This window comes from Chryseobacterium sp. 27AL (assembly GCF_057815395.1).
On sequence record NZ_JBYRIW010000014.1, the window covers coordinates 1 to 82,047 of the forward strand.

General features: G+C 36.8%; 77 protein-coding genes, 2 tRNA genes, 2 pseudogenes and 1 riboswitch. Of the genes and pseudogenes, 37 read left to right on the forward strand and 44 right to left on the reverse strand.

Going from position 1 to position 82,047, the window contains the following annotated elements; translation table 11 throughout:
• The first annotated feature begins 474 nt into the window (after positions 1-474).
• The 3 genes from AC3WV0_RS15455 to AC3WV0_RS15465 all read left to right on the forward strand — a co-directional run bounded on the left by AC3WV0_RS15455 (position 475) and on the right by AC3WV0_RS15465 (position 2,707).
• On the forward strand, positions 475-1,137 hold the full coding sequence (locus AC3WV0_RS15455) for an ATP-binding cassette domain-containing protein (RefSeq protein ID WP_488846998.1): 663 nt from the start codon (positions 475-477) through the stop codon (positions 1,135-1,137).
• 30 nt (positions 1,138-1,167) lie between these two features.
• Positions 1,168-1,968, forward strand: coding sequence for a hypothetical protein (locus AC3WV0_RS15460; protein ID WP_488846999.1), 801 nt, complete (start codon positions 1,168-1,170; stop codon positions 1,966-1,968).
• Positions 1,969-2,031: 63 nt separating this feature from the next.
• Positions 2,032-2,211: riboswitch (cobalamin riboswitch) on the forward strand.
• 112 nt (positions 2,212-2,323) lie between these two features.
• The gene (locus tag AC3WV0_RS15465; protein ID WP_029295099.1) at positions 2,324-2,707 is read left to right on the forward strand and encodes an acyl-CoA thioesterase; all 384 of its coding nucleotides are present in this window, start codon (positions 2,324-2,326) and stop codon (positions 2,705-2,707) included.
• A gap of 164 nt (positions 2,708-2,871) precedes the next feature.
• On the opposite strand, the gene AC3WV0_RS15470 is transcribed toward AC3WV0_RS15465, so the two are convergent.
• The 3 genes and pseudogenes from AC3WV0_RS15470 to AC3WV0_RS15480 form a co-directional block, all read right to left on the reverse strand.
• Positions 2,872-3,462, reverse strand: a complete 591-nt coding sequence (locus AC3WV0_RS15470; protein WP_476393611.1) for an HD domain-containing protein — start codon at positions 3,460-3,462, stop codon at positions 2,872-2,874.
• 3 nt (positions 3,463-3,465) lie between these two features.
• A pseudogene (locus AC3WV0_RS15475) lies at positions 3,466-3,795 on the reverse strand (XAC2610-related protein); the annotation flags it as partial.
• Between the two features lie 15 nt (positions 3,796-3,810).
• Entirely contained in the window at positions 3,811-4,155 is a 345-nt protein-coding gene (locus AC3WV0_RS15480; RefSeq protein ID WP_488847000.1) for a hypothetical protein, read from the reverse strand.
• 105 nt (positions 4,156-4,260) lie between these two features.
• Here AC3WV0_RS15480 and AC3WV0_RS15485 point away from each other — a divergent pair, with 105 nt between their 5' ends.
• From AC3WV0_RS15485 to AC3WV0_RS15520, 8 genes are all read left to right on the forward strand, one after another.
• Positions 4,261-5,601 (forward strand): cytochrome P450, encoded by a 1,341-nt coding sequence (locus tag AC3WV0_RS15485; protein WP_488847001.1) that lies wholly within the window; start codon positions 4,261-4,263, stop codon positions 5,599-5,601.
• A 213-nt stretch (positions 5,602-5,814) separates the two neighbouring features.
• Positions 5,815-6,144: a PadR family transcriptional regulator gene (locus AC3WV0_RS15490; RefSeq protein ID WP_089997836.1), complete on the forward strand. Its 330-nt coding sequence runs from the start codon at positions 5,815-5,817 to the stop codon at positions 6,142-6,144.
• An 11-nt stretch (positions 6,145-6,155) separates the two neighbouring features.
• Positions 6,156-7,883 carry a PspC domain-containing protein gene (locus AC3WV0_RS15495; RefSeq protein ID WP_488847002.1) on the forward strand — a complete coding sequence of 576 codons (1,728 nt, stop codon included), beginning with the start codon at positions 6,156-6,158 and terminating at the stop codon, positions 7,881-7,883.
• Between the two features lie 315 nt (positions 7,884-8,198).
• Complete coding sequence (locus AC3WV0_RS15500; RefSeq protein ID WP_488847003.1) at positions 8,199-8,795, forward strand: 1-acyl-sn-glycerol-3-phosphate acyltransferase; 597 nt, start codon at positions 8,199-8,201, stop codon at positions 8,793-8,795.
• 70 nt (positions 8,796-8,865) lie between these two features.
• Positions 8,866-9,294, forward strand: a complete 429-nt coding sequence (locus AC3WV0_RS15505) for a PaaI family thioesterase (RefSeq protein ID WP_488847061.1) — start codon at positions 8,866-8,868, stop codon at positions 9,292-9,294.
• An 89-nt stretch (positions 9,295-9,383) separates the two neighbouring features.
• The gene (locus AC3WV0_RS15510; protein ID WP_488847004.1) at positions 9,384-9,809 is read left to right on the forward strand and encodes a hypothetical protein; all 426 of its coding nucleotides are present in this window, start codon (positions 9,384-9,386) and stop codon (positions 9,807-9,809) included.
• The gene (locus AC3WV0_RS15515; protein ID WP_488847005.1) at positions 9,802-10,125 is read left to right on the forward strand and encodes a hypothetical protein; all 324 of its coding nucleotides are present in this window, start codon (positions 9,802-9,804) and stop codon (positions 10,123-10,125) included. Before AC3WV0_RS15510 ends, AC3WV0_RS15515 begins: the two co-directional genes overlap by 8 nt.
• A 19-nt stretch (positions 10,126-10,144) precedes the next feature.
• Entirely contained in the window at positions 10,145-11,116 is a 972-nt protein-coding gene (locus tag AC3WV0_RS15520) for a chorismate-binding protein (protein ID WP_488847006.1), read from the forward strand.
• A gap of 95 nt (positions 11,117-11,211) precedes the next feature.
• On the opposite strand, the gene AC3WV0_RS15525 is transcribed toward AC3WV0_RS15520, so the two are convergent.
• From AC3WV0_RS15525 to AC3WV0_RS15570, 10 genes are all read right to left on the reverse strand, one after another.
• Entirely contained in the window at positions 11,212-11,406 is a 195-nt protein-coding gene (locus tag AC3WV0_RS15525) for a hypothetical protein (protein WP_089997843.1), read from the reverse strand.
• A gap of 5 nt (positions 11,407-11,411) precedes the next feature.
• A complete protein-coding gene (locus AC3WV0_RS15530) occupies positions 11,412-12,014 on the reverse strand; it encodes a MarC family protein (RefSeq protein WP_488847007.1) in 603 nt (200 codons plus the stop codon).
• Between the two features lie 44 nt (positions 12,015-12,058).
• Positions 12,059-13,801 (reverse strand): BatD family protein, encoded by a 1,743-nt coding sequence (locus AC3WV0_RS15535; RefSeq protein ID WP_488847008.1) that lies wholly within the window; start codon positions 13,799-13,801, stop codon positions 12,059-12,061.
• The gene (locus AC3WV0_RS15540) at positions 13,801-14,535 is read right to left on the reverse strand and encodes a tetratricopeptide repeat protein (RefSeq protein WP_488847009.1); all 735 of its coding nucleotides are present in this window, start codon (positions 14,533-14,535) and stop codon (positions 13,801-13,803) included. The genes AC3WV0_RS15535 and AC3WV0_RS15540 overlap by 1 nt, the downstream gene beginning before the upstream one ends.
• 98 nt (positions 14,536-14,633) lie before the next feature.
• On the reverse strand, positions 14,634-15,641 hold the full coding sequence (locus tag AC3WV0_RS15545; RefSeq protein WP_488847010.1) for a vWA domain-containing protein: 1,008 nt from the start codon (positions 15,639-15,641) through the stop codon (positions 14,634-14,636).
• On the reverse strand, positions 15,641-16,633 hold the full coding sequence (locus tag AC3WV0_RS15550; RefSeq protein WP_488847011.1) for a vWA domain-containing protein: 993 nt from the start codon (positions 16,631-16,633) through the stop codon (positions 15,641-15,643). Before AC3WV0_RS15550 ends, AC3WV0_RS15545 begins: the two co-directional genes overlap by 1 nt.
• A complete protein-coding gene (locus tag AC3WV0_RS15555) occupies positions 16,626-17,522 on the reverse strand; it encodes a BatD family protein (protein ID WP_488847012.1) in 897 nt (298 codons plus the stop codon). The genes AC3WV0_RS15550 and AC3WV0_RS15555 overlap by 8 nt, the downstream gene beginning before the upstream one ends.
• A gap of 76 nt (positions 17,523-17,598) precedes the next feature.
• Positions 17,599-18,462: a DUF58 domain-containing protein gene (locus tag AC3WV0_RS15560; RefSeq protein WP_089997850.1), complete on the reverse strand. Its 864-nt coding sequence runs from the start codon at positions 18,460-18,462 to the stop codon at positions 17,599-17,601.
• An 81-nt stretch (positions 18,463-18,543) separates the two neighbouring features.
• Complete coding sequence (locus AC3WV0_RS15565) at positions 18,544-18,999, reverse strand: GNAT family N-acetyltransferase (RefSeq protein ID WP_488847013.1); 456 nt, start codon at positions 18,997-18,999, stop codon at positions 18,544-18,546.
• Complete coding sequence (locus tag AC3WV0_RS15570) at positions 19,000-20,004, reverse strand: AAA family ATPase (RefSeq protein WP_488847014.1); 1,005 nt, start codon at positions 20,002-20,004, stop codon at positions 19,000-19,002.
• 251 nt (positions 20,005-20,255) lie between these two features.
• Between AC3WV0_RS15570 and AC3WV0_RS15575 the strand changes: the two genes are divergently transcribed.
• The 7 genes from AC3WV0_RS15575 to AC3WV0_RS15605 all read left to right on the forward strand — a co-directional run bounded on the left by AC3WV0_RS15575 (position 20,256) and on the right by AC3WV0_RS15605 (position 27,288).
• Complete coding sequence (locus tag AC3WV0_RS15575) at positions 20,256-20,729, forward strand: DinB family protein (RefSeq protein ID WP_488847015.1); 474 nt, start codon at positions 20,256-20,258, stop codon at positions 20,727-20,729.
• A 112-nt stretch (positions 20,730-20,841) separates the two neighbouring features.
• Positions 20,842-21,600, forward strand: a complete 759-nt coding sequence (gene rlmB / locus AC3WV0_RS15580; RefSeq protein ID WP_488847016.1) for a 23S rRNA (guanosine(2251)-2'-O)-methyltransferase RlmB — start codon at positions 20,842-20,844, stop codon at positions 21,598-21,600.
• Positions 21,601-21,631: 31 nt separating this feature from the next.
• On the forward strand, positions 21,632-22,684 hold the full coding sequence (locus tag AC3WV0_RS15585) for a DUF6263 family protein (protein WP_488847017.1): 1,053 nt from the start codon (positions 21,632-21,634) through the stop codon (positions 22,682-22,684).
• Between the two features lie 83 nt (positions 22,685-22,767).
• Complete coding sequence (locus AC3WV0_RS15590) at positions 22,768-23,013, forward strand: hypothetical protein (RefSeq protein WP_488847018.1); 246 nt, start codon at positions 22,768-22,770, stop codon at positions 23,011-23,013.
• 11 nt (positions 23,014-23,024) lie between these two features.
• Complete coding sequence (locus AC3WV0_RS15595; protein ID WP_488847019.1) at positions 23,025-25,565, forward strand: YfhO family protein; 2,541 nt, start codon at positions 23,025-23,027, stop codon at positions 25,563-25,565.
• Positions 25,566-25,637: 72 nt separating this feature from the next.
• A complete protein-coding gene (locus AC3WV0_RS15600; protein ID WP_089997858.1) occupies positions 25,638-25,946 on the forward strand; it encodes a GIY-YIG nuclease family protein in 309 nt (102 codons plus the stop codon).
• A 43-nt stretch (positions 25,947-25,989) separates the two neighbouring features.
• Positions 25,990-27,288, forward strand: a complete 1,299-nt coding sequence (locus AC3WV0_RS15605) for a glycosyltransferase family protein (RefSeq protein ID WP_488847020.1) — start codon at positions 25,990-25,992, stop codon at positions 27,286-27,288.
• 58 nt (positions 27,289-27,346) lie between these two features.
• Here the strand turns inward: AC3WV0_RS15605 and AC3WV0_RS15610 are convergent, their stop codons facing one another.
• Positions 27,347-27,982: a hypothetical protein gene (locus tag AC3WV0_RS15610; protein WP_488847021.1), complete on the reverse strand. Its 636-nt coding sequence runs from the start codon at positions 27,980-27,982 to the stop codon at positions 27,347-27,349.
• Between the two features lie 148 nt (positions 27,983-28,130).
• Between AC3WV0_RS15610 and AC3WV0_RS15615 the strand changes: the two genes are divergently transcribed.
• Positions 28,131-29,093: a YpdA family putative bacillithiol disulfide reductase gene (locus AC3WV0_RS15615; RefSeq protein WP_488847022.1), complete on the forward strand. Its 963-nt coding sequence runs from the start codon at positions 28,131-28,133 to the stop codon at positions 29,091-29,093.
• A 72-nt stretch (positions 29,094-29,165) separates the two neighbouring features.
• Here the strand turns inward: AC3WV0_RS15615 and AC3WV0_RS15620 are convergent, their stop codons facing one another.
• The 5 genes from AC3WV0_RS15620 to fbp all read right to left on the reverse strand — a co-directional run bounded on the left by AC3WV0_RS15620 (position 29,166) and on the right by fbp (position 37,370).
• The gene (locus AC3WV0_RS15620; protein ID WP_488847023.1) at positions 29,166-31,196 is read right to left on the reverse strand and encodes a TonB-dependent receptor; all 2,031 of its coding nucleotides are present in this window, start codon (positions 31,194-31,196) and stop codon (positions 29,166-29,168) included.
• A 432-nt stretch (positions 31,197-31,628) separates the two neighbouring features.
• Positions 31,629-32,798: an MFS transporter gene (locus AC3WV0_RS15625; protein ID WP_488847062.1), complete on the reverse strand. Its 1,170-nt coding sequence runs from the start codon at positions 32,796-32,798 to the stop codon at positions 31,629-31,631.
• Positions 32,799-33,014: 216 nt separating this feature from the next.
• Positions 33,015-34,688 (reverse strand): glutamine--tRNA ligase/YqeY domain fusion protein, encoded by a 1,674-nt coding sequence (locus AC3WV0_RS15630; protein WP_488847024.1) that lies wholly within the window; start codon positions 34,686-34,688, stop codon positions 33,015-33,017.
• Between the two features lie 661 nt (positions 34,689-35,349).
• On the reverse strand, positions 35,350-36,354 hold the full coding sequence (gene menC, locus AC3WV0_RS15635; protein ID WP_488847025.1) for an o-succinylbenzoate synthase: 1,005 nt from the start codon (positions 36,352-36,354) through the stop codon (positions 35,350-35,352).
• Positions 36,354-37,370 carry a class 1 fructose-bisphosphatase gene (gene fbp, locus AC3WV0_RS15640; protein ID WP_029295033.1) on the reverse strand — a complete coding sequence of 339 codons (1,017 nt, stop codon included), beginning with the start codon at positions 37,368-37,370 and terminating at the stop codon, positions 36,354-36,356. The genes menC and fbp overlap by 1 nt, the downstream gene beginning before the upstream one ends.
• Before the next feature lie 314 nt (positions 37,371-37,684).
• Between fbp and AC3WV0_RS15645 the strand changes: the two genes are divergently transcribed.
• The 7 genes from AC3WV0_RS15645 to AC3WV0_RS15675 all read left to right on the forward strand — a co-directional run bounded on the left by AC3WV0_RS15645 (position 37,685) and on the right by AC3WV0_RS15675 (position 43,297).
• On the forward strand, positions 37,685-38,923 hold the full coding sequence (locus AC3WV0_RS15645) for an aspartate kinase (RefSeq protein WP_488847026.1): 1,239 nt from the start codon (positions 37,685-37,687) through the stop codon (positions 38,921-38,923).
• Between the two features lie 22 nt (positions 38,924-38,945).
• A complete protein-coding gene (locus AC3WV0_RS15650; RefSeq protein WP_488847027.1) occupies positions 38,946-40,787 on the forward strand; it encodes a bifunctional lysophospholipid acyltransferase family protein/GNAT family N-acetyltransferase in 1,842 nt (613 codons plus the stop codon).
• A 97-nt stretch (positions 40,788-40,884) separates the two neighbouring features.
• Positions 40,885-40,957: transfer RNA gene (locus tag AC3WV0_RS15655), tRNA-Phe, on the forward strand.
• Between the two features lie 111 nt (positions 40,958-41,068).
• Positions 41,069-41,141, forward strand: a tRNA-Phe gene (locus AC3WV0_RS15660).
• A 133-nt stretch (positions 41,142-41,274) separates the two neighbouring features.
• Positions 41,275-42,459: a thioredoxin family protein gene (locus AC3WV0_RS15665; RefSeq protein WP_488847028.1), complete on the forward strand. Its 1,185-nt coding sequence runs from the start codon at positions 41,275-41,277 to the stop codon at positions 42,457-42,459.
• The gene (locus AC3WV0_RS15670; protein WP_488847029.1) at positions 42,456-43,088 is read left to right on the forward strand and encodes a DUF3575 domain-containing protein; all 633 of its coding nucleotides are present in this window, start codon (positions 42,456-42,458) and stop codon (positions 43,086-43,088) included. Before AC3WV0_RS15665 ends, AC3WV0_RS15670 begins: the two co-directional genes overlap by 4 nt.
• Positions 43,089-43,093: 5 nt before the next feature.
• A complete protein-coding gene (locus AC3WV0_RS15675) occupies positions 43,094-43,297 on the forward strand; it encodes a hypothetical protein (RefSeq protein ID WP_488847030.1) in 204 nt (67 codons plus the stop codon).
• 91 nt (positions 43,298-43,388) lie between these two features.
• On the opposite strand, the gene AC3WV0_RS15680 is transcribed toward AC3WV0_RS15675, so the two are convergent.
• A complete protein-coding gene (locus tag AC3WV0_RS15680; RefSeq protein WP_488847031.1) occupies positions 43,389-44,600 on the reverse strand; it encodes an exo-beta-N-acetylmuramidase NamZ family protein in 1,212 nt (403 codons plus the stop codon).
• A 4-nt stretch (positions 44,601-44,604) separates the two neighbouring features.
• Between AC3WV0_RS15680 and AC3WV0_RS15685 the strand changes: the two genes are divergently transcribed.
• Positions 44,605-45,834, forward strand: coding sequence for an ABC transporter permease (locus tag AC3WV0_RS15685; protein ID WP_488847032.1), 1,230 nt, complete (start codon positions 44,605-44,607; stop codon positions 45,832-45,834).
• Positions 45,835-46,086: 252 nt separating this feature from the next.
• Positions 46,087-47,070 carry a PLP-dependent cysteine synthase family protein gene (locus AC3WV0_RS15690; protein ID WP_488847033.1) on the forward strand — a complete coding sequence of 328 codons (984 nt, stop codon included), beginning with the start codon at positions 46,087-46,089 and terminating at the stop codon, positions 47,068-47,070.
• An 89-nt stretch (positions 47,071-47,159) separates the two neighbouring features.
• Here the strand turns inward: AC3WV0_RS15690 and AC3WV0_RS15695 are convergent, their stop codons facing one another.
• From AC3WV0_RS15695 to AC3WV0_RS15705, 3 genes are all read right to left on the reverse strand, one after another.
• Positions 47,160-47,687 carry a YcxB family protein gene (locus AC3WV0_RS15695; protein WP_488847034.1) on the reverse strand — a complete coding sequence of 176 codons (528 nt, stop codon included), beginning with the start codon at positions 47,685-47,687 and terminating at the stop codon, positions 47,160-47,162.
• A 98-nt stretch (positions 47,688-47,785) separates the two neighbouring features.
• A complete protein-coding gene (locus AC3WV0_RS15700) occupies positions 47,786-48,085 on the reverse strand; it encodes a chaperone modulator CbpM (protein ID WP_488847035.1) in 300 nt (99 codons plus the stop codon).
• A 3-nt stretch (positions 48,086-48,088) separates the two neighbouring features.
• Complete coding sequence (locus AC3WV0_RS15705) at positions 48,089-49,000, reverse strand: DnaJ C-terminal domain-containing protein (protein ID WP_488847036.1); 912 nt, start codon at positions 48,998-49,000, stop codon at positions 48,089-48,091.
• Between the two features lie 93 nt (positions 49,001-49,093).
• On the opposite strand from AC3WV0_RS15705, the gene AC3WV0_RS15710 reads away from it, so the two are divergent.
• Positions 49,094-50,293 carry a dicarboxylate/amino acid:cation symporter gene (locus AC3WV0_RS15710; RefSeq protein WP_488847037.1) on the forward strand — a complete coding sequence of 400 codons (1,200 nt, stop codon included), beginning with the start codon at positions 49,094-49,096 and terminating at the stop codon, positions 50,291-50,293.
• Between the two features lie 136 nt (positions 50,294-50,429).
• Here AC3WV0_RS15710 and AC3WV0_RS15715 read toward each other — a convergent pair whose 3' ends face one another.
• The 4 genes from AC3WV0_RS15715 to AC3WV0_RS15730 form a co-directional block, all read right to left on the reverse strand.
• A complete protein-coding gene (locus AC3WV0_RS15715; protein ID WP_488847038.1) occupies positions 50,430-50,816 on the reverse strand; it encodes an HU family DNA-binding protein in 387 nt (128 codons plus the stop codon).
• 373 nt (positions 50,817-51,189) lie between these two features.
• Positions 51,190-51,573, reverse strand: a complete 384-nt coding sequence (locus AC3WV0_RS15720) for a DUF779 domain-containing protein (RefSeq protein ID WP_488847039.1) — start codon at positions 51,571-51,573, stop codon at positions 51,190-51,192.
• A 371-nt stretch (positions 51,574-51,944) separates the two neighbouring features.
• On the reverse strand, positions 51,945-52,982 hold the full coding sequence (gene adhP, locus AC3WV0_RS15725; protein ID WP_089859727.1) for an alcohol dehydrogenase AdhP: 1,038 nt from the start codon (positions 52,980-52,982) through the stop codon (positions 51,945-51,947).
• A gap of 438 nt (positions 52,983-53,420) precedes the next feature.
• Positions 53,421-54,950, reverse strand: coding sequence for an aldehyde dehydrogenase family protein (locus tag AC3WV0_RS15730; RefSeq protein WP_488847040.1), 1,530 nt, complete (start codon positions 54,948-54,950; stop codon positions 53,421-53,423).
• A 181-nt stretch (positions 54,951-55,131) separates the two neighbouring features.
• Between AC3WV0_RS15730 and AC3WV0_RS15735 the strand changes: the two genes are divergently transcribed.
• On the forward strand, positions 55,132-56,055 hold the full coding sequence (locus AC3WV0_RS15735) for an AraC family transcriptional regulator (protein ID WP_488847041.1): 924 nt from the start codon (positions 55,132-55,134) through the stop codon (positions 56,053-56,055).
• 159 nt (positions 56,056-56,214) lie between these two features.
• On the opposite strand, the gene AC3WV0_RS15740 is transcribed toward AC3WV0_RS15735, so the two are convergent.
• The 11 genes from AC3WV0_RS15740 to AC3WV0_RS15790 all read right to left on the reverse strand — a co-directional run bounded on the left by AC3WV0_RS15740 (position 56,215) and on the right by AC3WV0_RS15790 (position 68,248).
• On the reverse strand, positions 56,215-57,543 hold the full coding sequence (locus AC3WV0_RS15740; protein ID WP_488847042.1) for a hydroxymethylglutaryl-CoA synthase family protein: 1,329 nt from the start codon (positions 57,541-57,543) through the stop codon (positions 56,215-56,217).
• A gap of 152 nt (positions 57,544-57,695) precedes the next feature.
• Positions 57,696-60,206, reverse strand: a complete 2,511-nt coding sequence (locus AC3WV0_RS15745; protein WP_488847043.1) for a M1 family metallopeptidase — start codon at positions 60,204-60,206, stop codon at positions 57,696-57,698.
• A 12-nt stretch (positions 60,207-60,218) separates the two neighbouring features.
• On the reverse strand, positions 60,219-60,437 hold the full coding sequence (locus AC3WV0_RS15750) for a hypothetical protein (protein WP_488847044.1): 219 nt from the start codon (positions 60,435-60,437) through the stop codon (positions 60,219-60,221).
• Between the two features lie 276 nt (positions 60,438-60,713).
• Complete coding sequence (locus AC3WV0_RS15755; protein ID WP_488847045.1) at positions 60,714-61,001, reverse strand: hypothetical protein; 288 nt, start codon at positions 60,999-61,001, stop codon at positions 60,714-60,716.
• A 366-nt stretch (positions 61,002-61,367) separates the two neighbouring features.
• Positions 61,368-62,162: a thymidylate synthase gene (locus AC3WV0_RS15760; RefSeq protein ID WP_488847046.1), complete on the reverse strand. Its 795-nt coding sequence runs from the start codon at positions 62,160-62,162 to the stop codon at positions 61,368-61,370.
• 107 nt (positions 62,163-62,269) lie between these two features.
• Positions 62,270-63,019, reverse strand: coding sequence for an SDR family NAD(P)-dependent oxidoreductase (locus AC3WV0_RS15765; protein ID WP_488847047.1), 750 nt, complete (start codon positions 63,017-63,019; stop codon positions 62,270-62,272).
• A gap of 160 nt (positions 63,020-63,179) precedes the next feature.
• The gene (locus tag AC3WV0_RS15770) at positions 63,180-63,620 is read right to left on the reverse strand and encodes a hypothetical protein (RefSeq protein WP_488847048.1); all 441 of its coding nucleotides are present in this window, start codon (positions 63,618-63,620) and stop codon (positions 63,180-63,182) included.
• Between the two features lie 441 nt (positions 63,621-64,061).
• Positions 64,062-65,408, reverse strand: a complete 1,347-nt coding sequence (locus AC3WV0_RS15775; protein ID WP_488847049.1) for an alpha-amylase family glycosyl hydrolase — start codon at positions 65,406-65,408, stop codon at positions 64,062-64,064.
• 353 nt (positions 65,409-65,761) lie between these two features.
• A complete protein-coding gene (locus tag AC3WV0_RS15780; protein ID WP_488847050.1) occupies positions 65,762-66,358 on the reverse strand; it encodes an IS1096 element passenger TnpR family protein in 597 nt (198 codons plus the stop codon).
• Positions 66,359-66,488: 130 nt separating this feature from the next.
• The gene (locus AC3WV0_RS15785) at positions 66,489-67,520 is read right to left on the reverse strand and encodes a sensor histidine kinase (RefSeq protein WP_089997890.1); all 1,032 of its coding nucleotides are present in this window, start codon (positions 67,518-67,520) and stop codon (positions 66,489-66,491) included.
• A gap of 50 nt (positions 67,521-67,570) precedes the next feature.
• Positions 67,571-68,248: a response regulator transcription factor gene (locus tag AC3WV0_RS15790; RefSeq protein WP_089997891.1), complete on the reverse strand. Its 678-nt coding sequence runs from the start codon at positions 68,246-68,248 to the stop codon at positions 67,571-67,573.
• Between the two features lie 195 nt (positions 68,249-68,443).
• Here AC3WV0_RS15790 and AC3WV0_RS15795 point away from each other — a divergent pair, with 195 nt between their 5' ends.
• The 3 genes from AC3WV0_RS15795 to AC3WV0_RS15805 all read left to right on the forward strand — a co-directional run bounded on the left by AC3WV0_RS15795 (position 68,444) and on the right by AC3WV0_RS15805 (position 74,096).
• Entirely contained in the window at positions 68,444-71,059 is a 2,616-nt protein-coding gene (locus tag AC3WV0_RS15795; RefSeq protein WP_488847051.1) for a TonB-dependent receptor plug domain-containing protein, read from the forward strand.
• A gap of 28 nt (positions 71,060-71,087) precedes the next feature.
• Positions 71,088-72,314, forward strand: coding sequence for a hypothetical protein (locus tag AC3WV0_RS15800; RefSeq protein WP_488847052.1), 1,227 nt, complete (start codon positions 71,088-71,090; stop codon positions 72,312-72,314).
• A 618-nt stretch (positions 72,315-72,932) separates the two neighbouring features.
• Positions 72,933-74,096 carry a hypothetical protein gene (locus AC3WV0_RS15805; protein ID WP_488847053.1) on the forward strand — a complete coding sequence of 388 codons (1,164 nt, stop codon included), beginning with the start codon at positions 72,933-72,935 and terminating at the stop codon, positions 74,094-74,096.
• Positions 74,097-74,528: 432 nt separating this feature from the next.
• On the opposite strand, the gene hemL is transcribed toward AC3WV0_RS15805, so the two are convergent.
• From hemL to AC3WV0_RS15820, 3 genes are all read right to left on the reverse strand, one after another.
• Positions 74,529-75,812 carry a glutamate-1-semialdehyde 2,1-aminomutase gene (hemL, locus tag AC3WV0_RS15810; protein WP_488847054.1) on the reverse strand — a complete coding sequence of 428 codons (1,284 nt, stop codon included), beginning with the start codon at positions 75,810-75,812 and terminating at the stop codon, positions 74,529-74,531.
• Between the two features lie 53 nt (positions 75,813-75,865).
• Positions 75,866-76,924, reverse strand: coding sequence for a glucosaminidase domain-containing protein (locus AC3WV0_RS15815; RefSeq protein WP_488847055.1), 1,059 nt, complete (start codon positions 76,922-76,924; stop codon positions 75,866-75,868).
• Between the two features lie 67 nt (positions 76,925-76,991).
• Complete coding sequence (locus tag AC3WV0_RS15820; protein ID WP_488847056.1) at positions 76,992-77,894, reverse strand: 1-aminocyclopropane-1-carboxylate deaminase/D-cysteine desulfhydrase; 903 nt, start codon at positions 77,892-77,894, stop codon at positions 76,992-76,994.
• A gap of 73 nt (positions 77,895-77,967) precedes the next feature.
• On the opposite strand from AC3WV0_RS15820, the gene AC3WV0_RS15825 reads away from it, so the two are divergent.
• Entirely contained in the window at positions 77,968-78,579 is a 612-nt protein-coding gene (locus AC3WV0_RS15825; protein ID WP_488847057.1) for a hypothetical protein, read from the forward strand.
• Between the two features lie 9 nt (positions 78,580-78,588).
• On the opposite strand, the gene AC3WV0_RS15830 is transcribed toward AC3WV0_RS15825, so the two are convergent.
• Positions 78,589-78,915 (reverse strand): hypothetical protein, encoded by a 327-nt coding sequence (locus tag AC3WV0_RS15830; RefSeq protein WP_488847058.1) that lies wholly within the window; start codon positions 78,913-78,915, stop codon positions 78,589-78,591.
• Between the two features lie 40 nt (positions 78,916-78,955).
• Here AC3WV0_RS15830 and AC3WV0_RS15835 point away from each other — a divergent pair, with 40 nt between their 5' ends.
• From AC3WV0_RS15835 to AC3WV0_RS15845, 3 genes are all read left to right on the forward strand, one after another.
• Entirely contained in the window at positions 78,956-79,138 is a 183-nt protein-coding gene (locus tag AC3WV0_RS15835) for a C1orf53 family protein (protein WP_066441318.1), read from the forward strand.
• Between the two features lies 1 nt (position 79,139).
• Entirely contained in the window at positions 79,140-79,667 is a 528-nt protein-coding gene (locus tag AC3WV0_RS15840; protein WP_488847059.1) for a DUF4136 domain-containing protein, read from the forward strand.
• A 169-nt stretch (positions 79,668-79,836) separates the two neighbouring features.
• On the forward strand, positions 79,837-81,372 hold the full coding sequence (locus AC3WV0_RS15845) for an endonuclease (RefSeq protein WP_488847060.1): 1,536 nt from the start codon (positions 79,837-79,839) through the stop codon (positions 81,370-81,372).
• Between the two features lie 295 nt (positions 81,373-81,667).
• On the opposite strand, the gene AC3WV0_RS15850 is transcribed toward AC3WV0_RS15845, so the two are convergent.
• Both AC3WV0_RS15850 and AC3WV0_RS15855 read right to left on the reverse strand, forming a co-directional pair.
• Complete coding sequence (locus AC3WV0_RS15850) at positions 81,668-81,907, reverse strand: CCC motif membrane protein (protein ID WP_488847063.1); 240 nt, start codon at positions 81,905-81,907, stop codon at positions 81,668-81,670.
• A gap of 36 nt (positions 81,908-81,943) precedes the next feature.
• Positions 81,944-82,047: pseudogene (locus tag AC3WV0_RS15855) on the reverse strand (ISAon1 family transposase); the annotation flags it as partial.

The following is an 82,047-nucleotide window of genomic DNA, read 5'->3' on the forward strand; positions in this document are numbered from 1 at the left end:
AAAAAAGCAAATAATTTAGGCTACAAAACCGCAAAAAGGCGGATTACAATGGAGCTTCGAGATATGATTACTGCAATTTTAATCGTTTTTGCAGGAGGTGATCCTGCCAAGGTTTTCAAAACATAAAAAATGGTCGGAATTTCTTCCGACCATGACTAGTCTTCTGGCACTCTTTATTTTTCTTTCTTACATTTGAAATATGATCAAAAACTTTAAAATTCTTTGGATTTTTTACTTGAAACTTCTGATTCCTGCCGTTTCATTTTCTTTACTGCTCGCATTTCAGACAGGATTCAGTATGGGAAATTTCGGCTTCTGCTTTTTAATCATATTGCCGGTATTTCACTTTTTAATTTATGAGGTAAGATTAAAAAGAGAATATTTATTTTTTGCCAATTTTGGTTTTTCACGGCAATTCCTCTGGATCATGACAGCTTCTCTCGGGTTAATCATCAATTTTATTTCAAAATTGTTATGAGTAAACTTCATATTGACAGCGTCACAAAATCTTATGGTTCAAAAACAATTCTGAAGGATGTTTATATAAGCTTTGAAACAGGGAAAATTGTGGCTTTATTAGGAGGTATCGGTTCTGGAAAGTCAACATTACTCCAGATCATTTTTGGAACGATGAAAGGAGATTATCAATTTATTAAATTCAATGATCAGGTTCTCACAAATCAATCTGATCGAAAAGACAAGATTGCCTACTTACCTCAAAGTTGTATATTTCCTAGAAATATTAAAATTAAGAATTTGATACCTCTGTTCTGTAATGAGGCAGATACCCAAAAACTTTTTAATTCTGATTTTATTAAACCTTTGTTAGACAGAACGATGAGAAACCTTTCCGGAGGAGAAAGAAAAATGGTGGAAGTACTGACAATCATTCATTCCAAAGCCGAATTTATCTTGCTTGAAGAACCTTACAGCGGGCTATCACCTATTCTTACCGAAAAAGTAATGAAATTCATAAAGGAAATATCTAAAGAAAAAGGATTTATTATTTCAGATTTTAATACGCAAGAGGCAATAAAGATTTCAGACGAAATTTATCTTCTTTCTAATACACATTTAAAACAAATTACAGATTTAAGAGAATTGCAACAACATTATTATCTTCCGAAAAATATTTAATTAATATATTTGAACTGTCAAAAAAAATTCATGATGATTTCCGAAAAAAAAACGTTGTATTTATCAATTTTCAGTTTTCTTTTTATGGCTTTTGCCAAAGGGCAGAACAAAGTCCCTTTCGGTGTTGTAAAAGCTGAAGAAGGATACGCTATGGTGCGTGTTCATAAAGATGACTACCGAAAAATTATTGATAAAATCCGAATGAAAACCGGTGATGTTTTTATTTACGTAAAACCAGCTCCCGGCGAAACCGAATGGATCTGGATCAAATATCCTGAAAAAGATGACACCGACAAGCCTTTTGTACGTTACGACAGCATTACAAAAGAAGGAATGGTAAACAAAAGCCGCGTGGTTTTCGTGGATAAACTGCCACAATTCACTCCTTCAAAATCCAAAAACGGAAAATCACTGATCTTTACAGACGATACCAACCCTAAAATTCCTGGAAACCAGAGAACGAAAGTGATTATTGACGTCTACCCTTCTTATGCTAAACTTAAGAAGCAGGAAAAAGATGCGGACGGAAATATTGTTAAAATTGACAAAGTAAAATCCTGGGGTGTTGGCAAAGAGATCCCAGAAGGAATGACGGAAATAAAATCTATACGGATTCAACAGCCGGGAAGAGGCTCTGTTTTCGTAAGGGATGCTATTAAAAATATGTTCCAGCCGACGATGGATTTCAACAATGTCGGTGTAACAGCGATCGATAAGGATCATATTTTCCTCTATATGATCAATGGTTCCGGCGAAAACAGATATACCACGATATGGACCATCAAACAGGGAAAAGTTCAAAGCCAGATCGTTTACAAAAACCCTGAATAATTCACCAATAATCACTACTTTTGCTGCCGAAAAGAATTTACTTTTGGCTGCTTGCCTTATGTTTAAACTTTTCAGGAAACTGGTTTTGCTTAGCTGCAGATTAAAAGGGAATCGTGTGAAAATCACGAACTGTCGCGCAACTGTAAGTAACTGAAGTCTTTATTAAAAAATCCACTGTACAGATTACGGGAAGGAAATAAAGATGTTACAAGTCAGGAGACCTGCCTTTTTCTTCACAATAAAAACTTTCGCGATTTGAAGTTTGTTGATCTAATGGATATTCAGAGATTTTCTTCTCTGCTTTTTTTCTGTTTGTTCTGAAAACATTCATTTCGCTTTAATTTAATAATGAAATATGACTACAGAAGAAAGAATTGAAGCATCCGAAACCCGAATTTTCAAAGCCGTTTTCCCCAATACAACCAACCATTACGATACTCTTTTCGGAGGAACTGCTATGCAGCTGATGGATGAGGTTGCCTTTATCGCTGCAACACGATTTGCCAGGAAGCGCGTCGTGACCGTGAGTAGTGATAAAATTGATTTTAAAAGATCTATTCCTGCCGGAACGATTGTCGAACTGATCGGAAAAGTCGTACATGTTGGAAACACGAGTATGAAAGTGAACGTAGAAATCTATACTGAACAGATGTATTCCTATGAAAGAGAAAGAGCGATCGTGGGAGACTTTACTTTCGTAGCGATTGATGAATTCAAGAAACCAATTCAAATACTATAAAGGGCTTCGGCGGCCAAAGGCCGCCGAAGCTATTATCTTTTTAACTCCCACAGATTGGGCAGATTTATACTTAAGGAAATATATGCAATCATTTGCTAAGCCTGTGTAATTTGTGCAATCTTTGGGAGAATTCTATTAAAAGCTTAATTCGATCTGATTTAAATTTACTTCAACACCTTTTCAGTTTCCAGATTTTTAATTAAGAGTAATTGAAAGGCCTCTCCCAACTCATCAGAGGCCCTGCTTATAGCGTTCTCCAGCATATTTCTGATTTGTTTTTCGGTAACTCCGGCTTCCGTCCAGCTTTTTCCTGAAGTATGTGAATTTAGGATGAAAGGCATAATCCGGTCAATGGCGCAGGCAAAAATAGCGTCCGGGGTTTGTTCTTCCTCAAATTCCAGCCAGAGATTAAAGAATTCGCTTCGTAAAGGCTCATCCAAAATCCCGAAGATTTTTTGGGCTGAAACTTTTTCTCTTTCAAACTTTCCAACCATTGCTGCTTCGTCAAACAAGAAAGTATCGCCTGCCTCAATTTCTACCAGATCGTGAATTGAAAGCATTCTGATGACTCTCAACAGATCAATATCTGCTCTGTTTTTGGCATACGGAAAAAGGATTTGAGCAAGAATAATAATTTGCCAGGAATGTTCTGCTGTATTTTCCCTTCTGGAATCATCGGCATTAAAGTTTCTTCGCTGTACATTTTTCAGGGCATCTACGGCCAGGATAAAATCGATTTCCTTTTGGATCTTCATGATTTAATTTTCTTTGTAATATTCATTTATGGGATATGTTTTTACATTCGTAATCCATTTATCATCAATAAATTCCTTTTTTGTAACCTTTACTGTTTCTCCACGGGTTGCATCTTCTTCCAGTTCATAAACTTTAAATAAACCTCTTTGTGGCAATACAGAATATTCTGTCGTGAGATGCCAGCAACATCCTGATTTTGCATAGGTAATTAACCTTTTCCTCTCAGAATCCGTATTAAACATCCCTAAATTATCATGGCCCAAACCCGTTAATTCCTCACTTAAAACAAACTGTTTTTTCGTAATATTAAATACGTACACATCATAAGAAGGGCCTCCATAGCTACTTTAATTGCCGTTTCTGATGGCGAGATCTTCATATCCATCAAAATTAAAATCATCAAATATTAATGGACTTTGCTCATCATATAACTGGATAACATTTGCAGTTGGTTTCTGATTTTCATTTAAATAAAAATTAAGATCATCAGAAGTTAATGTTTGGAATTTTTTAAAAGTCTTTTTATCAAATAGTTCTATCGTCGCCTTTCCTTTACATTCTTCTTTATCACAGGCTTCGACATTGATTTTAACATCATAATTCTTCGATGCATCCTTTAGTTCAAACTTAGCCTGACCAAAAGTAAAATTTCCTATAATAAAGAATAACAGCAGGGATTTATATTTTATCATATTTTGCGTTTTTTTAAATGGAAATATTATTACAAAAATAAGGGTTTTGACTGTAAAGCTGTTCTGTTTAGCAGATTAGTTGTATTTTTAATTTAAATATTAAATATGTCTCCAAAATTCAATTATCCGCCTGAAATTAAAGGAAAAAGAAAAATGTATTCCCTGTTTAACGGGATAAAAGATCCTTTAGGAGTGATCAGTGGAAATCATATCATTGCAGGAGACACCTATCATCTGAAAGCTACTTTCACAAATAAATATTTTATTTTTTCTCAGGATAAAGAGCTTGTCGAATATATTTTAAAGCAAAATCATAAAAATTATTTTAAATCTGAAATACAATCGGTCACTTTAGGAAAATATCTTGGAAAAGGATTACTGACCAACAATGGAAAAGATTGGCTTAAACAACGAAGATTAATTCAACCAGGATTCAGTAAAACAAAAATTGCCAATCTGGTTTCTATTATGAAAGAAGAGATCGATTCGGCTTTTTCACCTTTTGACAAAGAGCCTGAAATTGATCTGTACAATTTTTTTCATACCCTGGCATTTAATATTGTCGCAAAAACCCTTTTCAGTTCGGATATTGATGAAAGTAAGGTAAAAGAATTAGGCAAAATCATCACTGAGGTTCAGGAAGTTTTTGCAAAGGAAGTCAGAATCCCTTTTTATACTCAGATTATACAAACGTTTGGAGTAATCGACAAAACGATAAGAAAAAGCAACAAAGCAAAAAATATTATCCAGAGCGTTCTGGAAAAAAGAAGAAATTCCGGAGATGAGAAGAATGATTTGCTGGATATGCTCATTCATACACGATATGAAGACACACAGCTTCCGATGTCCGATGAACAGCTGGTTGATGAAATGCTGATCCTTTTCATTGCCGGTCATGAAACGACTGCAAATGCTTTAAGCTTTATCTTTTTTGAGATCAGTCAGAATCCTGAAGCAGAAAAAAAATTACGACAGGAAATCACTGAAGAAGGCGAAAATCTTTTCACCACGGAAAACTTAATGAAAAAATCTTACACCTCCAATGTCATAAAAGAAGCCATGAGATTGCATTCTCCGGCCTGGGCAATCGACCGTCAGGCTTTGGAAGATGATCATTTTAAAGATTATTCCTGGAAAAAAGGAACTTTAATTATACTCTATATTACAGGACTACACAGAAATCCAAAATACTGGAGTGATCCCAATTCCTTTATCCCGGAACGTTTTGATGACGAAAATGCCAAGAATTTTGCCTACTATCCTTTCGGGGCGGGGCCCCGACTTTGCATTGGTGAACATTTTGCTATGATGGAAATGGCTCTTATCGTCCGTAAATTCTACAAAGACTACAGCTTTATATCTTATCAAAAAGAGTTGGAGAAAAAAGCATTAGTTACCTTAAGAACAACAAGCTTAAAAGGTAAAATCATAAAAAATTTGAACTAATTTTCTCAAACTTCTCATTTCAAAAAATACAGCACTAAAAATAATTAACCTGATTTTCAACTAGTTAATTATTTGTTTTAATTTTTTTCACTACTTTGTATTGCATAATACCATTTTAATTACATATCTTTGTAATGTAAAATCGAAATAGGATCATCTAGCTAGGTTCCGGATTTCGAAAATTATATAACTAATTAACAAAACTTATTAAAGATGAATACTGAAAATACCAAAGCGCAAATGCGAAAAGGAATTCTGGAATTCTGTATTTTAAGTCTCATCAATCATCGTGAAATGTATGTTTCCGACTTAATAGATGAACTGAAAAAAGGAAAACTGGATGTAGTGGAAGGAACACTCTACCCTCTTTTAACAAGATTAAAAAACGGCGAGTTTCTTTCGTACAGATGGGAAGAATCTACAGGGGGACCTCCAAGGAAGTACTACCAGATCACTGAAAAAGGCAAACTGTTTTTAGATGAACTTCAGAATACCTGGAATGAATTAACAGATTCAGTTAACCAAATCACTCAAAAACCTTAAAAAACAAAGCTATGAACAAAACACTCTCAATAGGACTCGCAGGTTATTCTTTTACCATAGAAGAACACGCATATATAAAGCTAAGCGATTATCTGAATGCACTGAGAAGCTCATTGGATGCTTCTGAAGCAGACGAGGTAATGCACGACATAGAAATCAGGATGGTAGAGATCTTTAAAGATTCTATGGCAAAACGTGAAGTAATCAACGACTCTGATGTAGAAAGAGTCATTGCACAAATCGGAAGCCCTGAAAAGATCGAAGAACAGGAAGAAGCGTATTATTCTGAAAAAAATACAAAAAGAACAGGTAGCGCAGGGACTGAATATTCTGATAAAAAACAGCTGTTCCGTGATCCGGAAAGACAAAAAATCGCCGGTGTATGCGCAGGTCTTGCTCATTATGTAGGAATGGACATCACCGCAATGAGAGCCATCTGGCTGGGAATTTTCATCCTGGGGATTTTTACGGCGGCAGTATCATCAACACTTGTTTTCTTACTTTATGTGATCCTTTGGGCGGTATTGCCAAAAGCAGAAACTGCAGCAGATTTCCTGAAAATGAAGGGAAAGCCTATGAACTTCGACAATCTTAAGAATGAGTCTAATAAATTGGTACAGTTTGCCAACGAATCTACTCAGAGGGTCGGAGAGATCTACATCGAAAACAAACCTTATATCAATAACGCCGGTAGCGGATTGTGGAACGTTTTACGATATATTCTGGGGGCAATCTTTGCATTCATGTCATTTTCATGCCTGATCGGTGTATTCGTAGTATTCGGTTTCATGGGAGCAGACAGCGACTTCCCTCCTGTAAGTGAAATGAATTTCTACTTCGATAACGACAATATGAAATACGTTATCATGGCATTGATTACCATTGGAAGTTTATTGCCTGCTATGTTGTTCGGATTATTAAGCATTAAATTAATTTCCCCTAAAACAAAATTAAGAAACACAGGTTGGGTGATTGGAGCATTGTTCCTTGCATTGATCGCTTTGGGTACGTATTTCGGATTCAGCATGGCTAAAAAAGAAATGTTCCTGAAAGGTCATAAAGAAGATACGGAAGAAGTGTCGATCAATACAAACTCCGACAGTATTTATATTGATTATAAGCAGGTTAGCATCCCTCAAAACTTCAAAGGATATGACGACGATATTTATTCAGATAAAGTTTCAGTGTATGAAAAGGATTGGATTCACGTTGATGTAACAAGAAAAGCCGATATCAAAACGCCTTATCTTATCATTAAAAAAGAAGCAAAAGGATATAATCTTCCGCTGAATGTAAATGTTCCTGTGGAAGTGGTTAACAATAAGATTATTCTTCCTAACTACATTAAATACCCTTACGAACACCGATTCAGAGATTACAGCATCGATTATGAACTGGTACTTCCTTTAAAAACAGTGGTTATTCCTGTAAAAAATGACGGAATCAGCTTCGACGGAGATCTTAACGCAGACGGAATAAATGATAACGATCAGGACAGAGATGAAGACGGAAACATTAAAATCGAAAAGAATAAAATCACGGTAAATGGTTCTACCATTGAATATAATTCGGATGACGAAGACAGTGACAGCATCATTGTAAACGGCAAAAAAGTACCGAGTAAGCAGGCAGATAAAGTGATCGATTCAATGAAACACAGCATTAAGAAAATGAAAGGAGCCAATATCAATTTTAAAGTAGATGAAGGTAAAAACGAAATTTCCATACAAACTAAATAACTAAACTGCAGAGAGTGGCAGAAGGTGTGAATGGATAGCACAACCGTTTGAAATTCACACCCTTCTTCTCTCACTGAGAATTAAAAAAAATCAGAATTTAGTTCGCTATGTAAATAAAATATGTTACATTTGTGTAATAAAATATAACCAAAAACACTCAAAAATATTAACTAATCATGATACAACTGGCATTAGAAATTGTAATGAAAATCGTAGATTTAATCAGCGGTTTATTTTAAGAGCGATAATATTTCAATATATTTGTAAAGTATAACCAAAGTTTGGTTATACTTTTTTGTTTTTAATTCAGATTTTATGAGAAAGCTTTTTGGCAAAATGATGTTAAAATTAATGGGTTGGAAAGTCGTTTTACAGGGCGACGTAAACAACCTCAACAGATGTATTCTGGTAGTGGCACCGCACACTCACAATATGGAATATATACTAGGAAACCTTGCCTATTGGTCTCTTGAAAAACCATTAAAAATAATTATCAAAGATGCTCACACCAAAGCCTGGTATGGCGGTCTGGTAAAAGGCCTGGGAGGCATCGGAATTGACAGAAGCCAGAAAAATGATCTTGTGAATTTTGTGGCAAAGCAATTTGCAAAAGATGATTTCAGCCTCGTTATCACTCCAGAAGGTACCAGAAGCTGGGTTCCGAAATGGAGAAAAGGCTTCTATCACATGGCTTTGGCGGCAAAAGTTCCGATCGTTCTTGCGGCAGGAGATTTTAAAAGAAAAATCATTTATCTGGGCTACACGATCCCTTATGAGAGAATTGAAACGGCATCCTTTGCTGAGATCATGACTGAAATTCAGGATTATTACATTAAAAATGATATTGTTCCGAAAGTTCCCGAAAACTGGAATCCGAATATTATGGGGAATGATTCTGAAGCTAAAGGTTAAGGTTAAGGTTAAGGTTAACAAAATTACTCATCACTCATTATTTATCAATCATCACTCATAATATATGTACATTAAAGATAAAACGAAAGAAGAAATATTAGAATTCATCAACAATTGGGGCGAAGAGACCTTTGCAAAAACGTTAGAGATAAAATTTATCGATATTGACGTTGAGAACGAAACGCTGACCGCAACAATGCCTGTTCTGCCAAGAATTCATCAGCCTTTCGGGATTATGCACGGGGGTGCTAGCTGCGTACTGGCAGAGACGATGGGCTCGAGCCTGTCGAATATCTTTATTGATGGTGAAAAATATTTTGGTGTCGGAACCAACATCAATACCAATCATTTAAGAAGCAAAAGAGACGGACTGGTAACCGCAGTAGCAAGATTTATCCGAAAAGGAAAAACAATGCATGTTTCAGAAATTGAGATCAGAGATGAGAAAGCCCAGCTTATCAGCCATACAACAATGACCAATGCAATTATCAACAGATAAAATTACAGAAGCTCAAAAAAATTTGAGCTTTTTTTATTTTTTTGCTGCAACCTTTTCAGCTTTGTGCATCTTATAAGAAATTAACAATCATGAAAGCTTTCATTTTATTTCTTTTAGTTTTATTTACTTTTCTTGTTTCATGCCGACAAGATGATGGAAATGCGTTAGAAAACAAGGTAAATTCGGTTGATGTATATGTTGCCGGTATTGAGAATAATAAAGCTTGCTATTGGAAAAATAATCAGCAAACTTATCTTTCAGCAGGCGATAATATTATACCAATTGATATATTTCTTGATAATAATAATATCTATGTTACAGGTTATACCCAGAGCGATTATTTTAAAGAATATTTCTGGAAAAACAATATCCGGTATAGTTTTAGGGAATATCTTAATGCGCCATCAAATTTATATTTAAGAATAGCTGATTTTACTGTAATAAATAACGACATTTATTTCTGTGGAATTATCGAAAACCAATCTCTACACATTTCAGCTCAAATTATTGTATGAATGGAAAAGTCTGCGCCCTTTCGTAGGAATTCTCGTTAATCACAATACCTATAAAATGCAGTTTCTCGTTCCTGAAAACAATATTCTTACAAAAATGGATGATTTTAAAAGCCATCAGACATGTATCGGATTTTCATTAGGATTTCAGTATAGATTTTTCAGAAAAATTCTTTTATCTTTAGAATATCAGCAATACCAAATGAAGAATGTTTCATTAAAAAACAGTGATTTTGATTTTGACATTTTTCAGACTAGTAATACCTTTGCAGAAAGAAAAATCAACTTCGGAATTTCATACATTATTTCCGGACGATGATCTCCGAAAAGTATTATAAATGATTTACTTTAAACTTCCATTCGACGAGAATATCTATTCCACAGACAATAATTACGATGAAAAGCATATCGCCTTTTACCCTTTTGAAGGCTTGGAAACAGATGAACATCCCGGAAAAATCATCGAAACAAATCCTAAAGATTTTAATAAGCTAACCATTTCAGGTAAATCTTTACCAAAAGATGAAAATAAATTTGTTGCTGAAACAAAAGATGATTATTTAGAAAATCTTGAAAAAGTTATTGAAGAGATTAAGGAAAATCAGTTACCAAAGCTGGTATATTCAAGAAGAAAAATATTCACTGAGTTTCGCGAAATTGATCTTAAAAAAAGTTTTGAAAATCTTTGTCAGTCTTATCCGAATGCATTCCGATATATTTTTATCAATGAAAAAAATTCATGGATGGGCGCTTTTTCTGAGGTTTTAGGAAAATTCAATAAAAAAACGCATAGCTTTGAAACGATGAGCCTTGCAGGAACTCTTCCGGTTTCAGAAAGCTGGTCTGAAAAAGAAATTGAAGAACAGAAACCTGTCACAGAATACATCAGAAACATTCTTAAAAATTATTCTGAAGAATCGGAAGAATCTGCCACATACGATCATATATCAGGAAACATAAAACATCTCAGAACAGATTTTAAAGCTAAAATAAAACCTGAACATCTGGACGAAATTATCCGACAACTCCATCCTACACCGGCAGTTTGTGGTATTCCGAAAGATTTTTGTAAAGAAATGATCCGTGAACTGGAAAAATTTCCTAGAGAATTGTACGCAGGATATATAAAAATAGAAAACGAAGAAAATATTTATTACTTTGTAAATCTTCGCTGTTGCAAGCTTTATGAGGATTCAATCCATATTTTCGTAGGTGGCGGAATTACGGCACAAAGTAATCCTGAGAAAGAATGGAGAGAAACGGAGCTGAAATCGGAGGCTATTCTGAAAAACCTTTCGATTGTACGTTGATATTTTATCAAAGATAAATGATTACAACTAAATTTATTAAAACAAAAACCTCTTCCTGTCCGAAAGAGGTTTTATATTGATTTGAATTTATATTTTTATTTCTTAACGCCTATCTTACTCCATGTATTCATTACAAAAAGCAAAATAAGACCGATTACTGCCGAAGCTGCTGAAAATACAAACTTCAGATTATCTTCTGACAAAATATCGGATTGCCAGTCCAACGCATAAATATTGATTGCGATGAAAACAATAAACACTACTAAAAATACTTTATAAAACTTCTGCATGATTCTTAAAAATTAATATAAGTCTGCACCAATTGGGCAAAGTTTGCGGTGAATAATTTAATTGAAATTGCCAACAGGATAATTCCGAAAACCTTCTGTAAGATTGCCAATGTAGCATCACCGATTCTCTTCTCCAGCCAGTTTGCAGATTTCAGCACCAAATATACGAAAATTGTATTGAGTATAATTCCAAAAATAATATTAATATCGTGAAATTCAGCTTTTAGAGACAAAGTTGTTGTTAACGTTCCAGCTCCGGCCACCAAAGGAAAAGCAATCGGAACGATGGAAGCAGATCGTGCTTCGGAAGTTTTATTAATTTCAATACCCAAAATCATTTCCAGAGCAATAATAAAAATAACAAAAGCTCCGGCAATAGCAAATGAATTGACATCAACCCCGATAAATTTCAGAATTTTATTTCCTACGAAAAGGAAGACCAACATAATCAAACCGGCTGTAATGGTCGCTCTTTCGGCTTCGATTTTACCGAATCTCTGCTGCAGACTCACGATAATAGGAATCGATCCTATAATATCGATCACAGCAAAAAGAACCATAAAACAGGTAACGATTTCTTTAATAGAAAAATCATTAAAAATTTCCATGCCTTTACAATTATTAATTTCGCAAAAATATGAAAATAAATTGATTATTTGCTAATTTGAGAATATAATTCTACTATCGACTGTAAAAGCATGTCTATTGCTTCAGCAGATTTTACAGGAGCATATTTCTCGATTTGTATCTTTTGACTAAGACTTCTGTACTGTTCGGCGATTGCAGGACCTTTATAATTTTCAAGAAAATCTATAAAATCTTCTGCTGAACTTTGGAAATATTGACTTCTTACTTCAGAATCCAACTCATCATAGGCTTGAAAAAACTTTTGATAATCTTCTTTATCCTTAAGATTTTCTAAATAACTGAAATAGTCATTTACGTCTGTTTTCAGTCTTTCCCGAATCTCTTCTTCAGTTTCAGCTATCGAACCTACAGGTTGTACAAGCTCAATTTTTTTATTAAGCTTACGTTTTTTCTGCCAGTTTCTAAAAAGAAGGTAAACTACAAATAGCGCCAATAAAATAGCGATGTTTACAAAAAGTATATTCCAATGGAATTTATTTTTTTCTTTTACTTTGAAGGATGTCGTTTTTAATACGGGTGTATTAACTGTTTCTAAAAAAGTATTGGTATATTCATTTACTTTTTCTACCGTAGTACGGGATTCCATGATCTGGTCATGAGAAAATGCATTGACATTCAACACTTCCTGACCAAGATTTATATATTCTTTTTTGGAAGGATCAAAAAATGCAAAGTTTTCAGTTTTTATAGAAATCTCACCAGCTTTTTTAGGGATAACAAGGTAATTCGCCAAAATTTCACCTTTCATTCCGGTGGTTTCTGTAGTTACTTTGGATGTAATTTTAGGAGCAAAAACATCATAGTCGGATGATTCTGCAATTTTTGGAAGTTCCAGATTTTTGAGATTGCCCTCACCGCTTACTTTTACCAGTACATTGATGGGCTTTTTAACCTCAGCTTTTTCCTTTGAAACATTAGAGATGCTTACTTTAAAATTTCCGACGGCATTTTTAAAAGATTCCGGAGCACCTTCTGGAAGCTTTTTAACGTTAATTTTAACTTTATTGGAAACAATTTTATTTTTCCCTGCGTAAGAACTCACAGAAGCCGAAGCTCCTGGCACTTCAACATACCCTGATTCATTAGGGAAAATCATAAATATAGCCAGAACCTGCGACGCCATATTTCCATAATCTGAAGGATCAATTTCAGATTTTGCCATACTTATAGGATAAACATCCAGGTTATTGTCCTTAGGCAGATGAATATTTTTTACCCTCCTTAAATTATCCATATTTCTGGAATACACTTTAAGAACAGCAATTGTTGGCTCATCTTGATAAACATCTCTGTCTTCAACCTCCATATTCAGGTAAACATCTTTTGAGGTATTAACCGCTACAGAAGATTTTTTGTCTGCTTCTTTAACAAGTATTTCAAATGGCTCTGTCTTATAGATCTTATTATTAAATGTGATCAGGAAAGAACCGATTTTCACTTTTCCTTTTTGCTTTGGCTCTAATGCTAATCGTGTTACAGACTGATAAATCACCATATTAGTCTCAGGATCCATAAGACCATTGGTAACAGAGCCGGTTCCGATAAGATTAAATTTTGAAAAATCCGGGAGTCTTAATTTCGTCTGCTGATTATTGTAATCGCTTCCCTCAATTTCCAGGAGAATAGTAAGATTAACCACATCAGCGGTGCTATATACTGTTTTATCAGATGATACCCTGAGATTGACCTGTCCGTAAGAAATTACGGATAATAATAGGAACAATATGTAGGTAAGTCTGCTCTGCATCACCAATCTTTCTCGTTGCTTTCAGGCATCGAATAAGAATTTTTGTTTAAAATTCTTCTGGCGGTTTCTTTCTCCTTATCGCTTACTTTATTGAGTATCTGATTTTCAAGTTCTTTTGGGATTTTGCCTTCATTATTAGGTTTCTGGTCGGGATTATTTCCTTGTCCTTTACCTTGATTCTGCTGCCCCTGGCCCTGATTTTGATCTTTAGGACCTTTCTGATCTTCATTTTTCTGCTGGTCTTTGCCACCGCCTCCTTTGCCAGAATTATTCTGCTGTTGCTTTTTCTGCTGGTTTTCTTTTTCCTTCAGTTTGGCAATCTCATAATTTTTTCTGGTTGCCTCACTGTAAGGATTTTGTTTCAGAGATTGTTTATAAAATTCTGCCGCTTTTTCCGGCTGCTTCATCTGCATATAGGCGTTTCCTAAATTGTGAAGCGCCGCCGCTTTATCAGGGATAGTTTGAGAAAGTCTCTGTGCTTTTTCAAACTCTGCTTTTGCTTCTTCGTATTTTTTACTTTTATAGAGTGCATTACCAAGATTGTAATGTGCTGTAAAATCTTTATCGTTGTTTTTTATAGCTTCCATATATTTCACGGATGCTCCATCATAATCTTTACCGTTAAATTTTTCATTGCCTTCATATACCAGGGTACGGTAATTTTTCTGTCCGAAAAGAAGTCCTGAGCAGAAGAAAGCAGTAATAAACAACAAAAAAATGATTTTAGTATTCATCAGATGCAAAATTATTTCTTTATATGTTAATAAACAGTCTTTTATTTGTTAAAATTGGGTTAAAGTAACTGGCTAAATTCGGGCAATTCGTGCCATTTTCAGACATTAAAATCTCTTTTAGGATTAAACAGATAGATTAACAAAAAGAAAAATATCGAAACTGCGAGGAAATACTGATAATAGTGATTGGCATTCTGCGATTTAACCATCGTTTCAGAAGATCCGGCCTTCTTTTTTAATGCATCAATAATTCGGTCCGGAGCTTCATTGATATTATTTCCGTCAATGTATGATCCGCCTGTTGATTCTGCCATTTTCTTCAATGCTTCCGTCTGTCTTTTTGAGATTACGGTTTGTCCTGACATATCTGTTTTATAACCCATGAGCTGGCCAAATGTATATTCCGGAACCGGAGCACCTTCATCAGAACCTATACCTACCGAAGTAATCATAATTCCTTCTTTTTTAGCAAGTCTTATAGCTGCATCATCATTTCCTTCATTATCTTCACCATCACTCAGTAAAACGACCTTTCTCGCATCTTTATTTACATTCTTAAATTTCTGCACTGCTGTTTTCATGCCTTTCAGAAAATCGGTACCCTGTATCTGCATCGAATTGGTTTCTATACCTCCGATATAGGTTTCTGCGGAAGTATAATCTGTTGTAAGAGGCATTATTGATGTCGATTCTCCGGCAAATATTACAATTCCTACTTTATCACTCTTCATTTTCTGCATGGTTTGGATAATCAGATTTTTTGCTTCCGTTAAACGGCTCGGATTTATATCTTCAGCGTTCATCGAATTCGAAACATCCAGCATGAAAATAACATTATTAAGTTTCTGATTTGTTTTAACTTCCTCAGAACCGCTTAAAAGATCAATGATCGAAAAGATAAGAAATAGCGTTCCCAACAAATACAAAGCAGGAAAAAATTTCGTAAAACCAGATTGTTTTTCAAACAAATGCTCATGAAACTGACTATCTGCAAAAAGCTTTTTCTTTTTCTTTTTCCATTTTAAAAAACGAACCAGAAAGACAGCTAACAGCGGCAAAAGCAACAGCAACAACAAATACCAATAATTCCCTAAATACCAATCCATTAGCTTAAAATTTTATATAAAACCCATCTCAATAAAGCATCCAGAAACAACATTCCCAAAGCAATCCACAGGAAAACTTTAAAATACTCCTGATAATTAAAAAGCTTTGCAACCTTCACATCCGATTTTTCAAGCTGATTGATTTCATCATATACCTCTTCAAGGCTTGTATTGGACGTTGCTCTGAAATATCTTCCCCCCGTCATCTGGGCAACTTCTTTTAAAACCGGCTCATCGATTTTCACTTCAGTTTCCGTAAAAACAAGATCTCCAAAAATATCGGTCTGTGTAGGCATCAGTGCATAACCGTTTGTACCGATCCCTATGGCATACACCTTTATATTATTATTTTTTGCTAGTTCTGCTGCCAGAGCCGGAGGCATTGCATTTTCTATTGTATTGACTCCGTCTGTCATTAAAATAACGATTTTGCTTTTCGCCTTGCTGTTTTTCAGGTGATTAACCGCTACCGAAAGGCCTTCTCCTATAGCCGTTCCCGGCTGGAGTTCCAGGGGGTTAAGATTTTGCAATTCGTCGATAACTACCCGATGGTCTGAGGTTACCGGAACTTTTGTAAATGCTTCCCCGGAATAAGTAACCAGCCCGATCCTGTCATTAGGTCTTTTCTGGACAAATTTAATGGCAATATCTTTTAAAGCCGTCAGACGATCCGGAGTAAGATCTTTAGCAAGCATACTTAATGAAACGTCTACTGAAAGCATGATATCAATTCCTTTTGTATCATCCCGATCCTGAGAAATTGTAAAAGTCCGGGGCCTAGCCATCGCGATAATCAATGCAGACAGAATGATGTACTTTGAAATTTTCAATAAAAACATAACAATACGAATTCCTCCGCTTTCACCCATATTTTTAACGGTAGGAACTTTAATCCCTTTCTTTTTCTGACTACTTATATCTCTGATTAACAGAGGAATAAATATCATAAACAGCAATAAAAACCACGGACTGTAAAACTCAAAATCAAACATCTTTTCTCAAATTTTCAAATTCCAAATCTTTTGATGAACGCTTTACAAACTCAGTAATTTCTGAAAGGTCTTTTTCCATTGTTTCTTTATCCGGAAAAGTTTTTGCAAATTTCACAAGATCTCCTCTTAAAAATACGTCTTCTACAACACGCTCATTTTCCTGAGAGATTGTATTGTTTTTTTTCATAAGGTCAACCAGATCATCGGTCAACAGGACATCTGCAGGCAAACGATATTGTCTGGTGATAAATTTTCTGGAGATATCAATCAGTTCAACATAGAAAGAACGGTAGTTTCCGGTTTCCACATATTTTTTCTTTTTAAGAGAATCCAGTTCTTTTAACGTCTGGTTGGTAGCAATCACCGGAGAATCTTTTGATTTTTTTCCGTATTTAACAATGAGTATAATAGCAATAATGAGGGCAATCAATGCTATAGCCGCAAGAATATAAAACTTGTACAGCTCCCAGTAATCGGTAACTTCCAGCTTTACTTCTTTATTATTCATGATATCATTGATCTGATCGGTCTTTTGAGCCGTATTGATCACATCAATCTCGTAGGGAATTGTTTTCAGTATTTTTCCTCCCACTTTAAACTCAAGTTCCGGAATGGTAAATTTTCCTTCTTCAAAAACGGCAAATTCAATTCTTCTGTAATAAACGTCCTGAGTTTGCGAAATACTGTCTTTTACTTCCTCAAAATGAAAAGGCAGCAATTCATTTTCAGGGGCAGCAGAAACTTTTTCATTGCTCAGGTTATTTATAGTGATAACAATATGATCAACCTCGCCGAGAGCAATGGTTTTCTTTTCTACACTGGAAGAAAGAATCTGTGAAAAAGCATTCGCACAGACAAGAAAACAAAATATAAATAATAATTTTTTCAATTTTTAATAATACGTTTTGGCTAAAGCCTTATGTTATTTTCTAGTTTAAATGGGCTAAAGCCCATTACTATTGATGTTATTTCTTCTGAAAATAATTATACAACAATTTCGAATAATCGGATCCTGTATCCATATTCAGAAAACTGGCTGAGCTGTTGGCAAAATCTTCCTCAAGCGCTTTCAGTTTCTGTTTTTGTGCTTCTGCAAAATTATATCTCCATCTTGCATTGGAAGTGTTTGCCCAGATCTGTTTTCCTGTTTCTGCATCATATAATAAAGTATAGCCGACATCCGGAATCTCATTATCTTTTACATCAAAAATCCGCATTCCCAGCAACTGATGCTTTTTAGATACAGCCTTCAACATTTTAGAATCATATTCATCTTCAAAATCTGAAAACATAAAAACCAGAGATTTTCTTTTAAAAATCCCCATCATATATTCCAGCGCCTTGTCAATTTTTGCTATGGCCGGAACATAATCAGCGGTCAATATCGTACTGATAATCGAGAGAATGTGCTTTCTGCCTTTCTGTGGAGGAATAACTTTATATACTTTATCTGCAAACAGAATCAGACCTACTTTATCATTATTTCCCGCCGCTGAAAATCCTAAACTCGCCGCAATTTCTGCGACATATTCTCTTTTCAGCTGATTTTTGGTACCATAATCCATAGAAGCTGAAATATCGACCAGCAGCATCATGGTGAGTTCCCTCTCCTCCTCCATTACCTTTACAAACGGCTCTCTGAACCGTGCTGTTTTATTCCAGTCGATTCTGCGGATCTCATCTCCAAACTGATAGGGGCGAACCTCCGAGAAAGTCATACCCTGACCTTTAAAAGCACTGTGATATTGCCCCATCAAAGTAGCTTCCGTTTTCTTTCGGGTACGGATTTCGATCTGCTTTACTTTTTTTACAATATCTTTTATCTGCATTTCTTACGTTTGAGAATATTAGTGTTTGAGCATTTTTTTTGAGTTTTTAAAACTTTTATCATTTTACTTCCCACTTCGGTCTTATTTAAACTCTATGGAAACATTAAACCACTCATTATCAAATTTCGGACTGTATTTTCTGTAGAAATTAATGGCGGGCTCGTTCCAGTTCAGCACCTGGAAAACTATTCCGCTATATTGGCAGGATTTCCCGTATGCCATGGTTGCTTCAAATAATTTCTTTCCGATTTGCTTTCCTCTCCATTTTTCCGTTACTACCAGATCTTCAAGATACAGCCTTCTGCCTTTCCACGTTGAATACCTGTCATAGTACAGCGAAATTCCAAGAATTTCTCCATTATGTTCAGCTACAAATGCTCCCCAAACCGGAGAATTTCCAAATCCATCTTCTATGAATTGCTCTAAGGTTAACGTAACTTCGTGCAACGCTTTTTCATAATCTGCCAGCTCTCTGATTAACACCAGCATCGGACCACAATCTTCCCTAACAGCTTTTCTTATGACAATATCATCCATTTACGGAGCCTGAATTTTCGCTAAAATCCTGTTAATGATTTCTTCAGATGAAATTTCTTCCGCTTCTGCCTCAAAAGTTAAACCGATTCTGTGTCTCAGAACATCTTTTGCCAGCGATTTTACATCTTCAGGAATTACGAATGCTCTTCCTCTCAAAAATGCATACGCTCTGGAAGCAATGGCAAGATTGATGGATGCTCTCGGAGATGCCCCGAAACTGATGTAATTTTTCAATTCAGAAAGACCATAATTTTCAGGAAAACGCGTTGCAAAAACCATATCAAGAATATATTTTTCTATCTTTTCGTCAAGATAAATCTGGTTAATCAGTTCTTTAGCAGCAACGATATGCTCAAGAGAAATCACAGGCTTTACTACAGGCTGGTGAGATGTTGAAACCATTCTCATGACCATTCTCTCATCTTCAAATTTAGGATAGTCAATCGTACATTTCAGCATAAAACGATCACTCTGCGCCTCAGGTAAAAGGTAAGTTCCTTCCTGATCGATCGGGTTTTGTGTTGCCAATACCAAGAAAGGCTTTGGCAGTTTCATGGTTTCATCACCAATGGTAACCTGTTTTTCCTGCATTACCTCAAGCAATGCAGACTGCACTTTTGCTGGTGCCCGATTGATCTCATCTGCCAGCACGAAGTTCGCAAAAACGGGACCTCTTTTAATAGAGAAATCATTGTCTTTAACATTATAAATCATCGTACCAACAACATCTGCCGGCAAAAGATCCGGAGTAAACTGAATCCTGGAAAATTCACCATGAACAGCTTCCGCAAGGGTTTTGATGGCCAAGGTTTTCGCAAGACCGGGAACCCCTTCCAACAGAACGTGACCGTTTCCTAAAAGACCTACCAAAAGGCGATCTACCATATATTCCTGGCCGATGATAACTTTATTGATTTCTTCGCGAAGACGGGAAAAATAGAAGTTCGCTTCCTTTACCTGTTCCGTTAACTGGCGAATATCTTCTGCTTGATATGTATCTGACATAGTCTGTTTTAAAATAATTGGTAAATTTCTAATAAATACTTGCATAAATCAACACAATCAATGCCATTTTTGAGTTAAAGTTTGTTAAATATTCCGGCATTAATGCGAGATTGAAAATGAAGTAAACTTTAAATCTTTGCATTAATAAAGCAAATTTTCATAAAAATATATAAAATTTGATTTAATCACCCGTTCAAAAATTGTCATTTCCAGTTTATTAAACTATTTTTGGTGATTAAAAATTTTGTAAAGTGAACTATCATTTTCAAGCTCACAGACAGGTACGCAGAAACCTTTTGGATATTTTACAGAACACTTCTCACGAAGATCTTTTACTGATTCCGGACGGCTTCAATAATAATATATACTGGAACATAGCCCATACAGTTGCTACCCAGCAGCTTTTGCATTATTACTTAAGCGGAAATCCTTTCAGAATCGATAAATATTGGATTGAAACCTACAAAAAAGGGACTTTACCCAATCTGAATGTACAAAAATCCGAAGTGGAGGATCTTGAATTTTTGCTTACAGAAACATCAAAAATTCTGATGAGGGATTATGACAGCGATTTCTTTTCGGATTATACCCCTTACACCACAAGTTTTGGGATGGATCTTAAAAGTATTCAGGATGCTATCATTTTCAACAATATGCATGAAAGCCTTCATTACGGCTATGCTATGGCACAGAAAAGAGCAATTTTAGGAGAGAAAGGAAGATAGTTAAGGGTGAATTTGCTTTGCAGTCAAAAGTAAAGGTAAATTTTACAACAATAAATTACTCAAAAGCAAATTGACAATTGACAATTGACATTTCACAATTTAACATATCAAAATGACAGATAAAAAAGACGATTTTATTTTTGGGCTTCGTCCCGTGATTGAAGCTATTGAAGCAGGAAAAACGATTGACAAAATCTTTGTACAGAACGCATTACAAGGACCTATTTATACTGAGCTTAAGGCAGTTTTAGCTAAAAATAAAATTCGTCCCAACTATGTTCCGGTTGAAAAGCTCAACCGTTTTACAAGAAAAAATCATCAGGGCGTGGTTGCCTTTATTTCAGATGTTCCTTTTCATAAAGTGGAAGATATTGTTCCTCAGTTATTTGAAGAAGGAAAAACACCTTTCTTATTGATTTTAGACCGATTAACGGATGTAAGGAATTTCGGTGCGATCTGCAGAACTGCCGAATGTGTGGGAGTAGATGCCGTGATCATCCCGGAAAAAGGTGCTGCGCCGATCAACTCAGATGCTATAAAAACATCTGCAGGAGCACTTTACAATGTAAAAATCTGTAAAGAACCGAACCTGGCTCACGTGGTAGATTTCCTTCAGCAAAGCGGAATCTCTGTATTTGCCGCCAGCGAAAAGGCACAAAAGCTCATTTACGATGTAGATTTTAAAGAGCCTTGCGCTATAGTAATGGGTAACGAAGAGACCGGAATTTCAAAGGAAGTTCTTCATCACGCTGATGAAAAAATAAAACTACCTATCGAGGGAAAAACACAATCTCTGAATGTTTCTGTGGCCTGTGGAGCGATTTTGTATGAAGCAGTAAGACAGAAAATGACAGCTAATTCAGGACTGTAATAAGTTAATAATAAAATTTAAAAAGAATTTAATGAAAAATATAGCAGCATTAGCGCTAATCTCAACAATAGCCCTGGTTTCTTGCAATAAAAAAGAAACGGCAAAAATCACAAAAGTAGACCCTAAAACAGGAAAAACCATTACTGTAGAAGTTCCGGCAGATTCTGTAGCAAAGGTTGAAGAAAATCCTGCTATTAAAGACTCCGCAGGCATTTACACCCAAACTTTTAAGCTTGAGAAAGGAAAAACTTATCCTTTAACAACCTATCAAAGAGATACGAAGACCATGACAGACCCTACCGGGAAAACACTTAATGCCACAAGTGAGTCGACTGACGAAATGTCTTTTACCATAAACGACATTAAAGGGAATGTTTATGATATTACGTTAAATCTTATTGCCAAAAGAAACTCTCAGACAGCACAGGGAAAAACAATTGTAGTTGATACAAAACTCCCCATCCCAAAAGAAGATGACCTGAAAATGATCTGGAATATCAACAGAGCACTTACCAGCAATAAGCTTAATATGAAGATGGACACCAAAGGGAATGTAATTTCCATAACAGGTTTTGATGCTGTTTACAACAAAGTGGGGAATTCGGTAGGTACTATCGTGAAGGATAAAAATCAGAAAGAAAGCATTATTGCCAGTCTGAAAGAATCATTCAACGAAAAGGTGCTGAAAGATCAGTTCAATAAAAACCTTACCATTATTCCGAGAAAAGGTGTAAAAGTAGGGGAAAAATGGACAAACAGCGAAAATGCAGATGCACAGGGAAAAATAAAAGTGACATCCAATTACGTATTAAAAAGTGTCGGAAATGGTATTGCTGAAATTTCTGTAACCGGAGGCATCCCTAAAAAAGTTGAAAAACAGAACCAGGGAGAAGTTACCCACAGCCTGAGCAGTGAACTGACACAAAACGGAACCATCAAATTTGATCAGAATACCGGGTGGATCAATAATCAGAATATTTCTGTGAAAACAACACAGATCGAAACCATTTCAAACGGGAAAGAATCCCAGTCTATGAAAAGTGTTTCCAATTCTTCTGTAATGGTCAATCCGTCTTCAAAATAAATAGTTCAGAATTCAAGGTTTGGGTTTAAACTTCCCAACACTTAAAATAAACTCAAACCCTGAACCACAAACATTTAATTATTATGAAATACATTTTTGAGCTGGTATTAGCCGCAATCATTATTTTCTTTGTGTGGAATATTCTTAAAAGAATTTTCTTTAAAACATTTTATGGTTATAGATTTAACAATAACAATCAGAATAATAAGCAGCAGGATATCCGAAACTCAAATAAAAACAATCAAAATATCAACTGGGATGCTGAAACCGTAGATTACGAAGAGGTAAAAGACAGTAATGATAAAGGTAATTCTGAAAATAAAAGATAATAACCATCAACATGGCGAAAAATAAAAACCTGATTTATATTGCAATTTCATTAGTTGTATTTATCGTTCTAGCATTTTTATATTCCACTCCTGTATTTACGGGAAAACAGCTTTTCCAGCACGATATCGTGCAGTATCGCGGCGGTGCAAAAGAACTTCTCGATTACCGGGCTGATACCGGAAAAGAAACCTATTGGAGTGACTCTATGTTTGGGGGAATGCCTACTTACCAGATGGGAAGCCAGTTCAAAGGAGATATTATTAAACAAATTGATTCTAAACTGAATTTTTTGCCGAGGCCGGTCAACTATATTTTTCTACTCTTCGCGGGCTTTTTCCTGTTGGGAATGGTTGCCGTCAGAAACTGGAAATACGCCTTATTGGGAGCTACTTTTTTTGGACTCTCAACTTATTTTTACATTGCCATTGCAGCGGGGCATAACGGTAAAATCAATACCATTGAATATTTTGCACCGCTTCTTGCCGGAATTTTACTGGTTTATATAAGAAAAAATTACATCTGGGGATTCATTGTAACGACTTTATTTATGGGGCTTCAGATCGCTGCCAATCACCCGCAGATGACGTATTATCTGTTTCTTGCATTAGGATTTTTATTTTTATCTGAATTGATTCGTGCGATTCAGAAAAAAACACCAATGAAACACTTCCTGATCTCCTCAGGAATTATTGCTGCTTCCTGCCTGATTGGTGTCGGAATGAACTCTCAAAGAATTTTGGCAAATTCTGAATACATTAAAGAAACCGTTCGTGGAAAACAGATTTTAACCAACGACAGTCACACCGGCGGAGCGTCAGGAATGGATAAAGAAAGCATGCTGCTTTGGAGTTACGGAAAACTGGAAACCCTAAACCTTTTCATACCAAGACTGATGGGTGGCGGAAGCCAGGAGCCTGAAGGAAAGGAAATGATGAATAAAGTGCAGGAGCTTGTTCAGGAAAACGTAGGTTCTCAGGCTGAAATGGACAGAATTTCCAAAGGTTTTGGCAGCCTCACCTACTGGGGCGACCAGCCGGGAACTTCAGGACCTGCTTATCAGGGAGCTATCGTATGTTTTCTGGCACTGTTAGGATTTTTCTTTGCCTGGAAAAAGTACCGCTACTGGATCCTCGGAGCCACTATTCTGACCATCTTTTTAGCCTGGGGAAGCAACTTTATGGCACTTTCTGATTTCTTCATTGATTTTATTCCTTTTTATAATAAATTCAGGGCGCCATCTTCAATCCTGGTAGTGGTAGAACTACTGTTTCCTTTAATTGCAATCATCGGTTTATACAGATTTTTCACCGATAAAGAATTAACAACAGAATACAAACAGAAAATTCTTCTTTATGTTGGTGGAGGAACACTAGGTTTTGTGTTGATCCTACTGATTTTCGGAAAATCTTTACTAGGATTCCATACAGACAACGAAAAAACATATCTTCCTCCTTTCCTGCTGGACTATCTTGTGGAAGAAAGATTTAAATTATTCAGAATTGACGCCATAAAAGCTTTTATATACGTTGCTATTGCTGTTGCAACTTTGTTTATGGTTTTAAAGCAAAAACTTAATCAGAATATTGCGCTAGTAATCCTTGGAGTGGTAAGTCTATTTGACCTTTGGACGGTCAACAAACGTTATCTTAATGATGACAATTATGTCGACAAGATTTTCGCAGAAAATCCTTTCCAGACAGAAAGTTCAGATCTTATGGCAGAAAAAGTTCAGGGCAACCCGAACCTCGAACCGATCTTAGCAAATGTAAATGTTAATAAAACATTAGAAACCATTGCTGAAAAAGATAAAACGCATTACAGAATCTTTAATAATATTTTAGGAACATTCAGCGAGACAAATACTTCATATTTCAAGTCTTCCATCGGCGGATATCATGCGGTGAAGCTGAGAAGATATGACGACGTGATCAATGAATATTTCCAGATTATGGATTCAGTAAGAGTTCCGAATATCCTTAATCTTTTAAATGCAAAATACCTTGTTGTAGGGGGTCCTGAGCAACCGCAGGCAATTCCTAACCCAAGAGCCAACGGAAATGCGTGGTTTGTAAGCGACCTGAAATTCGTAGAATCACCTAACCAGGAGATCAAATCAATCGGTGTCATTGACAGTAAAAAAACAGCAGTGATTGCCGCCTCTGACAAAAAATACTTCAACGGCAAAACGGTTCAGGCAGATTCAGCAGCATTTATCAATTTAACAAATTATCAGCCTAACGAGCTGGAATTCAAATCTCAGTCGAAAACGCCTCAGCTGGCAGTATTTTCAGAGATTTACTATCCTCACGGCTGGAAATTCTTCATTGATGAAAAAGAAGTTCCTTACATCAAGGCAGATTATCTTCTCCGCGCAGTACATGTTCCTGCCGGAAACCACAACATAAGAATGGTTTTCGAGCCGGAAGTAATTGAAAAAGGAAAATGGATCTCGCTTCTTTGCTTCGCTGTATTTATTTTGTTAAGCGGCTTTGGAGTTTATGTTCTTTACCGCAAAAGAGGCAAAAGACAAATTTTAGCAACGAAAGAATAAGCAATTGTCATTCTGAACGAAGCAAAGCGCAGTGAAGAATCTCTAAAAATTTAAATAAAATGAAACACGAAGATGAAAACCCTGGGAACTCACAATTATTATGTCTATATATTGACAAATAAGATCAAAACAGTATTATACACTGGGGTAACCAATGATTTAGAAAAAAGATTGTATTGGCATAAAAATCCAGAAGCGATAGATAAAAGTTTTACATTTAAATACAAATGCTTCTTTTTAGTTTATTTTGAATGTTTTAAGGATATTGATACTGCTATAAAAAGAGAAAAACAAATTAAAGGTTGGGTCAGAAATAAAAAAGAAGCCCTAATCAATGAATTTAATCCAACCTGGAAATTTCTAAATGATGAAATTAAATGAGATTCTTCATTTCGTTTCACTTCATTCAGAATGACATAATTATATGAGACAAAGGAAAATACTCATCATCACCTATTACTGGCCTCCGGCGGGAGGGCCAGGCGTTCAGAGATGGCTGAAATTTGCTAAATATTTACCGGAATTCGGATGGAAACCGATCATTTATACCCCTGAAAACCCGAGCTATCCATTGCTGGATGAAAGCTTAATGCAAGATGTTCCGGAAGACATTCAAATTGTCAGAACAAAAATCTGGGAACCTTATCAGCTGGCCGAAAAACTTAATAAAAGCAATAAAAAGTTCAAAGCAGGACAGTTCGATGTAGGAAAAAACCAAAGCTGGAAATCAAAGCTTTCAATCTGGGTGAGGGGTAACTTTTTCATTCCTGATGCGAGAGTGTTTTGGGTAAAACCTTCCGTTAAATTCCTAGAAAATTATTTAAAAGAAAATAAAATTGATGTAGTGGTTACTTCTGGACCACCACATTCCCTGCATCTGATTGGTTTAAACCTGAAGAAAAAACTTCCCGACCTGAAATGGATTGCTGATTTCCGTGATCCCTGGACGGAAATTTCTTATTACAAGCATTTAAAATTAACCAAAACTTCCGATCGTAAACATCGACAACTGGAAAGTGACGTTTTCAGAAATGCTGATATTACGCTTGCTACAAGTTATACCGATGGAGAAAATTTCAGAAATAAAGGAGCCAATTCGTTTTGTATCACCAACGGATTTGACGAATCTGATTCAAACCCTCAAACCCTCAAACCTTCAAACCCTAAAACCCATTTCACATTAAGCTATATTGGTGTTTTAGAACAGCTCAGAAACCCGGAAAATCTTTGGAGAGCGCTCGATGATCTGGTAAAAGAAAATGCTGATTTTGCTGAAAATTTTGTTTTAAAATTTGCGGGAAGAATTGACGATAAAATATTATCTGCTTTAAAAAATTCTGCACTAAATAATCATATTCTAAACCTTGGATATCTTTCTCATGACAAAGCTATTGAAGAGATGCAGACTTCAGATATTCTGTTGATTACCAATTTCCCGAATGAATCTTCAAAAGGAATTATTCCAGGAAAAATCTTTGAATATCTCGCGACAGGGAAACAGATTATTTCTTTTGGTCCGGATGATGCCGATGTTTCAAGAATATTGGAAGAAACAAATGCAGGAAAGCACTTCAGCTACACAGAATCTAAAATTGTAAAAGAATTTATCCTGGAGAAATTTGAACTTTGGAAAAGTGGAAATCTCCTGAAAAACGATCAGAATATTGAGCAGTTTTCGAGAAAAAATCTTACGAAAAAACTGGCTGAGATTTTAGATAATTAATAGGTTATAGTTAAGGTTGAGGTTGAGATTGAGATTGAGGTGAGAATATTTATATTTTTTAAATTGTCCACTGATCATTGATGACGGCCACCAGATAATATTTGCCCTGAAACTCTTCAAAAACAAGACGGAGACATTTCCAGTCCATTTCCGCATTGGCTTCCGAGCCTTTTATGAAATTTTCGGTGAAATCGGCATTAGGATAAATCTGCTTTAAATTATTCAGTGAATTTCCGCTTCCCTGAAACTCATTTATTGATACCTGCCCCGTCGCAAAATCTTTAGCATATACCCATTTTCCAAGATAATCGTTGATTGTTGCTTTATACAGATCACCGGATCCATCCAGTACACCCCATGTAAAAATTGTTTTTGTAGGCTGGTATTTTATGAAATCCGCTTTCGAAAACTTTTTATCTTCTGCCTGATTTACAAAAGCATACATTGAGAATCTCACTCCCTTTTCAGGATGGATATATTGTGCGAACTTTTTATAGTTTTTTTCTTTTAATGACAAAATAATGGCCTCATTCAAGCTTTTCACGGATTCCTCCTTTTTTATCGGCAGGTTTGTATTACTCGTATTATCAGTGGTTTGACCGGAAGAATCTTTAGTATCATTCACAAATTTTTCTGGATTTTTCTTACAGGCCAGCATACTCAGAATTAAGATCGAAAAGAATATTTTTTTCATAATTTAAAATGTCTTTGCTAAAGTCATCAAAACCGGTACCACTTTTTTGGATACGTACCGATTTAGTTTCTCTGAAAACAGAAAATATAGACTGTCATTTTCGCCTTATATAAGGTCCTTTCGTTATTCTTTTTTGTAATTTTGTACTATGGAAACGTTGGATATTCTTATCATCGGAGGCGGGCCGATCGGACTTACCTGTGCCCTCGAAGCCCAGAAAAATAATCTCAGCTATTTAATTATAGAAAAAGGAACAATTGTAAATTCTTTATACAATTATCCTTTATACATGAAGTTCTTTTCCACGGCTGAAAAACTGGAAATAGGTGATATTCCATTTATTTCTACGGCTCCTAAACCCGGTAGACAGGAAGCGTTGGAATATTATCAGGGAATCACAAGACAACGGAATCTCAATATCAATCTTTATGAAAAAGTTGAGAAAGTTTCCAGAAAAAATGATCTCTTTGAAATTGAAACTACGAAAGGGAAATATTCTGCGAAGAATGTAATCATATCAACCGGTTTCTATGATATTCCGAATCTGATGAATATTCCCGGGGAAGATCTTCCTAAAGTAAAGCATTATTATACCGAACCTTATCCATACGCTAAACAGAAAATCGTTGTTGTAGGCTCCAGTAATTCTGCGGTGGATGCAGCTCTCGAAACTTACAGAAAAGGCGCTGAAGTAACGATGATCATTCGTCATTCGGAAATTTCTAAAAGTGTGAAATATTGGGTAAAGCCTGATATCGAAAACAGAATTTCGGAAGGAAATATTAGCGCTCATTTCAATTCAGAACTGATTGAAATTAAAGAAAACACCGTTATTTTTAAAGATGAAAAAGGTGAAATTCATGAAATCGAAAATGATTTTGTGCTGGCTATGACGGGCTATCTTCCCGACTTCGACTTCTTAAGAAATTCCGGAATTGAGCTACAGGGAGAATGTCTCAATCCTTTGTACAACAATGAAACAATGGAAACCAATATTCCAAATCTATATCTTGCCGGCGTTGTCTGCGGAGGAAAGGACACCCACCTCTGGTTTATTGAAAACTCAAGGATTCATGCGGAAATGATTATTCAGCATATTATTTCCAAGTAATTCAAATAAAATAATTTCCGCAGATTATACAAATTGAATAGATTCTTAGTGAGTTTAATTTGTATTAGCTAATTAAAAATCAACCTTCACCCCGAAAACAAAATTTCTTTTGGCAGCCGGATTATAGTAGCGGTTCCCGAAAGCATTGATATCAAAGCCGGAAACATAATCTTCATCATAAAGATTCTGTACCTGCAGGAATACATTTAATCTTGTCCTGTCAAGCTCAAAAGGAAATCTAAATTGTATATTTCCCACAAAACTTGGATCTGACCACACGGAATTGGCATCGTTCAGTGGTATTTTTGAGGTGTAAAAATGTGAATAATCTACGGCAAGTTTTTTAAACAAAACAAAATTCAGTAGGCTATTTACGGTTGTCCGCGGAACACCGGTAAGATCATTTCCAGAATAATCCGCATCATTCTGGCGGTAATTTTCAAAGGTAAACCGATAAAAACTTCCCGAAATTCTGAATTTAAAAAAGCTGAAAATATCATTTTCAAGATTAAAGCTTTTGGTTTCCATTAATAGTTCCAAACCTTTCTGAACAGTTTCCCCTGAATTAACGAAAAATTCCTGCCCGGCATCATTCTGACGTCTGACAATGGCATCTTTCATCCTGAAATCAAAATAACTTCCTTCTACGAAAACTGCATTTCCGAATTGCTTTCGGATTCCGAATTCCTTATTCCAGCCATATTCGGGTTTGAGCATTGCATTAAACTGCTGGTCCGACGCACGGATTTCCTCATTTGTCGGTGCAGAATTTCCCTTTCCTATTTTTGCGCGTACTGAAAGCCCTTTAGCAAAAAGATAATTCAGTCCAAAATTGGGAAGCCACTGGTTTTTAAAGCTTACTTTCCCATTTGCGATATCCGGAAAAGACCTTTCCCAATCGTACGCATTTGAATTAAGACTCAGCGAAATATCTGTAAAAAATTTATCATAAATATTTAGCTTTTGGGAAATAAAATAAAAGCCTGAAGTATTTTTAATATTGTCAAAATTCTGCGGGTTTCCCTGGATTCCTCTATTGTTATCATAATTTTTAACGATAATCTCATTGATTCCTCCTTCAAACCCAAAGCGATACGCCAATGAAATATGCTCCCAGTTTTTTTCATAGTTGAAATGAGTACGTAGCGCAAAATTTTTCTCAAATCGGTTTTCAAAATTGGTAATAAACGGATTTTCAAAATCTACGTAAGATCCCTGAACGAGAATGAAATGTGAAAAATGAGTGTTAAAGTTGTACTCATTGGAAAGCCCTGCCAGAATCATCTTATTACGAATTCCGGCATCCTGATCTGTAGCACCCGGAAGGGTTTTAGTTGCCAGCCTTGCCTGTTTCCGATCAGTCTGCATTTGCTCAAGAGTAAGTCCGCCGGGTGTCTGATAATCGAGATCAGCATATAGAATCATACCTTTAAGCAAACCTTTTTCTGAATAGCTGAAATGATCTTTCACAAAAACCTGTTTACGATTGACCTTAGATTGCGCTCTGTAAGAATCTGTCTGGTAATAATTTTGAAAAACTTCAACAAAATGTTTTCCCAACTGCTTAGAAATGGTAAAGCTCTGGTTGAACATTCCATAACTTCCCGATGCAAGCTGAGCCGACGCTTTTTCGGAATCTGATGTTCTTAGCAGTAATGTCCCTCCGGTCACGGCTCCGTAGTCGCCGCTTTCAGGACCTTTATAAATTTCCATTCTGTTGATGAGTTCGGGAGAAATTACATTAAAATAGGTATTTCCTGAAGCATCTGAAAGGATAAAATCATCGAGATAAACTTTTACATTTCTCACTCCAAAAGGAGAACGTAGGGCGCTCCCACGCAGAGAAATCCTGTAACTTCCTGGAGATCGTTCTTCCATTCGGGCGCCGGAAATCTGGTTGATGGATTCCAGCATTCTTTCCGGTGGATTCTGATTCAACAAGTTGCCTGAAACTACCGATACCGATTTGGTGGAAGAGATCAAAACCGCCGGCTTTTTGTAAGCATCAATCCGTACTTCAGAGATCAGTTCTGCAGAATCTTTTTCCTGTGCTGCTCCAAAAGCTGCTGACATTGCGGATAAAAGGATGTAAATTTTTCTCATTGCGTGTGAATAAGCAAAAATTATTCTTTTTTTATGTTATTGCTTTTAATTTTTGTGTTTTTATAGACAATTTGAGATAATTCTTCCGAGAATCCCAAGGACTATGCAGATTATTAATTAAAGGAGTTATTATAAGTTTATTTTAAAATGTTGTTGGATCTTTACAGAATAATAAGCTGATGTTATTAATCTAAAAAGCCTGTCGAAAATCATTCTGACAAGCTTTTTTGGATTGACTACTTTCGCGTGAGGGATGCGGCGGGCGGCGACGCAGGAGCCGGTGCGAGTGAGGAACGAACGAGTACGGAAGCGAAGCGGACCCCAAAGCAGCCCGATCCGAATCTGTTGGGGAAACCTCATAGGTTTTTTAAACCTCATAGGTTTTTTAAACCTATGAGGTTTAGCTTTGGAATGAGGGGCACGCCCAAATTTCTATTCGGCTCGTTTTCTTTCATCAATCATCCACGGAACGATAAAGTAAAACGCAACGGCAATCAGTGTTGCTAAAATTCCGGTTCCGATCCATAAGGTGGTAAAACCAAATTTTTGTGCAATGAGGGTTCCCAGATAAGGGGTAACGATAAAGGCTATAGAAAACGAGATTCCGTTCAGTCCCATATAAGCGCCTTTGTTATTTTTTCCTGATCGTAAGGCAGTGATGGTCGACATAAAAGGCAGTGCCCATATTTCGCCTACGCATAGCAAGCTCATGGAAAGAACGAGCGTAAGCATACTGTGATCGAAACCCAGCATGGCGTACGAAAGTCCGCAAATGAATGTCCCCAGAAACATGGTCACAGCCAGGCTGAAGTATTTTTCGGCCATCTGAACTAAGCCCATTTCTAACAAAACAACTAAAAACCCGCTGTAGCCCAGAATATATCCTATATTTTGCTGACTGAGATGGGCTGAATCTTTATAAAAAATGGTCAGCGTACTGAATAACTGGAAGAAACATATGGAGAACAACATGCAGAAAAAGCAATACAGCAAAAATTTACCATCACGGTACGGCGAATTTTCCTTTTTGATTTCAATAACTTCCTGCACTTTCTTGGCTTTTATTCTGGCCAGCTTATTTCGTTTTTTAAAGAAAATAATATAAAGAATTCCCGCCAGTAAAGCAGCCAACGCATTGGTAAAAAACAAAAACTCGTAGGAAATAGCCGATAAAATTCCGCCCAAGGCAGGACCGATGGAGAATCCAAGATTAACAGCCATCCGGTTCAGTGAGAATGCGCGTGTGATATTTTCAGGTTTTGCATACTTAGTAATGGCTACTGAGTTTGCGGGACGAAATGCATCGCTTACAATACTCTGAATCAATATAATAGTAGCAACCCCGACTTCTGTTTTGAAAACAGGAATCAGACAAAACAAGGGAACGCTGAGCAGTAAACTGAGATACTGCACTTTGTATTCACCGATCTTGTCTGTGATAAATCCGCCAAGCCAAGAGCCGATTACGGAACCAATTCCGAAAAAGCTGAGTACAATTCCAGTATTTTCTATGCTAAAATGCAGATGATTGGTCATATATACTCCCAAAAACGGAAGTACCATGGAGCCGGCCCGATTGATGAGCATTACCAAAGCCAGCATCCAGCTTTCCTTGGAAAGCCCTTTGAATGAGTTTGTATATAGATAGATAAGTTTCACAATTAAATATTTAATAACTTTTCTTTAATAGGATTTTGTCCTGTTTGTTTTTAAGTTGTCTCTTGGTTAATTCTGACATTTGAAGATTACTGCTTTTAAAAACAAAAACAGGACTTAAAAAAATAAGCCCTGTTTCATTTATAATGATATAAATAAATTTTACTCCGGCTTATAAGAGTCTTTTAATGTCACAGTTCTGTTGAAGACTAATTTGTCTTCAGTAGAATCCTGATCTTTTGTAAAATAGCCAATTCTCTGGAATTGCAGAGGTTCTCCAACTTCCACATCTTTTAAACTCGGCTCAGCAAAACCTTGAACGGTTGTCACAGATTCCGGGTTGATGAAATTTAAAAAGTCTACGTCTTTTTCTGCATCTGGCTGTTCTACGGTAAACAATTTATCATAATTTCTGACCTCTACAGGAATCGCGTGTTTCGCAGAGACCCAGTGAATGGTCCCTTTTACTTTTCTTAAACTTTCTTCCGTTCCGCTACCTGACTTTGATTTTTCGTCGTATGTTGCGTAGATGGTTGTGATATTTCCGTTTTCATCCTTCTCTACCCTTTCACCTTTGATGATATAAGCAGATTTTAAGCGGACTTCCCCACCCAGTTTCAGTCTAAAGAACTTATTATTCGCTTCTTCCTTGAAGTCTTCACGTTCAATATAAAGCTCTCTGGAGAAAGGAATTTCTCTTGTTCCCGCGTTTTCCTGTTCTGGATTATTTTCCGTTTCCAGCCATTCTTCTTTTCCTTCAGGATAGTTTTCAATAACAAGCTTCACAGGATCCACAACTGTCATGACACGTTTTGCTACTTTATTTAAATCTTCACGAACGCAGAATTCCAGTAACTGAAGCTCAATAAGGTTTTCCCGTTTGGCAACCCCTACTTTCTCAATAAAATTCCTGATAGCAGTAGCTGTGTACCCTTTTCTTCTCATTCCTGAAATAGTAGGCATTCTCGGATCATCCCATCCGTTCACTACTTTTTCAGCAATCAGCCTTTGCAGCTTTCTCTTAGAAGTGATCATATAAGAAACGTTCATTCTTGCAAATTCCCTTTGCTTGTTTCTCACTTTGGTTTCATCATAAACCTGATCCAGATACCAGTCGTACAATGGTCTGTGGTTTTCAAATTCTAAAGAACATAAAGAATGTGAAATTTGTTCGATATAATCAGATTCACCATGCGCCCAATCGTACATCGGATATATTTTCCATGCAGTTCCGGTTCTGTGGTGAGGTCTTTTTAAAATCCTGTACATCACGGGATCACGCATGTTCATATTAGGTGACGTCATGTCGATTTTTGCACGAAGAGACATTGAACCTTCTTCAAACTCGCCGTTTTTCATCCTCTCGAAAAGATCCAAAGATTCTTCACCAGGACGATTTCTGTATGGAGATTCAATTCCTGGTTCGGTAGGGTTTTTTCTCTGTTCGGTAATCACTTCAGATGGCTGCTCGTCTACATAGGCTTTACCATCTTTAATCATCTGTACGGCCCAATCATAAAGCTGCTGGAAGTAATCGGAGGCGTACAAAACTTTATCCCATTTAAAACCTAACCATTCAACGTCTTTCATGATAGAATCCACGAATTCCTGTTCTTCTTTTTCAGGGTTCGTATCGTCGAAACGAAGGTTCACGGGAGCATTGTATTTTTCACCCAAACCAAAGTTGATGCAGATCGCTTTTGTATGACCTACATGCAGATAACCATTGGGTTCAGGCGGAAAACGGAAACGGATCTGATCTCTTTTCAGTCCGTTTGCCAAATCATCTTCGATAATTTGCTCAATAAAATTGAGAGATTTTTTTTCTTCTTCCATTGAATTCGCTTTAAATATGCCGTATATACGACAATTTGCAAATTTAAGAAAATTTAAAGTGTTATGGAAATTATAATTAATGGGTTTTACGGCTGGCGATTCAATATTTTGGCCTATCTTTGCCAAGAACTGAAACCGTTATTGAAATACTTTAAGCATGTCTAATTATATTCCAAACCAAGGGAGATTACTCGTTACTCTACGAAAGAATCATTCACTACATGTAGACTTATCCTTTAGAGATTCTGAAAAAATTTTTAAATAAAGAAATATACGAATTGTATTATTCCAATCAATTATTAAACACACATTTAAATTCCGTCATGAAAAATATCATATTAAAAAATTGTAAACATACCATGGTATGGCACAAAGATTGTAACCAGATAAGCACACAGAACACTAAATAATATTATTATGAAAAAGGTTAAAGAAAAGTTTTCTTCATTTTTAGAATACCTTAGAAAGGCAATTTTCGTAGAAGATGTTATCTAGAACACACAATTACAGAAAGAACTTACCCTATTACTTTAGTTATTAATTGATTTTATTTTTCATTTCACTGCTGAATACATTTAATGAAATATCAAATCGATAATTAATAATTCTAAAATAATAGGATGAAATCATCAGAGAGATCTGAAAAATCCCATCCTTAAGATTAATTTTTAAAGTACAACAATTCTCCTTTCAAATCAAGATTTGACGGAAAATTATTGACAAATAAAGATCCGGTACCCAAACCTTGAGGCATCGGATTTTTTTTGGTAAATGTATATTGCGCAATGGCATTCAGACCGATATTGCTTTCGAGTGCAGAAGTGATCCACCATCCGATATTTCTTTTTTCAGCGAGGGAAATCCATTCATCAGACCCCGAAAAACCGCCGATTAAAGAGGGTTTTAAAATAATATACTGAGGTTTTACCGTGTCAAGCAACTCAATCTTTCGATCATTATTAATAATACCTATCAGTTCTTCATCTAATGCAATAGCAGTCGGAGTGTCTGAGCATAATTCCGCCATATCATGCCAGTTTCCTGCTTTTATGGGTTGTTCGATGGAATGGATATGAAGATCAGCTAATTGCTGTAACACCGTTTTAGCTTCGTCTTTTGAAAAACCTCCGTTGGCATCAACACGAAGTTCCAGGCTTTCTTTTGGAAATTTATTCCTTAATTTCTTAAGAATTTCATGCTCTGATTTCCAATCGACACCGATTTTCAATTTAATACAGTGAAAACCTTTCTCCAGCTTCTCCTGAATCTGCTCTTCCATATAATGAATGTCGCCCATCCAGATCAAGCCGTTGATAACAATAGCTTTTCCTCCTTCAGTAAATTCGCTTGGAAAATAAATATTTCCGCCGTTCTTCAGGTTTAAAATGGCCTGCTCATAGCCAAACCAAATTGACGGAAATTCTTTCAGTTCTTCTTTTAAAATTTTGGAATTCTGATGAATATTTTCACAAAGCCACTGAAGTTTTTTTTCATAGTCAGGACTGTCATCAAAGCTTAAACCTCTGAAAATCCCACATTCTCCTATTCCTTTCTTTCCATTTTCTGAAATTTCAAGAATAAAAGTTTCTTTTTCAAGCAAAACGCCGCGAGATGTTCCACTCGGGCGTTTGAATTCTAATAAATATCTGAAATATTCTGCTTTCATTATTTTACACTGTCGATTCTCATAAATTCCTCCGCTTTTTCCACCATATCAATACTTCCACAGAAGAAAGGAATTCTCTGATGCAGTTCGGTAGGTTCAATTTCAAGAATTCTTCTGAATCCGTCCGTTGCCTTTCCACCTGCTTGTTCAGCCAGGAAAGCCATTGGATTACATTCATATAATAATCTCAACTTTCCGTTCGGAGCCTGTGAATAAGAAGGATAAATATAAATTCCTCCTTTCAGCATATTTCTGTGAAAATCAGCGACAAGCGAACCGATATATCTTGAGGTATAAGGTCTGTCACCTTCTTCCATCTGGCAATATTTAAGGTAATTTTTTACTCCTTGTGGGAACTTTATATAATTTCCTTCATTGATTGAATAAATCTTTCCTGTCTTTGGGAAAGTCATATTCGGATGCGATAGATAATAAGTTCCTAACGAAGGATCAAGTGTAAAGCCATTTACCCCGTTTCCTGTAGTGTACACAATCATGGTTGATGATCCGTAGATTACATATCCTGCCGCAATCTGATTGATTCCTTTCTGTAAAAAATCTTCCAGCTGAACTGGTGTCCCGGGCTCGGTGACTCTCCTGTAAATCGAGAAAATCGTACCCACAGAAACATTGACGTCAATATTGGAAGAACCGTCTAGAGGATCGATCAATACAACATATTTACTTAAATGTCCGTTTTCGCCACATTTAATATCGATGAAATCATCATTTTCTTCGGAAGCAATTCCGCAGACAACCTCTCGCTGAGACAAAGCGGTAATAAAAATTTCATTGGCAATCACATCCAGTTTCTGCTGTTCTTCACCCTGAATATTCTGGTTTCCCGCAGCGCCCGCGATGTCTACAATTCCTGCTTTATTAACTTCTCTGTTTACTACTTTTGAAGCCAGTCTTATCGCGCTCAGAAGCCGGGAAAACTCTCCCGTGGAATACTGAAAATCGTCTTGTCTGTCAATAAGAAACTCTCCTAAAGTCTGTAATGGTCGTTCTGACATATTTTGCTTTTTACGTTTCCTCCAAATTTCGTAAAATTTATCACATTTAAAAATAATTATTAAGAAAAGATCTTATCCACTGTTTATCAATAATATACTGAATAATTTTCAGACTTTTAATTAGGACTTATCATAAAAATCTTCCCCGGATGACATGATTATATGATGATAAATTACGGAGATTAATAATTTTAATGAAATCTTAAGCTCATGGTGATTCAACGCTATTTCATATCTCGTTGTAAATGTATAATTTTGTGACCCGTAAAATATTCCCACAAATTTTATCTAACAATTTTATTATTAACAATTTAATGAAAATTTTCAAGTTTGGTGGAGCATCGGTAAAAGATGCTGAAAGTGTAAGAAATGTGTCCATGGTATTAAAAAGCCAGGGATTTGCCAAGTGTCTGCTGGTCATTTCAGCGATGGGCAAAACGACGAATGAGTTGGAAAAAGTAGTGGAGCTTTATTTCAAGAAAGATAACTATCAAACTGAGATTGAAAAAATAAAACGAAAGCACATTGAAATTGCGGAAGGATTATTCCCTGAAAACCATGCTGTTTTTGCAGAAATCAACTTATTTTTTGATGATATAGATTCGTTTTTAAGAAGAAACAAATCTCCGAATTACAACTTCGTTTACGATCAGGTGGTAAGCTGTGGAGAAATGATTTCGACAAAAATTGTGAGTGAATATTTAAACGAAATTCAATTCATCAATCAATGGCTGGATGCAAGAGATTACGTAAAAACAGATAATTCTTACAGAGAAGGTGTGGTAGATTGGGTAAAAACTGAAGAATTTATTTCACACTTAAATAAAGAAATCTGCTATGTGACTCAGGGATTTATCGGTTCTGATGAAAATAATTTCACAGTAACTTTAGGAAGAGAGGGCTCCGACTACTCCGCTGCAATTTTTGCCTATTGCCTTAATGCTGATGCTATGACAATCTGGAAAGACGTTCCGGGCGTAATGACGGGTGATCCAAGAAAATTCAAAGATGTAAGATTACTTTCCAATATTTCGTATGAAGAAGCCATTGAAATGGCCTATTACGGTGCAAGCATTATTCACCCTAAAACATTGCAGCCGCTTCAGCAAAAGAATATTCCTTTTTATGTAAAATCCTTCGTGGATCCTACCAAAGAAGGTACGAAAGTAGGTGCATCCGACAAAAATCAGAGTGAAGAATCTTATATTTTAAAAGAAAATCAAACCCTACTAAAAATCTCAACACGTGACTTCTCATTCATCGCAGAAGACCATATGAGTTTAATTTTCGGATATTTGTCAAAATACAAAATCAAGGTTTCTCTGATGCAGAATTCTGCGATTTCATTGGCATTATGTCTTGAAGATAAATTTAATACCATCGATGAACTGAATGAAGAACTTCAGAAAATATTCCGCACGGAAATAGTAAAAAATGTATCTTTATTTACTGTAAGAAATGCGAAGATGGACCATATAGATCAATTTTACCGGGAAAAAAGTGTATTATTGGAGCAGATTTCGAAGAATACACTTCAAATGGTAACACAATAAAACTAATTGCGACTAAACACACATGAGTTTAATTTCGAAAAACGATTTGATAAAGGCTTCCGGCTTGAATAAAATAGGATTTCTTAAGAATCCTGTAGCATCTGCCGTAATGAGCATTGCTAAAATAAATGAAGTAAACAAATTATACGATAAATTAAAAGACAAGGAAGGCAAAGACTTTTTCGACTCATTTGTGAGAGAGCGGAACTTAAGCTATATAGCTTTTGAAGAAGATCTGGCAAAAATCCCTAAAACAGGACCGTTCATTCTTGTTTCCAATCATCCGCTGGGCGCAATTGATGGTATTTTAATGTGTAAAATACTTTCGGAAGTACGTCCGGATTTCAAGGTGATGGGTAATTTCCTTCTGGAAAAAATCAAACCGATGGAACCGTACGTCATTCCGGTGAACCCTTTTGAAAACAGAAAAGAAGCTTACAGCAGCTCATCCGGAATGCGCGAAACATTAAAGCATTTGCAAAACGGAGGCTGTGTGGGAATTTTCCCTGCAGGAGAAGTTTCAAATAAAAATAATCCTTATGGAGAGATTTTAGATAAGGAATGGGAAAAACCGGCACTCAAGCTGATAAGAATGGCTAAAGTGCCGGTGGTTCCTATGTATTTTCATGCTAAAAACAGCAGAATGTTTTATCAGGTAGCCAAGCTTCATCCGAGCCTGCAGACCATGATGCTTCCCGCAGAAATGATGAACGACAGGGAAAAACCTATCAGAATCAGAATCGGAAAGCCTATTGCCGTGAAAGCGATGGATGATATGGAAAGTATTGAAGAACTGGGTGATTTTTTGAAACGTAAGGTTTACATGATGAAATCTTATTATGAAAAAAGAAAATCTCTGGCACAAAGTATTAACCTTCAGAATCTTTCGGTAAAATTTCCTTTGATGAAGGAAGAGAACATTGTCCAGAATATTATTGATGAAACTCCGAAAGAAGACATTTTAAACGACATCAAAAAACTCAAAGGCACCGATAAAATGTTCTTCAGCAATGGAAATTATGAGGTATATTTCACCAATTACGAGGAAATTCCTTCGATCATGAGAGAGATAGGCCGTCAGAGAGAGCTCACTTTCCGGGCCGTAGGAGAAGGAAGCAATTTACCTTTCGATCTTGATGAATATGACAAGCATTATCACCATCTTTTTCTTTGGGACAATGCTGAAGAAAAACTCGTTGGAGCTTATAGAATGGCTCTTGGAAGAGAAGTCATGAAGAAATTCGGCATCAAAGGATTTTATACAAGTTCATTATTTGAATTTGAACAGGACATTCATCCATTCTTTAAAAAAGTGATTGAAATGGGACGTGCCTACATCTGCCAGGAATATCAGCAAAAACCACTTCCCCTTTTCCTTCTCTGGAGAGGAATCGTTCACGTTTGCCTGAGAAATCCGGATCATAAATTCCTTATGGGAGGTGTAAGTATCTCCAACAAGTTTTCCGAATTTTCAAAATCTCTGATGATTGAGTTTATGCGTTCGAATTATTACGATTCAGCCGTAGCACAATATATTACTCCAAGAAATGAATATAAAGTGAAGCTTCGTGACAGAGACAAGCATTTATTTTTCGAAGAGATGGAATCTGATTTGAACAAACTCGATAAAATTATCGACGACCTTGAGCCGGAGCTAAGGCTGCCTGTTTTAATTAAGAAATATATCAAGCAGAATGCGAAAGTAATTGCCTTTAATGTAGATCCAAACTTTAATGATGCGATCGACGGATTAATGTACATCAGAATCAGCGATCTTCCGGAAAGTACGATCAAGCCAGTATTAGAAGAGATGAGTGAGCAAATTAGAAAGGAACAGGAAAATAATTCGGTTGAGAATCAGTAGGTTTTTAAGTTTTGTTAAAAAAAACATTGTTAATACTTGCTTCATATATCAAAACTTACTACTTTTGCATCACTTTAAAACAACGAAGTAAAAGAATGGTTTCTTAGCTCAGTTGGTAGAGCAATGGATTGAAAATCCATGTGTCCCTGGTTCGATTCCTGGAGAAACCACACAAAACCACCTGTAAAAAGGTGGTTTTCTTTTCAAAACTGTTTTAAATAAATTTGCAGAATGTAATAATTATTATTACTTTTGCACCACTTCAAACGAAGTACAAATTTGGTTTCTTAGCTCAGTTGGTAGAGCAATGGATTGAAAATCCATGTGTCCCTGGTTCGATTCCTGGAGAAACCACACAAAAGTCATCTCACATGGGATGGCTTTTTGTTTTATGTCATATTATGATGTTAAGTTATCCATAAAATCATAATAATTACCCCTTACTTATGTTGAAAATAAGTATATTCGCTTTTTAATTTTGTTGAAAATGAAGAAGATTATTACCGTTTTGTTTTTATTTTCATGTATTGTAGCATTTGCCCAGGAAGGTATACAGTTTCAGGAACTGCCTTTTAAAGATCTTATCGCAAAGGCAAAGAAAGAAAAAAAAATACTTTTTATTGATGCCTATACTTCATGGTGTGGTCCCTGCAAAATGATGGAAAGAAATACTTTCACAAAAAAAACAGTGGGCGATTACTACAATTCAAACTTTGTGAATGCGAGATTTGATATGGAAAAAGGAGAAGGAAGAGAAATTGCCGCTAAATTCGGCGTACGCTCTTACCCAACCTATCTGTTTCTAAATGGCGACGGCGAACTTGTTTCACAAAATTTCGGTTATATGGAAGAAAACATGTTTCTGTCAATGGCAAAAGATGTTAATTCACCCAACAACAAAAAGGGAACATTAAAGGAACGTTTTGAAAAAGGTGAAAAAGATCCTGAGTTCCTGATGAACATCATGAGACTCAACTCAACATCTGATTTTGATTTTGCCCAAAAAGCTTCGGAAAGATATTTTGAAAATAAGGAAAAAGGAGCTGAACTCACGAAAGATGATGTAGGTCTTTTATTATTCTTTTTGAAATCTTCTGAAGATAAAAATTATACATTTTTCACCCAAAGAAAATCAGAGATCATCAAATTTTTACCTGAAGAAACTTACCGGGAATTCGATAATCAGCTTAAATTGGGAAAAGTCGTTGAACAGTCTATCGACCGACAAAATAAGAGAATTAATGATGATTATTTTATGAAAACGGCTGAGCCATTGGTTGGGAAACATGATGCAGAGGTAAAACTCAACCAGACTAAGCTGAGCTATTATGAGCAAAATGCAAATTTTCCGGAATATGAAAAAGCGGCCCTGGCTTATTACCGAAATTCAGAAGCATTTGAACCCAACGAATTATTGAAAGCTGCCTGGGTATTCTCTGAGCATATTACCAATCCTTCTTCACTAAAAAAAGCTGCAGAATGGGCGGAAAAATCAGTGATGCGTGGTGAAACCTCTGAAAACACCTACATTCTTGCTAAACTCTATTTCCTTACCGGGAACAAAGATCAGGCGAAAACATATGCTGAAATGTCCAAAAATATGGCCACCCAGGCTCAGAAAGATTCTACGTTAGCAGATGCATTACTAAATCAAATCAACAACAGCAAATGATGAAAATTACATTCATTATAGCGTTTCTTATCTCTTTTTTACTAGGAAGTTTACAAGCTCAGGAAGTAAAGCAAAGTAGTGAAACCAGTGTCTATGTGAAAGGTAATGCACTACTCATTCCTATTGGAATTGTTAATCTAGCTGTTGAACACCAACTTACCCAAAAAATTACTGTACAGGGAGATGTGCTGATTTCACCATGGAAATCGTTTGCAGGACATGAACTGCAGTATTACTCTGTTTCTGCGGAAGGCAGATATTATTTTAACGAAGCATTCAGACATTTTTATGTCGGCGCAAATATTGCAGCCTCATCATTTACCTTACAAAAGTGGAATTATTGGTCCGATGGCCCTTATTATAATGATTTTGGAGAAGTTTTCGTTACTTCCAATCTTTATCAGAAAGGCTATTCGCTAATTGTAGGTGTTACGTTGGGATATCAATTTAAAGTTTCCGACAGATGGAATATTGACTTGTACGGAACTGTAGGAACTTCACAGGACTTTTACAAAGGCTACGACAAAACCACCGGAGAACGCTACGACCGAAAAGATAATAAATTCAACAGAAGTGGCGAAATTCTACCTTACAGAGGAGGCGTCATGATTTCTTATAAATTAAAATAATCCCAATGAAACTATTCGGAAAAAATCACCTGATCATCTGCATTATCACTTTTGCCATTCTTTTCCTGATGAATTATCTCGGAAATAATGAAGCGGATAAACTTCAACGAGCTTTAATGATAGGTGCCGCAGGTGTAATAGGCTTATCAATAGGCCTGTTTATAATGAACAAAGGTAAAGATGATAAAACGCCGCACGATTTTGACTGAGGACAATGAATGGTTAATGGTCAATTCGCTAAGCTCGTGAATTTTCTAAATTGGCTGGCAAAGCCAAAATTGACGATTGACTATTCACTTTTTAATTTTCATAAATAATATATTTCCTTCTTATTTTTTCAAATTGTTCCAGACCAGTTTTCCATGAAGCTTTAATCTCAGCGATGGATTTTCCTGAAATAATCTGCTTTCTCAGTTCGTCACTTCCTGCTAACGTATCAAACCAAAAGTTCTTACCCGCAGCAGGTTTAAGAAAAAAATCAAGTTCAGGGTTTTTATAGTTTTTATACGCTTTGATAACCCATTCCAGATGCAAAGCTCTTAAATCTTCAGGATAGTTTGAAAGATTTTCTCCAAAACAAAGTTTTCCATTTAAGAAAGGATCTTTTGCTCCGAAATTGGGTTTAGGAGTAAATTGATACGGCAAATCTTTCGTCCATGGTGAACCATAAATCTGGAAAGGCAAATCCGTTCCTCTCCCGACAGAAACCTGAGTGCCTTCAAAAAAGCATAAACTTGGATACAGATTAATAGATTTATCATTAGGTAAATTGGGCGAAGGCTTTTCTAAAACCGGATATCTTAATTTTTTATGATAATTTTTCATGCGAATCAGGGTATATTTTGCCTGAATCCCGTTTTTCAGCCACTTTTCTCCATTTACCATTTTACCATACTCCCCTATTGTCAGGCCATAAACAACAGGAACCTCGTGCATCCCTACAAAACTTGTCCATTGTTTCTTTAAAACAGGTCCATCTGTATAGCCATCGTGAGGGTTTGGACGGTCAAGCACCATCACCTCAACATTATTTTCTGCGGCAGCCTCCATCAGGTAAGTCAATGTAGAGATATACGTGTAAAAGCGAACTCCGACGTCCTGTATATCAAAAACCATCACATCAATTCCTTTTAACTGCTCGGGTTTTGGCTTCTTATTGTTTCCATACAGAGAAATAATGGGAATTCCTGTTTTTACATCAACTCCGTTTTTCACCTTTTCACCTGCATCGGCATCGCCTCTAAAGCCATGTTCCGGGGCAAAGATGGATTTAATCTTAATTCCTTTCTGTACCAAAAAATCAACTACATGTATTCTGTTGCTCATTAGCCCGGTCTGGTTGGTAACAACACCTATAGTTTTACCCTTCAGCAAAGGCAAATATACTTCCGGCTGATCGGCACCTGTCTTAAAACCGCCTTGAGCTTGAGTCTGAGAATAATATTGTTGGAATACTCCTAAAAAAATTAGGCAAATAAGAAGTAAATTTTTAATTTTGAAATCTAAATTCATAAGCTTGAAATTTCCTTTATATTTCTCTAGAAAAATAGCGTTTTCCAAAGATAACAAAAATAACCTTTCAAGGGTGATCATCTTCATCGGCAGGCTTTCTGTAGCGTTGGGAATTATTGTTTCTTTAATTACCGTTTCTACAGGATTCGGTTCTAAAAAGGCGATCAAAGAGAGACTGGCAGATTTCAGCGGACACATCACCGTAAAATCGACGAGATCAAACTCATCCTATAACACCTCCGTTCTTGACAATCAGGGGTTGGATGTTAAGAAAATCCGCCAGCTTCCTGATGTAGAGTCGGTACAGAAATATGCGATGCTCACAGGCATCATGAGAAACGAGCACAACTTTGCCGGAATCATTTTTAAAGGAATAGGAAAAGATTTTGACAGCTTAAGATTTAAAAAATTCCTGATTGCAGGAACTACGCCGACTATCACTGAAAAAGGATACAATAATGGCGTGGTGATTTCCCAGAAAGTTGCCAATGATCTTCACCTTAAAGTAAAGGACAGTATTGTCACCGTATTTTCAAGGGCAGACCAGCAGCCTATTTACAGGAAATTTGAAGTATTGGGAATTTACAAAACTGATATTAAGATGATAGACGATCAGTTTGTGATCGGAGACATCAACCACGTACGGAAAATTCAGGATATGAAGCCTGATGAAGTAGGTGGTATTGATATTTTCTTTAAAAATGTAAATGATGCAGATACGGATTTTCCTGAGATCGAAAAGCTGATCGGCTATAAAAACTATGCCGAAAAAGCGACCGAGAAATTTCCCCAAATCACAGACTGGATCAGTATTTTTGACACGAATATTGCCCTTATCATCATCATTATGCTGATTGTTGTGGTGATTAATATCATTATGGTTCTTTTAATTCTTATTATCGAGAGAACCAACTCCATAGGACTTCTTAAAACCCTTGGTGCCAACAATTCTCAGATTAGGGCCACATTTATCAATTATACACTCATCATCATGATTCCCGGACTTCTGTATGGAAACCTGATCGGTCTCGGGTTGATCTTAATTCAGAAGTTTTTTGGCATTATCAAGCTCAACCCTGAGAACTATTACGTGAGTACCGTTCCGGTGGATCTCAACCCATTTGTTATCATTTCCATCTCTCTGGGTATTCTGATTATTTCGGGGCTTGCGCTTATCATTCCAAGCTACCTGATCAGCAAAATTTCTCCGGTGAAGGCGATTAAATATAATTAAAGGTGAATGCTAAATCGTGAATTTACTTCGCGTGTGAATTTTAGAATAACTGGGAAATTGGCCATTGATCTGCAGAAATTAACTATTGACATTAATGCTGAATGGTGAATTTTGCTTCACAAGTGAATATAGAATCACAGGAAAATTAACCCTTGACTCTTAGAAATTGACCATTGACATTCTTTAATCCTACCATCCCTTAAGCTCAATAAAATTTAAAGCCGTATCTTTGCCATGCTTTAAAAAACATTTATGAAATACGCAAACAACATCCTCGAAACTATAGGAAATACACCGCTGGTAAAGCTTAACAAAGTTTTGGGTGAAGATTTTCCGGCATTAGTTTTGGCAAAGGTGGAAACCTTCAATCCCGGGAATTCTGTAAAAGACAGAATGGCCGTGAAAATGATTGAAGACGCAGAAAAAGACGGAAGACTGAAGCCAGGAGGAACGATCATCGAAGGAACTTCCGGAAATACAGGGATGGGGCTGGCTCTTGCAGCGATCATCAAAGGATACAAATGTATTTTTGTAACCAACTCAAAACAATCAAAAGAAAAATGTGATATTTTACGTGCTCTGGGTGCTGAAGTTATTGTCTGCCCAACTGATGTGAAACCTACCGATCCGCGTTCTTACTATTCTGTTTCTAAAAGACTTGCTAATGAAACCGAAAACGGCTGGTATGTCAATCAGTATGATAACCTGTCTAACAGAGCAGCACACTATGAGTCTACCGCTCCCGAGATCTGGGAACAGACCGAAGGAAAGCTGACCCATTTTGTAGTCGGAGCCGGAACAGGAGGTACGATTACCGGTTGCGGAAGATTCTTTAAAGAGAAAAACCCGGATATCAAGGTAATCGGCGTTGATACTTACGGTTCTATACTAAAAGAATTTCATGAAACCGGCGAGCTTCATTACGATCATGCCTACGCCTATATTACGGAAGGAATCGGGGAAGATATTATCCCTGAAAACTATGATATGGCGGTTATTGATCATTTTGAAAAAGTAACAGATAAAGACGGTGCCATTTACGCCAGAAAGCTGGCGAAAGAAGAAGGAATTTTCTGCGGATATTCTGCGGGGAGCGCCATCGCCTCTTTGGTACAGATGAAAGATCAGTTCACGAAAGATGATGTTATCGTAGTTCTGCTTCATGACCACGGATCCAGATATGTAGGAAAGATCTACAATGATGAATGGATGCAGGAAATGGGCTGGCTGGATTAACGGTCATCTCTTTAAATACATAAAGAACTCAGAGCAAATGTTCTGAGTTCTTGTATTTTATTAAACTATTTCCTGACAGATGTTATTTGTTATTCCTTAATTCTTTGCTTTAAAACCTGCTTTAAAAAGCTGTAATCTTTCTCGCTCATTGACTTTCTGGGAAACATGTAGCTGTGTTTACCTTCAATGCTGATGAATTCATTGTTGCTGTCGAAAAACTCAAAATCTTTCCATTCGCTGGTTTCTTTATCACCATCGATATTGACGGTAAAAAATTGATCGTCAAATCTGATCTCATAGATGCTGCAGTTCTCAAGCTTGGTTAAATAATGTCCCACATGCTTTTTCCATCTGGAGACTTTGTTAATGCTTACCGAAAGAAAAACGGCACACAACAGGAACAGAAAACTGACAAAATATAAGATTCCCGCTTTCTCTTTGCTGAAACCATCTCTGAAAAATAATAAGATCAGTAAGATAAGACCTACCACAATGGTTGTTATTGTTTTCCCCCGTGTTGTTGACGAAAAAAACAGGCTTCCCTGGTTTCCGCTGAAATAGATCTCTTCAAAGTCCTGCCTTTTAGGCTTCAGAACGATCACTCTCTCTTCACTCATATTGATTAATTATAAATACAAATATAAGTTTTTCCCTTAATCCATTTCAGCAAACCCTTATACGCTCCTACTCTCAAACTCTACAACTCTCAAACTCATTATTCGTCATACTTATCACTGATCGCAGAAAGCTTATTCATCAGCTCGCGATTCTTCTGTTTCAGTTCGTCCATTTTCCTGAGCATATCATGAATCACTTCAAGCCCCGGAAGATTGATCTCAAGGTCATAATGCCAGTTGGCAAATCTTTCAAAGGACGGCAGATCTTCATACATCAGATAACGAATCTCATTTTCTGTGTGAACATGCAGCAAACCGGAATCGACCAGTTCATCAAAAAAAGTAACCTCAATATTGTATATTTTTACGAGTTCTTCCCGTGATATTCTTTCACTCATGGCTTAGGAATTTTTAAGTTGTTCGAAAAGTTGTTTCTGCTGATCGGTAAGGTTCGTTGGCAGTTTTACGTCGTACGTCACAAACAGGTCACCAAATTGTCCTTCTTTCTTATACACCGGAAAACCTTTTCCTTTTAATCGTACAGTCACTCCGTTCTGCGTTTCGGGTTTTACTTTTAGGTTAACGCTTCCTGTCAGCGTGTTTACTTTCACGTCACCTCCCAGAACAGCAGTGTAAAGATCAATAGAAACCTTGGTTTTCAGATCATCACCAATTCTTTCAAAATCAGGATCTGCCGGAATATTGAAGGTAATATATAAATCTCCTGCAGGACCTCCGTTGTAGCCCGGACTGCCGTGACCTTTCAGCTTGATCTGCTGGCCGTCATATACGCCTGCGGGAATTGTAATCCTTACTTTTTTACCATTAATATCAAAAGTCTGCTGATGCGTGGTGGCAGCATCCCTTAAGTTCAGATTCAGTTCTGCATGAACATCCTGTCCTTTAAATTTTCCTGAAGCGCTCCCTCTTGAACTTCTTCCGAAACCTCCGCCGCCAAACATGCTTTGAAAAAAATCTGAGAAATCCTCCCCTTCTCCAAAATCAGCACCGGAGAAACCACCGCCGAAATCACTGCCCTGGCTCTGATACTGCCTTTGTTGCTGCTGTGCTTTCTCATACTCTTCCCCATGCTTCCAGTGTTCGCCGTATTTATCATACTTGGCCCGGTTTTCAGGATTGCTGAGCACCTCATTGGCCTCATTGATCTCTTTGAATTTTCTTTCTGCTTCCTTATCATCAGGATTCAGATCAGGATGAAGCTTTCTCGCAAGCTTTCGGTAAGCTTTTTTAATATCATCCTGGGTTGCGTTCTTATCTACGCCTAAAATTTTATAGTAGTCTATATAAGCCATAGAAACGTTTTTACTCAAATTTAAGCATTTTAGAAAGGAAATTTATATAATGAAGTGTTAAAAATAAAGCTATCTTTGAGTAAAAAGCGCCTTATGAAAGAAGTTCTGAAAAACTACTCCGGAATACTGCTTTTACTTCTCGGGATCACCATCGGAAGCATTATTGGTATCGTTGCACCCCAGGTTGTAGGGTATATAAAACCTTTGGGCGATATCTTTCTCAATTTACTTTTCGTAAGTGTGGTTCCCCTGGTCTTTTTTGCCGTCTCCAACTCTATTGCCTCTCTCGATCAGCAATCGAAATTCGGAAAGATCATCTTTACAATGGCGCTGACGTTCCTGCTTTTCATTTTAACGGCAGCCGTTTTCACGATCTGCGCAGTGTATCTGTTTCCAGTTTCGGGTGTTTCCGGAAGTAAGGAAGTGATCGATGAGGTTTCATCCCAGGAAAGCTGGGGCAACAGGATTGTAAGTTTTTTTACAGTCGGTGAATTTACACAGCTTTTTTCAAGGCAGAATATGCTGGCACTGCTCATTTTTGCATTCATGACCGGTTTTTCAGCGAGAAAGGCCGGAGAACGCGGACAATCTTTCAGAATGTTTATTGCCTCAGGATATGAGGTAATGAAAGAGCTCCTGTTGCTGATTATGAAGGCTGCACCTATTGGACTGGGTGCTTATTTTGCCTATCAGGTAGCTACTTTGGGGCCTCAGCTTTTCGGATTTTATGCTAAACCTTTAGGGCTTTATTATATTGCCGGTGTTATTTATTTCCTGGTATTTTTCTCACTGTATGCTTTTATAGCAGGAGGAATAAGCGGAATCAGGAATTTCTGGAAGAATGCTATTTACCCAACCGTAACAGCACTAAGTACCTGCAGCAGCTTTGCCACTATGCCAGCCAATTTGCAGGCAGCATCTAACATGGGAATTCCCAGTCAGATCTCTAACATTGTAATTCCTATTGGGACTACGCTTCATAAGAACGGCTCTTCGATGTCTTCAATCATTAAGATCTATGTTGCTTTTATGATTATTGGCAGAGATTTTTTTGATCCGATGAACCTGCTGTTAGCGTTAGGCATTACCGTTTTCGTCAGTATTGTAGCGGGCGGAATTCCCAATGGCGGATATATCGGCGAAATGCTGATGATCTCGGTGTATAAACTTCCCCAGGAAGCGATCCCTGCTGTGATGATTATCGGAACATTGGTAGATCCTTTAGCAACGGTTTTAAATGCGGTCGGGCAGTTGATTGCGTCAATGTTTGTCAATAGGTTTGTCAAGGTCTAATGCCGTTTAATTAATGTATTTAAAAGTACCTAACTATGTTTCATAAAAAACCTGCGCAGCTTTTATGCAAAAGGTGCGCAGGTTTGGAGTAACTCCTGCTTAGGTTTGAGGTAAAACCTGCGCAGGTTTTATACGTTTACTTGTCTTTGGTAAAAGTGGCCGTATTGAGTGCATCAGTAATACGCTTACCAGGACGGTAGTTTACCTTCGCTCCTTTGATAAGGCTTACATTAAACTTGTCGGCACTTTCGGCACTTCCACTGCTGAGACTGGGATAGAAACTCCCCAATTTGTCGAGTCTGATAATCTTGCTATTGGCAAGCTCTTTCTGAATGACGTTTTCGAGGGCAATGATGACTCCCCGAATATCTGCTTCACTGAGGGCAGAAAATTTTTCGATTTCTTTTACCAAGTCGTCGACGCTCATTTCGCCATCAGTCTTTACCTGTGCATACCACTTTTTGGTTCCTCCGCCAGTTACGCCTGGCTCACCGCGTTCAATCACTGTGTACTTGATAGACATTTGTGTAATTTTTTAAATTAGAGGATAAACTTAATGAAATAATTAACACAAAAGCCCTTTGTAGATAAACATCTACAAGGCTATAGAAATAGTTCTATAACCCGTTGTGCGTTTTGATTTACTTTCGTCACTTCGAGTAGATTTTGAAAAAATCGTATCAAGAAGTTTGACTATAAGCCACTGTACTCAAAAGTTCTCGATACGTTTTTTCTCCACTTTGTTACGAAAAAAATACTCGAACTGACGAATCCTATAACCAAATCTTACAAAATACCACTGGTATGATACAAATAAAAGGAAACAGATTATAGTAGTTATATTGTTGAAAATACCTTTAAAAATAATGTATACGAATCATCATTCTTTTAATGATTTATTCACTTCGCTTTACAGGTTCCAGGTTTTCCAGCTCTTCAGGAGTAAAGAGTCGATAATGAACTTTAAATGTTTTGCCTAAAGGGGTCTCGAGAGAAAATCCGCCCGGACCGAAGCCGTCGGTAATATCCAGTGTGAAATGGGAGTATTGCCAGTATTCGAACAGATCACGGTCGATCCAGAATTCGTGATTATTAATAGTGCCAATCATGGCATCATTCATTCTTGGATAAAACCCGCCTTTTTCGAAGCATTGCGGCTGTGTTCCTTCGCAACATCCACCCGCCTGGTAGAACATGAGATCACCGTATTTCTTCTCCAGCTCCCAGATTACTTCTAAGGCTTTTTCTGTAGCGGCAAGTCTTGATATTTTAGGTTTCATAATTTCTTTTGTTATTGATTGGCATAGCTCAAATTAAATAGTTTTGCTATTCGGGGTACTTCAATTATTTTAAGCAGCTGGGCTTTTTCTGAGTCTCAAGCAAATTTACTTTATACTTATAATAAGCAGTTGTGCATTTTACAAAATTTGATACGATCCGTCAGTTCGAGTATTTTTTCGTAACAAAGTGGAGAAAAATGTATCGAGAAAAGATTTATCTTCAGAAGTAAGAAACTTCTCAATACGATTTTTTCAAAATCTACTCGAAGTGACGAAAATATATCAAAATACAAAACGTGCTTACAATTCTTTTATACAAGTTAAAAAAAGTTCGGCGAAATTTCATTTCGCCGAACCAGACATTGTCATCATTAATTTGCACTTCCGGCAATATCGAGAACGATCCTTCCATCGATCTGTCCTTTTTTCATTTTATCAAAGACCTCGTTGATGTCTTCCAGTTTTGCAGCTGTAACGGTTGCTTTTACCAGTCCTTCGTTAGCAAAATCAAGTGCCTCCTGAAGATCTTTTCTTGTTCCGACAATGGAGCCTCTCACGGTAATTCTCTTAAGCACCGTTTCGAAGATCGGAAGCTCAAATGAACCGGGAGGAAGACCGTTCAGCGCAATGGTTCCTTTTCTTCTGAGGACGTCAATTCCCTGTTTAAAAGCGATGGGGGAAACAGCAGTAATCAATGCGCCGTGCATTCCGCCGACTTCTTTATGTAGGTATTCTCCAGGATCTGTGTTTCTTGCATTGACTACCAAATCTGCCCCGAGCTTTTTCGCCAGTTCCAATTTATCGTCCGCTACATCAATAGCTGCTACATGCATTCCCATTGCTTTTGCATACTGAACGGCAACATGTCCCAATCCTCCGATTCCGGAAATGGCTACCCATTCTCCGGGTTTTGTTTCAGTTTCTTTTAATCCTTTATATACGGTAACACCGGCACATAGTATGGGTGCGATCTCTAAAAAGTTGACATCACTTTTCAAATGTCCCACATATCTTGAATCGGCGATCACATATTCTGCAAAGCCACCGTCAACGCTATATCCTCCATTCTTCTGGGCTTCGCAAAGGGTTTCCCATCCTGTAATGCAGTAATCGCAGCATCCGCAGGCAGAATACAGCCAGGGCACCCCTACCGCATCTCCTTCTTTGACATAGGCTTCAGGACCACATGCGACAACAATTCCTACTCCTTCATGTCCGGGGATTAAAGGCATTTTGGGTTTTGCGGGCCAGTCGCCATCGACCGCATGAAGGTCTGTATGACAAACCCCACAGGCGATAACTTTTACCAGTACCTCATATCTTCCCGGCTCACGTACCGGAACTTCTTCAATTTTTAACGGCTGCCCGTACCCTTGTACCACCGCCGCCTTCATTGTTTTTGGAATCATATTCTGAGTTTAGTTTAGTTTTTTAATTTGTTATTTGTTAGATTTTCTTGAGTTTTGTCTTTTATTTCTCGCTGATTTCGCAGATTATTGTATTTATTTTAAAATGAATTTCCGCACAAAATCGAAATGCCTTTTTGACAATCTGAATCAATGTCAATATCCACGGGGTTGTTGCGTGAGGGATAGGAAGGGCGGCGAGGAACGAGCCGGTGCGGAGCGAAGCGGAGCACCGAAACGAAGTGCAGCCCTGGATAGCCCGGCCGTTTTGTCCCGGCCAGGGGCCGGGGCAAACGGGCACGCCCTAATATTAAATATAAAGATTATAAACCTTCACTCTTCCATGGAGTTCTTTTGTCTTAAAAACAAAAGAGCCAAAAATTCAAGACCTGGAAACTAAAGGTAAAGAAAATCAATTCTTTAGATCGAACTTACATTATATTAAAAGAAACCTAATTTGTTTTTGTTGTAAGAGATCAGCATATTCTTGGTCTGACGGTAATGATCGAGCATCATCTTGTGATTTTCTCTACCGATCCCCGACTGTTTGTAACCTCCGAACGGCGCTCCTGCAGGATAAGAATGGTATTGGTTTACCCAAACTCTTCCCGCCTGAATCTGACGCGGAATGTTGTATAACTGATGTGCATCTCTTGTCCATACTCCTGCTCCAAGGCCATAAATCGTATCATTCGCAATCTTAATGGCATCTTCTTCGTCTTTGAAAGTCGTAAACGCCAGCACTGGTCCGAAAATCTCTTCCTGGAAGATTCTCATCCTGTTGTTACCTTTGAAAATCGTTGGCTGGATATAGTATCCATCTTCAAGTCCTTCTCCAACATTGTTGACATCTCCTCCTACAAGCACTTCAGCCCCTTCTTCTTTGCCTAATTTGATATAGGAAAGGATTTTATCTTTCTGAATTTTAGAAGCCTGGGCTCCCATCATCACTGTTTTATCCAACGGATTTCCTACTTTGATGGCTTTTACCCTTTCGATCACTTTCGCAATAAATGCATCTGCTATATCTTCCTGAACAAGCAATCTTGACGGGCACGTACAGATTTCTCCCTGGTTCAGAGCAAAAAGAACGGCTCCTTCGATCGCTTTATCCAAAAACTCGTCATCGGCATCCATCACGGAACTGAAGAAAACGTTTGGAGATTTACCTCCCAATTCTAAGGTTACCGGAATAATGTTTTCCGTTGCATACTGCATCACAAGACGACCTGTCGCAGTAGATCCTGTGAATGCGGCTTTAGAAACTTTAGGATTGGTCACCAAAGCCCTCCCCAGTTCTGCACCGAAACCATTAACGATATTCACAACTCCCTCAGGCAGCAGATCGCCTATGATTTCCATTAAAACCATGATAGAAATTGGGGTGCTTTCCGCAGGTTTTAACACGACACAGTTTCCTGCCGCCAGGGCCGGAGCCAGTTTCCATACTGCCATCAGGATCGGGAAATTCCATGGAATGATTTGCGCAATAACGCCCAGCGGTTCATGAACGATCAGAGAAACAGTGTCTTTGTCCAGTTCATTATGTGATCCTTCTTCTGCTCTGATCACTGAAGCAAAGTACCTGAAATGGTCAACCGCCAATGGTAAATCTGCAGCCAGCGTTTCTCTCACCGCTTTACCGTTATCGATCGTCTCTACGGTTGCCAGATACTCCAGGTTCTGCTCGATCCTGTCTGCAATTTTATTTAAAATAACACTTCTTTCCGTAGATGAAGTATCTTTCCAGGTATGGAATGCTTTTTCTGCAGCATTTACTGCCAGCTCTAAATCTTCTTTGGAAGAATGTGCCGCCTGTGTAAACTGTTTTCCGTCAATAGGTGATACTACGTCAAAATATTCACCATTTACAGGAGCGGTAAACTTGCCATTAATGTAGTTATCGTATCTTTTTTTGAATTCAGGCCATTGCAATAATGTGTCTGATTGTTGTTGTGTTGTAGTGCTCATATTCGTACAATTTTTAATTTTTCTGTTACGCCAAGTTACATTTACACGGCATCTTCGAATAGCAAAATCGTACAAAAAGACTTCAAAATCGTGCAGAAGGATAATTTTATAATTCATTAACATTCATTTCATACCATATTTTCTTATATTTGAGATAAGCGGTAACATAATATGTTTAGAAATGAATGATCATAAATTTTTACTCAAAACCCCTGAATTAAAGAAAGAAAACCAGCTTTTAAGCATGGTCGAAAATCAGACAAAATTCAATCTGAACAATTGTGAATTCAGCATTTATGAGACGCATAAAGCGGCTTTTGACGTAAAACTGCATTTTGATACGATTGCTTTTACCGCTATGCTTCGTGGAAAAAAACACATGAAACTCGATAATAAGACCGGTTATTTTGATTATTATCCCGGAGAAAGTGTTCTGGTATCGCCCGGAGAGACCATGGTCATTGATTTTCCAGAAGCGGATGAAACCCCTTCACAGTGCATTTCTTTGAGCCTGAATCCCGAGTTTATCGAAAATTCTCTCAATCATCTTAATTATCATTTTCCAAAAACAGATGAAACTTCACAATGGAATATTGAACTGGATGAATATTTTCTTTTTAACAATCAATCATTAGCTTCTGCAACGAACAATATCATGCGGATTGCCATGGATGATAATTCACAAAAAGACATCATGGCAGATTTTGCGCTGAAAGAGCTGTTGATACGACTCATGCAGACCCAAGCCAGAAGCATGGTTGAAAAAACAGTTGTCAGGAACAAATCCAGAATTGGTTTTGCAGTAGATTACATCAAAAAGAATCTTCATCAGAAACTTTCTATTGAAAGCATTGCAAAGCTTGCGTATGTGAGCAAATCGAATTTCTTCAGAATGTTTAAAGATGAGCTGGGAACTTCACCCAATGAATTTATCCTTCAGGAAAGAATCAGCAGGGCGAAAGAATTACTGAAAAGCCAGAATAGCATAAAAGAAACCGCCTATCAGACCGGTTTTTCGGACACCAATTATTTCACAAGAGTTTTCAAACAGTTCGTTGGCGTTACGCCGAAGAGTTATCAGGATAAAACTACTTTATCTCAGTAACTACAATGATTCCTCCAAAAGATATAATTGAGTGGCTTTTTGGCATTAAAGTAAATAAGAAAGCAAACCTGATCATCAATTTTTGTATCCTGTTTATTATAGCAGCCGTTTTCTTGGCTATCAAAAAAGCATCCCATGATTGAGATGCTTTAGAATAGTTTATTTTTGATAATGATAATATCTCGCTCCTTTTAAGACCGGATTTTCAAGTTCTACGTATTTTAATCCGAAACCTTTAAAATTTTCATTTACTGATTCCTGAAGCTGCTTTCTGTGAAGCTTTTCATAGGTTTCAAAATTGATTGACCTTCTGTTTTTCAATTCATCAAAGAGGTTCCATTTTGCCACAACATTTTTCCAGTTTTCAGAAACTTTGCCCGCAAAAACTTTTGATTTAGAACCGCTTCCGTATCCTAAAAACCCGATTTCCTGTCCATTTAGTTCTTCATTCTCGTTAAAAGAAGTCTGCAGCGCTGAAAGCATTGCCATAAAAATGGATGCCGTGTACATATTTCCTATTTCTGAGGAAGCTCTTTGTGATTTTTCGATTTTCTCATTAATAAAGCTGATGTACTCTTCAGATTTAGCGACTGCTTTCTGTTCTTCAGGAGTTTCATATGACAATCCATTTTCCAAACTGTAAATTTCCGTGAAAACCCTTTTGCCATGGAAAGCATACGGAAGGTGAAATATTAAGTATTTCCAGTTTTCGTAAGGTTTGTCTTTACCTGTCAGTTCCTTATAATGTTCATACGCTTCCCTGATCCTGTCCTGATAACACTGATTTGAGTACTGTCCGTCAAATACGGGTTCATCGGTAAAAACTTCTATTTTTTCAGGGTAGCTTTCGGGAGCATTTACTAATTCTTCTTTTTTAAAATGGCGTCTTGGCTTAAAGAAGTCGAAAACACTCTCTGTGGCTATTCCCCAGGTATTTTCAATTTCAATAAGATCCGGTTTTGACGATATTAAAACAGCTACTGCGCCCCCGCCCTGGGTATATTCACCGGAAGAAGCCAGTTCATATTTTGCGTAATCACTTGCGATAACCACCGCTTTTTTATCAGGATTTGCACGTACAAAATCCAGTGAATTATGAAGCGCATCTACCGCTCCGATACAGGCGAACGTCATGTCTACAACATCACAGTTTCTGAAGCATCTGCTGCCAAATTCCGATTCGAGAACTTCCACTACCATCTGCATGGCGTAAGAGGCCGTTGGTTTTGCTGCATCAAGAGCACTTTCAGTTCCCAGATAAATTCTTGCTATTTCTTTTGGATTGAGCTGATAGTCTTCCATTAATTTTAAAAGAGCTTCTGCCGCAAAAGTCGCCGCATCTTCATGCACATCGGGAAATCCCATTTTATGCAAGCCAAGTCCTTTTTCAAGTTTGGCTGGCTCAATACCTCTATTTTCAGCTAATTCTTTAATTTCCAAATATAAAGAGGGCACATAGTAACTTGCTGCCTCAATTCCAAAAGTCATATTATTAAATTTTTATACGAATTTAAAAAATGTAAACGTTTAATCAGTAATGATTCCGGCGAAAATTTAATCAATTTTATTCTAAATATTTAAAAAGAGGCTATCCTAAAAGTCTGGACAGCCTCATTATATTTCAACAATTAAATTGTAATTTACTTAAAATCTTCTATTGTTTTATTAATAGCATCAATCTGTTTGTTAATGCTTGCAGCATTCTGCGGATTCTGTTTAAGAAGTTCCATCTTTTTGTTGAGACCGTCTTTAAGCATTTGGGATATCATCATTTTTACCTGAGGATTATTTGCAATTTCTGACTTTGCATGCCCCAACATCTTTGTTACACTTTCTGTAGCTTTTAAGTTGTCTGAACTCATAATCCAGTTGTATCCTTCTTCTGCTGATTTTCCTAATTCAGGATTTTGGAATTTAATAAAAGGATAAAATGCTGCAAACTGTGCAATATTAGCCATCTGGGAAGTCACTTTATTCTTAACGATAATTGGAAGCATCTGCGCTGCAAGAGTTTCGGATGCGCCATCCAGATCAATTTTATCAGCATAAGTGGCCGCTTTTGTAGGATCAACCGCAACGATAGCCCCAACAGAACTGCCTTTTACAGCATTGGAAACAGCATTAACTCCTTTTTCAAAAATCGACATGTATTTTTTATCTTTTGTCTTTGCCAACGCTGAAATTGCCGCCGCCTGAACGAGTGTTTTAGGATCATTGGTTGCCAGTTTTTCAACATCGCCGCCTAAAGCTTTCAACTGGTCTGCATTGGAAAGATCCATTAACTGCAAGGCTTTTATTCTTGTTCTGAAATAAGGATCTTTTAAGGCTGCAGATAATAACCTGGTTGCTGCAGGATTTTTACCGACCTGGTCTTTGATTCCGTTTAGTGCATTATATCTGCTTTTAAATTCTTTAGAACCGTTAAACTGCATCAGATATTGCTCCGGAGTTTTCGTGTCTTTAATGTCTGCCAGTAAAACACCGTCTGCATTAATATTTATCAGATCTGCATTTTTGGAAACATCAAAATTAAATGTATTTTTTGCTTCTGCGTTTACCCATACATTATATCTTTTCGGTTTTCCGTTTTCGTAAACATCGATGGCCAAAGGAAACTGGAACGGCTGCTCCTGAGTCTGCTCAATTGTTACTGCAACCTGCTTTTTCACCGGTTCAAAAGTATAGGAGTAATTGATCTTCGGATTTCCGCTTCCGAAATACCATTGATTAAAGAACCAGTTCAGATCTTTTCCTGATACTTTTTCAAATGAAAGTCTCAACTGATGAGCTTCTGCATTCTGATATTCATTGGTTTTCAGGTAATCCTGCATTCCGGCAAAGAATGCATCGTCACCAAGATAATTTCTGAGCATGTGAAGAATTCCTCCTCCTTTCTGATACGTTACCAGATCAAAAACATCTTCCCGTGAATCATAATTAAATCTGACAAGATCTTTTTTGAAATCTCCCGGATTATGGATGTACATATTCACATCTTTCATCTGATGGTAGTCTGCCTGATCTTTTCCGTATTTAAATTCGTTCCATAAATATTCGGAATAATTAGCAAAAGATTCGTTTACCGTAAGATTACTCCAGCTTTCTGCCGTTACGAGATCACCAAACCAGTGGTGAAACAGTTCGTGCGCAATCGTATCTTCCCATGTATTTTCATCGATCAGCTGTCCCGGTTTTTGAAGAATATCACTTCCATGAAGTGTTGCTGTTGTATTTTCCATCGCTCCGCTTACGTAATCTCTACCGGAAATCTGTGCATATTTTGCCCATGGATAATCATAGCCTAATTTTTTAGAGAAAAACTCGATCATTTCGGGAGTATTTCCGTAGATCTGCTTTGCGTAAGGCTCATATTCTTTCTCGATATAATAGTCGACCGGGATATTTCTCCATTTATCCTTTACGATGGCATACTCTCCAACTCCCATAAAAAATAAATAGGTAGAATGTCTTTTATCCATCACCCAGTGATCGGTTCTCATACCATTCGATTCTTTCTGAGAATCTTTCATAATACCGTTTGAAAGGGTAACATATTTATCAGGAACCGTCATATAGATTTCCTGCGTTGTTTTCTGATTAGGCTTATCGATGGTAGGAAACCAGGCCGAAGAAGATTCCGTTTCACCTTGCGTCCAGATCTGTGTAGGCATATCAGGATCTTTTCCTTGCGCATTAATGAAATACAGACCCTTTGCATCATTAATGGCTGCACTTCCTTCCTGTTTTACTTCATTCGGACGGGCAGTATACTTGATGTATACCGTATAATCCTGGTTTTTCGCATATGTTTTATCTAAATTGATCTTTAAAACGTCATCTTTATAATCATATTTTAAAGGAGTTTTCTTATCATTTGTATCGAGCGCCACTTCATGGATCAGCATTCCTTTCGCATCCAGTGTCAGTTCGTTGGTAGGATAAAAAAACGGAGATGCGGTGAGCCATTCTTCACCGTTCATCTGTTCTTTCTGATAATCGAAATTTACTTTAAGTTTGGTATGTTTGAGTTCTGTTACTTTCGTGTGAGTGGCTCTGTAGACCTTTTCTCTTCCGGAAGTTTCAGTTTGCGCCGCTACATTTGTGGAAAAGAAGATTCCTAAAAGAGCGATCGATAAAATGGCTTTTTTCATTATGATTAAAAATTATTTTTTTGTTAAAATATCAAATATATCATTGACAAGTGTCTCGTAATCACCTTTTTTAAACTGTTCTTTGGTTTTGGCAAACGCTTTTTTAAGTTCACTTTCGGGGTTTTCATCGTCAACGATTTCTGCTGAATCAACGCCTTTTAGCTGAAGAATAACATTTTTAATGACTTCAATGTCTGCGTTTTTTTCAATATTTATTTTTAAATATTTCATGTTTACTCTCTGATTAAGTTGTTGTTGAAAGGTGAGAATCAGTTTCCCCAAATTTAAAACTTATTTCATAAAGAACAGCCCTCATGAAAGTATTAAGAATTATTTTTATGGTTAAAATATCAATGAAGCCTGTTCCAGCTTATATTTTTCATTGATTCATTTTTCATAAAAAGCCATAACATACTGGAAAATAACAAATTGCACCTGACTATCTATTCGAAGTGGTTACTTGCCCCCCATCGAAATTCTTAGATACCATTAACGAAAACCTATTAATTATTTTAATCTGATTATTTTTCCATTTTTATAAAGAAATACTATTTTGCAGTCCTTCTTTCTTTCAAAATTATACACATAAATTTTTTCAGGATCAATACCGTTCATCTTACAAAGCATAGGAGCTTCCCAATTATCATAAAAAACAGGCTCCCTAAAAGTAAAATCAGTATTGGCTGTAAGCTCATTAAACATATTATAATCCAGGGCAATCTCTCCACTTGTGATATGATTTTCCTCTATAGCCTTTTTCAGTTTACCGAATAGTTCATGGTTAAAACGATCCATGAATTTTTAACTGATATCGGTAATCATAAAGACAAAACTCATCATGGCAAAAGATGCGGCTATGGTTTTATTTCCAAAATTTAGTTATTCCCCAAAAAAATAACCGCTGAAATGATGAATAATGTATAGAAAAGTCTTACTGCTCCCAGATTCCGGTTGCCAAACCCAGAAACAGTTGGGGTATAGGATGAAAAAAGAAAGATACTCATTCCTCCAAAAACAGCAATTACAGAAATATTCCTACATTTCTGAAACGTGGCGATTGTTGTTTAAAATCATAGTTGGAAAAATTTGTGTCAGAAACTTTAGATTAAAAATAACAGATTTACAGCAATTAAAAAAGATTTTTATGAAGCATCAGCTCTATTAAACGGCAACAGGAGCTTTGATACCAGGATGCGGATCGTAATTTTCTAATGTAAAATCTTCAAAATCGAAATCAAAAATATCTTTAATTTCAGGATTAAGCTTCATCGTAGGAAGGGGTCTTGGATCTCTCGAAAGCTGTTTTTTAACCTGCTCGAAATGATTGTTGTATATGTGAACATCACCAAAACTGTGCACATAATCACCTACTTCAAGCTCACAAACCTGCGCAACCATCATCAAAAGTAAAGCGTAGCTGGCAATATTAAAAGGAACACCGAGAAAAACGTCAGCACTTCGCTGGTATAGCTGTAGTGATAACTTTCCGTCGGCTACATAAAACTGAAATAGGGCATGACAGGGAGCCAGCGACATATTCGGGATTTCGGCAACATTCCATGCAGAAACGATCAGTCTTCTGGAATCCGGATTTTTTTTGATCTGATCAATCACTTCCGTAATCTGGTCGACTACTTTTCCGTCGGCTCCGTTCCAGCTTCTCCACTGTGCGCCGTAAACCGGTCCCAGATCGCCGTTTTCATCTGCCCATTCGTCCCAGATCGAAACACCGTTATCCTTAAGATATTTAATATTCGTATCTCCTTTTAAAAACCATAACAGCTCATAAATGATCGATTTCATATGAACCTTTTTCGTTGTCACCAGCGGAAAACCTTTTGAAAGATCATATCTTAGCTGGTAGCCGAAAACACTTCTTGTTCCCGTTCCGGTTCTGTCGGTTTTATCGGTTCCGTTATCTAAAATATGCTGTAAAAGGTCCAGGTAATTCTGCATTGAAAATGATTTTATGGCTCAAATTTAAAGAAAGAATTTTGAAAACAGAATAAAAAAAGCATCCATTTTTCATGGACGCTCTGTATCGCTGAGAAGCTTAATTTCTATTATACTGCGGTGTAGCCACCATCAACAAGATAATACGCACCTGTCATAAATGATGATTTTTCCGAGCTTAGGAATAATACCAGTTCTGCCACCTCTTCCGGTTTTCCCAATCTGCCCATCGGATGTTTTGCAACAAGGGCATTTTTCACATCGCTATTCATGTTTTCCAATAATGGAGTTTCAATATAAGCAGGACCTACTGCATTACAACGGATATTTTTCTGGCCGTATTCGGCGCCTATATTTTTAGTAAGACCTACAACAGCGTGTTTGGCAGTAGTGTAAGCCGATGAAAGAGGTGCCGCCACCGTTCCGTGAATCGATGCCATATTGACAATAACTCCACCGCCGTTCTTTTCCATTTGTTCCAGCTGGTATTTGCAGCCATAAAAGACCCCATCCAGATTAACGCTTAATACTTTTCTCCAGCTGTCTAACCCGTAATCTCCCGTCAGCGCCTGCTCTCCTCCTATTCCTGCATTGTTACAGGCAATATCCAGACGTCCGTAAATTTCTACTGTTCTTTTTACCAGTACTTCTACCTCTTCGGCTTTTGATGTATCAGCTTTTACAAAAGACGCTTCACCCCCTGCTGCTTTGATATCTTCTACCGCCTGCTTGCCATGTTCTTCATTAATGTCTGAAACAATTACTTTGGCTCCTTCTTTTGCATAAGAATGTGCAACAGCCAATCCGATTCCTGATCCGGCTCCTGTTACAAGAGCTACTTTGTTGTCTAAAATTCCCATATTGATAATTTTATTTGTAATAATTTGATACCACAATTTACGACAAAATCGGGAAAATGCTTCAAAAGTAAGCAATAAAATTTTCTTAAAATTTAACCCTGAATATTAATTATTTCATAATTTACATTAAGAACTCTATCCTGCAGTTATTTTAAAATTTTTACCAAATTTCTTTAATTATTTGCGAGATATTATTGAGACTAAAACTTTGTCCTTTTGATAGCGCTGTCATTGATTTGGCTAGCGGAGATTCCGGCGAAATGGTTATAATTTTTTGATTGTCTAAAATGAGATCTCCGGCAGCAACAGCAATATAGAAAAGTCCTTTATCGGTTTGTACCACGGCTCCGTTTTGCACTTTTGTGCATGGTTCCGCATTAATTTTCTGAAGTAAGGTTTGCTGGCTCAGTGTCTCATTAAGCTGTCTCTGTAAATTATTAATCTCCTGCTGCAGCATTTCCCTGCCGGTTTCATACTTGTCTCCCATTGAACTTTTGGTATCGTTATTTGAAGCGCGTGTATTTTCAATTAAATTTTCAAACTTTTGAATTTTTTCAATAATTCTTGTTTTCACGGCATCCAATATCTTTGATTTATCCATAATCGAGCTTTCATTTTAGATATAAATCCAAATTTATTGAATAAATCTCATCAATAATCCGGCTTTTTAATATAACATAATATTAAATTCTAAGAATCTATTTAAAATAATTTTTTATTCAGTAACATTATAAAAAAACGTGATATAGAAACATCTGATAAAACAACTATAATATTCTGTTTTTGAGTTATCTACAATTAATTAACATAATAAAATTTTTGTCACTACCATTTGAAAATTTCTTAAATTTATCAAAACAAAAGGATATAATTTAAGAAAATATACTATGAAAGAAAACTACTAATCTCAAATTTAAAAATTCTAATTTTAAATAATCATTATGTAAAATTAGTCGTGTGATGCAATATTTCATAAAGAGGCTGTCCGAAAAGTTTGGACAGCCTCTTTTTAATTCTGATTTCCGAATAATACCCGGATTATTTATTTTTCAAAAACAGCGTAATCACCAGGTTTGAAATTGAAGCTTTTTCCTTCTTCAAAATTTTTATTCATCCTGGTAAATACATTTTTGAAAATTCCCGATACATGCTCATCTTCAATGTTGAAATCTACAGCGTCTTTTGACATATTTAATACGACCAAAACTTCATCGTTTCCATTTTTACGGAGGTAAGCAAAAATTTTATCATTAGCCGTCGTATTAAGAATGTAAGTTCCTACCTTGGGATCTCCTCCTCTTAAAGCAGGATTTGAAGATTTCAGATTTAACAACACTTTATAAAAATCTGCCATCTGATAATCATTTGTCCATTGTATAGGATCTTTTTCAAAGAATTCCAGCCTTTTCATATTGGGAAGTTCCTGTCCGGAATACAATAACGGGATCCCATTCCAGGTTGCTGAAAAGACAGCCATTGGTTTGGTAATCACTCCGTATTTTTCATATTCGGTTCCGTTCCATGAATTTTCGTCATGGTTTGTTGTAAACCATGCCCTCATTGAGCCATCACCAATATTGGAATATTGTATCAAAAGATCTTTCAGCTCCTGTATCGGAAGATTTTTCTTGTAATAATCTTCAGATTTATGCATCCATTTCCAGGAATAGCTGGCATCAAAAACTTTTCCGTATTCCGGATTTTCAAGCTCATCATATTCTCCGATCCAGAAAAGAGGTTTTATTTTTTCCACTTCAGGGCGGGCCTGTTCCCAAAAATCTACTTCAACCCAAGAAGCAAGATCACATCGGAAACCGTCTATTCCTGTTTCTCTGATCCAGAATTTCATGGCATCGATCATCGCCTGGCGCATTTCCTGGTTTTTGTAATCCAGTTCTATGATATCATCCATTCCGGAGGCCCTGTGAAAACTTCCGTCAGGATCTTTTAAATAAAATTCAGGATGCGTTTTTGTCCATACGTGATCCCAGCCGGTATGATTTGCCACCCAATCGATGATAACCTTAAAGCCAAGTCGATGTGCTTCATTGACCATATGCTTAAAGTCATTCATTGTTCCGAATTCCGGATTGATTGACGTGTAGTCGGCTGCTGCATACTGACTTCCGAGACTTCCTTTTTTATTCAGCTGTGCAATGGGTGTAACCGGCATAAACCACAATGTTTTCACACCCATGGCCTTCAGCCTCGGCATTTCTTTTTCAAATGCTTTAAAGGTTCCTTCTTTTGTATATTGTCTTACGTTGACTTCGTAAATATTTGTTGTATGTTTCCAGTCCTTAGGTAGATCCGTCATTTTTGTTGTATTTTGAGTGGCGCAGGAAATAATTCCAAGGCCGATGATCGCTATTAAAATTAATTTTTTCATTAATTCTCTTTTAACAAAAATAGCAATTGTGATCGGAAATAAGGAAGGCAAAGCCAATGAATTTAAGAAATAGGGCATTATTTTATAGAGAAATCTTTAAATGAAAAGGGCATAAATCTTTTTAACACATTAGTCACAGAAGTTTTAATCAAAACGTTGAAAATAGAAAGAACATATAAGATTGAAAATCGAAGATTTTCATTGAATTTTTTTATATTATCTAATTGTCATTCTGTAAAAAGCAAAGCTTTACATATACCACCTCATCTGTGAAATTTGTGCTATCTATCTGTGAAAAATGCACTAAAAAAGCCCCGAATAAATTCAGGGCTGTATATTTTCAAATGCTTCGATTATCTTTCATCATCATTATCATCCTCATCATCGAAAACATTATCGTTGTAGTCTTCTTCTTCCTCATCATCGAAGTTATCATCGTCTTCATCTGCAAAATTGCCACTTGATCCAAAATCATCCTCAAAGCTGAAATCATCATCCATCAGAGGCATTGCAGATTTCTTTTTAGATCCTCCGGCTCCGCTTTTGCTTGGTGCTTTTAATGGAACGTTTCCGAATCTGTATACGGTGATCGGGTAATTTACGCCTTTTGTTTCATCAATGATCTCAACCAATTCGCAGAAAAATTCCCAAAGATCAAGAAGTCCGTACTGGAATTGAGCTTTATCACCTGTATTCTCGAAAGCTTCATCGATGTATACATCCGACATAATCTCTCCGTCGCCATCATCACTCATGTCTTCCAACGGAACACTTTTCACGATCGTACCGTCTTCTTCCAGCAAATTAAAAGCAGAAAGCTCATCTCCCTGCAAGCTGAACGCGCTTTTAATTCCTAAGTGTAAGTTCCATAGCGTCTGTTTTCCTTTAACTTCGATATCCCGGAAAATATCTTCTTTCGCATCTAATATTACGCGGATTTTGTAAACCATCAGTTTTAAAATTACTTTTTGCCTTTGTTATTATGATAAATCTCTGTTGCAAATATAAAATAAATGAGATGTGACAAAAAAATATTTCTGAATTTTTTAAAATATTTTTTTTTCTTACATTTTGCAGAAATTATTTACTTTTTTCAAGCATAAAACTGAATTTTGTACCTTCAAGATACACACTTTCCACGGTAATATTTTCATTGTGCGCTTCAAGAATATGCTTCACAATGGCGAGACCCAATCCGGAACCGCCTTCTCTCCTGCTGCGGCTGGTTTCCACGCGGTAAAATCTTTCGAAAATTCGGGGAAGACTTTCTGCCTTTATTCCCATTCCGTTATCTATAACTTCGATGAGAACCTTATTTTTAAGGATGCTTGTTTTCACCACCACCCGGGCTTCCTGACGATTGGCATAATGAATAGCATTGGAAATAAGGTTGATGAAAACCTGTGAAATCTTCTGCTTATCTGCTTCTACAAAAATCTGCGGATGCAATGTCTGAATCTGAAGCGTTGCATTATGTTTTTCAGCTTCCAGGTCCAGAAGGTCAAAAATTTCCCTGATCAGTAAATTGACATCAAATTTTGACACGGTAAGGTTTATTTCGCCTGCTTCCAGCCTGTTGATCATATCAAGATCGGTAACGATCGCAATAAGTCTTTCTACCGATTTATCGATCCTTTCCAGGTATTTGTCGCGAATGGTAAGATTATCTACACCTCCGTCACGCAATGTTTCCACATATCCCTGGATAGAAAACAGCGGCGTTTTAAGTTCGTGAGAAACATTTCCGATATATTCTTTCCGGTAGCTTTCCATTTCTTTCATCATATCAAGCTCTGTGACTTTCTGCTGATTGAGGTCTGAAAATCGTTCTCCTAATTCTTTGATGGTAATATTTTCATGGTCATTACTCACAATTTCCTGAGGCAGAAGCTGTGATAAGCCACGCACCTGCTTCTTTCCGTAATAATTGAAAAGAAGTTCGAGCACGATATAATTAATGATAAAAATAACAATAAGGCAGATAAAAAGCCCTATATTAAAGAAAGGAGTATCGTAATAGAGATCTTTTAGCGAATCGAAAGTGATTACTAAAAGAAACATCACCAATGTCAGAAGACAAGAGGCGACGAGGGTAAGTCTGTAAAATTTCAATTTTACAATTTTTATTGGTTTATGTAAAGATAAGCTTTTGAAATTGAGTATTAAACAATAAGTTTATATCCAATTCCTTTCAATGTCTGAATCGTATTGATGCCCAGCTTTTCTCTTAATCTACGGATATGCACGTCGATGGTTCTTTCTCCCACAATCACGTCATTTCCCCATACTTTTTCTAAAATTTCTTCTCTTTTGAATACTTTTTCCGTATTTGAAGCTAATAAATAAAGAAGATCGAATTCCTTTTTCGGAAGCAGAAACTGCTGGCCGCTTTTTGAAACTCTGAAATTGTCTTTATCAATCACAAGATCACCAATCTCAATAAGTTTGGAGTTGTCGGAAACCTGGGAAGTAAGCTGCAACAAAGCATTCACTTTTGAAATAAGGATTTTCGGTTTGATAAGTTTAACGATATAATCGTTGGCGCCCGCCTGGAAACCTGCCAGCTGTGAAAATTCTTCGCTTCTTGCAGAAAGAAAAACAATAAGTGTTTTCTGAAGTTCCTTAATTTTTCGAAGTTCCTGACATGTTTCGATACCGTCTTTTTCCGGCATCATGACATCTAGTAAGATAAGATCGGGAACAATTTCTTTGGCTTTTTCAATACCTTCATTACCGTTGGTGGCTGTAAAGATATCGTAACCTTCCTTTTCTAAATTGTAAGACAGAATCTCTAAAATATCCAGTTCATCGTCTATTAAGAGGATTTTCTTTTGGTTCATTTCTAATTTTTACGAGTCAAAGTTAATAATATTTTAATCACAGTTTAATAAAAGGAACATCGTTCACATAAAGTTAACAATAATATCTTTTTCTTAATGTTTAGTTAAGAAAAAATTAAATTTCCCTAAACCATTTACCCGCCAGATTCTTTCTTCCTTTGCAGCGAAAGTAAAAAAGTAAAAGTAAGAAAGGTAATGAAAATCTATAAACTTAGTGTTGCAGCCCTATTTTTAGCCGGATCGGCATTATATGCTCAGGAAGTAAAAAATGATACGGTCAGCAAAAGGGAAAAAAAAATTGAAGGTGTTATTCTTCAGGGAAACAGCAATAAGAAAACCGAGGCTGCTGTTTTGGTAGAACAGAAAAAAGCGATCATTCAGAAACAGGCTGTAAGCGCTGAAGAAATCTCCAGAAAAGGAATTTCCAATGTAGAACAGGGGCTCACAAAAGTAACGGGCATCACGACCGTAGAAGGAAGGGGGCTTTTCGTAAGAGGTCTTGAAGAAAGATACAACTATTTATTAATTAATGGCCTTGGATCTCCATCCAATAATCCTTTCCAGAAGATTATCGCATTAAAGCAGTTTCCGACTGACGTTGTAGGTAAACTGAACATCTACAAAACTTTCAATTCTAATCTTTACGGAGATTTTGCGGGTGCTACGTTTGATATAGAGACTCTTACTATTGACAAGGCTTTTTCAAAGATAGAATTCAGTGTAGGTGTTAATACCCTGAGCACATTCAGAAATAACTTTAAAGTAGCTGAAGGGGCAACTGGATTAGATGCTTATTTAGGGTTAAACTCAAGAGATAGAAGACTTCCTGACGAAGTTAGAAATTACAGACCAAACACCTACAGTTTTACAAAAGAGCAATCACTGAATTCTTTTAAAGATTCATGGAATGTGAAAAATATTAAAACGATTCCTAATACAAGTATTGGCTTTACAACCGTACAAAAATTCAAAGCTGGTGAAACAGGAACAATCGGATTATTGCTTTCACTGAATCAAGGTTCAAAATATGTATACAGAGAAGGAGACAACAATCAGTTCAGAGACAATGGACATAAGATTGAATTGAGTAACCTGCTTGCTAAAAAAGCCTATGTATATGAAACAGAATCTTCAGCATTATTTGGGTTAGGTTATAAAAATAAAGGCACTAATATAAATTTAAATGCCATTTATCTTCAGAACTCTGCTAACATTATTGAGGATTTCAGCGGCTACAAAAATTTCATCAATGAAGACATTCGTTTCTTCAGAACGAATCAGCAGGATATTTCCAGATTTCTTGATCTTCAACTAAGTGCTTCCCAAAAATTGGGTGAACGTCATTTATTTAAGGCAGGAGGAAGTTATGTCATGAACAATTATAGTCAGCCAGATAGAAAAATATTTGAACTTACCATGCCTTCGGATTTCAATAATGCACAATTTTCTTATGGAGGAAACAATCTGATCAGACAATATTTGGATGTTGACGGGAGATTCTATGCTTCGGGGTATGCAGAATATTCTGTGTTTTTAGGAAATAAAGGTGAGCGTAAAGATTATCCGTTACAGTTGACTGCCGGTTACAATGGTTTTGCAGACTTAAGAAAAAATTCGTACCGTTTTATTTTCGGAGTGCCTAATTTTCAGTATGCAAACAATCCTGTTAATGTAAATGTTGATAATATTCAGTCTACTTTGGATAATTCTATCAATGATAACAGATTATATTACAGAGAAGGATCTGATGCCTATTCTTATTTATCCAATATTTATCAGTTTGTGAATGCAGGATATATTCATGCTGATTACAAACCAACGGATAGCTGGGATATTTTAATTGGTGGACGATTTGAAAATGACATGCGTATCATCCGATACAATGCTCCTGGTGTTTCAGACAGACTCACCCTGGCTCCTGAGATGAATTATTTCCTTCCTTCCCTCTCTATTAAGAAAGCTCTGGATAATAAAAACAACATTAGACTGTCATTGAGCAAGACCGTTACGCGTCCTATTCTAATTGAGACGATGCCTATAGAATACATAAATCCTGATAATACATCTGTAAGAGGAAATGAAAATATTAAAAATAGTGAAAATTATAATATTGACCTGAAATGGGAACATTATCCTTCAGCTAAAGAAATGTTCGCTGTAAACCTTTTTGCGAAAAGACTTGACAATGCCATCGAAAAATCCATAGCGCCGTCAGGAAATGCAAGTGGGGTTGTGATTACCTTCTATAATGCTAAAAGAGCAACTTTGGCAGGCATCGAATTAGAAGGGATATTAAGTTTAGGAAGGCTATCGGAAGCATTGGATAAATTTACATTTGGTGCCAACGCGACCTTCATGTATTCCGACGTTGACAGAAGTGAAGACCAGCTAAAAACAGAAAGGCCGAATATTGCCGGATTTACGGATGATCAACTTCACAGAAGAGGTTTACAGGGTGCTGCGCCTTATACCATTAATGCAGATTTAAAATATGAATTCAAAAATTCAAAAAATCTTAGCAGCACTTTATCACTGGTCTACAATGTATCCGGTTCTAAAATCTATGCAGTAGGAGGATCCGGTACGGATAACTATTACGAAAGACCGTTCAACCAACTGGATTTTGTTTACCAGAATCAAATTGATAAAAACTGGAATATTAAGTTCAGAGTGCAAAATATGCTGAACAGTAAATACAGAGTAGAACTTGGCGACAATAGTTATTATCCTGTAGATACAAAAGGTAATTATGCGCTTAACAGCTATTTCAATGGAGTGAATTTCAATTTCACTGTAGGCTATACATTTTAAAAATCAGAAAAATTAATCTTAGTATAAAATGAAAAAGAATCTTTTAACTTTATTTTCTCTTACACTAGCTTTAAGTGTAACACTATCTTCTTGTTCTATTGATATTAATGACGGAGATAATAGCAATGGTACAGTAAATACTCCCGGAACTACTGAAAGTATTCTCAGCGGAAGCGGAACTCTTTCCGGAACAATTACCAAAGATATTTTAATTAAAAAAGGAACCTATATTCTTGATGGTGTTGTAAAAGTAACCAATGGAGCTACTATTACCATTGAAGCAGGTGCTGTATTCAACGCAGTAACTACTAAATCTAGCAGCTTGGTAATCCTTCAGGATGGCAAAATCAACGCAGTAGGAACAGCTTCTGAGCCGATTGTGTTTACCACCACTACTAAAACCCCTGGGGACTGGGGAGGCATCACATTATACGGAAATGCTCCTATTAAAGCAGTAAATGGCCTATCTCAAGCTCTCTCGGAAGATGGAAACAGTGTTTATTACGGAGGTAATGATGCCAATTCCAATTCCGGAACCATGAAATTCGTACGTGTAGAATACGGAGGTAAAAAAATTAATGACGGAACTTCTGAAACCAACTCTATGACCTTTTATGCGGTTGGAGCAGGAACAACTTTGGAAAACCTGGTAACTTATAAAGGAACTGATGACGGATACGAATTCTTCGGAGGGACCGTAAGTGCAAAGAATATTGTTTCTTACGGAAATTTTGATGATTCATTTGACTGGCAGGATGCTTGGAGCGGACAAAACAATACAAACTGGTATGCATTCCAGACTGGCACAGGAAATTTCGGTATGGAGATCGAAGCTTCTGCAAATGTGGACAATACAGCTCCAAAAATTTCAAATATCACTTTAATCAGAGATACCAATACGAACCCTGAAGTTGCAGGTTCTGTAGAAATTTCTGCTATCCAGTTTAAGAGACAGGGAACAGGAATTTTCTCTAATGTTTACATCAGTGGATATAAAAACATGGGCGGCAAGAATGCTTATGCTGTTCTTATCCAAGATGATGCTACAAATACCAATCAGGTAAATGCAAATCCTACTAAAGTTTCTGTTTCTCCTATCAATTATGTAAATTCTGATAATGCAGGTGTTTGGGGATATGCGCAAACAAATGGAGGAAAAACATTTACCAACGCTTCTACCGTTACAAAAGTTTCTTTAACACCTGGAGCCTGGGCTACCGTAGACGGAGTAAACCTGTTAGCAGCACTTCAATAATCAGTAATTAGTTTCTTCATATTAAATTAGAACGGCATCGGAAAGTTTTTTCCGATGCCGTTTTGTTGCTTAAAAATAGATCTTTTGCTATCAAAACTGCTTGAATAATTTCTAATCATGACAAAAATATACATTATAATTTGCTCCTTGTAGCAAAATCTGTGTAGTGATGACCTCAATGATGTTACCGGAACTCCGTAGGAGTTCAATTTATGAAGGATTATTTTTAAACAATTAAGGCTAATAAAGAAGTTAAGTTTAATTAAGATCATATCTAAATATTTTTAAGCAACGATCTTCAATCCGCTTACAGATTACTTAACTTCCTAAATTAAATCTTAATGGTTCAAGTTCAAAATAAGAATGTAATTCAGTCATTAAAATTAAGACATCCATAAGCAGCAAACTTTTCAACCCATTTACGGATTACTTAATTTCCCTTAACTTTTTAAATTAAATCTTAATGGTTTAAATCAAAGATGAAATAAGTTTTAATACTATATTACATCATATTGCTTACCTCCATATTGTGAAAATACAGAGAAAAATGGTAATTTGGTCTTCTGAAAAAGAAAAGCATTTAAAAATAGCTATTAAGCATCATAAATCTGATATCTTATGAAAAAAAATTATCTGAAGCTCTTCGCTGCAGCAGTCATTATAAGTTCACCGTTTATTTTCCAGGCATGTACAGAAGATGAAGATGTTGCTACGATAGCAGTGGTAGGAATAGCCCAAGACCCTGCCAATTTCAAAGGAGAGGTTGCCAACGGCCAGGTTGTTACGCTTGATGCAACAAAGGTATATGTACTCAATGGCGCCGTACGGGTAAAAAGCGGAGGAAAGCTCGTGATCCCTGCAGGGACAAGAATCGTGGCTACGGCGGCAGCTGACTCATATATCCTGGTAGAACAGGGCGGGCAGATTTATGCCAACGGAACATCAGCCTCACCGGTAACATTTAATTCATCCGCTGCCACAGCAGGAAGCTGGGGAGGAATTATAATCTGTGGAAAAGCACCAATCAACACCGGAACAACAGGCACTACGGAAGTTGGAAATGCTGCTTATGGCGGAACAGCCGCTACAGATAATTCAGGATCATTAACGTATGTAAGGATTGAAAATGCAGGCATCAGCTATGCAACCGGTAAAAACTTCAACGGTCTTTCCCTCTATGGCGTGGGAAGCGATACTAAAGTAGAGAATATTGCCGTGGTAAGCGGAGCCGAAGACGGAATCCAGATCTATGGAGGAACAGTAAATCTTACAAACATAGTTTCTATCAGTAATGCAGATGATGCATTGGTCTGGACCGACGGATGGATCGGAGCAGCATCCAATATTTATACAAAAAGGAGGACCAGTGGCACGGGAAATACAGGAATCAAAGGAATAAACAATACTGCCAGTGCTGATGCTTCCCCAAGATCCAATCCAATCATTAAAAACGTAACGCTTATCGGTGGTACTACCGGAGAATCTCAGGCGATCAGATTATATTCAGGAACATATGCCAGTTTTGAAAATGTCGTTCTCTCTAACTGGACGGACGGCTTCAGTCTTGAAAGCGACTCTACAGTAACTCATTTCAACGGGGAAAGTAAAATCAAAGATGTCTTTTTCGACACCAATATTACCAATAAAATGACAGCCAAGGCAACCGATGGTTCAGACGTAGCCATACAGTCTTCCACCTATACCGAAAAAGCAGATGCTACCGGCGCCGGAAACCAGCTGGCAAGTCCGGCCTGGGCAATCGGATGGTCATCTTTACAGTAAGAACATTAAAAAAATATACAGCAGCATCGGATTTTTCCGGTGCTATTTTATTTTTATATAATGAAATAATTAAAATGAAATATATTATATTTTCAATAAAGAATAAAATAAAGGCTTTAGCCAAAATCTATCATAAGTTTTGACTATAGCCTATCATATTTATATGATTTGTGACTGTCCTAAAAAGTTTGGCCAGCCTCTTTTTTCGCCACCGAAAATTAATAGTTAATTTTATACTCCGGAGGAGCAAATTAAATGATGACTTCACGCGGTATGCTATAAAATTATTACTAAAAAAAGTCCTAATAAAGAGACTATTCAAACTTTTTGGACAGCCTTCTGCTGATATTACCAATTGTTTCTATTCTGATTTTAGGCTAAATAAAAAGGATGAAGCTATGAACCCCATCCTTTATAATTTATCTTTAATAATTAAGAATATTCGAATTTTCTGACTGCTTCCAGTGTCATATCAATTTCCCGGTCCTTGATGGCATCACTGATGAAATACGTTTCATATCCACTCGGCGGAAGATAAATTCCGTTGGTGAGCATCTGGTGGAAGAAATTATTAAACAATGCATGATTGGCTTCCTGCGCTTCATCAAAATTAGACACCCGGTTGATATGGAAAAATACAGACATCATCGATCCTTTACGGTTGATCTTGTGAGCAATTCCTTTCTCATTTAAAATTTTTCCGATTTCAAAATCTAACGTTTCTGTGGTTTTTGACAATCTGTTGAAAAATTCAGGATCATTTTTAATGAGCTGTAACGTCTTCAGTCCGGCTCTCATCGCCAATGGATTCCCACTCAATGTTCCGGCCTGGTATACACCACCTTTAGGCGCCAGATGATCCATAATTTCATTTCTGCCGGCAAAAGCGCCCACTGGAAGCCCGCCTCCGATTACTTTTCCGTAAGTGACAAGATCAGCCTTTACATTAAAAAGTTCCTGTGCCCCACCAAAAGCCAGTCGGAAACCAGTCATTACTTCATCAAAAATTAACAAAGTACCGTTCTCGTCACAGATTTTTCTTAATTTCTGAAGGAATTCATTTTCGGGAAGAACGCAACCCATATTTCCGGCTACAGGCTCAATAATTACCGCTGCAATTTCTCCCTGATTGTGTCTGAACAAATCTTCTACCTGTTCAAAATCATTATATCTTGCGAGCAAGGTGTCTTTTGCCGTTCCTGCCGTTACGCCTGGAGAATTAGGATTTCCAAAAGTTGCCGCACCACTACCCGCCTTGATCAAAAACGAATCTGAATGACCATGGTAGCAGCCTTCAAACTTTACAATTTTATCCCTTCCTGTAAAACCTCTTGCCAGTCTGATGGCGCTCATGCAAGCTTCCGTTCCAGAAGAAACCATTCTGATCTGGTCGATATTCGGAACATTTTCTACGATGAATTTAGCGATCTCCGTTTCCAGCTCGGTAGGTGCTCCAAAAGAAAAACCTTTCTCCGCCTGGATCTTTAATTCTTCCAGAACTTCAGGATGAGTATGTCCTAAAATAGCCGGTCCCCACGAATTGATATAATCGATATACGTATTGTCATCGGCGTCGGTAAGGTAAGCCCCTTTAGCAGATTTCATAAAAACAGGCACTCCTCCCACAGATTTGAATGCTCGAACGGGTGAATTTACACCTCCCGGAATGTATTGGTACGCTTCATCGAATAAAGCTGAACTTCTTTGGTATTTCATATTTAGTTGTTGGTTAATGGTTGCTAGCTGTCAGTTTATCAACCATCAACAAATTAATTTCTGGGTTTTTTATCAATTAAATAAATCAGTTGTCCGGGAGAAGGTCTTTGTCCCTCATCCATTCTATTTTTAGCGTACAATTTATTCAATTTAATCCCGAATTTCTGGGCGATATCATGCATATCTTCACCAGCTTCGGCTTTATAGGTTGCTGTATTTCCTGCTGAATTTTTGGATTCAAGAAAAACAATGTCATTTTTGTGTAGAACATCACCGTCCAGCTCGTTCCATCTAATGAGTTTACTTTCGCTGATTTTAAACTTCTTCGCAATAGCTTCTACATTTGTATCTTCGGGGATAACGATGTATTTTAAGCCGTCATTCGGATGACTTTTAATTAAAATCGAATTCAGCATTTCCGCCTTTGTTTTGATTCTTTCAACTCTTTTCTGCTGCTGAGCATAAGAAGTCTGCTTGTACGGAACTTCAATTATTACAGGATCTTTCGCTTTTTTAGTATATTTTTCGGGTTCCAGCTGAGCCATGAAAGCTCTGTCGTCTTTTAGATTGGGATACATTTTAAGGACTGCATACAGAACTTCTTTGGAACTGGTATTGTCGAATTCGTATAATCTGTACTTTTCAATTTTACCAATTAATATAGAAGCATAACGAGGGTTTGTAGCGTATCCTGCTTTTTTCAGCCCTGTTGCCCACGCTTTGTAATCTTTCATATCCAGATTAAAAAGGTTTGCGTAATATTTTCTTGTAGATAAAAATATCGAGTGGTCTTCGTATGATTGTCGCGGATCGTCATACACTCTGAAGCACTCATTGGGAGCATCATCCGTGTGTTTCATCGTTTTGCCGGTCCAGTCTTCTTTACATTTGATTCCGAAGTGATTTTTACCCTCTAATGCGAGACGGCTTTGCCCGCCTCCTGTTTCCAGAAGCCCCTGAGCCAGAGTGATAGAAGCCGGAATTCTGTATTTTTCCATTTCTTCCACTGCGTATTTTGCAAATTTCTGGATGTATTGATCTTCAGTGGCCCAGTTTTGGGCTGAGAATTTTGATAAAACTAAAAGGCTTACGAGTAAGAAAAGTCTTTTCATCTTATAATTTTTATTGTTTTAAAATGAAAGATGGAACACTAAGTGTTTCATGTTTTTCAATTTTACTTTATATAATTAAATTTCTGTTCTGTTTTTCCAAAAGCATATTTGCGCCCTCGATTCCTTGTACTCCTCCGGTATGAAAGCACAGAATTTTACTGTTTTCAGGAAAATACTCTTCATTAATCATCTCAAAAATCTTCTGCATCATTTTTCCTGTATAGATCGGTTCCAGCGGAATTCCGTAATCTCTCTTAAAATCATTGATAAAACGGATATTCTCATCATTTATTTTACCATAACCTCCAAAAGCAGAATCTATTAGACTGAAATTCTCTCTGGAAGTTAATTGTGAAATTCTATTTTCCAGTGAAGAATCACTTACCGCTTTAAAGCCGATAACTTTCTGATTCTCTTCACAGAATTTTGAGATTCCGGCAACTGTTCCTCCTGTTCCGACTGCGGTGCAAAGATAATCAAAATCTTTTGTTTGGTCATTCAGCATCATTTTAACGCCTTCTACAGCATCGGCATTTGTTCCTCCTTCGGGGATGACGAGTGCCTGAGGAAATTCTTTCTGTAAAAATTCGGTCAGCTTTTCTTTGTGACGGTATTCTTCACGGGTGACAAACTGTAGGTTCATTCCGTTTTTTCTGGCAAAGGATAACGTCGGATTTTCCCGCCATTTATCTTTTAATTCTTCTCCCCTGATGATACCGAGTGTGGGAATTCCGGAAAGCTTTCCTAAAGCAGAAACAGCAGCAATATGATTGGAAAAAGCACCTCCGAAGGTGATAATGTAAGGCTTTTCAGGGTTTTTTGCTAAATATTTATTAATGTTAAAAAATAATTTCCAGTACTTATTTCCTGAAATTTCAGGATGAATGAGGTCTTCCCTTTTCATAAAGAGCTTTACCTTTTTTCCAACAGGAATTTCAACGACAGGAATATGGATATCCGGAATTTTCATCTCTGCAAATTTCCTGAATTTATTTTAAATGATAATTTATAAATTAGTTAAACAAAACTTAAAAAACATTCCCATGAAGAAATCAACCGTTATTATCCTCATTATTTTGGTAGGCCTTAGTTTTTTTGGAGGAATGACTTATATAATTTTCAAGGATTTTTTTCCGACAAAATCTGAATTTGACATTCCAGATAAGCAAAATGACAAAATGGTCAATATGCTGAATGAGGAAATTGATAAAGAAATAGATAATCATACCCAAAGCGTCATGTATCCCGGCTATATTCCCGAAGCCAGACAACATACGATTGACTTTTTAAAAACGATAAAATCAATAGAGAGTTATGCACGATATGGAGTTAAGTCTACGCAACCCAGAAATTATATTGAGCTAAAGATCACATTCAATGACGGAAGTGTGGCGGACAACGTTTATACAGGCCATTCCTGTAACGCTTATATGGAAACCTGCCTGCTGCTAAAGGTCGAAATGAAAGATGGAAAGGCTGTAAAAGTTTTTTCAAACGGACAGGAGAAAAAAGGATCTCCGGACTGGATAAAACCTGATCTTAATTTACTTATAGAAAAGGCTATTGCTTATGATATCGACAGGAATAAAGATCAATATTTCGGAAAGCAAAAAACCCAGGAAGATTTTGATAAGGAGTGGCAGGATCAGAAGTAATAACATTTCTTATAAATATTTCCAAAAGTTCCAGAACTTTCTTTTTCTCAGGTAATTCATGTCATGTTCATTTGCGTAAGCTTCTCTTTCAAAAGAAATTCGTCTATAGGCATGATAAGGATTTTTTAATCTGAATAACCAGTAATAATACTCAATGACATAGAAAATATAGAAGAAAATCACCAACAATTCCATTTGTTGTCTTAAATGGATTTTTTCATGATTAATCAATACTTTATTTTTCTTATCTTCGAGATTCCTAACAAAGATGAAGGGAAAAAGAGTAATGCCGCTGATTTTTAATATTTTTAAAGGTTTATGGCATACAATTATCATGATAACAAATATAAAGTTTTTTAGCTTAGAGATTTAACCTATGGCACTTTTTGACATCAAAGAAGGTGAAGATTTTTACTACAACGAGCAGGGGTATAAGGTTTTTACAGAAAAGTTTCATCTGAAAAGAGGGTATTGCTGTAAAAGTGGCTGTAGACATTGTCCTTACGGATATGATAAAAAGACCGATACATTTATTAAAAACGATAAAAAAAATAAATAAAATGAAGCGCTATATTTTTATTTTGTTAGCTTCGGCTACTTTGGGTTTGACGTCTTGTAGTCCTTTTAATGTGCGTTCCGATTATGCGGATACTGCAAATTTCACCACTTACAAAACGTATAAGCTTAGAATTGATGATCTGAAACTGAATGATATCGACAAAGACAGGGTTTTAAATGAACTGTCGAAACAGCTTCAGAGTAAAGGTCTTCAATCGGGAGAAAATCCTGATCTGATCATTAATGTAAAGGCTAACCATAAAAAAATAACTGATGTTACTACTTCTTCTCCGTATGGAGCATGGGGTTGGGGCGGACCTTTCGGATGGGGAATCGGGATGAACAGAACCTGGACGAGCAATTACAATGAAGGCGCCATTATCGTGGATATGGTTGATGCAAGATCAAACAAATTGGTTTGGCAGGGAATCGGAAGCGGAATATCTGTTGACCGACCAAAGGCTAAGCAAAAACAAATCCCGGAAATTATGGCGGAAATTATGAAAAATTATCCTCCGCAAAGAAAATAAGATTAACATTAATCAGATATATAGAAAGTCAATACGGTTTGTATTGGCTTTTTTTGTTGTTATTAAATAAGATATTTCACTATACATTAGAATAATGAAGTTAAAATTAACAATTCCGTAATTCTTAATTCATAAATTTGTCTTAATCTTACCAAACTAAAATATTAACATGAAAAAACCATTATTGATTTTTGCATTCGCCTCTTTGCTGGCCCATGCACAGGCACCTTCGGGGTATTATAATTCGGCAAACGGATTATCCGGAGCTTCTCTTAAAACGGCATTAAGCACGATTATTACCAACGGCCATCAGGATAAAGGATACAGTGGCCTCTGGACAGGCTATAAAACCACCGACATTGATAAAAATTATGAAAATGACGGTTCAATTCTGGATATTTACTCTGAAAAACCATCCGGTGCTGATCCTTATAATTACACCCCTGTAACCAACCAATGTGGGACATATTCTGTAGAGGGTAACTGCTACAACAGGGAGCATATTGTTCCTCAAAGCTTGTTTAGTGAGGCGTCACCAATGGTTTCCGATATTCATTTTATCAGGGCTACAGATGGAAAAGTGAACGGTATGCGTTCCAATTATCCTTTCGGTAAAGTTGGGACGGCAACCTTTACTTCTAAAAACGGTTCTAAGCTTGGAAACTCGGTATCGTCCGGTTATTCAGGAACGGTTTTTGAGCCGATTGATGAGTTTAAAGGAGATGTTGCCAGAATGATTTTCTATTTTGTAACGCGCTATGAGAACAAACTTTCTACTTTTTATTCGGGAAATATGCTGGGCGGCTCGTCGTTTCCGGGATTGCAGACCTGGGAACTGAATGTTTTGCTGGCATGGCATAATCAGGATCCGGTATCACAGGCGGAAATCAACAGAAATAATGCTTCATACACTTTTCAGGGAAACAGAAATCCTTTTATTGACAACCCGGACTACGTCAATCTAATCTGGGGATCTGGTTCAGGTGGTGGCGGAACAACGAACCCTCCAACCACAACAGGCTGTGCCAATGAAACTTTCGAAACGATTCCAACATCAAGCTCTTCTTCTTATCTTACCAGAACATGGAGTAACGGCGGAATTTCATGGACGGCAACAGATGCCAGAACTGACCAGACCATTTCCTCAAAAGCTATTACGGTGAGAAATGGTGCTTTAACTTCAGGCAGTTCTGCGAATGGAATAGGCTCACTGACTGTGACTACCCAGCTAAAATTCTCAGGATCAAGCGGAACCTTTAATGTAAAAGTAAACGGAACAACTGTAGGAACAGTGCCGTACAATACTAATGCTACGACAACAACCATCAATAATATCAACATTACAGGGAACGTGGTTGTAGAACTGGAAAATACCTCCAGCAGCAACAGGGTTGCCATTGATAATCTGAGCTGGACTTGTTATTCAGGTACTTCTAAGCAGGTACAGAGTTCTTTATCTGATGTGAAATCGCTACAAAACCAGCTACAGATTTCACCAAATCCCATTTCAAACAATGAAATTTTTGTGAAAGGGGAAGCCCAAAATATTAAAAAAGCTGAGATTTATAATCTGCAGGGAAAACTGATGCAGACAATCAATCAGCCTTTTGAAAGCAGCAGGAATTCTATTAAAATTAACAATTTACCACAAGGTATTTATATTTTGAAACTGGATACTACGAGCCTGAAATTTATTGTGAAGTAAAAGAAATAAATCCTTCTGTTGATATAAGAATTCATTTACTATTAAGCTTGTTTAAACTAATTGCAGAATTAACCGCAAAACAAAAGATAATTATAACATAATGATTAGTATATTCAAAGTTTTCAAAAGAATAAAAATCGAAGATTTTTTAAGGCTATTGTGCTCTTTCATTTATTGTCATCAACTTAGATAAAATTGAGCTCATCTTTTTTGACTTTTGTGGTTATATAAAAAGTTTAAACAGCTTTATTGATATCTTATAAAAAAAGACCGCTCATTTGCGGTCTTTCTTTATTTATTGTCTTCCCATTCGGGTAATTTCATTAACCTGTTCCATGTATCCTGCCCAACCAACAGTTGCGAGCATGAAAACGAAATAAACCAACTGAATACATCCTAAAACAAGACCGATAATACATAATATTCGTCCGGTATTCAGGTTTCCGAAATCCGAATATTGAGTGGGATTTGCATCGTAAATTAACTTATCATTTTTGTACTTACTCAGACCGATAAGTCCGCAAATAATACCGATAAGCCCTGAACAGGGATCAGTTTCAAAAGTTGGGGACTATGCAAAAAGTTTGGATAATCTGAACAGAAAAAACGATTTATCTTTTACCCCTCGCAGTTGTAATCTGAAGTTTTTGATTTTAGCATTGAAGGATTCGGCAG

Bases quoted from the DNA above. Each gene is read 5' to 3' on its own strand.
- AC3WV0_RS15455 (WP_488846998.1), top strand. From the start codon at position 475: ATGAGTAAACTTCATATTGACAGCGTCACAAAATCTTATGGTTCAAAA.
- AC3WV0_RS15460 (WP_488846999.1), top strand. From the start codon at position 1,168: ATGATGATTTCCGAAAAAAAAACGTTGTATTTATCAATTTTCAGTTTT.
- AC3WV0_RS15465 (WP_029295099.1), top strand. From the start codon at position 2,324: ATGACTACAGAAGAAAGAATTGAAGCATCCGAAACCCGAATTTTCAAA.
- AC3WV0_RS15470 (WP_476393611.1), bottom strand. From the start codon at position 3,462: ATGAAGATCCAAAAGGAAATCGATTTTATCCTGGCCGTAGATGCCCTG.
- AC3WV0_RS15480 (WP_488847000.1), bottom strand. From the start codon at position 4,155: ATGATAAAATATAAATCCCTGCTGTTATTCTTTATTATAGGAAATTTT.
- AC3WV0_RS15485 (WP_488847001.1), top strand. From the start codon at position 4,261: ATGTCTCCAAAATTCAATTATCCGCCTGAAATTAAAGGAAAAAGAAAA.
- AC3WV0_RS15490 (WP_089997836.1), top strand. From the start codon at position 5,815: ATGAATACTGAAAATACCAAAGCGCAAATGCGAAAAGGAATTCTGGAA.
- AC3WV0_RS15495 (WP_488847002.1), top strand. From the start codon at position 6,156: ATGAACAAAACACTCTCAATAGGACTCGCAGGTTATTCTTTTACCATA.
- AC3WV0_RS15500 (WP_488847003.1), top strand. From the start codon at position 8,199: ATGAGAAAGCTTTTTGGCAAAATGATGTTAAAATTAATGGGTTGGAAA.
- AC3WV0_RS15510 (WP_488847004.1), top strand. From the start codon at position 9,384: ATGAAAGCTTTCATTTTATTTCTTTTAGTTTTATTTACTTTTCTTGTT.
- AC3WV0_RS15520 (WP_488847006.1), top strand. From the start codon at position 10,145: ATGATTTACTTTAAACTTCCATTCGACGAGAATATCTATTCCACAGAC.
- AC3WV0_RS15525 (WP_089997843.1), bottom strand. From the start codon at position 11,406: ATGCAGAAGTTTTATAAAGTATTTTTAGTAGTGTTTATTGTTTTCATC.
- AC3WV0_RS15530 (WP_488847007.1), bottom strand. From the start codon at position 12,014: ATGGAAATTTTTAATGATTTTTCTATTAAAGAAATCGTTACCTGTTTT.
- AC3WV0_RS15535 (WP_488847008.1), bottom strand. From the start codon at position 13,801: ATGCAGAGCAGACTTACCTACATATTGTTCCTATTATTATCCGTAATT.
- AC3WV0_RS15540 (WP_488847009.1), bottom strand. From the start codon at position 14,535: ATGAATACTAAAATCATTTTTTTGTTGTTTATTACTGCTTTCTTCTGC.
- AC3WV0_RS15545 (WP_488847010.1), bottom strand. From the start codon at position 15,641: ATGGATTGGTATTTAGGGAATTATTGGTATTTGTTGTTGCTGTTGCTT.
- AC3WV0_RS15550 (WP_488847011.1), bottom strand. From the start codon at position 16,633: ATGTTTGATTTTGAGTTTTACAGTCCGTGGTTTTTATTGCTGTTTATG.
- AC3WV0_RS15560 (WP_089997850.1), bottom strand. From the start codon at position 18,462: ATGCAGATAAAAGATATTGTAAAAAAAGTAAAGCAGATCGAAATCCGT.
- AC3WV0_RS15565 (WP_488847013.1), bottom strand. From the start codon at position 18,999: ATGGATGATATTGTCATAAGAAAAGCTGTTAGGGAAGATTGTGGTCCG.
- AC3WV0_RS15570 (WP_488847014.1), bottom strand. From the start codon at position 20,004: ATGTCAGATACATATCAAGCAGAAGATATTCGCCAGTTAACGGAACAG.
- rlmB (WP_488847016.1), top strand. From the start codon at position 20,842: ATGACAGATAAAAAAGACGATTTTATTTTTGGGCTTCGTCCCGTGATT.
- AC3WV0_RS15585 (WP_488847017.1), top strand. From the start codon at position 21,632: ATGAAAAATATAGCAGCATTAGCGCTAATCTCAACAATAGCCCTGGTT.
- AC3WV0_RS15590 (WP_488847018.1), top strand. From the start codon at position 22,768: ATGAAATACATTTTTGAGCTGGTATTAGCCGCAATCATTATTTTCTTT.
- AC3WV0_RS15595 (WP_488847019.1), top strand. From the start codon at position 23,025: ATGGCGAAAAATAAAAACCTGATTTATATTGCAATTTCATTAGTTGTA.
- AC3WV0_RS15600 (WP_089997858.1), top strand. From the start codon at position 25,638: ATGAAAACCCTGGGAACTCACAATTATTATGTCTATATATTGACAAAT.
- AC3WV0_RS15605 (WP_488847020.1), top strand. From the start codon at position 25,990: ATGAGACAAAGGAAAATACTCATCATCACCTATTACTGGCCTCCGGCG.
- AC3WV0_RS15610 (WP_488847021.1), bottom strand. From the start codon at position 27,982: ATGAAAAAAATATTCTTTTCGATCTTAATTCTGAGTATGCTGGCCTGT.
- AC3WV0_RS15615 (WP_488847022.1), top strand. From the start codon at position 28,131: ATGGAAACGTTGGATATTCTTATCATCGGAGGCGGGCCGATCGGACTT.
- AC3WV0_RS15620 (WP_488847023.1), bottom strand. From the start codon at position 31,196: ATGAGAAAAATTTACATCCTTTTATCCGCAATGTCAGCAGCTTTTGGA.
- AC3WV0_RS15625 (WP_488847062.1), bottom strand. From the start codon at position 32,798: ATGCTGGCTTTGGTAATGCTCATCAATCGGGCCGGCTCCATGGTACTT.
- AC3WV0_RS15630 (WP_488847024.1), bottom strand. From the start codon at position 34,688: ATGGAAGAAGAAAAAAAATCTCTCAATTTTATTGAGCAAATTATCGAA.
- menC (WP_488847025.1), bottom strand. From the start codon at position 36,354: ATGAAAGCAGAATATTTCAGATATTTATTAGAATTCAAACGCCCGAGT.
- fbp (WP_029295033.1), bottom strand. From the start codon at position 37,370: ATGTCAGAACGACCATTACAGACTTTAGGAGAGTTTCTTATTGACAGA.
- AC3WV0_RS15645 (WP_488847026.1), top strand. From the start codon at position 37,685: ATGAAAATTTTCAAGTTTGGTGGAGCATCGGTAAAAGATGCTGAAAGT.
- AC3WV0_RS15650 (WP_488847027.1), top strand. From the start codon at position 38,946: ATGAGTTTAATTTCGAAAAACGATTTGATAAAGGCTTCCGGCTTGAAT.
- AC3WV0_RS15665 (WP_488847028.1), top strand. From the start codon at position 41,275: ATGAAGAAGATTATTACCGTTTTGTTTTTATTTTCATGTATTGTAGCA.
- AC3WV0_RS15670 (WP_488847029.1), top strand. From the start codon at position 42,456: ATGATGAAAATTACATTCATTATAGCGTTTCTTATCTCTTTTTTACTA.
- AC3WV0_RS15675 (WP_488847030.1), top strand. From the start codon at position 43,094: ATGAAACTATTCGGAAAAAATCACCTGATCATCTGCATTATCACTTTT.
- AC3WV0_RS15680 (WP_488847031.1), bottom strand. From the start codon at position 44,600: ATGAATTTAGATTTCAAAATTAAAAATTTACTTCTTATTTGCCTAATT.
- AC3WV0_RS15690 (WP_488847033.1), top strand. From the start codon at position 46,087: ATGAAATACGCAAACAACATCCTCGAAACTATAGGAAATACACCGCTG.
- AC3WV0_RS15695 (WP_488847034.1), bottom strand. From the start codon at position 47,687: ATGAGTGAAGAGAGAGTGATCGTTCTGAAGCCTAAAAGGCAGGACTTT.
- AC3WV0_RS15700 (WP_488847035.1), bottom strand. From the start codon at position 48,085: ATGAGTGAAAGAATATCACGGGAAGAACTCGTAAAAATATACAATATT.
- AC3WV0_RS15705 (WP_488847036.1), bottom strand. From the start codon at position 49,000: ATGGCTTATATAGACTACTATAAAATTTTAGGCGTAGATAAGAACGCA.
- AC3WV0_RS15710 (WP_488847037.1), top strand. From the start codon at position 49,094: ATGAAAGAAGTTCTGAAAAACTACTCCGGAATACTGCTTTTACTTCTC.
- AC3WV0_RS15715 (WP_488847038.1), bottom strand. From the start codon at position 50,816: ATGTCTATCAAGTACACAGTGATTGAACGCGGTGAGCCAGGCGTAACT.
- AC3WV0_RS15720 (WP_488847039.1), bottom strand. From the start codon at position 51,573: ATGAAACCTAAAATATCAAGACTTGCCGCTACAGAAAAAGCCTTAGAA.
- adhP (WP_089859727.1), bottom strand. From the start codon at position 52,982: ATGATTCCAAAAACAATGAAGGCGGCGGTGGTACAAGGGTACGGGCAG.
- AC3WV0_RS15730 (WP_488847040.1), bottom strand. From the start codon at position 54,950: ATGAGCACTACAACACAACAACAATCAGACACATTATTGCAATGGCCT.
- AC3WV0_RS15735 (WP_488847041.1), top strand. From the start codon at position 55,132: ATGAATGATCATAAATTTTTACTCAAAACCCCTGAATTAAAGAAAGAA.
- AC3WV0_RS15740 (WP_488847042.1), bottom strand. From the start codon at position 57,543: ATGACTTTTGGAATTGAGGCAGCAAGTTACTATGTGCCCTCTTTATAT.
- AC3WV0_RS15745 (WP_488847043.1), bottom strand. From the start codon at position 60,206: ATGAAAAAAGCCATTTTATCGATCGCTCTTTTAGGAATCTTCTTTTCC.
- AC3WV0_RS15750 (WP_488847044.1), bottom strand. From the start codon at position 60,437: ATGAAATATTTAAAAATAAATATTGAAAAAAACGCAGACATTGAAGTC.
- AC3WV0_RS15755 (WP_488847045.1), bottom strand. From the start codon at position 61,001: ATGGATCGTTTTAACCATGAACTATTCGGTAAACTGAAAAAGGCTATA.
- AC3WV0_RS15760 (WP_488847046.1), bottom strand. From the start codon at position 62,162: ATGCAGAATTACCTGGACCTTTTACAGCATATTTTAGATAACGGAACC.
- AC3WV0_RS15765 (WP_488847047.1), bottom strand. From the start codon at position 63,019: ATGGGAATTTTAGACAACAAAGTAGCTCTTGTAACAGGAGCCGGATCA.
- AC3WV0_RS15770 (WP_488847048.1), bottom strand. From the start codon at position 63,620: ATGGATAAATCAAAGATATTGGATGCCGTGAAAACAAGAATTATTGAA.
- AC3WV0_RS15775 (WP_488847049.1), bottom strand. From the start codon at position 65,408: ATGAAAAAATTAATTTTAATAGCGATCATCGGCCTTGGAATTATTTCC.
- AC3WV0_RS15780 (WP_488847050.1), bottom strand. From the start codon at position 66,358: ATGGTTTACAAAATCCGCGTAATATTAGATGCGAAAGAAGATATTTTC.
- AC3WV0_RS15790 (WP_089997891.1), bottom strand. From the start codon at position 68,248: ATGAACCAAAAGAAAATCCTCTTAATAGACGATGAACTGGATATTTTA.
- AC3WV0_RS15795 (WP_488847051.1), top strand. From the start codon at position 68,444: ATGAAAATCTATAAACTTAGTGTTGCAGCCCTATTTTTAGCCGGATCG.
- AC3WV0_RS15800 (WP_488847052.1), top strand. From the start codon at position 71,088: ATGAAAAAGAATCTTTTAACTTTATTTTCTCTTACACTAGCTTTAAGT.
- AC3WV0_RS15805 (WP_488847053.1), top strand. From the start codon at position 72,933: ATGAAAAAAAATTATCTGAAGCTCTTCGCTGCAGCAGTCATTATAAGT.
- hemL (WP_488847054.1), bottom strand. From the start codon at position 75,812: ATGAAATACCAAAGAAGTTCAGCTTTATTCGATGAAGCGTACCAATAC.
- AC3WV0_RS15815 (WP_488847055.1), bottom strand. From the start codon at position 76,924: ATGAAAAGACTTTTCTTACTCGTAAGCCTTTTAGTTTTATCAAAATTC.
- AC3WV0_RS15820 (WP_488847056.1), bottom strand. From the start codon at position 77,894: ATGAAAATTCCGGATATCCATATTCCTGTCGTTGAAATTCCTGTTGGA.
- AC3WV0_RS15825 (WP_488847057.1), top strand. From the start codon at position 77,968: ATGAAGAAATCAACCGTTATTATCCTCATTATTTTGGTAGGCCTTAGT.
- AC3WV0_RS15830 (WP_488847058.1), bottom strand. From the start codon at position 78,915: ATGATAATTGTATGCCATAAACCTTTAAAAATATTAAAAATCAGCGGC.
- AC3WV0_RS15835 (WP_066441318.1), top strand. From the start codon at position 78,956: ATGGCACTTTTTGACATCAAAGAAGGTGAAGATTTTTACTACAACGAG.
- AC3WV0_RS15840 (WP_488847059.1), top strand. From the start codon at position 79,140: ATGAAGCGCTATATTTTTATTTTGTTAGCTTCGGCTACTTTGGGTTTG.
- AC3WV0_RS15845 (WP_488847060.1), top strand. From the start codon at position 79,837: ATGAAAAAACCATTATTGATTTTTGCATTCGCCTCTTTGCTGGCCCAT.